Annotated in this window: 101 protein-coding genes and 2 tRNA genes (2 of these 103 running past the window's edge); 45 read left to right on the plus strand and 58 right to left on the minus strand. The window is 68.9% G+C overall.

What is annotated here, in order from left to right; translation table 11 throughout:
- The 5 genes from ACVBEQ_RS03145 to dxr form a co-directional block, all read right to left on the minus strand.
- Nucleotides 1–918: the start of a penicillin-binding transpeptidase domain-containing protein gene (locus tag ACVBEQ_RS03145; RefSeq protein WP_447151967.1), read on the minus strand. The gene continues 1,020 nt to the left of window position 1, outside the view; only the first 918 of its 1,938 coding nucleotides appear in the window; it begins with the start codon at nucleotides 916–918; its stop codon lies off the left edge, out of view.
- Between the two features lie 107 nt (nucleotides 919–1,025).
- Nucleotides 1,026–1,862, minus strand: coding sequence for a GNAT family N-acetyltransferase (locus tag ACVBEQ_RS03150; RefSeq protein ID WP_447152173.1), 837 nt, complete (start codon nucleotides 1,860–1,862; stop codon nucleotides 1,026–1,028).
- 171 nt (nucleotides 1,863–2,033) lie between these two features.
- Nucleotides 2,034–3,248, minus strand: a complete 1,215-nt coding sequence (gene ispG / locus ACVBEQ_RS03155) for a flavodoxin-dependent (E)-4-hydroxy-3-methylbut-2-enyl-diphosphate synthase (RefSeq protein ID WP_447151968.1) — start codon at nucleotides 3,246–3,248, stop codon at nucleotides 2,034–2,036.
- Between the two features lie 56 nt (nucleotides 3,249–3,304).
- Nucleotides 3,305–4,627 (minus strand): M50 family metallopeptidase, encoded by a 1,323-nt coding sequence (locus ACVBEQ_RS03160; protein ID WP_447151969.1) that lies wholly within the window; start codon nucleotides 4,625–4,627, stop codon nucleotides 3,305–3,307.
- On the minus strand, nucleotides 4,627–5,787 hold the full coding sequence (gene dxr / locus ACVBEQ_RS03165; RefSeq protein ID WP_447152174.1) for a 1-deoxy-D-xylulose-5-phosphate reductoisomerase: 1,161 nt from the start codon (nucleotides 5,785–5,787) through the stop codon (nucleotides 4,627–4,629). Before dxr ends, ACVBEQ_RS03160 begins: the two co-directional genes overlap by 1 nt.
- A 210-nt stretch (nucleotides 5,788–5,997) precedes the next feature.
- Here dxr and ACVBEQ_RS03170 point away from each other — a divergent pair, with 210 nt between their 5' ends.
- Complete coding sequence (locus ACVBEQ_RS03170; protein ID WP_447151970.1) at nucleotides 5,998–6,843, plus strand: hypothetical protein; 846 nt, start codon at nucleotides 5,998–6,000, stop codon at nucleotides 6,841–6,843.
- Nucleotides 6,844–6,917: 74 nt separating this feature from the next.
- The gene (locus ACVBEQ_RS03175) at nucleotides 6,918–7,250 is read left to right on the plus strand and encodes a DUF2631 domain-containing protein (protein WP_447151971.1); all 333 of its coding nucleotides are present in this window, start codon (nucleotides 6,918–6,920) and stop codon (nucleotides 7,248–7,250) included.
- A gap of 70 nt (nucleotides 7,251–7,320) precedes the next feature.
- On the opposite strand, the gene rlmN is transcribed toward ACVBEQ_RS03175, so the two are convergent.
- Nucleotides 7,321–8,442 carry a dual-specificity RNA methyltransferase RlmN gene (gene rlmN, locus ACVBEQ_RS03180; RefSeq protein WP_447151972.1) on the minus strand — a complete coding sequence of 374 codons (1,122 nt, stop codon included), beginning with the start codon at nucleotides 8,440–8,442 and terminating at the stop codon, nucleotides 7,321–7,323.
- Between the two features lie 459 nt (nucleotides 8,443–8,901).
- Between rlmN and ACVBEQ_RS03185 the strand changes: the two genes are divergently transcribed.
- The 8 genes from ACVBEQ_RS03185 (at nucleotide 8,902) to ACVBEQ_RS03220 (ending at nucleotide 19,240) form a co-directional block, all read left to right on the plus strand.
- Nucleotides 8,902–9,663: a DeoR/GlpR family DNA-binding transcription regulator gene (locus tag ACVBEQ_RS03185; RefSeq protein WP_447151973.1), complete on the plus strand. Its 762-nt coding sequence runs from the start codon at nucleotides 8,902–8,904 to the stop codon at nucleotides 9,661–9,663.
- Entirely contained in the window at nucleotides 9,660–10,679 is a 1,020-nt protein-coding gene (gene pfkB / locus ACVBEQ_RS03190) for a 1-phosphofructokinase (protein WP_447151974.1), read from the plus strand. Before ACVBEQ_RS03185 ends, pfkB begins: the two co-directional genes overlap by 4 nt.
- Entirely contained in the window at nucleotides 10,676–11,128 is a 453-nt protein-coding gene (locus ACVBEQ_RS03195; RefSeq protein ID WP_447151975.1) for a PTS sugar transporter subunit IIA, read from the plus strand. The genes pfkB and ACVBEQ_RS03195 overlap by 4 nt, the downstream gene beginning before the upstream one ends.
- The gene (locus ACVBEQ_RS03200) at nucleotides 11,125–12,690 is read left to right on the plus strand and encodes a PTS fructose transporter subunit IIC (RefSeq protein ID WP_447151976.1); all 1,566 of its coding nucleotides are present in this window, start codon (nucleotides 11,125–11,127) and stop codon (nucleotides 12,688–12,690) included. The genes ACVBEQ_RS03195 and ACVBEQ_RS03200 overlap by 4 nt, the downstream gene beginning before the upstream one ends.
- A 151-nt stretch (nucleotides 12,691–12,841) precedes the next feature.
- Nucleotides 12,842–13,111: an HPr family phosphocarrier protein gene (locus tag ACVBEQ_RS03205; RefSeq protein ID WP_447151977.1), complete on the plus strand. Its 270-nt coding sequence runs from the start codon at nucleotides 12,842–12,844 to the stop codon at nucleotides 13,109–13,111.
- Between the two features lie 471 nt (nucleotides 13,112–13,582).
- On the plus strand, nucleotides 13,583–15,310 hold the full coding sequence (ptsP, locus tag ACVBEQ_RS03210) for a phosphoenolpyruvate--protein phosphotransferase (RefSeq protein WP_447151978.1): 1,728 nt from the start codon (nucleotides 13,583–13,585) through the stop codon (nucleotides 15,308–15,310).
- A gap of 609 nt (nucleotides 15,311–15,919) precedes the next feature.
- Nucleotides 15,920–17,911 carry an HNH endonuclease signature motif containing protein gene (locus ACVBEQ_RS03215; RefSeq protein WP_447151979.1) on the plus strand — a complete coding sequence of 664 codons (1,992 nt, stop codon included), beginning with the start codon at nucleotides 15,920–15,922 and terminating at the stop codon, nucleotides 17,909–17,911.
- A gap of 270 nt (nucleotides 17,912–18,181) precedes the next feature.
- Complete coding sequence (locus ACVBEQ_RS03220) at nucleotides 18,182–19,240, plus strand: patatin-like phospholipase family protein (protein ID WP_447151980.1); 1,059 nt, start codon at nucleotides 18,182–18,184, stop codon at nucleotides 19,238–19,240.
- A gap of 307 nt (nucleotides 19,241–19,547) precedes the next feature.
- Here ACVBEQ_RS03220 and ACVBEQ_RS03225 read toward each other — a convergent pair whose 3' ends face one another.
- From ACVBEQ_RS03225 to ACVBEQ_RS03235, 3 genes are all read right to left on the minus strand, one after another.
- Nucleotides 19,548–25,058, minus strand: coding sequence for an ATP-binding protein (locus ACVBEQ_RS03225; protein ID WP_447151981.1), 5,511 nt, complete (start codon nucleotides 25,056–25,058; stop codon nucleotides 19,548–19,550).
- Nucleotides 25,059–25,315: 257 nt separating this feature from the next.
- Nucleotides 25,316–26,095 (minus strand): fructosamine kinase family protein, encoded by a 780-nt coding sequence (locus ACVBEQ_RS03230; RefSeq protein WP_447151982.1) that lies wholly within the window; start codon nucleotides 26,093–26,095, stop codon nucleotides 25,316–25,318.
- Between the two features lie 32 nt (nucleotides 26,096–26,127).
- On the minus strand, nucleotides 26,128–26,856 hold the full coding sequence (locus ACVBEQ_RS03235; RefSeq protein ID WP_447151983.1) for a ferritin-like fold-containing protein: 729 nt from the start codon (nucleotides 26,854–26,856) through the stop codon (nucleotides 26,128–26,130).
- A gap of 385 nt (nucleotides 26,857–27,241) precedes the next feature.
- Here ACVBEQ_RS03235 and ACVBEQ_RS03240 point away from each other — a divergent pair, with 385 nt between their 5' ends.
- From ACVBEQ_RS03240 to ACVBEQ_RS03250, 3 genes are all read left to right on the plus strand, one after another.
- The gene (locus tag ACVBEQ_RS03240) at nucleotides 27,242–29,005 is read left to right on the plus strand and encodes a DEAD/DEAH box helicase (protein WP_447151984.1); all 1,764 of its coding nucleotides are present in this window, start codon (nucleotides 27,242–27,244) and stop codon (nucleotides 29,003–29,005) included.
- A gap of 63 nt (nucleotides 29,006–29,068) precedes the next feature.
- The gene (locus ACVBEQ_RS03245; RefSeq protein WP_447151985.1) at nucleotides 29,069–30,547 is read left to right on the plus strand and encodes an Rv3212 family protein; all 1,479 of its coding nucleotides are present in this window, start codon (nucleotides 29,069–29,071) and stop codon (nucleotides 30,545–30,547) included.
- Nucleotides 30,547–31,422 carry an alpha/beta fold hydrolase gene (locus ACVBEQ_RS03250; protein ID WP_447151986.1) on the plus strand — a complete coding sequence of 292 codons (876 nt, stop codon included), beginning with the start codon at nucleotides 30,547–30,549 and terminating at the stop codon, nucleotides 31,420–31,422. Before ACVBEQ_RS03245 ends, ACVBEQ_RS03250 begins: the two co-directional genes overlap by 1 nt.
- Before the next feature lie 9 nt (nucleotides 31,423–31,431).
- Here ACVBEQ_RS03250 and ACVBEQ_RS03255 read toward each other — a convergent pair whose 3' ends face one another.
- Both ACVBEQ_RS03255 and ACVBEQ_RS03260 read right to left on the minus strand, forming a co-directional pair.
- Entirely contained in the window at nucleotides 31,432–31,734 is a 303-nt protein-coding gene (locus ACVBEQ_RS03255; protein WP_447151987.1) for a hypothetical protein, read from the minus strand.
- Entirely contained in the window at nucleotides 31,731–32,603 is an 873-nt protein-coding gene (locus tag ACVBEQ_RS03260) for a PHP domain-containing protein (RefSeq protein WP_447151988.1), read from the minus strand. Before ACVBEQ_RS03260 ends, ACVBEQ_RS03255 begins: the two co-directional genes overlap by 4 nt.
- Before the next feature lie 272 nt (nucleotides 32,604–32,875).
- Here ACVBEQ_RS03260 and corA point away from each other — a divergent pair, with 272 nt between their 5' ends.
- Nucleotides 32,876–33,973, plus strand: coding sequence for a magnesium/cobalt transporter CorA (gene corA / locus ACVBEQ_RS03265; protein ID WP_473163158.1), 1,098 nt, complete (start codon nucleotides 32,876–32,878; stop codon nucleotides 33,971–33,973).
- A 244-nt stretch (nucleotides 33,974–34,217) separates the two neighbouring features.
- Nucleotides 34,218–34,610, plus strand: a complete 393-nt coding sequence (locus ACVBEQ_RS03270; RefSeq protein ID WP_447151990.1) for an SHOCT domain-containing protein — start codon at nucleotides 34,218–34,220, stop codon at nucleotides 34,608–34,610.
- Between the two features lie 75 nt (nucleotides 34,611–34,685).
- On the opposite strand, the gene ACVBEQ_RS03275 is transcribed toward ACVBEQ_RS03270, so the two are convergent.
- On the minus strand, nucleotides 34,686–35,198 hold the full coding sequence (locus ACVBEQ_RS03275) for a YflT domain-containing protein (RefSeq protein WP_447151991.1): 513 nt from the start codon (nucleotides 35,196–35,198) through the stop codon (nucleotides 34,686–34,688).
- 200 nt (nucleotides 35,199–35,398) lie between these two features.
- Between ACVBEQ_RS03275 and ACVBEQ_RS03280 the strand changes: the two genes are divergently transcribed.
- Nucleotides 35,399–36,526, plus strand: coding sequence for an Mrp/NBP35 family ATP-binding protein (locus tag ACVBEQ_RS03280; protein WP_447151992.1), 1,128 nt, complete (start codon nucleotides 35,399–35,401; stop codon nucleotides 36,524–36,526).
- Between the two features lie 46 nt (nucleotides 36,527–36,572).
- Here the strand turns inward: ACVBEQ_RS03280 and tatB are convergent, their stop codons facing one another.
- The 4 genes from tatB to sigE form a co-directional block, all read right to left on the minus strand.
- Nucleotides 36,573–37,151: a Sec-independent protein translocase protein TatB gene (gene tatB, locus ACVBEQ_RS03285; protein ID WP_447151993.1), complete on the minus strand. Its 579-nt coding sequence runs from the start codon at nucleotides 37,149–37,151 to the stop codon at nucleotides 36,573–36,575.
- Between the two features lie 96 nt (nucleotides 37,152–37,247).
- Nucleotides 37,248–38,786 carry a S1C family serine protease gene (locus tag ACVBEQ_RS03290; RefSeq protein ID WP_447151994.1) on the minus strand — a complete coding sequence of 513 codons (1,539 nt, stop codon included), beginning with the start codon at nucleotides 38,784–38,786 and terminating at the stop codon, nucleotides 37,248–37,250.
- A 59-nt stretch (nucleotides 38,787–38,845) separates the two neighbouring features.
- Nucleotides 38,846–39,334, minus strand: coding sequence for a hypothetical protein (locus ACVBEQ_RS03295; RefSeq protein WP_447151995.1), 489 nt, complete (start codon nucleotides 39,332–39,334; stop codon nucleotides 38,846–38,848).
- The gene (sigE, locus tag ACVBEQ_RS03300) at nucleotides 39,331–39,981 is read right to left on the minus strand and encodes an RNA polymerase sigma factor SigE (protein ID WP_447152175.1); all 651 of its coding nucleotides are present in this window, start codon (nucleotides 39,979–39,981) and stop codon (nucleotides 39,331–39,333) included. Before sigE ends, ACVBEQ_RS03295 begins: the two co-directional genes overlap by 4 nt.
- A gap of 274 nt (nucleotides 39,982–40,255) precedes the next feature.
- On the opposite strand from sigE, the gene ACVBEQ_RS03305 reads away from it, so the two are divergent.
- Together ACVBEQ_RS03305 and ACVBEQ_RS03310 are read left to right on the plus strand one after the other, a co-directional pair.
- Nucleotides 40,256–40,879, plus strand: coding sequence for an O-methyltransferase (locus ACVBEQ_RS03305; RefSeq protein WP_447151996.1), 624 nt, complete (start codon nucleotides 40,256–40,258; stop codon nucleotides 40,877–40,879).
- Entirely contained in the window at nucleotides 40,876–41,730 is an 855-nt protein-coding gene (locus tag ACVBEQ_RS03310) for a D-alanyl-D-alanine carboxypeptidase family protein (RefSeq protein WP_447151997.1), read from the plus strand. The genes ACVBEQ_RS03305 and ACVBEQ_RS03310 overlap by 4 nt, the downstream gene beginning before the upstream one ends.
- 36 nt (nucleotides 41,731–41,766) lie before the next feature.
- On the opposite strand, the gene glgC is transcribed toward ACVBEQ_RS03310, so the two are convergent.
- Nucleotides 41,767–42,996: a glucose-1-phosphate adenylyltransferase gene (gene glgC / locus ACVBEQ_RS03315; RefSeq protein ID WP_447151998.1), complete on the minus strand. Its 1,230-nt coding sequence runs from the start codon at nucleotides 42,994–42,996 to the stop codon at nucleotides 41,767–41,769.
- A gap of 151 nt (nucleotides 42,997–43,147) precedes the next feature.
- Here glgC and glgA point away from each other — a divergent pair, with 151 nt between their 5' ends.
- Nucleotides 43,148–44,302, plus strand: a complete 1,155-nt coding sequence (glgA, locus tag ACVBEQ_RS03320) for a glycogen synthase (protein WP_447151999.1) — start codon at nucleotides 43,148–43,150, stop codon at nucleotides 44,300–44,302.
- 304 nt (nucleotides 44,303–44,606) lie between these two features.
- Here glgA and ACVBEQ_RS03325 read toward each other — a convergent pair whose 3' ends face one another.
- On the minus strand, nucleotides 44,607–44,777 hold the full coding sequence (locus ACVBEQ_RS03325; protein ID WP_015747421.1) for a DUF3117 domain-containing protein: 171 nt from the start codon (nucleotides 44,775–44,777) through the stop codon (nucleotides 44,607–44,609).
- 353 nt (nucleotides 44,778–45,130) lie between these two features.
- On the opposite strand from ACVBEQ_RS03325, the gene ACVBEQ_RS03330 reads away from it, so the two are divergent.
- Nucleotides 45,131–45,955, plus strand: a complete 825-nt coding sequence (locus ACVBEQ_RS03330; protein WP_447152000.1) for an enoyl-CoA hydratase-related protein — start codon at nucleotides 45,131–45,133, stop codon at nucleotides 45,953–45,955.
- Between the two features lie 65 nt (nucleotides 45,956–46,020).
- Nucleotides 46,021–46,467: a DUF6191 domain-containing protein gene (locus ACVBEQ_RS03335; RefSeq protein WP_447152001.1), complete on the plus strand. Its 447-nt coding sequence runs from the start codon at nucleotides 46,021–46,023 to the stop codon at nucleotides 46,465–46,467.
- A gap of 31 nt (nucleotides 46,468–46,498) precedes the next feature.
- Here the strand turns inward: ACVBEQ_RS03335 and ACVBEQ_RS03340 are convergent, their stop codons facing one another.
- The 6 genes from ACVBEQ_RS03340 to ACVBEQ_RS03365 all read right to left on the minus strand — a co-directional run bounded on the left by ACVBEQ_RS03340 (nucleotide 46,499) and on the right by ACVBEQ_RS03365 (nucleotide 55,766).
- Entirely contained in the window at nucleotides 46,499–47,119 is a 621-nt protein-coding gene (locus ACVBEQ_RS03340; protein WP_447152002.1) for a DNA-3-methyladenine glycosylase I, read from the minus strand.
- Complete coding sequence (locus ACVBEQ_RS03345) at nucleotides 47,116–47,631, minus strand: SRPBCC family protein (RefSeq protein ID WP_447152003.1); 516 nt, start codon at nucleotides 47,629–47,631, stop codon at nucleotides 47,116–47,118. Before ACVBEQ_RS03345 ends, ACVBEQ_RS03340 begins: the two co-directional genes overlap by 4 nt.
- Complete coding sequence (locus ACVBEQ_RS03350) at nucleotides 47,628–48,077, minus strand: DivIVA domain-containing protein (RefSeq protein ID WP_447152004.1); 450 nt, start codon at nucleotides 48,075–48,077, stop codon at nucleotides 47,628–47,630. Before ACVBEQ_RS03350 ends, ACVBEQ_RS03345 begins: the two co-directional genes overlap by 4 nt.
- Before the next feature lie 111 nt (nucleotides 48,078–48,188).
- Nucleotides 48,189–49,001 (minus strand): dihydropteroate synthase, encoded by an 813-nt coding sequence (gene folP / locus ACVBEQ_RS03355; protein WP_447152176.1) that lies wholly within the window; start codon nucleotides 48,999–49,001, stop codon nucleotides 48,189–48,191.
- Between the two features lie 139 nt (nucleotides 49,002–49,140).
- Nucleotides 49,141–52,431, minus strand: coding sequence for an ATP-dependent helicase (locus ACVBEQ_RS03360; RefSeq protein WP_447152005.1), 3,291 nt, complete (start codon nucleotides 52,429–52,431; stop codon nucleotides 49,141–49,143).
- Nucleotides 52,428–55,766, minus strand: coding sequence for an ATP-dependent helicase (locus ACVBEQ_RS03365; RefSeq protein ID WP_447152006.1), 3,339 nt, complete (start codon nucleotides 55,764–55,766; stop codon nucleotides 52,428–52,430). Before ACVBEQ_RS03365 ends, ACVBEQ_RS03360 begins: the two co-directional genes overlap by 4 nt.
- Before the next feature lie 123 nt (nucleotides 55,767–55,889).
- Here ACVBEQ_RS03365 and ACVBEQ_RS03370 point away from each other — a divergent pair, with 123 nt between their 5' ends.
- A complete protein-coding gene (locus tag ACVBEQ_RS03370; RefSeq protein ID WP_447152007.1) occupies nucleotides 55,890–56,177 on the plus strand; it encodes an MGMT family protein in 288 nt (95 codons plus the stop codon).
- Between the two features lie 157 nt (nucleotides 56,178–56,334).
- A complete protein-coding gene (locus ACVBEQ_RS03375) occupies nucleotides 56,335–57,504 on the plus strand; it encodes a DUF4192 domain-containing protein (RefSeq protein WP_447152008.1) in 1,170 nt (389 codons plus the stop codon).
- Nucleotides 57,505–57,559: 55 nt separating this feature from the next.
- On the opposite strand, the gene ACVBEQ_RS03380 is transcribed toward ACVBEQ_RS03375, so the two are convergent.
- The 3 genes from ACVBEQ_RS03380 to ACVBEQ_RS03390 form a co-directional block, all read right to left on the minus strand.
- Nucleotides 57,560–58,447, minus strand: a complete 888-nt coding sequence (locus ACVBEQ_RS03380; protein WP_447152009.1) for a TIGR02569 family protein — start codon at nucleotides 58,445–58,447, stop codon at nucleotides 57,560–57,562.
- Nucleotides 58,448–58,543: 96 nt separating this feature from the next.
- Nucleotides 58,544–59,728 (minus strand): adenylyltransferase/sulfurtransferase MoeZ, encoded by a 1,185-nt coding sequence (moeZ, locus tag ACVBEQ_RS03385; RefSeq protein ID WP_447152010.1) that lies wholly within the window; start codon nucleotides 59,726–59,728, stop codon nucleotides 58,544–58,546.
- 117 nt (nucleotides 59,729–59,845) lie between these two features.
- Nucleotides 59,846–60,583 (minus strand): DUF3152 domain-containing protein, encoded by a 738-nt coding sequence (locus ACVBEQ_RS03390; RefSeq protein ID WP_447152011.1) that lies wholly within the window; start codon nucleotides 60,581–60,583, stop codon nucleotides 59,846–59,848.
- A 64-nt stretch (nucleotides 60,584–60,647) separates the two neighbouring features.
- Between ACVBEQ_RS03390 and ACVBEQ_RS03395 the strand changes: the two genes are divergently transcribed.
- The gene (locus ACVBEQ_RS03395) at nucleotides 60,648–60,935 is read left to right on the plus strand and encodes a hypothetical protein (RefSeq protein WP_447152012.1); all 288 of its coding nucleotides are present in this window, start codon (nucleotides 60,648–60,650) and stop codon (nucleotides 60,933–60,935) included.
- A gap of 694 nt (nucleotides 60,936–61,629) precedes the next feature.
- Here ACVBEQ_RS03395 and ACVBEQ_RS03400 read toward each other — a convergent pair.
- On the minus strand, nucleotides 61,630–62,766 hold the full coding sequence (locus ACVBEQ_RS03400; protein WP_447152013.1) for an alpha/beta fold hydrolase: 1,137 nt from the start codon (nucleotides 62,764–62,766) through the stop codon (nucleotides 61,630–61,632).
- A gap of 236 nt (nucleotides 62,767–63,002) precedes the next feature.
- Here ACVBEQ_RS03400 and ACVBEQ_RS03405 point away from each other — a divergent pair, with 236 nt between their 5' ends.
- The 3 genes from ACVBEQ_RS03405 to ACVBEQ_RS03415 all read left to right on the plus strand — a co-directional run bounded on the left by ACVBEQ_RS03405 (nucleotide 63,003) and on the right by ACVBEQ_RS03415 (nucleotide 65,774).
- Nucleotides 63,003–63,302: a hypothetical protein gene (locus tag ACVBEQ_RS03405; protein WP_447152014.1), complete on the plus strand. Its 300-nt coding sequence runs from the start codon at nucleotides 63,003–63,005 to the stop codon at nucleotides 63,300–63,302.
- A gap of 32 nt (nucleotides 63,303–63,334) precedes the next feature.
- Nucleotides 63,335–64,981: an alpha/beta hydrolase gene (locus ACVBEQ_RS03410; RefSeq protein ID WP_447152015.1), complete on the plus strand. Its 1,647-nt coding sequence runs from the start codon at nucleotides 63,335–63,337 to the stop codon at nucleotides 64,979–64,981.
- A 130-nt stretch (nucleotides 64,982–65,111) separates the two neighbouring features.
- The gene (locus ACVBEQ_RS03415; protein WP_447152016.1) at nucleotides 65,112–65,774 is read left to right on the plus strand and encodes a TetR/AcrR family transcriptional regulator; all 663 of its coding nucleotides are present in this window, start codon (nucleotides 65,112–65,114) and stop codon (nucleotides 65,772–65,774) included.
- Nucleotides 65,775–65,805: 31 nt separating this feature from the next.
- Here the strand turns inward: ACVBEQ_RS03415 and ACVBEQ_RS03420 are convergent, their stop codons facing one another.
- The 3 genes from ACVBEQ_RS03420 to murA form a co-directional block, all read right to left on the minus strand.
- Nucleotides 65,806–66,036 carry a DUF3107 domain-containing protein gene (locus ACVBEQ_RS03420; protein ID WP_447152017.1) on the minus strand — a complete coding sequence of 77 codons (231 nt, stop codon included), beginning with the start codon at nucleotides 66,034–66,036 and terminating at the stop codon, nucleotides 65,806–65,808.
- A gap of 327 nt (nucleotides 66,037–66,363) precedes the next feature.
- A complete protein-coding gene (gene nucS / locus ACVBEQ_RS03425; RefSeq protein WP_447152018.1) occupies nucleotides 66,364–67,041 on the minus strand; it encodes an endonuclease NucS in 678 nt (225 codons plus the stop codon).
- A gap of 30 nt (nucleotides 67,042–67,071) precedes the next feature.
- Nucleotides 67,072–68,358: a UDP-N-acetylglucosamine 1-carboxyvinyltransferase gene (gene murA, locus ACVBEQ_RS03430; RefSeq protein ID WP_447152019.1), complete on the minus strand. Its 1,287-nt coding sequence runs from the start codon at nucleotides 68,356–68,358 to the stop codon at nucleotides 67,072–67,074.
- 155 nt (nucleotides 68,359–68,513) lie between these two features.
- Between murA and ACVBEQ_RS03435 the strand changes: the two genes are divergently transcribed.
- A complete protein-coding gene (locus tag ACVBEQ_RS03435) occupies nucleotides 68,514–69,089 on the plus strand; it encodes a cob(I)yrinic acid a,c-diamide adenosyltransferase (RefSeq protein ID WP_447152020.1) in 576 nt (191 codons plus the stop codon).
- A gap of 81 nt (nucleotides 69,090–69,170) precedes the next feature.
- Here ACVBEQ_RS03435 and ACVBEQ_RS03440 read toward each other — a convergent pair whose 3' ends face one another.
- The 23 genes from ACVBEQ_RS03440 to argS all read right to left on the minus strand — a co-directional run bounded on the left by ACVBEQ_RS03440 (nucleotide 69,171) and on the right by argS (nucleotide 92,476).
- Complete coding sequence (locus ACVBEQ_RS03440; protein ID WP_447152021.1) at nucleotides 69,171–69,635, minus strand: DUF2550 domain-containing protein; 465 nt, start codon at nucleotides 69,633–69,635, stop codon at nucleotides 69,171–69,173.
- Nucleotides 69,636–69,663: 28 nt separating this feature from the next.
- Nucleotides 69,664–70,056, minus strand: coding sequence for a F0F1 ATP synthase subunit epsilon (locus ACVBEQ_RS03445; protein WP_447152022.1), 393 nt, complete (start codon nucleotides 70,054–70,056; stop codon nucleotides 69,664–69,666).
- Between the two features lie 221 nt (nucleotides 70,057–70,277).
- Entirely contained in the window at nucleotides 70,278–71,696 is a 1,419-nt protein-coding gene (atpD, locus tag ACVBEQ_RS03450; protein ID WP_447152023.1) for a F0F1 ATP synthase subunit beta, read from the minus strand.
- Nucleotide 71,697: 1 nt separating this feature from the next.
- Entirely contained in the window at nucleotides 71,698–72,624 is a 927-nt protein-coding gene (locus ACVBEQ_RS03455) for a F0F1 ATP synthase subunit gamma (RefSeq protein WP_447152024.1), read from the minus strand.
- A 31-nt stretch (nucleotides 72,625–72,655) separates the two neighbouring features.
- Nucleotides 72,656–74,305 (minus strand): F0F1 ATP synthase subunit alpha, encoded by a 1,650-nt coding sequence (atpA, locus tag ACVBEQ_RS03460; RefSeq protein WP_447152177.1) that lies wholly within the window; start codon nucleotides 74,303–74,305, stop codon nucleotides 72,656–72,658.
- Between the two features lie 93 nt (nucleotides 74,306–74,398).
- Nucleotides 74,399–75,220: a F0F1 ATP synthase subunit delta gene (locus ACVBEQ_RS03465; protein ID WP_447152025.1), complete on the minus strand. Its 822-nt coding sequence runs from the start codon at nucleotides 75,218–75,220 to the stop codon at nucleotides 74,399–74,401.
- Nucleotides 75,220–75,741 (minus strand): F0F1 ATP synthase subunit B, encoded by a 522-nt coding sequence (locus ACVBEQ_RS03470; protein ID WP_447152026.1) that lies wholly within the window; start codon nucleotides 75,739–75,741, stop codon nucleotides 75,220–75,222. The genes ACVBEQ_RS03465 and ACVBEQ_RS03470 overlap by 1 nt, the downstream gene beginning before the upstream one ends.
- A gap of 50 nt (nucleotides 75,742–75,791) precedes the next feature.
- Nucleotides 75,792–76,025, minus strand: a complete 234-nt coding sequence (gene atpE / locus ACVBEQ_RS03475; protein ID WP_447152027.1) for an ATP synthase F0 subunit C — start codon at nucleotides 76,023–76,025, stop codon at nucleotides 75,792–75,794.
- A 183-nt stretch (nucleotides 76,026–76,208) separates the two neighbouring features.
- Entirely contained in the window at nucleotides 76,209–77,030 is an 822-nt protein-coding gene (gene atpB / locus ACVBEQ_RS03480; protein ID WP_447152028.1) for a F0F1 ATP synthase subunit A, read from the minus strand.
- Between the two features lie 541 nt (nucleotides 77,031–77,571).
- Entirely contained in the window at nucleotides 77,572–78,081 is a 510-nt protein-coding gene (locus ACVBEQ_RS03485) for a hypothetical protein (protein ID WP_447152030.1), read from the minus strand.
- Nucleotides 78,078–79,256, minus strand: coding sequence for a glycosyltransferase family 4 protein (locus tag ACVBEQ_RS03490; RefSeq protein ID WP_447152031.1), 1,179 nt, complete (start codon nucleotides 79,254–79,256; stop codon nucleotides 78,078–78,080). The genes ACVBEQ_RS03485 and ACVBEQ_RS03490 overlap by 4 nt, the downstream gene beginning before the upstream one ends.
- A gap of 338 nt (nucleotides 79,257–79,594) precedes the next feature.
- Nucleotides 79,595–80,233, minus strand: coding sequence for an L-threonylcarbamoyladenylate synthase (locus ACVBEQ_RS03495; RefSeq protein WP_447152178.1), 639 nt, complete (start codon nucleotides 80,231–80,233; stop codon nucleotides 79,595–79,597).
- Between the two features lie 76 nt (nucleotides 80,234–80,309).
- Nucleotides 80,310–81,188: a peptide chain release factor N(5)-glutamine methyltransferase gene (prmC, locus tag ACVBEQ_RS03500; protein ID WP_447152032.1), complete on the minus strand. Its 879-nt coding sequence runs from the start codon at nucleotides 81,186–81,188 to the stop codon at nucleotides 80,310–80,312.
- Nucleotides 81,185–82,288 carry a peptide chain release factor 1 gene (gene prfA / locus ACVBEQ_RS03505; RefSeq protein ID WP_447152033.1) on the minus strand — a complete coding sequence of 368 codons (1,104 nt, stop codon included), beginning with the start codon at nucleotides 82,286–82,288 and terminating at the stop codon, nucleotides 81,185–81,187. The genes prmC and prfA overlap by 4 nt, the downstream gene beginning before the upstream one ends.
- 88 nt (nucleotides 82,289–82,376) lie before the next feature.
- Entirely contained in the window at nucleotides 82,377–82,589 is a 213-nt protein-coding gene (rpmE, locus tag ACVBEQ_RS03510; protein WP_447152034.1) for a 50S ribosomal protein L31, read from the minus strand.
- A gap of 178 nt (nucleotides 82,590–82,767) precedes the next feature.
- Entirely contained in the window at nucleotides 82,768–83,142 is a 375-nt protein-coding gene (locus ACVBEQ_RS03515; RefSeq protein ID WP_447152035.1) for a PPOX class F420-dependent oxidoreductase, read from the minus strand.
- Nucleotides 83,143–83,147: 5 nt separating this feature from the next.
- On the minus strand, nucleotides 83,148–85,304 hold the full coding sequence (gene rho, locus ACVBEQ_RS03520) for a transcription termination factor Rho (protein WP_447152036.1): 2,157 nt from the start codon (nucleotides 85,302–85,304) through the stop codon (nucleotides 83,148–83,150).
- A gap of 408 nt (nucleotides 85,305–85,712) precedes the next feature.
- On the minus strand, nucleotides 85,713–86,666 hold the full coding sequence (gene thrB, locus ACVBEQ_RS03525; protein ID WP_447152037.1) for a homoserine kinase: 954 nt from the start codon (nucleotides 86,664–86,666) through the stop codon (nucleotides 85,713–85,715).
- A gap of 13 nt (nucleotides 86,667–86,679) precedes the next feature.
- Nucleotides 86,680–87,762, minus strand: coding sequence for a threonine synthase (gene thrC / locus ACVBEQ_RS03530; RefSeq protein ID WP_447152038.1), 1,083 nt, complete (start codon nucleotides 87,760–87,762; stop codon nucleotides 86,680–86,682).
- A 22-nt stretch (nucleotides 87,763–87,784) separates the two neighbouring features.
- Nucleotides 87,785–89,122, minus strand: a complete 1,338-nt coding sequence (locus ACVBEQ_RS03535; RefSeq protein ID WP_447152039.1) for a homoserine dehydrogenase — start codon at nucleotides 89,120–89,122, stop codon at nucleotides 87,785–87,787.
- Nucleotides 89,119–89,418, minus strand: a complete 300-nt coding sequence (locus ACVBEQ_RS03540; RefSeq protein ID WP_447152040.1) for a hypothetical protein — start codon at nucleotides 89,416–89,418, stop codon at nucleotides 89,119–89,121. Before ACVBEQ_RS03540 ends, ACVBEQ_RS03535 begins: the two co-directional genes overlap by 4 nt.
- Nucleotides 89,415–90,827, minus strand: coding sequence for a diaminopimelate decarboxylase (gene lysA / locus ACVBEQ_RS03545; RefSeq protein WP_447152041.1), 1,413 nt, complete (start codon nucleotides 90,825–90,827; stop codon nucleotides 89,415–89,417). The genes ACVBEQ_RS03540 and lysA overlap by 4 nt, the downstream gene beginning before the upstream one ends.
- Entirely contained in the window at nucleotides 90,824–92,476 is a 1,653-nt protein-coding gene (gene argS / locus ACVBEQ_RS03550; RefSeq protein ID WP_447152042.1) for an arginine--tRNA ligase, read from the minus strand. Before argS ends, lysA begins: the two co-directional genes overlap by 4 nt.
- A gap of 177 nt (nucleotides 92,477–92,653) precedes the next feature.
- Between argS and ACVBEQ_RS03555 the strand changes: the two genes are divergently transcribed.
- Together ACVBEQ_RS03555 and ACVBEQ_RS03560 are read left to right on the plus strand one after the other, a co-directional pair.
- Complete coding sequence (locus ACVBEQ_RS03555) at nucleotides 92,654–93,571, plus strand: DUF3105 domain-containing protein (protein WP_447152043.1); 918 nt, start codon at nucleotides 92,654–92,656, stop codon at nucleotides 93,569–93,571.
- The gene (locus tag ACVBEQ_RS03560; protein WP_447152044.1) at nucleotides 93,571–94,383 is read left to right on the plus strand and encodes a DUF305 domain-containing protein; all 813 of its coding nucleotides are present in this window, start codon (nucleotides 93,571–93,573) and stop codon (nucleotides 94,381–94,383) included. Before ACVBEQ_RS03555 ends, ACVBEQ_RS03560 begins: the two co-directional genes overlap by 1 nt.
- Nucleotides 94,384–94,398: 15 nt before the next feature.
- Here the strand turns inward: ACVBEQ_RS03560 and ACVBEQ_RS03565 are convergent, their stop codons facing one another.
- Nucleotides 94,399–95,217: an MBL fold metallo-hydrolase gene (locus ACVBEQ_RS03565; protein ID WP_447152045.1), complete on the minus strand. Its 819-nt coding sequence runs from the start codon at nucleotides 95,215–95,217 to the stop codon at nucleotides 94,399–94,401.
- A gap of 136 nt (nucleotides 95,218–95,353) precedes the next feature.
- On the opposite strand from ACVBEQ_RS03565, the gene ACVBEQ_RS03570 reads away from it, so the two are divergent.
- From ACVBEQ_RS03570 to ACVBEQ_RS03625, 12 genes are all read left to right on the plus strand, one after another.
- A tRNA-Arg gene (locus ACVBEQ_RS03570) sits at nucleotides 95,354–95,425 on the plus strand.
- Nucleotides 95,397–95,630 carry a hypothetical protein gene (locus ACVBEQ_RS03575; RefSeq protein WP_447152046.1) on the plus strand — a complete coding sequence of 78 codons (234 nt, stop codon included), beginning with the start codon at nucleotides 95,397–95,399 and terminating at the stop codon, nucleotides 95,628–95,630. The genes ACVBEQ_RS03570 and ACVBEQ_RS03575 overlap by 29 nt, the downstream gene beginning before the upstream one ends.
- A 204-nt stretch (nucleotides 95,631–95,834) precedes the next feature.
- Nucleotides 95,835–97,082: a nitrate/nitrite transporter gene (locus ACVBEQ_RS03580; protein ID WP_447152047.1), complete on the plus strand. Its 1,248-nt coding sequence runs from the start codon at nucleotides 95,835–95,837 to the stop codon at nucleotides 97,080–97,082.
- Nucleotides 97,083–97,107: 25 nt separating this feature from the next.
- Nucleotides 97,108–100,794: a nitrate reductase subunit alpha gene (locus ACVBEQ_RS03585; RefSeq protein WP_447152048.1), complete on the plus strand. Its 3,687-nt coding sequence runs from the start codon at nucleotides 97,108–97,110 to the stop codon at nucleotides 100,792–100,794.
- Entirely contained in the window at nucleotides 100,794–102,485 is a 1,692-nt protein-coding gene (narH, locus tag ACVBEQ_RS03590; RefSeq protein ID WP_447152049.1) for a nitrate reductase subunit beta, read from the plus strand. The genes ACVBEQ_RS03585 and narH overlap by 1 nt, the downstream gene beginning before the upstream one ends.
- Entirely contained in the window at nucleotides 102,482–103,192 is a 711-nt protein-coding gene (narJ, locus tag ACVBEQ_RS03595; RefSeq protein ID WP_447152050.1) for a nitrate reductase molybdenum cofactor assembly chaperone, read from the plus strand. Before narH ends, narJ begins: the two co-directional genes overlap by 4 nt.
- Nucleotides 103,189–103,920 (plus strand): respiratory nitrate reductase subunit gamma, encoded by a 732-nt coding sequence (gene narI, locus ACVBEQ_RS03600; RefSeq protein ID WP_447152051.1) that lies wholly within the window; start codon nucleotides 103,189–103,191, stop codon nucleotides 103,918–103,920. Before narJ ends, narI begins: the two co-directional genes overlap by 4 nt.
- Nucleotides 103,921–103,922: 2 nt before the next feature.
- Nucleotides 103,923–104,414: a hemerythrin domain-containing protein gene (locus ACVBEQ_RS03605; RefSeq protein ID WP_447152052.1), complete on the plus strand. Its 492-nt coding sequence runs from the start codon at nucleotides 103,923–103,925 to the stop codon at nucleotides 104,412–104,414.
- Nucleotides 104,415–104,487: 73 nt separating this feature from the next.
- Nucleotides 104,488–105,726 (plus strand): globin domain-containing protein, encoded by a 1,239-nt coding sequence (locus ACVBEQ_RS03610; protein WP_447152053.1) that lies wholly within the window; start codon nucleotides 104,488–104,490, stop codon nucleotides 105,724–105,726.
- 88 nt (nucleotides 105,727–105,814) lie between these two features.
- On the plus strand, nucleotides 105,815–107,701 hold the full coding sequence (locus tag ACVBEQ_RS03615; RefSeq protein WP_447152054.1) for an HNH endonuclease signature motif containing protein: 1,887 nt from the start codon (nucleotides 105,815–105,817) through the stop codon (nucleotides 107,699–107,701).
- A gap of 381 nt (nucleotides 107,702–108,082) precedes the next feature.
- Complete coding sequence (locus tag ACVBEQ_RS03620) at nucleotides 108,083–108,577, plus strand: cation:proton antiporter regulatory subunit (protein ID WP_447152055.1); 495 nt, start codon at nucleotides 108,083–108,085, stop codon at nucleotides 108,575–108,577.
- 111 nt (nucleotides 108,578–108,688) lie between these two features.
- Nucleotides 108,689–109,924 (plus strand): cation:proton antiporter, encoded by a 1,236-nt coding sequence (locus ACVBEQ_RS03625; RefSeq protein ID WP_447152179.1) that lies wholly within the window; start codon nucleotides 108,689–108,691, stop codon nucleotides 109,922–109,924.
- 31 nt (nucleotides 109,925–109,955) lie between these two features.
- Here the strand turns inward: ACVBEQ_RS03625 and ACVBEQ_RS03630 are convergent.
- From ACVBEQ_RS03630 to ACVBEQ_RS03640, 3 genes are all read right to left on the minus strand, one after another.
- A tRNA-Val gene (locus ACVBEQ_RS03630) sits at nucleotides 109,956–110,027 on the minus strand.
- Nucleotides 110,028–110,170: 143 nt separating this feature from the next.
- Nucleotides 110,171–110,644 carry a peroxiredoxin gene (locus tag ACVBEQ_RS03635; protein WP_447152056.1) on the minus strand — a complete coding sequence of 158 codons (474 nt, stop codon included), beginning with the start codon at nucleotides 110,642–110,644 and terminating at the stop codon, nucleotides 110,171–110,173.
- The gene (locus tag ACVBEQ_RS03640; protein WP_447152057.1) at nucleotides 110,644–111,072 is read right to left on the minus strand and encodes a DUF3052 domain-containing protein; all 429 of its coding nucleotides are present in this window, start codon (nucleotides 111,070–111,072) and stop codon (nucleotides 110,644–110,646) included. Before ACVBEQ_RS03640 ends, ACVBEQ_RS03635 begins: the two co-directional genes overlap by 1 nt.
- Before the next feature lie 321 nt (nucleotides 111,073–111,393).
- Here ACVBEQ_RS03640 and aceE point away from each other — a divergent pair, with 321 nt between their 5' ends.
- From aceE to ACVBEQ_RS03655, 3 genes are all read left to right on the plus strand, one after another.
- Nucleotides 111,394–114,132, plus strand: a complete 2,739-nt coding sequence (gene aceE, locus ACVBEQ_RS03645; RefSeq protein WP_447152180.1) for a pyruvate dehydrogenase (acetyl-transferring), homodimeric type — start codon at nucleotides 111,394–111,396, stop codon at nucleotides 114,130–114,132.
- Between the two features lie 234 nt (nucleotides 114,133–114,366).
- On the plus strand, nucleotides 114,367–114,570 hold the full coding sequence (locus ACVBEQ_RS03650) for a cold-shock protein (RefSeq protein WP_447152058.1): 204 nt from the start codon (nucleotides 114,367–114,369) through the stop codon (nucleotides 114,568–114,570).
- 184 nt (nucleotides 114,571–114,754) lie between these two features.
- On the plus strand, nucleotides 114,755–115,343 hold the beginning of the coding sequence (locus ACVBEQ_RS03655) for a PucR family transcriptional regulator (protein ID WP_447152059.1). It continues 668 nt past the right edge of the window; only the first 589 of its 1,257 coding nucleotides appear in the window; it begins with the start codon at nucleotides 114,755–114,757; its stop codon lies off the right edge, out of view.

Raw genomic sequence — 115,343 nt, forward strand, 5'->3', positions numbered from 1 at the left:
CACCGGCGTCACCTGCGCGAGCACGGCCTTGGCAAAGTCCTTGGTGGGCGGCAGGTTTCGCGTCTCGGACGGGAACGTCAGGCCGCCGACCGCATCGAGTTGGTCCGCCAGCCTGCGGTAGTCGGGCTCCCGCAGGTTGATCACGGTGTAGGTGACCTTCTTGGGATCGACTGGTGGATCGACTGTCGCCGAATCCGACGACGGGCTCGCACCGCCGGACGGTGCCTGCTCGTCCGGCGGTTGAGCCGCCTGCGCCAGGGCGTCGGTCGCGCCGGCGACGATGCTGTCCGCGGTGACGGTCTTGTCGACCGACGCGAGGATCGGCGCGAGCGCTGCCGCGGCGGCCTTCAGGTCGGGGCGGGCCGCCTTCAATTCGACCGCGAAAACCCTGATCGGCGAGACGAGCCGGACGTTCTCCCGATCGACCAGCACGCCCTGCTGTGGGTCGGTCGTCCTGATCGCGAGGGTCTGCCGCTCACCCAGCTTCGGGTGGACCACCGTCGGCGACCAGGTCAGCGCCCATTCGTCGCCGTTGCGCTCCCAGGTCCACGTCGCCGGGTAGGTCAGCGTCCCGGCGTTCTCGAAGGTCCACGTGTAGGTGACCGGGATGGTGGCGGTGTCGTCAGCCGTCCGGTCGGTGGACCCGGCGGAGACGGTGACCGAGTCGGGGCTGAGATTGCTGGCGATCTCGTCGAGGAACAGCGTCGCCGCCGCCGGATTCGACGTCAGGTCGCCGGCCCTCTCCGCGTCGAATTCCTGCAGCGCGTCCACGAACGCGGCCAGTTGCAGCTCCGGTCCCGGGGTGGTGGCGGGCTGCGCGCCGGTGCAGGCCGTCACTCCGACGAGCATCGCGACGGCCACGGCGACCCAGCGATACCGGACCCGCCTGCGCAGTGCCGATCGGCGGGGCAACGTCATGGACCCCAGTATCCCCAGCGGCGGCCCGCAGGCTGGTCAGGACGGGCATCGGCGCGCCCTGACATGGCCGTCATCCTGACGGCACCCGAACCGACCGGCTCATCGAGCTAGAACAACACCGACGCGAACGTGCCGACCTGCTCGAACCCGATGCGGGTGTACGTCCTGCGCGCGGCCACGTTGTAGGCGTTGACGTACAGGCTCGGCACCCGGTGCAGGTCGTCCTGGATCGACCGCACGACTGTGGCCATGGCCGGTGACGCGAGCCCGCGACCGCGCAAGTCCGGATGCACCCAGACACCCTGGATCAGCGCGACACTGTTGGACAGCGAACCGATCTCGGCCTTGAAGATGACCGTCTGGCCGTCGAACCGGGCGTACGCGCGGCGGGAGCCGATCAGCTCGGCGATCCTCGCGCGGTAGCCGCGGCCGTTGTCGCCGGTGCGCGGGTCGATGCCGACCTCCTCGGTGAACATCGCCACCGCGGACGGGAAATAGGTGTCGATCTCGTCGGGACGCACCGGCCGGACCTGCGGGTCCAGCGGCCCGCGCGGCTGGGCGGCGCAGGCCATCAGCGGTTGATCGGCGCGGACGTCCCGGGCCGGACCCCATTTGGGCTCCAGTCGCTCCCAGAGCGGCAGCACGAGGTCCGCCTGACCGAGGATGGTCGCGCACTTGCGTCCCCGGCGGGCGGCGATCTGGGCGAACGACCGCATCGAGGACGCGTCGCCGGACAGCGGGACCATCGACGCACCGGCGAACAGCAGGCCGTCGCGGCCGCCGCCCACACCCCAGAACTGGCCGCCCATCGCCGCCTCGTTCATGCCGACCTGCTCGAACCGGGCGGCCACCATGCACGACGAGATCGGGTCGGCAGCCAGCACTCTCGACACCTGCGCGGTGTGCGACGAACCCAGCACCCGGGCGAAGCTGGCCGTCAGCACTGGAACCGCCCGGCGCCGCAGGCACGCGCGCGACCGCCCGTCCACGAACGGAGCGGCCGTGCACAAGTCGTCAACGGATTGCCTTCGCGATGTCGGCGGAAACTATTCGCACACAATGCCAGACCAGCCGGGTGCGGATGCCGGTGCCGTACCGGGTCCGAGCGCGACGGCTCAAGCCATCGTGACGGACGGCTCCCCGCTCGTCACGCCGGCATCGCGCATGACGTCGGCGAGCCGCATGGCCTCCTCGATCAGCGTCTCGACGATCTGCGACTCCGGGACCGTCTTGATGACCTCGCCCTTGACGAAGATCTGCCCCTTGCCGTTCCCGGACGCGACCCCGAGGTCGGCCTCGCGCGCCTCACCGGGCCCGTTGACGACGCACCCCATGACGGCGACCCGCAGCGGGACGTCCAGCCCCTCGAGACCGGCCGTGACCTGCTCGGCGAGGGTGTACACGTCCACCTGCGCGCGCCCGCAGGACGGGCACGAGACGATCTCCAGTCCCCGTTCGCGCAGGTTCAGCGACTCCAGGATCTGCAGCCCGACCTTGACCTCCTCGACCGGCGGGGCGGACAAGGACACCCGGATCGTGTCGCCGATGCCCTTGGACAGCAGGGCGCCGAACGCCACGGCCGACTTGATGGTGCCCTGGAACGTCGGGCCGGCCTCGGTCACGCCGAGGTGCAGGGGGTAGTCGCACTGCTCTGCCAGCAGCTCGTACGCCCGGACCATGATCACCGGATCGTTGTGCTTGACGGAGATCTTGATGTCCCGGAAGTCGTGCTCCTCGAACAGCGAGCATTCCCAGAGCGCAGATTCGACCAGCGCCTCGGGCGTCGCCTTGCCGTACTTGGCCAGCAACCGCTTGTCCAGCGATCCGGCGTTCACGCCGATGCGGATCGGGGTGCCGGCGTCCTTGGCCGCCCTGGCGATCTCGCCGACCTTGTCGTCGAACGCCTTGATGTTGCCCGGGTTCACCCGGACGGCCGCGCAGCCTGCGTCGATCGCCGCGAAGACGTACTTCGGCTGGAAGTGGATGTCGGCGATCACCGGCAACTGCGACTTCTTCGCGATGATGGCCAGCGCCTCGGCGTCGTCGTTCGTCGGGACCGCCACCCGGACGATCTGGCAGCCGGAAGCGGTGAGCTCGGCGATCTGCTGCAGGGTCGCGTTGATGTCCGCGGTGACGGTCGTCGTCATCGACTGAACGGACACCGGGGAATCGCTGCCGACACCGATGCCGCCGACGTCCAGCTGCCGGGTCTTGCGGCGCGGTGACAGCACGGGCACCACGCGGTCGGCGGGCATGCTCGGCAGGCCCAAACCGATGGGGGTGGGACCGGTCACAGGTGGTGTGGCTCCGGACGGACTGGTGACAGACATCGGACGGCTTTCTCGAAATGGGATCGGGCGGACGGTGGGTGTGCGCAGGGTGCGGCTCAGCCGAAGAGCTTGACCGGGTTCACGACATCGGCGATGAGCGTCAGGGCGGTCAGCCCGATGAACAACAATGCCACCACGTAGGCGACCGGCATCAGCTTCGCCACGTCGAACGGGCCGGGATCGGGCTTCCGTCGGACCGAAGCCCAGCCCTTCCGCACCCATTCGATCATCGCGCCCAGGATGTGCCCGCCGTCCAACGGCAGCAGCGGCAGCATGTTCAGCAGGAACAGGCTCATGTTGAAGCCGGCGACCAGATTGAGGAACAGCACCCACTTGTCGGTGGTGCTGGTGCTGTCCGATTCCAGGATCTCGCCGCCGATGCGGCCCGCGCCGACGATGCCGACCGGCGAGTTGATGTCGCGGTCGGTGCCGCTGAAGATCGAGTCCCACAGCGCCGGGATCCGGGCGGGAATCGCGACCACCGCCTTGGCCGCGGCGGCGATGAAATCACCAGTCCGGCCGATCCCCGCGCCGACGGACTGCTGCACGTAGGGCGCGGTGACCGAGATCCCGAGGAACCCGGCCGGTGCAATGCCGATCTGCTGACCGGCATCGTCGATCACCGGGCGCTGCGTCTGCACGATGGGCACCGCCGCGGTGACCTGCTGGCCGTTGCGGACGTACTGCAGCTGCACCGTCTGGCCGGCGGAAGCCCTGATCAGGTCGGTCAGCTGCCCCCAGGAGGTGACTGGCGTGCCGTTGAAGCCGACGATGGTGTCGCCAGGAAGTAGTCCGGCGAGAGCAGCCGGCGTCTGCGGGTCGGACGGCGTGCACTCGCTGCGCTGCGCGGTCCCGGCTGCGGCGGCCGGGATCACGCACTGGCTGACGGTCGACACGGTCGTGCTCTGGGTCGGTACGCCGATGCCGACGAGCAGGATGCCGAAGATGCCGACAGCGAGGATGAGGTTCATCAGTGGCCCGGCGGCCATCACCACGATGCGCTTCGCGGGGTGCAGCTGGTAGAACTGCCGGCCCTCGTCGGCCGCGGTCACCTGGGACCGGTCACCGGCCCTGGTCTCCTCGACGATGTTGCGGACCATGCCGGCCGCGCCCATCGCGGTCGTGCTGATCTTCTGCCGGCCGTCCGGCCCGGGCGGAACCATCCCGATCATTCGGATGTAGCCACCGAGCGGGACCGCCTTGACGCCGTACTCCGTCTCGCCGACCTGCTTGGACCACAGGGTCCTGCCGAAGCCGATCATGTACTGGGTGGTCCGGACGTTGAACAGCTTGGCGAACGTCAGGTGGCCGAGTTCGTGCCATGCGATGGAGAACAGCAGCGCAAGGACGAACAGAACGATCCCGATCACGGTCCACATCAGCGTGCCGCCCCCATCCTGCTGTTCGGGGCCTGCGCGTCCCGTGCCCTGACAATTTCCCGGGCCCGCGCGCGAGCCCAGTCTTCTGTGGCCCAGACGTCCTGCACATCCCGCGGGTTGCTCCGGACATGGTCGGCCCCGTCAAGGATGCGCCCCAGCACATCGGAAATGCCTGTGAAACCGAGGTGGCCGCGGCGGAAGGCGTCGACCGCCTCCTCATTGGCCGCGTTGAACGCCGCCGGCACCGTTCCGCCTGCCTCACCGGCGGCGATGGCCAGGTCCAGGGCCGGGAACGCGGCACGGTCGACCGGTTCGAACGTCCACGAGCTGGCCGTGCCGAAATCGCACGCCGCCGCTACCCGGTCCAGCCGGTGCGGCCAGGCAAGGGCGAGCGCGATCGGCAGCTTCATGTCCGGCGGGCTGGCCTGCGCGATCGTCGACCCGTCGACGAAGGTCACCATGGAGTGGATGACCGACTGCGGGTGGACGACCACGTCGATGCGCTCGTAGGGGATCCCGAACAGCAGGTGCGCCTCGATGACTTCGAGACCCTTGTTGACCAGGGTGGCCGAGTTGATCGTGACCACCGGCCCCATCGCCCAGGTGGGATGGGCCAGCGCCTGCGCGGCGGTGACCTCCTCCATCTGCGCCGCCGTCCGCCCGCGGAACGGACCGCCCGACGCGGTGACGACCAGCTTGGCCACCTCCGTACCGGCGCCGCTGCGTAGGCACTGGGCCAGCGCGCTGTGCTCCGAGTCGACCGGGACGATCTGGCCCGGCGAGGCGGCATCCACCACCAGCGAGCCGCCGGCGACCAGCGATTCCTTGTTGGCCAGCGCCAGCACCCGGCCGGCCCGCAGGGCGGCAAGCGTCGGCTCGAGGCCGATCGAACCGGTGATCCCGTTGAGCACGATATCCGCGTCGACCGACTCGACCAGTTCGGTGGCTGCCCGAGGACCGGCCAACGCCGCACCGGGAACACGGCCCGAGACCGTGGCCACGGCCAGCGCCGCACCCGGGTGCGCGGCCGCCTGTTCAGCCAGCAGTTCGGGCTGCGCTCCCCCGGCGGCGAGCCCGACGACCTCGAACATCTCCGGGTGCGCAGCGATCACGTCGAGCGCCTGAGTGCCGATCGAGCCGGTCGAGCCCAGCAGGATGATCCGGCGGCGGCCCGGTGTTCCGGGACCGGGCAGCACGGCAGCTGCCGAGGGATGGTCGGGCCAACGAGACGTCACCCACCCATCTTCCTCCCTCGACGTGGCGCGCTTGCTCCCTCGACGTGGCGCGCTTGCTCCCTCGACGTCGCATGCCGACCGCTCCCGACACCCACCGAACCGGGAAAGCCCGGCGGTGACGCACATACTGGCGGGATGCCGCCCCGGACCACCCTCAGCGCCAGGTGGGTGACGACGATCATGGTCGCCGCCCTGGTGTGCTCGGTGGCCGTGGTCTGGGGGCTGATCCAGATCACCGACGGCAGCCCGGCGGCGTCGTCCACGGTCGCACCGGCGGAACCCAGCGCATCGCCCACCACCTCCGCCGCGTCCTCGCCGACCGTGTCCGGCAGCGGCACGACGAAAAGCTCCGACCCCACGACGGACCGCTCGCGGGGACCGGTCACCCCCACGTCGACAGCCAGCACGCTGCCCGGTTCGGGCCTGCCGCTGCCGGCGGCGTGGACCGGAACCGCGGAGATGACGATCACCGTGACCGGCCGGTGCGCCGACGAAGGCGGCAGCTCCTCGTATACCCGTGCGGCCGAACTGGCGCTGCAGCCGGCGAGCGGAACGGGGCCGTTCGGTGACCCCAACCCGCTGTCCCTGTCGCTCGGTATCACCCCGGCGGGGGTACCCGGCGTTTCGGTGTATTCGGCCTCGACCGAGGACTCGGGTGCGGTGCACCGCACCTGGTGGCTGACCACCGGATCGGAAGCCGGCAGCGGCGCTGAGGGCCGCACCACGCTGTCCGGGGTGCTCATCGACGACCAGCCGGTTCGCGGCGTCCTGCCGCCGAACCTGTTGGTGGACAACGAAACCGACCTGCAACCGTGCGAGAGCAGCGGCACGGTACGGGTGCCGAGGACGCTCGCCGTCGGCTCGACCATCCGGGGCTGGGTCAGCCCGACCAGGGCCAGCCTGCGACTGGAGGCGACCACGGTGGACGGCGAGCGGAAGCTGAGCGCAGTCGTGGAGCTGACCCGGCGGGCCGCACCCTGAGTGCCGCGACGCCCCGGCGCATGCGATCATGGCTGTCAGTCCAGCGAGCAGTACGACCCTGATCGGGAGGATCCGTGGCCGGCACGTCACTCGAGCGCCGTTCCGAAGCGGGCGACAACGAGGAGCACGGCTCTGCGGTCGCCCGCGTCCAGCCGGGCCAGATGGTCACCTACAACCCTGATGCACCCAGCGAGGAGTGGGGCTGGCACGGAACCTGGCGTGAAATGGCTCCGCGCGGCAGCCGATTCCTGCTCTGGTTGGGTGTCGCCGGGATCTTCCTGTTGACGATCGGCAACCATGAATCGCTGGTAGAGAACTGGTGGCTGGTGGCACTGGGCACTTTGATGGCGCTCTGGCTGATCTCCGGCGAGATCGCTCTGCGGAAGGAACGGGCGCGGCGCCCTTAGGCAGCTCTTCCTTCTTGGATCGGCGACCCCACTACTTCACCGCCGCCGCAACTTCACCGCCCCCGCAACTTCACCGCCCCCGCAACTTCACCGCGGCAGCCAGCTGCCCGCAGGCCGCCGCGATTTCCTGACCTCTGGTGTCGCGCACCGTGCAGGCCACGCCCTGAGCCCGAACCCGACGGACGAATTCGTCCTGCACCGGCTTCGGCGAGGCGTCCCACTGCGACCCTGGCGTCGGGTTCAGCGGGATCAGGTTGACGTGCACCAACTGGCCGAGATGCCGGCGCAGCAACTCCCCCAGCAGGTCGGCGCGCCACGGCTGGTCGTTGATGTCCCTGATCAGCGCGTACTCGATAGACACCCGCCGGCCGGTGGTGTCGGCGTAGGCGCGCGCGGCACGCAGCACCTCGTCGATCTTCCAGCGGTCGTTGACCGGTACGAGGGTGTCCCGGAGCTCGTCATCGGGGGTGTGCAGTGAGACGGCGAGCCGAACCTGCATGTTCTCCGCGGTCAGCTTCTCGATGGCGGGCACCAGGCCGACGGTCGAGACGGTCACCGAGCGGGCGGAGATGCCCAGTCCTTCCGGCGCCGGCGCGGTGATGATCTTGACGGCCGCCAGCACGCGCTTGTAGTTGGCCAGCGGCTCACCCATGCCCATGAAGACGACGTTCGAGAGCCGCCCGGGAGCACCCAGTGCGCCGTCCCGGGCCGACCGGGCCGCCAGTCGGACCTGCTCGACGATCTCCGCCGTCGACAGGTTCCGCTGCAGTCCGCCCTGTCCGGTTGCACAGAACGGGCACGCCATGCCGCACCCCGCCTGGCTCGATACGCAGAGCGTGATCCTGCCGGGGTACCGCATGAGCACCGATTCGATCAGCGTCCCGTCGTGCGCACGCCACAGGGTCTTGCGGGTGTCGCCGTCATCGCAGGCAATCGACCTGATCTCGGTGAGCAGCTCGGGCATCAGGGCGTCGACGAACTCAGCCCTGCCGGCCACCGGTAGATCCGTCATGTCCGCGGCGTCACGGGTCAGGCCGGTGAAGTAGTGGTGAGCCAACTGGGAGGCGCGGAACGCGGGCTGGCCGGCTTCCCGTACGGCGTCGCGTCGGCCGGCGGGATCAAGGTCGGCGAAGTGCACCGGCGGCATGCCGCGGCGCGGGGCGGTGAAGATCAGGGGCAGGGTCTTGGTCATCTCGCTGCCCAGTCTCCCACGTGACACCGGGTCGCCTGGTTCATCGCACAGCGCCCGCGCCGCAGCCCTGCCGGAAAGCGACAACCTGGACGAATACAGCAGTTTCGGACACCTAGCGGTGATAACCGAGCGACGGGCGGGATTCTCGCGTGAGCACAACTCGATCTCGAAGTCATCACGATCAAAACCGCATACGGACATCCGGACATGTTCCAACAGCCTTGGAGCGCCGATTGCTTCCGTTTCTTTTCCGTATCTGTTGACATGGGCTTCCCAAGGCCCTATAACTGTGTTCACAGCCACACAGTCAAGTCGCAGAACGAGAGCATCCGGGCCACGATCAGCACGAGTCCTGTTGCGGCATGGCAGTTCCCCAACCGCCGCCCGGCAACCGTCCAGACCCTCAGCAATCGCAACCACAACTAGCAACCAGCAACCAGCTACGACAACGGAGTCGACATGTACGCACCCGAACGGCAGCAGGCCATCCTCGGCCGCGCCCGTTCCGAGGGCCGTGTCGACGTCAACACCCTCGCGGACGTCTTCGAGGTGACGCCGGAGACCATCAGGCGCGACCTGACCGGACTCGAGCGCCGCGGCGTCCTGCGCCGGGTGCACGGCGGTGCCATCCCGGTCGAGCGGCTGAGCATGGAACTCGCGGTCGACCAGCGGTTCGGGATCAATGCCGAGCAGAAGGACCGCATCGCCAAGGCCGCCCTCGACCAGCTGCCGGACGGCGGCTCGATCATCATCGACGCCGGCACCACGACCGTGCGGTTCGCCGAGATGCTGCCCGCCGACCGGCGATTCATCGTCGTGACCCATGCACTGCCGATCGCCGCGATGCTGGCCGAGCGGACCAACCTGACCCTGCATCTGGTCGGCGGTCAGGTCCGGCCGGGCACGCTGGCTGCCGTCGGCAGCTGGGCGGAGCGCGACCTCGCTGCGATTTTCGCGGACGTCGCCTTCCTCGGCACGAACGGCGTCAGCCCCGGTCGCGGGCTGACCACTCCAGACCTGGCGGAGGCGGCGGTCAAACGTGCGCTCACCCGCTCCGCCCGACGCACCGTCGTCCTGGCCGACCATTCCAAGTTCGGCCGCGACGAGTTCGCCCAGGTTGCCGACCTCTCCGAGGTCGACACCATCATCACCGACAGCGAGGTGGATGCCGACATGGCCCGAGAGATCGAAGAGGCAGGACCGGAGGTGATTCGCGCATGACGAGTGGTTCCGCGTCCCCATCGGGACCCGCCGACGCTTCCGTCTACGCATCACCGCTCGCCGGGCCCGTCGTGACGGTCACCCCCAACCCGAGCCTGGACCACACGGTCGAGGTCGACGTCCTGGTCCGCGGTGAGGTTCAGCGCACCGGCCAGGCGCTGGTGGAGGCGGGCGGCAAGGGCGTCAACGTCGCTCGGGCACTGGCCAAGCACGGGCACCGCACCACGGCGATCCTGCCGGCCGGTGATGATGCACAGCGCATGGTCGGATTGCTAACGCCGCAACAGGTTTCGACCGTCGCGGTGCCCATCGGCGGAGCCATCCGGACGAACATCGCCGTGGTCGAGTCCGATGGCACCACGACCAAGCTGAACGAGCCGGGCGCAACACTGTCCGAGTCGGAGGTCGCCGCACTGCTCGATGCCGTCGACAAGGAACTGGTGGCCAGGCCGAGCTGGCTCGTCGCGGCGGGCAGCCTGCCCGCCGGGGCACCCGACGACTTCTACGCGCGTATCACCAAATCCGCAGTGGGACTGGGTGTTCCGGTCGCCATCGACACCTCCGGCCCGGCATTGGCGGCCGCCATCGACGCCGGTGCCACCGTCGTGAAGCCCAATCTGGAAGAACTCCAGGAGCTGATCGACACGCCGCTGATCACCGTCGGCGACGTGGTCGACGCTGCCCGGCAACTCCGGGCGCGCGGCTGTAAGGACCTCCTGGTCAGCCTCGGCGGCCACGGCGCCCTGTTGATCACCGCCGAAGGTTCGTGGTGGGCGGGCGGTCCGCCCCTGGTTCCGCGCAGCACCGTGGGCGCCGGCGACTCCACGCTCTCCGGATACCTGCACACCATCGGCACACCCGCCGAACGACTTGCCGGGGCGGTGGCCTGGGGCAGGGCCGCCTGCCTGCTTCCCGGCAGCACTGTTCCTGGCCCGCAAGAAACGCACGCCTGCGCCGACGCCGTTCGCGTCGTCGCAGATCCCGATCCCCTCCAAGCAGTGAAGGACGTCGCATGACAGACCTCATCACCGAAGATCTGGTTGTTCTCGACCTGGTGGCCACCGACAAGGCGGACGCCACCAGGCAACTCGCGCAGAAGCTGCAGGCAGCCGGCCGGGTCACCGACCTCGAAGGCTTCCTGGCCGATGTCGCGGCCCGCGAGGCCCAGATGGCCACCGGCATGCCCGGTGGCATCGGTCTGCCGCATGCCAGGTCAGAGCATGTGACGGTGCCGTCCCTCGGCCTCGCCCGGGTTCCCGCCGGAGTCGATTTCGGCGCCCCCGACGGCCCGGCGACCCTGGTGTTCCTGATCGCCGCCCCCGCCGGCGGCGGCTCGGAGCACCTGACCATCCTGGCGGCGCTGGCCCGCCGGCTGGTGCGGCCCGCGTTCCGCCAGACCATCATCGATGCCCCCGACGCAGCGTCGGTGGCTTCCTACGTGCAAGGAGAGGTGGGAGGTCAATGAAGTTCGTCGCCGTCACGTCATGCCCGACAGGCATCGCGCACACCTACATGGCGGCCGAGAATCTCGAGCAGGCAGGTAAGGCTGCCGGCCACGAGGTTCAGGTCGAGACCCAGGGCTCCGCGGGCACCGTCCCGCTGTCTGACGACGTCATCGCCGCCGCCGACGGAGTCATCTACGCCGCCGATCTCGAGGTGAAGGGCAAGTCCCGGTTCGCCGGCAAGCCGTTCATCGACGTCGGTGTCAAGAAGGCCGTTCACGACGGTCCGGGTGTGCTCGCCGCGGCCGTTGCCGCGGTCGAGAACGCGCCCAAGGCAGGCACTCCCGAGGCTGCGACCGCGGCGGCCGCCACCCCGGCGCCGTCGTCGAGCGGCGGCGGGACCCGCAAGGTCGGTGTCGGCACCAAGGTCCGGCAGTGGCTGATGACCGGCGTGTCGTACATGATCCCGTTCGTCGCCGCGGGCGGCATCCTGATCGCGCTGGGCTTCCTGTTCGGCGGCGAAGAGGTCGTCTACAAGCTGTACGGCGGCGAGTGGGAGGGCGTGACCTACGAGAACATCGCAGGCAACCTCCCGGTCAACTTCGCCAGCGGCGACTTCGACGCATTGCTGGCCGCAGCCGGTTTCGCCGGTGTGCTGTTCGCCCTGGGCAAGATCGCCTTCTTCATGCTGGTGCCGATCCTGTCCGGCTACATCGCCTTCGCGATCGCCGACCGGCCCGGCCTGGTGCCCGGCATCGTCGGTGGCCTGCTGGCCGGTCTGCTCGGTGCGGGCTTCCTCGGCGGTCTGGTCTCCGGCTTCGCCGCCGGCGGTATCGCCTATGCGCTGACCCGTCTGCGGGTGCCGAAGGGTGTCCGCGGCGTCATGCCGGTCGTGGTGATCCCGCTGGTGTCGACGATCGTTGTCGGCCTGTTCATGATCTTCGTCGTCGGCAAGCCCATCGCGTCCGCCACCCTCTGGCTGACCGATTGGCTGACCAGCCTGGGTGGCTCGACCGCCATCGTCCTTGGCATCGTCCTGGGTCTGATGATGGGCTTCGACCTCGGCGGCCCGGTGAACAAGGTTGCGTACACCTTCGCCGCTGCCGGTTTGACCACCGCGATCACCAACGCAAGCGGTGGAACCGCCCTGGTCATCATGGCCGCCGTCATGGCCGCGGGTATGACGCCGCCGCTCGGCATGGCGCTGGCCACCGCTGTCCGCAAGAAGCTGTGGACCGAGGCCGAGCGCGACAACGGTCTGGCCTGCTGGCTCCTCGGGGCATCGTTCATCACCGAGGGCGCCATCCCGTTCGCGGCCGCACATCCGCTGCGGGTCATCCCGTCGACCATGGTGGGCTCGGCTGTGACCGGCGCACTGGTCATGGGCTTCGGCAACGAACTGCGCGCCCCGCACGGCGGCATCTTCGTCCTGCCGCTGGTCAGCAGCCCGGTCCTGTACCTGCTGGCGATCGCCATCGGCACCGTGGTCACCGCGGGCATCGTCATCGTCCTGATGAGCTTGGACAAGAAGAACACCGAGGAACTTGCGCACCAGGAAGACGTCCGCGAGGGCGTCGCCGCCTGAACCGTTCCACCGTGCACACCGTGGCCGGGACTGCGACGATGTCTGCTCGCAGTCCCGGCCACGGGATGCCACTCCCCCGGCCACACACCCCGCAGCACCAGTAAGCCGCCCCATTCGGTCGACAGCGATCGAAAGACCAAGGAGTTTCTTGATGCCCAGCCGTACCGTCACCGTCGCTTCCCGCGTCGGCCTGCACGCCCGACCCGCTTCGCTCTTCGTCCAGGCGGTGACCGCCACCGGTTTGCCGGTCACCATCGCCAAGTCCGGCGGAGATCCCGTTGATGCCCGGAGCATCCTGATGGTGATGGGTCTCGGAGTGGGCAGCCAGGAAGAAGTGGTGCTGACCGCTGAGGGCGATGGTGCGGACGCGGCGCTCGACCAGCTGGTCGAGCTTCTCGAGATCGACCACGACGCAGCCTGACCGACTCGGACGGTCTCGACCTGACCGGCTCGGACGGGCCCTATGAGCCCTGTCTGTGCCCCGGGTCTGCGGCCGTTTTCCGCGTCGGCGGCCTGTCCCGCCGCGGGCTCTGTGCGTAGGCATGTTGCGTCATGGCCCGCGGGGGGTAAGTCTGAAACACGCATCGCAACAACTAGACAACGCAAGTCCTGTCCCTTCCCCGCGGTCCGCTCTACCGCTGCAACGCGACGATGTACTCCCCGTAGCTTCACGCGATCCACGCTCCACCGCCGCCCCCGCGCTCGATTCGGTCGGCGCCGCATCACCGGCCATGCACACCACATGCAGCCGCTCCGTCCCGCTGCCCGATCAGCACCGGCCCACCGCCAGAAATCACCAGCTCGCACCACTTCCCGTTCGGTCCGGCCCACGGCTCGCATGTCTGGCCAACGTTGATCCGGAACACCTCTCGACTCAGGAGATGACCGATAGATGACCACCACCTCGACACCCACCTCGAAGGCGCAGAGCGCCGCGGGATCCGTGACGCCGTCGTTGAGCGGCATCGGCGTCGGTCGCGGCTCAGCGGTCGGCACGGTGGTCAAGCTCGCTCCCCCGGCCCGTCCGCCGGCCAACGAACCGCCCGCTACCGACCCGTTGAGCGCCGAGAACCTGGTTCGGGCCTCTTTCGAGTTCGTCGCCAACAATTTGAGGGCTCGTGCCGCCGCAGCGCAGGCAGCGACCGCCGCCGTGCTGGAAGCCACCTCGATGATGGCCCAGGACCCCGGGCTGATCTCGGACGTCGAGCGGCGTATCAAGGCGGGCACCGGCCCGGCGACCGCCGTCGACCAGGCCGTAGAGGGGTTCTGCAAGATCCTCGAGGCGAGTGGTCCTTACCTCGCGGAGCGGGTCACCGACCTTCGCGACGTGCGTGACCGCATCGTGGCCAAGGTGCTCGGTCTGCCCGAGCCCGGCCTGCCCGCGCTCGACAAGCCGACGGTCATTGTCGCCAATGACCTGGCACCCGCCGATACCGCCACACTTGACCTGAATTACGTCGTCGGAATCGTCACCGAACTCGGCGGGCCCACGAGCCACACCGCGATCATCGCGGCACAGCTCGACCTGCCGTGCCTCGTCCGGGTTCCGGGCGCGATGGACCTCGCCGACGGAGCGACGGTTGCAATCGATGCAGCGTCCGGATCGGTGGTGATCGATCCCGACGACGAACTGCGGGAGGCGATCGTCGCCAGGGCCAAGGCCAGGGCGGCGTTGAAGACCGCCACCGGCGGCGCAGGGAAGACGAAAGACGGTGTCGCGGTTCAGTTGCTCGCCAACATCGGCGCGGTCGAGGACGCGGAGCGCGCGGCGAAGGAAGACGTCGAGGGTGTGGGGCTCTTCCGCACCGAGGTGCTGTTCCTGGACGCGGCGACCGCGCCGACCGTCGAAGACCAGACCAAGGCGTACACCAAGGTCTTCACTGCTTTCGGTGAGCGCAAGGTCGTCATCCGGACGCTCGACGCGGGCGCTGACAAGCCGCTCGCCTTCGCACCCAGCGAGGAGGAGGAGAACCCGGCGCTCGGTGTCCGCGGTTACCGGATGGACCGCCGTTTCCCGCAGCTGCTGGACGACCAGCTCGAGGCGATCGCACAGGCCGCGAAGGCCACGAGCGCCAAGGTTTGGGTGATGGCACCGATGGTGTCCACGGTGCACGAAGCGAAGGCGTTCACCGACAAGGTGCGCAAGCATGGGTTGCCCGTTGCCGGAATGATGGTCGAGGTACCCGCCGCCGCGTTGCGTGCCCGGCACATGATGCCGATCGTCGATTTCGCGAGCATCGGCACGAACGATCTGACGCAGTACGCCATGGCGACGGACCGGATGGCCGGTGAGCTCGCTGAGTTGCTGGACCCGTGGCAGCCCGCCGTTCTCGATCTGATTGCGGCGACCGGTGAGGCCGGCAAGGCTGCGGGTAAGCCCGTCGGCGTCTGCGGCGAAGCGGCCCGGGATCCGCTGCTGGCACTGGTCCTCGTCGGTCTCGGTATCAGTAGCTTGTCGATGGCTCCCGCCGGAGTACCAGCTGTCCGGTTTGCGTTGTCCCGCACCGATCTCGCCTCCTGTGAGGCCATGGCAGCGGCCGCTCGCGACGCGCAGGACGCGACGTCGGCAAAGGCCGCGGTCGAGAAGTTGGTCGATCCAGAGGTTCTGTTGGCGCTGTAGCGCCGGGCCGCCGACTTCTGCGAAACCGGCAGCGATCCTCGTCAGCCACAACCGCGGTCCGACCTTCCGGTCGGGCCGCGGTTGTGTATTTCGGGCTTGCTGACCCACGTGTTGGATATCGGATGGACGCTGTCCAGGTTGGCTGTGCTCACCTGTACTGCGTCGGCCTCTTTTGCGCTGGCCTAGATTGCCTCGACTGCCCTGACCTCCACTGCCCTGACCTCGGGCAGAGAATCTCCCCAAGAGCGACCGCAGACAGGCCAGAATCCAGGCCGCGGCACTGGCCCTGGGGAGATTGCCAACCGCGCTCGGGAACATCAGTCCCACCGCGGTGCAATCGCGGAACGCCACACGCTCGGCACATCTGGCGCGCACATCGCAATGCGCACTCCAGCTCGGGCCTTCTCGTCGATCCCAGACCCCACACAACGGCCATGTCAGCAGTTCCGCCGGATACCGATTCGTCACGACAGCTGCCGCCTCTCCTGCAGCCATCTGATCCTCCTGCTTCTCGGGGGCTGCCGTAGAGCCGACATCCACACACCGAACCGTAGCATCATTGCACTTCAGCTGCTACTATTCGAACATACGACCTGATCGGAGCGAGACGTGTTCGAAGAGAGTGTGGCGCACTCGGGCCCTGGCCGCAGCAACGATTGGGCGGCCGTCGGCACAGCACCGGCGAATGCGACGTCGCTTTCTGCACTCATCACCGTCGACTGCAGTTCGCTGTCAGGAGCGGCCCTGGTCGATGCGATCCAGGCAGCCGAAAAGGCACTCTCGCTGCTCACCGGGATCCAGATGCGGCTTCTGGCCGCGCTGGCCAAGCCATTCGTGGCCGGCGATCCGATGAGGCTGGCGGCCCGCCTGGCGCGAAAAAACTGCATCACCGGGGACGACACGCCCGCCAACGTTGAGATGTTCGTGGCCGATGCCGCGGCCTCGTTGGCTTCGGCCGAAGTCGCTGCGGTGTTGAGAATCTCGCCGGTCACGGCAGGTATCCGCGTTCGTGAAGCCGACACCATGACGACGGTCCTCCTGCCGACGCTCGAAGCGTTGGAGCACGGGACGCTGGACCGGGGTAAGGCCCGCGTCATCGCCGAACACTGCGCTCCACTTGCGCCCGAGCACTCAGCGATGGTGCAGAAGTTGGTGCTTGGCCGTGCTGGACGCACCACGACGAGTGAGCTGCGGGAGATCACGGGCCAAGCCGTCATCACCGTCGATCCACAGGGATCCGAGGAACGGCATAAGGCAGCTGCTGCGCGGCGAGATCTTGCGATGACAGCACTCCCGGACGCGATGGCGACTCTCAAAGCCTTTTTGCCGGCCGAGGGTGCCGTGAAAATCTTCCAGATCAGCGATCTCCTGGCGACCGCAACCGCCGGTATCTACGGCGACGCCAGAGGAATCGGCGCTCGTCGGGTCGATGCGCTCGTCGACATCGCCGACCACCTCCTCACCCACGGGCATCTGGACCTCAGTCATTACCTCGGCAATCCACTGCCCGATCACGGCACTCACCTACCCGACCACGCTGCTCAGCTACCCGACCACGGTGCTGACCTACCCGACCACGCTGCTGACCTACCCGACCACGCTGCTGGCCGGACACCGGACGCCGAGAACGATGATTCGGAACAACGACCCGCGTCAGGCTCAGCAGTGTGTGTTTCGAAGGTGCCCGGCCTTATCCAGGCTCCGATCGCGTCTATCTCCGGCGACACTCGCGCCAGTGGCATCTCGGAGCACACCACTTTGAATGCGCCCCCTGCCGCACCTATCGACCGCAGCAAGTCGACAGCGCGTCGAACGATGACGAGGCAGGGTCGGCGGCCGCACTTGTCTGTGATCATCGGCCTCGAAACTCTCGCCGGCCTGAACGATTTGCCGGGGCGTTTAGCAGGCTTCGGAGCGATTACCGCGGGCGTTGCCCGAAGCATCGCGGCGTCGGCAGCCACCATCACGGCCGCCCTCGCAGATTCGGGTACCGGCTCGGTCACCGAGGTGGGAACTCTGACGTACCGGCCCAGGCAGGATCTCAGGGATCACATCGCCGCACTTCATACGAAGTGCCAGTTTCCGTCGTGTCGACAACCGGTGTGGCGCTGCGATATCGACCACCGCGAGCCCTTTGATCACCACGATCCGCACAATGGCGGTGCGACCACAATGGAAAACACCGCCCCATTTTGTCGACGCCACCATCTTTTCAAGCATCACACTGAATGGCAGGTCCGACCCGATCCGAGTGCTTACACATTGAGCTGGGTCAGTCCGACCGGCCATTGCTATTCCAAGGCCAAGGATCAAGTCGTGGCGCCGGAGTTGTGGGTCACCACGGCGGGAGGCCTTGCCGCTCAGCAACTCGACACCATTGTCGCCACTCAGGAAGTCACCCCCGAAGTCCGGGAAGGTCAGGTATCCGTCGAGGAGATGCTGGCCACCCTCCTGCTACGGCACCACCTCAACCGGCGTTCGATGGAATACGAGCCACACGCAGACCCCTGGACTCTCGAGGGATGGGACGACGACCTGGTCCGCGGTGCGCTGCCGATCACCGATCCGATCGAGAACAACGACGATGCCCCGCCATTCTGATCCGGTCTTATTACGAACCTTGCTCGGCGGTGCCCTTGCTCGGCGGTGCCCTTGCTCGGCCGAGCGTTCAGCGGCGCCTCAGCACGGGCTTCATGCCGATTGCGCACCGCGTCACGGCTGTGCGACCATCCCGACATCGTCATCCAACGACAGGAGGTGAGACCCATGTACGCAGTATCCGCAATGGGCGCTCTCCGGCACGAAGGACCCCGCGACTGAGGTAGTCGTCCTTGGGAGCGCCCGCCAAGCAACTCGCGAAAGGCGCCTCCCATGAACACGACCCCCACCAGTCCGACCCCGTTCGACACAACCCCAATCAACCCGAGTCCCATCACCACAGCACCCTCCTCGAGCCCGCACATCAGCGCGTCAACGACCGCCGCCGAACGTGCGCGATCCGACCACAATCAGCCCCGGGTTGACGCCGCGGATCGGCTGCCGGCCGGGGGCGAACGAGCATTGGTCCTCGGCGGCGGCGGGTCCACCGGCAACGCATGGCTGATCGGCGTCATCGCCGGGCTGTTCGATGCCGGACTCGACGTGACCGCCGCCGACCTGACCATTGGAACCTCAGCCGGGTCGACGGCCGCGGCACAGCTCGCCGGCGCGACCTCGACCGAGCTGTTCGCCGCGATTCTGGCCGCGAACCCGCAGCAACGGACCCGTCCGGACCGATCCGACCGAGGACGCGTTCCGGTAAGGCCTGAAGTCGACCACCTGGAGAGAACGCGCAAGATCATCGCCGCCGCCGAGAATGCCGCTGACATGCGCCGCAGAATGGGCGCGGCGGCACTCGAGATGGCCGAAGCGTCGGACGGGTCCTGGCAAGCGCACTGGCGCGCCACCGTCGCCTCGCGATTGCCCAGTCAGCACTGGCCGCATCGAACGGTGCTCATCACAGCGGTCGATGCCCATACCGGTGAACCGGTCGTGTTCGGCAACAACAGCGGGGTCCACCTGGTGGACGCCGTCGCCGCCAGCTGCGCCAGCGGCCTCCCCTACCGCATCGGCGACACCCTGTACATCGACGGCGGGTACCGGTCCAACGCCGAGAATGCCGATCTCGCTGCAGGATCCCGGCGGGTGCTGGTGCTGTCGCCGTTCGGTGGAAGAACCCGGACCCCGCCCGACTGGCACCTTGATCTCGCAACACAGGTCGACGAGCTCCGACAGGGCGGCAGCACGGTCGAGACGATCTTCCCGGACAGCGAGTCGGAGCACATGTTCGGCGCCAACGCGATGGACCTGTCGCTGCGCCCTCCCGCCGCCCGGGCTGGTTACGAGCAGGGCCGAGCCCGTGCCGAGCAGCTCGCCGGATTCTGGCAATGACCCACTACTGGCGATCGCGGGCCTAGACCGCGACCTCAACCTCGCCCGCGACCCCGACCGCGCACCTAGGCCGCAACCGCGACCGCGACCCCAACCCGACAACGGCGAACGGCGAACGGCCCGGTGCATCGAGAAAACGTCGACACACCGGGCCGTTGACGCCCCGGGGTACACCCGGGCAGCGCTGCCAGCCGTGCGCCCATCCCAGCAAGATCACCGAGACCGCGTCACGCATGCAAGCAGCGAGCCGGTTGCCCAGGGTCCGACCGGCGTCGACCGGCCCCGGAACTCCCGGAGAACCAGCAGCTCAGCCCTCGACCGTCACACTCCCACCGGTCCTGGCCATCCCGCGCTCCACGGCGGTGATCAGGTACGGCCGCAATTCGACCGCCGGGATGATCGTGTGAACGGAGCCGACTTCCCTTGCCCGCTCGATGTTGTGGATCTGCTCGAACTCCGCAGCCACCTCACCCAGCTTTTCGGACCGGACCTGCGCCCGGAGCTCACCGAGTTCGACCCTGAGCTGCCCGCGTTCGGCGTCGTCGGCGGCCTCCGCGATCCGGGCCTCGATCTCCTTGACCCGCTGGTCGTTCGCGGTCCGCGCGTTGACGTCCCTGGTGAACACCACCGCAGCGGCCGGCGCGCCGCCGATGACCGAGGCGAAGGAGCCCTCCACCGCGATCACCTCCATGTTGTCGTTCAACGCACCGGAGAACACCACGAACGCGCCGCCGTGGTAACGGGAGACCACGCAGAAGATGATCGGACCCTCGAAATTGACGATGGCCCTGCCGATCTCGGCGCCGTACTCGAGCTGCGTGTTCCGCAGTGACTCCGGCGAACCGTCGAACCCGGACAGGTTCGCCAGCACGACCAGCGGCCGGCTGCCGGAGGCAGCGTTGATCGCCCGCGCCGTCTTCTTCGACGACTTCGGGAACAACGTCCCGGAGGTGAACTGATCCGGACCGTCCGTGGGCAGGAACCCGCGCCGCGGGATGTTCCGCGACTCGATACCGACGATCACCACGGGATAGCCGCCGAGGTGGGCATCGACGACGACCGAGGTATCCGCATCCGCCATCCCGGCCCAGCGTTCCAGCGTCTCGTGGTCCTGGTCGGCGACCGCGTTGATCACCGTCCGGATGTCGAACGGCTTCTTGCGGTCCTTGTTCGTCTCCGCGGAGAAGATGTCACCGACCTTGGTGAACGGGCTGTCCGGGTGGACGTGCGGGAAATCGCGCACATCGCGGTCCAGCGGATCGGCCGTTTCTGCACGCCGCGGGAACCGCTCCCCCGGTGCCACATAGGCGTGGTCGTAGTGCGCGAACAGGATCTCCGTCGCGGCGTTGAGATTCGGTGCCCAGTACTGCGCCTCGCCGTTCGGCCCCATCACCCGGTCGTAACCGCCCAGACCGAAGTTGTCCTCCGCCGACACGCCGCCGGAGTAGTCCAGCGACATCTTGCCCGTCAGCACCATGGCGCTGTCCGGCGTCATGATCAGGATGCCCTTGGTGTGCGGCAGCATCGTGGCCTCGGCGTTCCAGTACGGCTGCGCACCGACGTTGATCCCCGCGACGATGACGTTCACCTCACCACCGTTCTGGGTGAAGGTGATCAGTCGCCGCAGCGCCTTCGCGACGCCGTCCATGTTCTCGGTGCCGCTGTCCATCGAAATCTTCGCGCCCGACGACAGCGTGAACCACTCGACCGGCACATCGAGCTGCTCGGCGAGATCCACTGCGCGCACGACGATCTCGCACTCACGGACGGCGACTGTGCCCAGCGCCTTGGTCGGGTCGCCGAACAGCGCCACCCTGGTGATGCCCTCCGGGTAGCGCGGGGTCGGGGTCGTCACGATGCCGGCCACCACACCGGCGGTGTTCCGGCCGGGAGCCCGATTGACCGGAACGAACGCACCGTCAGCGTCCAGGTCGTACTCTGTGAAGCTTCCGTTCGGACCGGTCAGCATCGGCACGATCTCGTACGGGTACGCCGTCCCGCGGGCGGCGGCGCGCTGCACCTTCTGGGTGTATTCGTCCAGCGGCGCAAGGGGTTCGGTCGGCGGATCGGTCACCGTGACGGTGACGCCGGCACCCGCCTGGTAGACGAACCGGAGCGCCACGTCCCGCAGCGAATCGTCGGACTCCCGCAGCCGGGCCAGCACGGTGATCTCCGACAATCCGGTGCCGAGGGTGAGCGGCGCACTGAGCTGGGCGAAGCCCTCCAGGTCGGACAGCGGGATCTCGATGGTCGGCCAGACGTGCAGGAAGACCCGGTTGTTGTCCAGCCGCTGCTTCCCGTTGCGCTGGGCCTGGACCCGCCGGATGCTCTCCAGGCAGGCAGCGAGGACCCGCTCGGCGGCCGGGAACGCCACCACCTTGCCGTCGGAATCCCGCCGCGGCGTGACGTCCCGCAGTTCGGCGAGCGCGACAAGCCTTTCGTCGGCGGGATTGTCGGGCGCCACCAGATGGAACAGATAGGCACCTTCCGGCGCCGGCATGCGGGTGCCGGTGAAGTTCTTCAACCGCCAGAGGTCCAGCCGCTGACCCGTCAGCGGGTGCATGTCGCGGATGATCTTCTCTTCGGCCAGCCCGTCGCCGGACGGCCGGAAGGTGAACTGCTGCACGGTCGGGTCGCTGGCCCGGCACACCGTGACGGTCACCCTGCGTCCGCCGGCGAGGGTCGGGTACTGCTCCAGCTCCGCGCGCAGGGTGGCCGACACCTCGTCCGCGTCCGCAGGCGCATCCGTCCAGGACAGGTAGATGTCGGTGACGACATGCGTCCGGTCCGGCGCCGTCGCAGCCTTGGCGTCCAGTGCGCGCAGGGCGTTGGACAGTTCGTCGTGTTGAACGATCGTCGCGATCAGGTACAGCTGCTGGCCGTTCAGGTCGAAGTCGCCGGTGACGTAGGAACGGCCGTCTTCCTCGAAGGCCTTGACGTCCCGCAACGACCGAACCCGGTAGTACCGGCGCGTCATCGCCTCGAGCATGGCCTGCGCGCCGGGCCCGTGGGAGGTCAGCTCTTCGGCCATCAATCGCACCAGCGGCTCCGGGCTGGACACCAGGGCCTCGATCCGTTCCGCGTATTCCTCGGAACTCGGATGGCCGCCCAGCGCGGTGCGGTGCGCCCGGACATACTCGTACACCTTCGACCGAGCGTCCTCGATGAGCGGGCGCTCGTAGGCCTCGTACCGGATGCTTCGGGCGAGATCGCCGAGCACCGGGTACCGCAGCCGGGTCGCTACCACCAGGCGCTCGACGACCTCGCCGATCGCCTGCCTGGTCTCCGGGGTGAAACCAGGAACGGTGTTGCGCCACCGCTCCAACAACATGGAGACGATCGGCACCTGGTCGGCGGCGCGTTCCTGCGCCAGGAAGATGCGGTAGACCGCCTCCTGCAGGGCGGGCCCCTGCTCGAGATCGCTGACGCCGTAATGCTTCAGCACCGCCAGCAGCCTGCTCCGGAACGCCTCCGGCAGCCCCTCGCGGTCCACATCCAGCGAGTGCAGGTACGAGTGGAAGTACTCGCGCGGGCTGTGCACCCGCTCGTCGCCTGTTTCCTCCTCACCGGCCGGCCGGTTCCGGGACAGCTCGCAGACGTCGGCGAACGTCGCCAGCACCCCGAGGGACGCCTTCAGCAGTTCGGGATCGTCGAGCTGCGTCTGATTGCGCGCGCGCTCGTAATCGGCGATCAGTTTGCGCCCCCGGCCGCCCGTGACGTCGTAGCCCATGATCAGGGCCTTCATGCCTGCCAGCGTCGCCAGCGACTCCGCGTACGGATCAGCCGCGGGCGCCTCGGACACGTCACTGAACTCGACCGTCGGGGTGGTGCTGGCTGCGGCGTCCTCGTCGATCCGATCGATCCGCAGCAGTGCCCCGCCGCCGTCCACCTGCGAGTTGACGCCGACCAGGATCTCCCGCACCCGGCCCGCATAGGGCGCGCGGACCGCCGTCTCCATCTTCATGCTCTCGAGGATCATCACCGTGTCGCCGGCCTCGACGTCGGTCCCGGCCGCCGCACGCACCGCGACCACCACCGCGGGCGCGGGCGACCGGACGATGCCGCCCTCGTCCCGGCTGATCCGATGGCTGACGCTGTCGACCTCCACCAGATGGCCCGCCGGAGTCGTCGACGCCACGACGTGATGGCGCCGGTCGCCGACGGTCAGCCGGCTCTCGTACGCCGACATCCGCTCCAGTTCGACCTCGACCGTCTCGGATCCACCGATCTCGATGCGGTAGCGCCGCGGGCTGACGTGCGCGACGTTGAGGCTGTACGTCTGACCCTGGTAACCGAGTTCGACCTCACGCCCGACAACGTGACTGGCCCGCGGCCGGCCACCGCGTGCGGACCGGTAGAACGAGTCCCGCTCCAGCGTCTCCTCTTCTTCGTAGACGTCGATACCCACGTAGAGCAGGGCGGCGTCCGCGTGCGGAGCCACCCGTGGGCCGTCGGTCAGGCCGACACGGTCGAGCCAACCGGTGTCTGCGGTGCCATCGATGACCTCGGGGCGGTCCAACAGTTCGAGCAGGAAGGCCTTGGTGGTGGTGCCGCCGTTCACGACGACCGTCGTCTCGCGCAGCGCTACCCGCAGCCGGGCCATCGCCTCGTCCCTATCGCGACCCCAGGCGATGATCTTGGCGACCATCGAGTCGTAATCGGGCGAGATCGCATCCCCGGTCGCGATCCCGGTGTCCACCCGGATCCCCGGACCGGTCGGCAGGCTCAGCAACTCCACCTTGCCCGGTGACGGGGCGAAGCCGTTGTCGGCGTCCTCGGCGTTGAGCCGGGCCTCGATCGCGTACCCGTAATTCGGCGGAGGGTCACCCTCCAGCCGATGCCCGTCAGCGCACAGGATCTGCAGCTTCACCAGGTCGAGCCCGGTGGACTCCTCGGTGATCGGATGCTCGACCTGCAGCCGGGTGTTCACTTCCAGGAAGGCGAACATCTTCTCTTCCGGTTGGTACAGGAACTCCACCGTGCCCGCGCCGCGGTAACCGGCCTCCTTCACCAACGCCACCGCGCCCTTGCGCAGATCGACGTCCTGCTGCGGCGTCAACGCGGGCGAGCCGGACTCCTCGATCAGCTTCTGGTTCCGGCGCTGGATCGAACAGTCCCTGATGCCCGGCGCCCAGGCGTTGCCGTGGTTGTCCGCGATGACCTGCACCTCGATGTGGCGGCCGCCGACGACCAGCTTCTCCATGAAGATGACCGGGTCGTTGAAGGCCTTCTGGGCCTCCGACTGGGTCCGCTCGATGGCCTCCTCCAGCTCGCTGGGATCGAAGACCATCCGGATACCGCGGCCCCCGCCGCCGCTGCGCGCCTTGAGGATCATCGGGTACCCGATCTGCTTGGCGTGCTCGAGCGCAGAGGCCATGTCCTCCACCGGCCCGCCGCTCCACGGCGCGACCGGAACCCCGGTCGCCTCCGCGAGGTACTTCGCCTGCACCTTGTCGCCCAGCTTGCGCATCGCAGCGGCGGGCGGGCCGATGAAGGTCACGCCGATCCGATCGCAGAGCTCGACGAATCCGGCGTCCTCGGACACGAACCCCCATCCGGGCCAGCAGGCATCGACCTTGCCCGCGATCATCGCCCGCTCGAGCTCGGCGTGGTCGAGGTAGGGGCTGCCCTTGTCGCCCTTGTCCCGCAGCAGCACACCTTCATCCGCCAGCCGGACGAACAGCGCGTGGCGCTCGCTCTCGGTGTGCAGCGCGATGACCTTGATCCCATAACCGAACTGGGAGTTGAGCTCTCGAACCGCGCGGATCAATCGGACCGCTGGTTCGCCTCTGTTGATCACCGCTATACGCGAGAACATTCGGCTGGTTCCTCCATCTGCGTCGATGTGCATTTCGTGACGCGCAGTAAGACTGTGCGTCGGTGGATGCTGTCTGAGTCGTGTCCCGGCCGGCAGGCGGCCAAACTCCTCCGAAAGTATTCACCTACCTGTGTGACGCCGGACACCACATCCTCCCGTGCACCCTGCCTGCCCGCATGCCGGGTCACGGGCGCAGGCGGCTCAGTGGCCCGCGCAGCGGTGGTGGGCGCCGACGTCGTCCGGACAGGTCGCGGACGTCAGCGGTAGCGGGCGGCCAGTTCGGCGGCATGCCGCCCGTAGGACGGCCCGTGGCTGGCGGCGTGCACCAGCACCGGGTGCAGTTGGTGCAGTCCGATCAGCTCCCGCCAGCCGGCTGGCAAGGACGCCGCCTCGGCGTACGCGGCCAGCACCCGGTCGAGCTGCTCGGTGCCGAACAGCGCCAGCATCGCGACGTCGGTGAGGCCGTGGCCGCCATGTGCGGCCGGGTCGATCACGACGGCACCGCGGGCGGAGTACAGAACATTGCCGCCCCACAGGTCGCCGTGGATGCGGGCCGGGGGCCGGTCGTCGTCGTAGGCGCCGTCGATGAGGCGGGAGCACACCGCCTCGACGGCGCTCAGCGCCGCTTGGCTGAGGTTGCCGACCCCGACCGCCGCTCTCGCGTAGGGCAACAGCCGGGTCTCGGCGTAGAACACGCCCCAGGTCGGAAACGCTCCCAGTGCGAGTTCCTGCCGACCGATGTAGCCGACGCCGCGCCAGCCAGGTGGGCCCGCACCGAACGCCGTGGCGCCGGCGGCGTGGGTGACCGCCAGGCCGCGGCCGAACGCCTCCGCCGCCGACGTCGTCGCCCTTGCGAGCGTGATCCGGTCGAGGACGATGTGCCGTGACCCGACCTCCCGCACGCCGACGACCTCGACGCCGCCGGGCTCCCGGAGCCAGTCGAGCCCGGCGGCCTCCCAGGCGAAGAACCCTTCGGGTGCGTCTGCGCGCCGCTTCTCGAAAGCCGACTCCGGTTTCCGGGATCCACTGGAGGTCACGGCACGATCCTGCCTCGCGCCCTTCGGCCGGGTCAGGCCAGGCCCAGTGACTTCATCCGTTCGGTATGCCCCTGCTGCAGCCGCCGGAAGAGCGCGGCGATGCCGGCCAGATCACCGGAGCCGGTGACGATGAGCTCGGCGAGGGTGTCCCGGTCCGCGACGACGTACTGCGCCTGGGTGATGGCCTCGCCGAGGAGCCGACGTCCCCAGAGGGCGAGCGGTCCGGCCAGTCGCGGGTCGGCCTGGCATGCCTTGCGGACCTCCCGGACCGCGAAGGCGGAATGCCCGGAATCGCCGAGCACCTCGAAGACCAGGTCGCGGGTGACTGGGTCCAGCCACTCGGCGATCTCCCGGTAGAAGTCGGCCGCCAGCCCGTCCCCGACGTGCGCCTTGACCAGCGACTCCAACCAGGAGTGCGGCGCGGTCGAATCGTGGAAGGCATCGAAGGGCGCGACGAACGGCTTCATGGCCTCCTCGGCCGCCACTCCCCTGGCCTCGAGATGCCTGGCCAGCGCGTTGAAGTGGCCCATCTCAGCGGTCGCCATCTGCGACAGCGCCACCCGTCCGCCGAGCGTCGGTGCCCAGCGGGCGTCGGCCGCCATCCGGTCGAACGCGGACAGCTCGCCGTAGGCGAGAACGCCCAGGAGATCGATGACCGCCTGTTCCGGCGGCACGGTTCCGGAATCGGCGACGTCCCCCGCTTTGGCAGGGGCGGTCGCCGGAGGCAGTCCGGTCGGCGCTGCCTGCTGCGCTTCGGTCATGCGCTCTCCGTCCGTGATCTGCACTGATCCTGATGGGTGCCGGCCTGACGGCTGTACATCCTGACGGCCCCTGATCGCGGTGTCCGGCCGGTCGGCCAACCCCTGGATATCGACCCCGAGCCTAGAGGTCCGGCGGCACCCTCTGCGCGCGCTTGCGGCGCCCGCAACACCAAGCGTCAGCGCGTGGGCCGGGAGAGTGACAGCGGACGGGTAGAGTAGGCATTGATAGGCGGTGCGACGATTGCGCCGCCGCACTGTGCGCGCGTCGTCCCGCCGGTCGGCCGGAGAAATCGGCCGCTGTAGCGGGGCCCCGTATGGCTGGGGTCCCTGGCAAATCCCCTCGCCTGCTGCGTGAACGCGCGCGGACGCGAGGAAGGCTCCACCCATGACGTTGACTTCTGCCGAAGACCCCTTCACGGTCAGCACGGCGACCCCGCTCGACGACCCGGACGGCGTCATCGCCGACGCGGCCATCGACCCGGAGGACGCCGCACTGACCCACCCGCTGGCCGCCGATGCCCCCGTCGAGCCGGAGGCGCCCACCTTCACCGAACTCGGCACCGATCCGCGGATCGTCGAGGCGCTGGCCGCGGTCGGCATCGAACGCACCTTCGCCATCCAGGCGCTCACCCTGCCGATCGCCCTCGGCGGCCACGACCTGATCGGTCAGGCCAGGACCGGGATGGGCAAGACCCTCGGCTTCGGCGTGCCGTTGCTGCAGCGACTGTCGCTCGACGAGGCCGTCGTCCCCGACGAGAAGGGCAAGCTGCCGGCCGGCCGCGCACCGCGCGCACTGGTGATGGTGCCCACCCGCGAACTCTGCGTCCAGGTCACCCGTGACCTGCACCAGGTCGGCAAGTACCTGGGACTGGCCGTCACGTCCGTCTACGGCGGGCGCGCCTACGAGCCGCAGATCTCCGCCCTGCAGGCGGGCGTCGACCTGGTCGTCGGCACCCCCGGCCGGTTGCTCGATCTGGCCAACGGCGGGCACCTCGTGCTCGGCGGGGTCAAGGTGCTGGTGCTCGACGAGGCCGACGAGATGCTCGACCTGGGCTTCCTGCCCGACATGGAACGCGTGCTGGCGATGGTGCCGACGGTCAAGCAGACGATGCTGTTCTCGGCCACGATGCCCGGCCCGATCCTCACCCTGGCCCGGACGTTCATGAGCCAGCCGACGCACATCCGCGCGGAACTCGCCGCCGAAGGCGCGACCCACACACTGACCAAGCAGTACGTCTACCGCGCGCACGCCCTGGACAAGGTCGAGATGCTCGCCCGCGTCCTGCAGGCAAGGGATCGCGGCCTGACGATGGTGTTCACCCGGACCAAGCGCACCGCCGCCAAGGTCGCCGACGAACTGACCGAGCGTGGCTTCGCGGCCGCCGCCGTGCACGGCGATCTCGGCCAGGGCGCGCGGGAGCAGGCGCTGCGCGCCTTCCGCTCCGGCAAGGTCGATGTGCTGGTCGCGACGGACGTCGCGGCTCGTGGCATCGACGTCGAGGACGTCACGCACGTCATCAACTACCAGTGCCCCGAAGAGGACAAGACCTACATCCACCGCATCGGCCGCACGGGCCGGGCCGGCAAGACCGGCATCGCGGTGTCCTTCATCGACTGGGACGACGTCCCGCGCTGGAAGCTGATCAACGAGTCATTGGGCCTGGACTTCGCGGACCCCGCGGAGACCTACTCGACCTCCAAGCACCTCTACGACGACCTCGACATTCCCGAGGGCATCAGCGGCCGGCTGCCATCCGCGCAGCGGGTCCGCGCCGGGCTCGGAGCCGAGGACGTCGAGGATCTGGGCGAGACCGGCGGCAAGCGGCGTAAGGCCGCGGCGGGAGCTGCACACGGCTCGGGCCACGGCCGCCAGACATCGACGGGCGGGTCACGCAACGGCGGGTCGTCGAGCGGCGGCTCGTCCGGTGGCCGGCAGCGCACGCGCGGCGGGCGGTCGGTGGACGGCGCGGAGTCGGCCACTGCCAAGGCCGTCGAGGCGGTCGCCGGTGTCGAGACGCAGGTCGCCACCACCTCGGACGGCTCCGAAACGGCACCCCCGCGTCGACGGCGTTCGCGGAGGCGCACCCGTGGCGGCGGCACCATGGTTGCCTCAGCCGATACCGGGGCGGACGCGCCCAGCGGCAGCTGACCTCCGGTCGGCACGCCCTGAGCAGATCCCAATCAGCTCAGCGCGGTTGCGTACGCTCGCACGGTGACTCTGAGTGCCGCGCGGCGGAAGCGGATCGATCGGATCGTCGCCGCAGCGCTCGCGGTGGCCGTCGTCGCCGTCGGTGTGGTCGTCTACCTCACCAGTGACGCGCGGGCGACGATCTCCGTCACCGGCCCGTCCTCCGCCACGCCGGACGCCGCCGACACCGTCCCTGAGTCGCTGCGCGAGGCGTGGTCGCTGCCGACGAACGGCCGCATCGGGGCGGTTGCCTCGCCGTACGGGGTGGTCGTCACCGCTGACGAGACGACGGTCACCGGGCACGACGCCGTCACCGGCGAGGTGCGCTGGACCTACGGCAGAAGCGAACCGCTCTGCGCTGTCGGCTCCGGTGACACCGACGCGCCGGGGGTGACAACCCGCGGAAAGGTTCGCGGCGTGATGGTCGTCTCGGAGAAGAACGGCTACTGCTCTCAGCAGATGCTGCTCGACCCGGACACCGGCGAGCGGCACTACTACCGGACGAGCCCGAACCAGGCCGGCGGCTCACTCGCCTTCGGCGGGCCCTATGCGGGCTGGCTCGGACCGACCTTGATCGAGCTCTGGCGTGACGACCTGGTGCGCACCATCCAGTACGGCGACCTGCCGTCACCGCCCAAGCCCAACGCCCGGCACACCGGCTGTACGTTCACCGACATCGCCCTGGCCGACGAGCAGTTCGCCACCGTGGAGCACTGCGACGATCAGGGACCCAACGCACGTGTGGTCATCAACTGGGCGACCCCGGATTCCGCCCCGGACAAGCCCGACGACCAGGACGTCTTCAAGCACGACCCGCGGGCGGACATCGACACCGGCTCCCCTGCCGCCCGGATCGTCGGCATCACCTCCGACCGGGTCGCAGTATTGGTGTCGGGCCCGGAACCCGCCGTCAAGGTGTACGACGACAAGGGCACCGAGACCTCCAGCACGCCGGTCGAGATCCCGGCCGAGACGATCGTGGCGGCCGACCGGCTGACCGCGAGCGGTGGGACCTTCCCCACCCCGGCCGTGCGGGACGGCACCGACCGCTACTCCCTGATCGGCGACCGGCTGATCGCCGTGGGCAGCGAAACCATCGAGGTGGAGGCGCCGCCGAGCACCAGCACCAGCTCGTCGGCGATCACCGAGGCGGAGCCCCCGACTCCCGGCCTGCTCGGATCTACCACCGCGCCATCACCGGCACCGCCGGAAACCGTTCAGGTCAAGGATCTCTCGGTGAGCTGGACCAAGGACGGCGCACTGGGACTGCCCGCGCTGATCGCCGGCCAGCTGCTGATGCCCGTCGACGGCGGGCTCGAGGTCTTCACCGCCGCGAACGGCAACGCCGGCATCGTGCCCCGGACCATTCCGGTCGACCGGCCGGCAGGCACGGACCGGGTGGACGCCACGGCCGTCGGCCCGATGATCATCGAGACCCGCGGCGACCGGGCCGGGGCCTCGGAAGTCGCCGCGGTTGAAGTCGTCGCACTGGAGAGCACCTGATGACCGCTGCCCGACTCGAACAGCTCACGCCTAACTCCGCCACCCGGATCACCCTGCCCAGCAGCATCGGCCCGCTCGCCGCCCTCGACGCCGGATCGGCCGACGCGCGGGGAACGGTGCTGCTGCTGCCCGGGTACACAGGATCGAAGGAGGACTTCGCACCCATCCTCGATCCACTGGCCGCCAACGGTTTCCACGCCGTCGCCATCGATCTTCCGGGGCAGTTCGAGTCCGCCGGACCGGCGGACGAAGCGGCCTACTCGCCGCTCGCGCTGGGCGCGGTCTGCGCCGACGTCGTCCGCGACCTCGCCCGGCAATCGCCGGTGGTCCTGCTCGGGCACTCCTTCGGTGGGCTGGTGGCGCGCGGCGCGGTGCTCGCCGGTGCGCCGATCGCCGGCCTCGTCCTGCTCTGCTCCGGCCCGGGGGCGCTGAGCTACGGCGCCCGGCACGATGCCCTGCTGGCCGCCGAGCCGATGCTGCGGCTGCACGGCAAGGAACTGGTCTACGACAACGCCGTCGCGGTCGGACGTGCCGCGCGCAAGGTGGTGCCACCGGAGGTCGCCGAGCTGCTCCGCCGCCGGTTCGTCGCGTCCACCGAGGCGGGCCTGCTCGGGATGGGCGCCGCACTGCAAGCCGAACCGGACCGTGTCGGAGAGCTCCGTGCGGCGCTCGACGCGACCCACGCGCCGGTCGCGGTCATCGCCGGACGCGACGACGATGCCTGGGCGATGCCCGACCAGGACGGGATGGCCCGTCGGCTCGGCACCCCGTTCGTCATCGTGGAGAACTCCGCGCACTCGCCCGCGGTGGAGAACCCCGATGGGCTGCTCGCCATCATGCTGCCGCTGCTGGAGTCCTGGCTGAGCCCGCAATAACACCTGCACTCACGGCCACCAGTGCCACCACAGCACGGCAAGCACCGCGACGATGACGGCCGCATCGGCGCCGGCGCGGACGCCGACGGGCCACCGGTCGCGCAGCCGGACGACCACCTCGCCCGCACCGCCCACCACCAGGTGCGCCAGCACACTCGACCACCCGGGACCCGCTGCCGGTCCCAAACCTGCGGCCGGCAGTGCCGTCGGCGCGATCAGCTCCGCCAGCAGCAGCACCACGCCGATCACCAGCAGTCCGGCCGCCAGCAGGCCGGCGAGCGCATCGAGCAGGCGGGTGCGCGAGCCGGTCACCGACCCGCGCCGGCCGGACCGACCGGGCAGGTGACCCCGTTGCTGCGCTCGACGATCGCGGCCAGCGTCTCCTGCGGAGTGGTCTCCTGACCGAGGCGGAGCAGCTTGTTGTGCCCGTGATAATCCGACGACCCTGTCTTCAACAGCCCGAGCCGGTCGGCGATGGCGTGCAGCTCGGCGCGGTCGGCCGGCCCGTGGTCGGGATGGTCGACCTCGAGACCACCGAGGCCCTGGCCGGCCAGCATCGCGATGTAGTCGAACGTCAGTGCCCGGTACTCACCGCGGCCGCGCGGATGGGCGATCACCGACACGCCTCCGGCCGCAGTGATCATCCGTACCGCCGTCGGCAGGTCAGTGTCGGCCTTGCGGACGTAGAACCGCCCGTTGCCGGCCAGGTACGTCGCGAACGCCTCGTTGACGGAGGCGACCACGCCGGATGCGACGAGCGCCTGGCCGATGTGCGGCCGGCCGATCGGCGCCCCGTCGGCGATCGTCATCACCTGCTCGGTCGAGATCGGCAGGCCGGCGTCGACCATCTTCCGAACGATCGCCATTCCGCGCTGCAGCCGCTCTTCCCGCAGCCGGACGTGTTCGGCGACGATCGCCGGCGCGTCCGGGTCGAACAGGTAACCCAGCACATGAACGCTGACCGGCCGGCCATCGACCGGTGCGACGGTCGAGAACTCGGCACCGCGGATGACGCTGAGTCCCGGCGGCCTCGCCTCGAGCGCGGGTTCCCACCCGTTGGTGGTGTCGTGATCGGTGATCGCCACGACGTCCAGCCCGGCGGCCGCGGCGGCGGCCATCAACCCCGCCGGACTGTCGGTGCCGTCCGAGGCGGTCGAGTGGGCGTGCAGGTCGATGCGCATCGCTCCCATCCTGCACGGTCGCTCCGGCGGCTCGTTCTCCGGCGCGCGGAAGGACGTGTCCGGCTGTGAGCGTCATGCCACTCAAGGCCCCGAGTCGTGACCCGGACACCGGCGGCCGGTTGTCCCGATGTGGGGAGGTCGACAGGCGGGCGGCTGAACGGGACGTTTCGACGTCCCCGCGAGTACCGTGACCTGTGCAGATGCGCCTTCGGGGGTCGGCGCTGCCCTGATCCGGAGGAACGGAGGTGTCCGTCGTGCCCGTATTGCCGTCGCTGCCATCCCTGCCGTCGTTTACCCCGACTGCCCGCAGGCATCGGATGACGATCGTCCGGCCGCCCTCCCGTGTCGAGCCGGCACACCAACCGATGCTCCGCTCGGAATCGGTCGTCGACTGCGCCGCCTACTTCGACGGCAAACGCGCCCCTGGGTGTTTCGACCCGATCGAGGCGATCACCAGGGTCCGCACCGAAGGCCGCGGTTTCGTCTGGATCGGTCTGCACGAGCCGGACACCGACGAGATGACGGTCGTCGCTGAACTCTTCGGTCTGCACGAGCTGGCCGTCGAAGACGCGGTCCAGGCCTATCAGCGGCCCAAGATGGACCGGTACGAACACTCGCTGTTCCTGGTCCTCAAGACGGTCTGTTACGTCGAGCACACCGCCGGTTCGGCCGTCGAGATCGTCCAGAACGGCGAGATCATGGTGTTCCTGGGCGCGGACTTCATCATCACCGTGCGGCACGGCGCGCACTCGCAGCTGACCGGGGTGCGGGCCGGGCTCGAGGCCGACCCCGAGCAGCTGGCGATCGGGCCGGCGGCCGTCATGCACGCGATCGCCGACCGCATCATCGACGAGTACGTCTCCGTCGTCGAGGCGGTCGAGGACGACATCGACGAGATGGAGAACTCCATCTTCACCACCGAGAAGTCCGTCGACATTGAGCAGATCTACCTGCTGAAGCGGGAGATCCTGGGTCTCCGACGCGCGGTGACACCGCTCACGCCGGCGCTGCGCGCACTGTCCGGGACTCCGCACCAGCTGGTACCCGCCGAGATCCGCGAATACTTCCGGGACGTCGAGGACCACCTCTCGGTGGTCACCGAACGCGTGTCGAACTTCGACGAAATGCTGACCACCCTGGTCAGTGCCGCCCTCGCCGAAGTCACCACCCGGCAGAACGAGGACATGCGGAAGATCTCCGCGTGGGCCGCGATCGCCCTGGTGCCCACCGCAATCGCCGGCATCTACGGGATGAACTTCGAACACATGCCCGAACTGAGCTGGACCTACGGGTATCCCATGGCGCTCGGGATCATCCTCGGGATGTGCGCGCTGCTGTTCCTGCTGCTACGCCGGCGCGGCTGGCTGTAGATCGCGCGGGAGGCTACCCACTTCGGGCGAGATTGCCTGCCGGATGGGTGGATTCACGTGCCTTTGGTCGAGTTGTGACCAAAATGTAGCTCGCCAGGCGCACGATGTGTTCTGCACGGGTCGTCCCGTGTGCCACGATCCTGTGCGGATTGGGCGCGCCGCCCGATTCGTCCGCAGAAGTACACAACCGCGCAGTGGTCACACCGGTCGGGCTGACCCGGCCACGAACTGGAGGAAAGCAGAGATGGAAAACTTCTGGAGCGTCATCTGGGTGGTGATCTGGAGCTTCGTCTTCGTCGCCTACCTCTTCGTCCTCTTCTACATCCTGACGGACCTGTTCCGCGATCGGGAGCTCAGCGGCTGGCTGAAGGCGGTCTGGATCGTCTTCCTGATCTTCGTGCCCTACCTGACCGCGCTGGTCTACATCATCGCCCGCGGCCGCGGTATGTCCGAGCGTCAGGTGGCGGCGGTCAAGGAAGCCCGTAGCGAGACCGACGCCTACATCAAGCATGTCGCCGCGAACAGCGGCGGCGGCAAGTCGCCGGCGGAGCACATCTCCGATGCGAAGGCTCTGCTGGACAGCGGCACGATCAACCAGGCCGAGTTCGACCAGCTGAAGGCCAAGGCCCTCGCCTGAGCCTGTCGCAGCACGCAGATCGGCCCGCCTCCGTTTCCGGAGGCGGGCCGCTTCGCTGTTTCGGGTCGGAGGGCGTCAGCCCCGTCGGCCGAGCTCCATCCGGGACAGGATGTCGCGCGCCTGCTCCGCGGTCCGCGGTTGGCACAGCACGTCGTACCGGCGGGCGACCACCTGGGACGCCGAGGTGAAGTCGCGCCTGCCCTTGGCCACCGAGTAGCCGAGATAGCCCATGACGGAGCCGAAGACGGCGCCGATGGCGACGGACGCCAGGATGAGCAGCAGGATGCCGCCCTGCACCGGCGAGAACACGAACATCAGCAGGCCGACGAACAGGCCGACCCACGCGCCCGACGCGGCACCGGCGGCGGCGAGTTTGCCGGCCGTCAGCCGGCCGGTCACCCGCTCCACCAGCTGCAGGTCCGAGCCGACGATGGTGACGTCCTGGATGTTGAAGTTCTGCTTGATCAAATGCTCGACCGCGGCTTGCGCGCTGGCGTACGTGGGGTACGCAGCGACCGCAAACCCGGTGGGCGGGGTCGGCAGATTTGGCACTGCCGCTGTTCCACGGAATCCGATCGGTGAGGTCACAACAGACCACCTCCTAGTCAATTCATGCTTGCACACAGACGTGTGCAAGCCATGGGAGCGGGCTCATCGAACGCAACATGCGGGCGTCGGCCGTGTGCCGGGCCGGTCCGCCCGCTGACGTAGCCTGGAACCGCCGCTGCCGCTCCCTGCGCGCCGCGGCCGGACCAGTTTTCCAGTCCCGCTATCCCCCAGAAGGAACCATGGCTGTCACCGCCGAGGACGTTCGTACCGCGCTCGCCACCGTCAAGGACCCCGAGATCCGGCGGCCGATCACCGACCTCGGGATGGTCGACACCCTCACGGTGGACGCGGACGGCGTCGTCACGCTGACCGTGTTGCTGACCATCGCGGCGTGCCCGCTGCGCGACACGCTCACCAACGACGTCACCGCGGCCGTTCGCGCGGTGCCCGGAGTGACCGACCTGCGGTTGACCCTGGGTGTGATGACCGACGATCAGCGCACCGCGCTGCGCGACAACCTGCGGGGTGGCGCGACCAAGGAGATCCCCTTCGCCCGCCCGGAGTCGCGCACCCGGGTCTACGCGATCGCATCCGGCAAGGGCGGGGTGGGAAAGTCGACGGTGACCGTCAACCTCGCCGCCGCGCTGGCGGCCAAGGGACTGGCGGTAGGTGTCCTGGACGCCGACGTCTACGGCTTCTCCATCCCGCGCATGCTGGGCGTGACCGCACGGCCGACCAGGGTCGGCGAGATGATCCTGCCGCCGCTCGCGCACGGCATCAAGGTGATCAGCGTCGGCATGTTCGTGGACGGCAACGTGCCCGTCGTCTGGCGTGGGCCGATGCTGCACCGGGCCCTGCAGCAGTTCCTCGCCGACGTCTTCTGGGGCGACCTGGACGTGCTGCTGCTCGACCTGCCGCCCGGCACCGGCGACATCGCCATTTCCACCGCACAGCTGATCCCCACCGCCGAGATCCTGGTCGTCACCACCCCGCAGACGGCCGCCGCCGAGGTGGCCGAACGGGCGGGTGCGATCGTCACTCAGACCCGTCAGCGGATCGCGGGTGTCGTCGAGAACATGTCGGCGATGACGCTGCCCGACGGCACCGTGCTGGAGATCTTCGGCGCCGGCGGTGGGCAGACCGTCGCGGACTCGCTGAGCCGGCTGACCGGAACGACGGTGCCGTTCCTCGGGCGGATCCCGCTGGAGGTCGAACTGCGCACCGCCGGTGACGCCGGCGTCCCGCTGGTGCTGGCTGCCGGTTCGAGTCCGGCGACCGAGGCGCTCAACGGAGTGGCGAGCGCGCTGGCCGCGAAGAGCCGCCCGCTAGCAGGGGTCTCACTGGGGATCGCGCCGGCCCGTCGATAGTCCGGCTCGCCAGTCTTTGAGGGCTCGCTCGGCAGAGCAGGATGCGTCAGGTGCCGTCGGGGTCGAACGGTGGGCGCTCCCCGTCTTCCAGGGTTCGCACCGGGCGCGGTGGTGCGCCGCCGACCAGCTTGGGGGCGGCGAGCGTCGGTGCGGGTTGACTCTGCTTGACCATTGAAGGCGGCAGGTGCGGCAGTGTCCCGTCGCTGCCATTGGTCGCACTGCCGTTGCCCGTGCTGCCGTTGCCCGTGCTGCCGTTGGTTGCCGAGGGATCCGCCCCGGTCGGCGCATCCGGTTGGGCACCCAGCCCCAGAAATCCGGTGATGCCGCCGGAGAACTCGTCACCCAGGATGTTCTTCCCGATCAGCCGCTTGGGGTGCAGGTCCCGCAGGTCGCGGAGATCCTGGATCTCCTTGAGCGACTGCAGGTCGGCGACCTGGCGCCGTAGCTCGTCGAGCTCGGGGCCGATCTCGCGGCGCAGTTCGGCCTGCGCCCCGGCGGCCATCGTCCGCACCTTGCGCAGGGTGGTCATCACCCAGCTCACAGCGGTCGGGATGCGCTCCGGACCGAGCACGAAGACGCCGACGAGCACGATGATGGCGATCTGACCCCAGGACAGGCCGAACATATGCCGGCCTCCTCCCTTGTCGGACCGACCGGGCCAGGATAGCCCGCGCCGTCGTGACGCCGGCTGCGACCGATCGGGTCCGGACGCCGTGCTGCGTTACTGGGCGGCCAGCGTGACGTTCACCGTCATCTGCCGGCCGTCGCGCAGCAACACGACGGGAACCGTGCTGCCGACCGCGTTCTGCCGGACGGCGACCACCAGCTCGTCGGCGTTGCCCACCGACCGGTCCCCGACCTTGGTGATGACGTCGCCCTCGGCGATGCCGGCTGCGGCGGCCGGCCCGTCCTGCTGGACGTTCTGCACCTGCGCGCCGTCCGTCACGCCGTCGGTCGCCGACCGGGCGTTGACCCCCATGGTGGAGTGCTGCACGGTTCCGGACTTGATGATCTGCTCGGCGACGCTCCTGGCCATGGTGATCGGGATGGCGAAGCCGAGTCCGATCGAGCCGCTCGACTCACCGCCCAACGTCCTGATCGCGGTGTTGATGCCCACCACGGCACCGGCCGAGTTCACCAGCGGCCCACCGGAGTTGCCCGGGTTCACCGCGGCGTCGGTCTGCACGGCGTCGATGACGGCGTCGGTGTCCGAGCCGCCACCCTGCAGCCGCACGGGCCGGTCCTTCGCGGAGACGATGCCGGTGGTGACGGTCCCGGCGAGTCCGAGCGGCGATCCGATGGCGATGACCGGATCCCCGACCGAGAGCGATGCGGAGTCGCCCAGCTGGGCGACGGTGGCGCCGCTGACGTCGACCTTGAGCACGGCGAGGTCGGTCAACGGGTCGCGCCCGACGATGATGCCCGGCACCCGGCTCTGCTTGCCGTCGTCGAAGATGACCGTCAGCTCCGCCGACGGGTCGGTTGCCGCGGTGGACACGACGTGGTTGTTCGTCAGGATGTAGCCGTTGCGGTCGATCACCACGCCGGAACCGGTCTCGCCGACATCACCGGTCCGGATCTCCAGGGAGACGACGGACGGCAGCACCCGCGCGGCGATGTCGGCGACCGACCCCGGCTCCCGGTTGACCGACGGTGCGACGGCGGCGAGCTGGAACTGCGGGTCGGTCACACTGGCCGGCAGCCGGTTCGCGGCCAGCACCCCAATGACGGCACCGACCCCGCCGATGACCAGCGCCGTCACCAGCAGCCCGATCAGCGCCGAGGGCCGCAGCTTGCGATCGAACAGCGCCTGCCGGAACGAGAACCGTTCCGCCGGTTGCAGTTCCGGCGACGGCGCCTGATCGGGCCGGAGCGCAGGAGGGCCGAGCCGGGCGCCGGCGGTCGGGTCCGACCACGGATCGGGAGGCGGGTCGAGTGTCTCGGAGCCGGCGTTCGCGGTGAGCGGCCGGGGAAGGCTCTCGAGCGATCCCGCCGGCCGGCCGAAGGCGTCCTCGAGGTACTCGGGCACCGGCGCCGCACCCAGCGGGACCGGGCCGTTCGATCGGCGCGGCGCGAAGGACCCACCCACTCCTCCCGGACGGCCGAACGCACCCGCCTGCAACGGATCGACAGGTGGCTTCCACAGCGGCTTCGGGTCCAGCCGCGGACGGCCGTTGCGGGAGGCGGTAGCGCCTGCCGGGACGAGCGGCTCCGCGGGCGTCCCGCCGGTGGCGGACTCGCCCGGATCGGGGGTGTTCATCTGTGCGGTGACCTCTCGACAGGCGCTGACCGGCGGTACTGAATTCTCCGGAACCCGGGCTACGGCCTGTGCAATTCGACCGGTACGACGAACTGCGTCTCGACCCCGCTGACCAGGTGGTCGCTGCCCGGGCGGTCCCTGTCGGCCTGCTCGGCCCCCGCCACCAGGGCGCCCATGGCGAGCCCGGCAACCAGCGCACCGGCTCCGAGGAACCGGAATCGCCTGGCCAGGTGGGCGCTGCGGGAATCATCGCCGGGACGGACCGCACGGCCCGTGCGCGGGTCGATCGTGACGTCACCGACCGGCCGGTCCGCGGGCAGCGCCACGGGGATCGACTTGAGACTGTCCAACAGGCTCGGCGGCATCGACGGCGTACCGGCGGCACGCAGCCACGAACGCGCCGCGACCTGCTGATTGACCTCGTACTCACACTGCGGGCACCGGGCGACATGCGCCGCGGCACGTTGGTAGGCGACCAACGGCATCTCGCCGTCGGCGAAGGCGACGACGGCGTCGAGATTGAGGTGATCCGAGAAACCCGCTGTCATCGCACCGCCTCCGAACCACTCCTGTCGACCGGACCGTTCTGGTCGGCACGCTCCGCGCGCCGTCGTTCGAGACCTGACCGCAGGGCCAACCGGCCCCGATGGATACGCGATCGCACGGTACCCAGTTTCACCCCGAGGGTCTCGCCGATCTCCTCATAGGTGAGGCCCTCGACGTCGCAGAGCACCACGGCGGCCCGGAACTCGGGCAGCAGGTCGTCCAGCGCCGCCTGCAGATCGGGATCGAGGTTGGCATCACTGAAGGCCTGCTCCGGGGAGGGCTCTTTGCCGGCGATCCGGTCCGTCTCCTCCGGCAGGGCCTCCATCCGGATGCGTTGCCGGCGCCGGACGAGATCCAGGAAGACGTTGGTGGTGATGCGGTGCAGCCACCCCTCGAACGAGCCGGGGCGGTAGTTGTCCAGGGCGCGGAAGACCCTGATGAAGGTCTCCTGGGTGATGTCCTCGGCGTCGTGCGTGTTGCCCGAGAGCCGGTAAGCGAGGCGGTACACGCGGTCGCCGTGCTCACGAACGATGTCTTCCCAGGGTGGCGGGGTCCATGCGGCAGGCGCACTGTCGGGCGCCGTTTCGAGCGCGTCATCTGCTGATGACGCGTCGGGACCGGCCGCAGAAGGGCCGATCGGCACGGGCAGGCTGTACAGCGAAACCACCTCCGGGGTCTGAACGGTCGAACGACCGCAGTCCGATGATTGTTCCTGGGATGGTTGTGAGCGGGGTGTGAACGGCGCCGAACACACATCTGGCGTGCCTGGTCGGACAGCCGGCGGTGCGCCTGTTCGGATCGGGTGGCCGGTGCCGGTAGGTTCTGCGGCGGGACACGGGCCCGCCGATCTGCGATGGTTCCGGTTGCCCGCATCTCCTCCCGTTCTCCGTTCCCGCCCGTTTGCCGCAGCCAGGAGGTTTCCGGTGACCACCAGCCGGTCCTACGCCGAGTTCTTCGTGCCGGAGGGTGAAGTCGTGCTCGCCGCCCGTGGCCGCGCCGCCGACCTCGGCTGCGTCCCCATCGGGTCCGGTGGTGCCGCGGCACTGACCTTCCTGGCCGCCGCGATCGGTGCCCGCTCCGTGGTGGAGATCGGCACCGGTGCCGGCGTCAGCGGACTCCACCTGCTCGCCGGGATGGCCGCGGACGGAATCCTCACCTCCATCGACGTCGAGGCGGAGCACCACCGGGCGGCCAAGAAGGCCTTCACCGAGGCCGGCGTCGGTGCCACCCGGACCAGGTTGATCAACGGCCGCGCGCTGGACGTCCTGCCCCGGCTGACCGACGGTGCCTACGACCTGGTGTTCGTGGACGGCGCCCGGACCGAGTACCCGCAGTACGTCGCCGAGGCGCTCCGGTTGCTCCGCCCGGGCGGGGTGCTCGTGATCGACGGTGCTCTGGCGGGCGACAAGGTGGCCGATCCGACCCAGCGCGATGACGAGACCGTTGCGGTGCGCGAGGCCGGCCGGCTCATCCGTGACGACGAGACTCTCGCCGCCGTGATGATCCCGCTGGGCGACGGCCTGCTCGCGGCGGTCAACCGCCGGTGACCCGGGGCCGCTCGCTCACCCGGGCCGGCGCCGTCGCATCCGCCGCTGTACTCGCCGCCGGCCTCGCACTGGGCGGGTGTGGCGCGTCGGAGTCCGAGTTGCTCGCGTCGTCGTCTGCTGCCGCCGCGGCCTCGTCGGCAGCGGTGTTGTCGGCATCCGCCGCTTCGGCGGCTGCCGCGTCGTCCGCGGCCGCGGTTGCGTCGTCCTCCGCGGCCGTCGCCCGCTCCGCGGCCGAGGCGTCGCGGTCGTCGGCGGCCGAGGCGGCAGCGTCCGCGGCCGCGTCCTCACGGGAAGCGGACGCCTCGAGGGCGGCGAGCGCCTCCGCGGCGGCCCGGGCCGCATCGTCGGCGGCCGCGCAATCGGCAAGGAATGCTGCGGCAGCTGCGGCAGCCGCCGGCTCCGACCCGGCCGACCCCGACCGCCCGGGTGACGACGGCGGACCGCGCTGCAAGGGCAACGAGCAGTACGCCGACGAGAAGCCGACCGGTATGCGCGCCGACGCCGCCGCGGCCTGGCTCGCCGCCGACGCGGCGGCCGCGGCCGCCGACATCGAGATGTGCCTGGCGGACGGCAAGCGGAGCCGGGCGCAGCAACAGGAGACCTACGACGAGTACGTCACCCAGTACGGCGCGGCGATGGCGGCGCAGTACGTCCTGCCGCCCGCGAAGTCGGCGCACGTGCTGGGCTTGGCCATCGACGTCCAGCCCTATGCCGCCTACACCTGGCTCGAGAGGACCAAGGGCTCGTTGGGGTGGTGCCGGATCTACGACAACGAGGCCTGGCATTTCGAGTACAGCGCAGACTTCATGACAAAGGGCTGCCCGGCGCGCCTGCCGCACCCGACGCCCTGACGGCGTGCCGCTCCCCTGACGGGGAGCGGCCGCGCCTCAGGACTTGCCCTTGCCGATCGTCACGCCCTTGCCCACGACGGTGATGCCACCCGGGCTCACCGAGTACAGGTCACTGTCCAGGTCCGCGTCGACGCCGACCGATGCACCGTCCGGCACGATGACGTTCTTGTCCAGGATGCTGTTGCGCACCACCGCATTCCGGCCGATCCGGACGCCCGGCAGGATGACCGAGCCGTCCACTTTCGCGCCGGTACCGATCCTGACGTCGTCGCTGACGACGGACTTCGTGACCGTGGCGCCGGACACGATCGTGCCCGCCCCGATCATCGAGTCGCGGGCCGTCCCGTTCTCGACGAACTTCGCCGGCGGCAGCGCGGCCGGGAAGCTGAGGATGGGCCAGTCCCGGTTGTACAGATTGAAGATCGGCTCGATCGACACCAGGTCCATGTGCGCGTCCATGTAGGCGTCCAGCGTGCCGACGTCGCGCCAGTAGCCACGGTCCCGGTCGGTGGCGCCGGGGACGTCGTTGCGGGCGAAGTCGTACACGTGGGCGCTGCCGCGGTTGACGAAATACGGAATGATGTTGCCGCCCATGTCATGGATGGACGACTCGTCGGCCGCGTCGATCTTGAGTGCCTCGATCAGCGCGTCGGTGGAGAACACGTAGTTGCCCATGGACGCGTAGGCCACGTCCGGATCGTCGGGCACCGACGGCGGATCCGCCGGCTTCTCCAGGAACTCGTCGATGCGGATGCCGTCTGCGGCGGTCTTGATCACCCCGAACGCGGTCGCCTCGTGCCGTGGCACCCGGATCCCGGCGACGGTGGCCTCCGCACCGGTGGCGATGTGGTCGGTAACCATCTGCGACGGGTCCATGCGGTAGACGTGATCAGCACCGAAAACGACGAGGTAGTCGGGCTTCTCGTCGTACACGAGGTTCAGCGACTGCAGGATGGCATCCGCCGAGCCGGTGTACCAACGGGGCCCGAGACGCTGCTGCGCGGGAACCGGCGTGACGTAGTTGCCGATCATCTGGCTCATCCGCCAGGTGGTGGTGATGTGCCTGTCGAGTGAATGCGACTTGTATTGCGTCAGCACACAGATCTTGAGATACCCGGCGTTCACCAGGTTCGACAGCACGAAATCGATGAGTCTGAAGTTACCGCCGAAGGGCACCGCCGGTTTGGCGCGGTCGGCCGTCAAGGGCCACAACCTTTTTCCTTCGCCGCCTGCCAACACGATGCCGAGAACCTTGGGCTTGGCCATGGCGCTGACCCTAGCGGCGCCCTGTTGGACTCGCACGCGGGACCCACCGTTCGGCGGCAGGCGGCGGCGTTTCGTCCCACAGTGCCCGAACCGCGTTCCGTTCGGCCGGGTTCAGCCTGCGCACGACGGGGGCTCTGGATAGATTGCCGACGTGCATACCGCGATCCTGACCCGTGAATTCCCGCCAGATGTCTATGGAGGGGCCGGTGTTCACGTCGAATACCTCGCCCGCGAACTCCGCAAGCTGATCGACGTCGACGTGCATGCGTTCGGCGACGACCGGCCGGGCGCAACCGGGCACCAGCCGGCTCCCGACCTGATCGGGGCGAACCCCGCTCTCACCACGCTGTCCGTCGACCTGTCCATGGTGGCGGCCACCGGCAACGTCGAACTGCTGCACTCGCACACCTGGTACGCGAACATGGCCGGTCACATCGGCAAGTTGCTGCACGGGGTCCCGCACGTCATCACGGCGCATTCGCTCGAGCCGCACCGGCCGTGGAAGGCCGAACAACTCGGTGGCGGATACCGGGTGTCGTCGTGGGCTGAGAAGACCGCCTACGAGGGTGCCGACGCGATCATCTCGGTCTCCTCCGGCATGCGCGCCGGGATCCTCGAGAGCTACCCGGCGCTCGACCCGGAGAAGGTGCACGTCATCCGGAACGGGATCGACACGGAGATCTACCAGCGGACCGACGAACGCTCGATCCTGACCGACAAGGGAGTGGACGTCAGCAAACCGATCGCCTCCTTCGTCGGCCGGATCACCCGGCAGAAGGGCGTCGGTCACCTGGTCGCGGCCACCCACCACTTCGACCCCGACGTGCAGCTGGTGTTGTGCGCCGGAGCCCCCGACACCCCGGAGATCGCCGAGGAAACCGCTGCTGCGATCGCCGAGCTGCAGGCCAGGCGGCCCGGCGTCTTCTGGTTCGACGGAATGCTGACGTTGCCCGAGGTGAAGCAGGTGCTGTCGGCCTCGACGGTCTTCGTCTGCCCGTCGGTGTACGAGCCGCTGGGAATCGTCAACCTCGAGGCGATGGCCTGCGGCGCGGCCGTGGTGGCCAGCGATGTCGGCGGGATCCCCGAAGTGGTCAACAACGGGGAGACCGGCCTGCTGGTGCACTACGACAGCCTGGACGGCCGGGCTTTCGAGCAGGACCTCGCGACGGCGGTCAACGACCTGGTCCGCGACCCGGAACGCGCTCGGGCGTACGGAATGGCCGGTCGCGGGCGGGCGGTCGACGAGTTCAGCTGGACGGCCATCGCCGAGCAGACCGTGGGGCTCTACCGGTCCGTGGTGGGCTGAGCGGATCGGGCACGGCTCGTTCGATGCAGGCACGACTCGTTCCGCGCAGGCACGGCTCGTTCCATGCAGGCACGGCTCGTTCCACCCAGGCACGGCTCGTTCCACCCAGGCACGACTCGTTCCACGCAGGCACGGCTCGTTCCACCCAGGCACGGCTCGTTCCATACAGGCACAGCTCGTTCCATACAGGCACAGCTGGTTCCATACAGGCACGGAAACGCCCGGGACCCGATCCCTGGAATCGAGGATCGGGTCCCGGGCGGAAGCGCGGTGCTCGGAACCACTTTGCGTGCCGAAAATCGTCCTACTTGACGACGACAGCCTTCAGCGCATCACCCAAGGCGGAGGCCTCGTCGGCGGAGATCTCAACGACCAGCCGCCCACCGCCTTCCAACGGAACACGCATGACGATGCCGCGGCCCTCCTTGGTCACTTCGAGAGGACCATCCCCGGTACGGGGCTTCATGGCCGCCATGTGCGACTCCCTCCAGAACTCACGTGAATCTTTCGGCCGGACGGCGTTCCGTTCGGCGTATCGCCGCGGCTCACCGCGGACGCTCCATTCTCCCTCATGAGGGCGCATTGTTTGAAACCAGGTACGCCGATCCGCAGAAAAACCGCCCTCCGGCGGGATGATCGGGCCTTGCCGGGGGTAACTCCGGCGATCTTTACGGGTCGGCTGGGCGGATCAGGGGCATGGTTCCACGGCTCCGGTCCACGGCCGGATCCCACGCGCCTTCGGCCGGCGGGCGATGATGGACGCCGTTCGGCCGCCCGACCGACACTCTTGCCAGGAAGCATTCGCCGCACCCCGAGGAGACCACCGCGATGACCACCGAGCAGTCGTCACCGTCCGATCCGGCCGCTGGGCCGCCGGTCCTGGTCGCCGACGCCGCGGGCGTCCGGACGGTGACGCTCAACCGGCCGTCCGCGTTCAACTCGTTCAACCTGGCCCTGAAGGCGGCCCTGCTGGAAGCGCTGGACGCCGCTGCGCGCGATCCCTCGGTCCGGGCGGTGGTGATCACCGGTGCCGGACGCGCGTTCTGTTCCGGCCAGGATCTCAAGGAGCATCTCGCGTTGGTCTCCGCCGGTGACCCGCGGGTGGGCACGACCGTCAGCGAGTTCTACAACCCGCTGGTCGTCGCGGTGACCGGGATGCCGAAACCGGTCGTCGCCGCGGTGAACGGCGCAGCCGCCGGCGCCGGCGCGGGGCTGGCGTTCGCGTGCGACCTGCGGATCGCCGCCGAATCGGCGTCGTTCTCGATGGCCTTCGCCGGTGTGGCGCTCTCGGCCGACACGGGAGCCTCCTTCGTGCTGCCGAGACTGATCGGTCACGGCCGCGCCTCCCGGATGATGCTGCTCGGCGAGCGGGTCGGTGCAACGGAGGCGCTGCGAATAGGAATGGTCGACGACGTCGTCCCGGATGCGGAACTGGGCAACGCCGTCGCGACCCTCGCGGCCAGGCTGGCTGCCGGACCGACGCGCGCCTACAGCTGGATCAAGGCATCTCTGCAGCACGGCGCCCAGTCCGACCTGGCCTCCACCCTCGCCTTCGAGGATCGGGCCCAGGTCGAATGCTTCGCCTCTCCGGACCATCACGAAGCCATCACCGCCTTCGTCGAGAAGCGCCCTCCGCGGTTCAGCGGACGGTGAAATCCCCGGCCCGCGTCGGCAGCGCCGGTCGTGCGACGGTGCCGTAGCCTGGCCTGGTGGGACCGATGGGTGAACTGGGGGCGCTGTTCAACCCCGGCATGCGCCACGAACTCGAGGAACGCCAGGCGAAGGCCGCGCGACGCGAGGAAGAGGGTAACGCCAAGGACGGCGACCTGCGGATCGATCTCGAATCCGGCGTCGCAGTCATCAATGTGTCCGGCGGCGAGGACAGCGCGAGCAGTTCTGAAACCGACAATGCGACCTCCGAGGACGGACAGCCTGCCGTCTCGGACACCGATAGCTCAGACACCGATGGCTCGGACACCGATGGCTCGCGGACTCGGGAAGCCGCCGTTTCCGGCGCCGCTGAAGAACCAGCCGCCAGTCGGCCCGCCGCCAACAAGTCGCCGTCGCGTTCGGCCCGGCCGGTCAAGACCGCCCGTGGCTCCGCAACACCCGAGAAGCCGGCACTTCAGCCCCGCGGCAAGCGCGGCGCGACTGCTGCGCGCTGATCCATCGGACCGGTTCTCAGGTCTGTAGGGCTCAGTCGGCCGCGCGCCAGCACCCTCTGACGTGGTCGTCCACCATTCCCGTGGCCTGCATCAGGGCATAGGCCGTCGTAGGGCCGAAGAACCTGAACCCCCGACGCTTGAGTTCCTTCGCCATCGCCTTCGACTCGGGCGTGATCGCCTGGAGATCGGCGACCGTCGACGGACGGCTGGGGGGCGATGACGGCGCGAAGGACCACAGCAGTTCGTCCAACCCGGGGTCCATCTCGGCGGCGATCCGGGCGTTGTTCAGCGCAGCCTCGATCTTGGCCCTGTTGCGCACGATCGACGCGTCGGCCATCAACCGATCGACGTCCGTGTTGTCATAGCCGGCAACCCGGTCGATGACGAAACCGTCGAACGCACGCCGGAAGTCGGCACGCTTGCGCAGGATGGTCAACCAGCTCAGACCCGACTGGAACGCTTCGAGGCAGAGCCGTTCGTACAGGGCGTCGTCCCCGTGCAGCGGGACTCCCCACTCCTGGTCGTGGTAGTCGAGGTATTCCGGTGCACTGCTCCCCCACCAGCAACGGACCCGGCCGTCCTCACCGACGCGGGTAGGCGCCGGCACCTGCGCTTCACCTGTCGCAGCGGACGCCTGCGGGTCCGCGGTCATGTCGTCACGGCGTGCGGACCGGGTGGGTTGTGGAGCTCCGGAGCAGGGGCCGCGGCCAGGGGAAGGACACCTTTGTCGATGAGCCGGCCCATCCGGCGGAGCGCCGCCGTCAAGGCGAGCCGGGCGAGCGGCCGGGCGACCGGCCAACCGATCCGTCCCAGGATCCCGAAGGGCAGATCGAGCTCGTTGACCCAGCTGACGCGGCAACCCTCGGGGAGCGGCTCGACCTGCATGATGCCGACGCCGTGCAGCAGTGCGCCGTCCTTGTCCATCACCCAGCGCCGCGGCGGGTCATATTCGGTCACCGTCATGGTGTCTAGGAACCCGATGCTCCAGAAGCCGGTGAAGGCCGCGATCCGGGAGCCGACCTGCGGAGGAGATGCCGCACTCTCGACGGCGTACATGGTCGTCGCGAAGATCCATTTCTCCTGCGCGCGGACGTCGGCCATGGCCGCGAATGCCGCTTCCGGATCGGCGCGCAGTACGACGGACGCCTCTACCCGCACGGTCATGATCGCGCTCCGCTGCTGATCTCAGTGGTGGCGTCGGGAACCTGATCGGTCCCCGCATCGGTGGCCGGATCGGTGGTTCGATCGTGTGGAGGCGTCGGGCCCGAGGTGGACACGAGGGTCTCGGCTCCGGTGTCCTTCGGAGCGGGATCCTGCCGCTCCGACCCGCCGGACAGCGCTGTGACCTGGGCCTTCAATCGATCCACTTCGTCGGCCATCCGCTCGAGTGCCCAATCGACGTCGCTCATCCGGTAGCCGCGCAAGGCCATCGCGAATCTCATCGACCTGACGTCGTCCCCGGTCATGCCGACGTCGGGCAGTTCGGTGGGTGAGGTGCGCGGGGACAGCGGCGCCATCTGTTCGCCTCTGCCGAAGATGACCACCGCGATGCCGAAGATCACCAGGCCGATCACGGCGGCGATCACGAGGTACTGCAGAACTGTGGTCACCGCTCGATCGTGCCATGCCGGTCCGACAGTGCCGCGGTGGCGAGGCGGGGACGAGCGCGGACGCCGACGACGTCGCCCCGGCTGATGGCCCGCAGCCGGATCGCGGTTGCGTCAGACCAATCCGCGGCGCGCCGCCAACGGCGCTCGCGTGCCGCTGATGGCTGCTGCCATGTCGACGACCCGGCGGGTGGGGCGGACCTGGTGGGCCCGGAAGATGGCGGCGCCCTGCCAGGCGGCGATGGCCGTCGCGGCGAGCGTGCCCTCCAGCCGCTGGTCGACCGGGAGGTCCAGTGTTTCTCCGACGAAGTCCTTGTTGGACAACGCCATCAGGACGGGCCAGCCGGTGGCGACCAGTTCATCGGTGCGGTTGACCAGCTCGAGGCCGTGCCAGGTGTTCTTGCCGAAGTCGTGGGTGGGATCGATCAGAATGCCTGCGATGGGAACACCGGCCGTGACCATCCTGGCGGCAGCGGCGGTGGTCTCCTCGATGACGGCGGTGACGATGTCGCGGTAGGACACCCGGTACGGGTTGGTGCGGGGTGCGGCTCCTCCGGTGTGCGAACAGACGATTCCTGCGCCGAACCGTGCCGCGACCTCCGCCAGCGCCGGATCGGCGCCCGCCCAGGTGTCGTTGATCAGGTCGGCGCCGGCGAGGCACGCCTCCGTCGCCACCGGGGAGCGCCAGGTGTCGACGCTGATCACCAGATCGGGGAACAGCTCGCGAACCCGACCGATGAAGGGCACCACCCGCCGGATCTCCTCGGCAATGTCGACCTCCCGGCCGACGCCGGCTTTCACCCCGCCGATGTCCACCAGATCGGCGCCCTCGTCCACCGCGACGTGCACCGCGTCGAGGGCGGCGGGCTCGTCGAAGGTCGCCCCGGCATCGAAGAACGAGTCCGGTGTGCGGTTGACGATCGCCATCACGGCCGCGCGGTCGGTGGGCAGCGGCCGACCGCGGAGCACCACGGCGCGGCGCCGGGGCTGCTCGGTCGTCACCGGGCCACCCTACAAACGGCGACCCCTCGATCTGCCACCTCGGGGACGTTCGGGTTCGGCGGCGTCACCCCGGAAATGCGACAGCATCGGGCGTCCCGGTCGCGGCAGAGATCAGGTCGCCGATGCCGTCGGCGTCGAGCAGGTCCACCGGCGCGATGGTGGTGCCGGTGGCGACGTAGTGGAAGGCTGCCCGGACCAGCGCGAGCGGTACCTGCCGCAGCTCCGCGATCGCCAATCGATAGCAGGCTAACTGCACCGCGGCCGCTGCGCGTCTGGCGGCGGGTGGGGGCCGTCCCGTTTTCCAGTCGACGACCGTGACGCCTCCGTCCGCGTCGGCGAAGACCGCGTCGATCCTGCCGCGGATCCCGATCCCGCCGATCCGGGTGGCGAACGGCACTTCGACCTCCGCCGGGACACGGTTCGCCCAGGGCGACTCGAGGAACCGGCGCCGCAGATCGTCGAAGTCGGCATCCTCCGCCGCCCAGTGGTCACCGGAACCCGGTAGGTCGCGCACGTCGAGCAACGCCTCGCCGCCGTAGAAGCGTTCGAGCCACTGATGGAACGCGGTGCCCCGGCGGCTGGTCGGGGTCGGCTCGATCGGAACGGGACGCCGGAGCCGCCGCGCCAACAGCTGTGGGTCCTCGGCGAGGTCGACGAGTGCCGAGACGGACAGGGTGCCCGGCAGCTCGACGTCGACGGAGCCGTGGTTCACGGCCGTGCGCTCGGCCAGCAGGGTGCTCACATCGGCTGCCCAGCCGAACGGATCCGACTCCTCCGCTGGCTGGCGTACCGCGGGCTGGCTGTCAGGCACTTTTTCGGAGAAGGCTTGCGCCGCAATGGCTTCGAGCACCCGATCGGCACCGGCCCGGACGTCGCTGCGCCGTGCGCCCAGTGGGTCGACCGGCCACATCGCCGTGCGGGGCGTGGTGGTCAGCGGGTTGGCGTCGGCGGCGTCCGGCGCCGGCGCCCAGGCGTCCGGCTCCACGGCCGGACGCAACTGTGCCGCGCAGTCCAGCAGGAACTCACTCGGACCTGCGGGCCTGCTCGTGGTCGCGCCCCAGTGATGGCCCGAGAGCAGCAGCACCTGCTCTGCGCGGGTCAGCGCGACGTAGAGCAGTCGCCGTTCCTCGAGCAGGCGCAACCGCGCGAAGTCGGCCCCGTGTTCGGCCAGTGCGTCAGCGACCTCCTTCTGGTCTCCGTCCGCGGGCAGCTTCAGCTGCGGCAACTCGTCTCGGTCACCGCGCAGCTCCGGTGGCAACTGACCCGCGTCACCGAGCCAGGTGCTGCCTCTGGTCACCGGGAACACGCCGTCCGTGAGGTGCGGGACCGCGACGATCTCCCACTCGAGTCCTTTCGCCGCGTGCACGGTCAGCACCTGCACCCGGTCGGCCGAGGCGGCCACCTCCCCGGGCGTCAGTCCGTCCTCCCGTTCGGCGGCCGCATCGAGGTAGTCCAGCAGCTCCGTCGGACCCGCCCCGGTCGCAGCGACGTCAGCCACCACGTCGGCGAACGCATCAAGGTGCGCGCGGCCCGCCGGTGAACCCAGTTGAACTTCCACGTCGAGGCCGGTCGCGCGTTCGAGATCGGCGATCAGATCCGGCAGCGGCTGACCGAGGCGGCTTCGGAGCCGCCGCAGGTGCGTGGCAAAGCTCACCAGTCGCTGATACCCCGCGGGTGAGTAGCCCGCCGCCGGGCCGAGGTCGGAAATGGCGTCGATCAGGCACCAGGCGTCGATGTCCTCACCGGAGAGTGCTTGGGCCACAGCGGCACGCACCGCATTCCGACCGGGCCCCGGCTTCTCGGCAGCCGACCGGCTGTCCTTCACCAGGGCCCGCGCGCGCTGCGCCAGCGCCTCCAGATCCGCCACTCCGAGCTGCCACCGAGCGCCGGTGAGTAGTCGGATGGCGGCGGAGCCCGCCGTGGGGTCCACCAAGACCCGGAGCGTTGCCACCAGGTCGGCGATCTCGGGTTCGTTCAAAAGACCGCCGAGGCCGACCACCTCCACAGGCAGCCCCTCGGCCCGCAACGCCTCGGCCGTCGCGGCCATGTCACTGCGGCGCCTGACCAGCACCGCGGTGGTGGGCGGGGACGGCGCAGCACCATCCATCGCAGCCTTCCACCGCTGGGCAATCGTCCGGGCGAGCCAGGCGTCCTCGTCGGCCACCGTCGGGAAGAGCCCGTATCGGACCTCGCCGTCGGGCGCCCCATCCACCGGACGAAGTTCGCCGACCTGCACCGGTGCCGATGGCCCCGACCTGATCGACTCGGACACCGAGTTGGCGAGCGCGAGCACGGCGGGCGGATTCCGGAAGCTGGTCAGCAGCGAGCGGATGGGCGATGCCGTCCCGTTCGACAGCGGGAAGTCGGTGACGAATCGCGGCAAGTTCGAGGCCGACGCGCCACGCCAGGAATAGATCGACTGAACCGGGTCGCCGACCGCCATCACCGGGTGTCCGTTCTTCGCACCCGGTGCTCCGGCACCGAAAAGGGTTCTGAGGATGACCCTCTGGGCATGCCCGGTGTCCTGGTACTCGTCCAGGAGCACGACTGCGTACTTCTCCCGCAGCACCGCGCCGACTCGTGGTTGCTCCTGCACCAGCGTCGCGGCGATCTGCATCTGGTCGGCGAAGTCGATGACACCGCGCTCCCGTTTGGCCGCGGCGAACGCTCTGGTCAGCGGGACGATCCAATGCCGGTCCTGCAACCGCTTGACGTGATCGGCCAGGGCGCTGTGCAGCGCACTACGTTGCCGGCTCGTCGGCGGTGCCGACCGTAAGACGTTGAGCAGGTCCTCGAGGACATTCTCCAGGTCGCCGGCTCCCGACAGGTGGTCCGCGAGTGCTCCCGAGATGGCCAGCAGCCGCTCGGTGACCTGATCCGGACCGAGATCCGTGCGCAGGTCGCCGTCCCAACGCCCGACGACCCGCCGCGCCAGTTGCCATGCGCCGGTCGGTGTCAGGACCGCCGACGCGGGTTCGACACCCGCGAGTGGTCCGAAGTCGGCGATCAAGCGCCCGCCGAAGGAGTGGTAGGTCGCCACCTCGGGGTCCCCGAGAAGGTCCTGGGCATCGAGCCCGCCGATCCCCGATGCTGCGAGCATCCGCAACCGTCGCCGGACGCGCTGGCTCAGCGCAGCGGCCGCTTTCCGGGTGAAGGTCAGCCCCAGCACCTGCTCCGGTCGGACCTGCCCGGTGGCGACCAGGTAGACCACCCGCGACGCCATCGTCTCGGTCTTGCCCGAACCGGCGCCGGCGACCACAAGACCGGGGACGAGCGGCGCCTCGATCACCGCTGTCTGCTCGGCGGTGGGCGCGGGCAGTCCGAGTTGGCGGGACAGTTCGGCGGCGGTGATCATCGCGTCACCTGTCGACCTTCGGGCTGCAACGGGCAGCAGGACCGCACCGGGCACCTCTCACAGAATTTGTTCTCCTGGGCGATGTTGACGGAGGCGGCGAGTCGTTCGGCGGCCGCCCGGACCACGGCCGACCAGTCGGCCGCTGCCGTGGCATCGAGCGGTGGCTGGTGGCGAACCTGCGCAGCGCCGGTCCGCAGGTACACCAGCTCGGCCCCGCCCGGCCGGGTCGTCGTCGACGGCCGGAAGTCCGGCGGCGCTGGATGGCCGTTCATCGGGTCGGCGGCCGGTGACGCACCGACCATTTCCTCTTCGTCGGGGTCGAGCGGCGGCTCGTCAGGCAACTCGATCCCTGCGCGACGTTCCAGGTCGGCCGCGGCGCCGAGCATCAACGCCAATTGGTAGACGGCCAGCTGGGCGTTCTCGACGACGCTCGCCTTCGACGGAACGGTGGCTCCGGTCTTGAAGTCGACGACGACGATCGAACCGTCCGCATTCCTGTCTAGTCGGTCGGCCCGGCCCTCGAGCCGTACTTCGCGTGACCGAGACCCCATAGCGCCGTCCGTCCCATCGCCGGGACCGGGAACCACAACGGAGAGCCGGACCTCGGATCGCGCCAGGGTTCGACCCGGCGGAAGGTCCCGGATCCAGCTCTCGGCGGCGGTCATCATCGAGCCGAGCGCCCTGCGGGTTCTGCCGACCAGCCACGGCGGCAGATGGGTCTGGAGTGAAAGGAAGCGTTCCATCTCCGCTTCGATGTCGGCCCGTGGCGTCCCTTTCGCGAGCCCGTCGACGAGCGCGTGCAGAACGATGCCCTCGACCTGCTGCTGGGTGGAACCGGATCGAGCACCGCGCCGTTCGAGTACGCCGCGTAGCGAGCAGGTGGCAAGACTGTCCACCGCCGATGGCGATACCGAGATCGGCGCCGACGGTGGCAGCGGCGGCGCTGTCGTCGACCGGTCCGCGAGCCCGTACCAATCGCGAGGGTGTGCGCCGGCGACGCCGGCAGCGGCCAGTCGGGCCAACTGCGTCGCTGCCAGTTGCGCGCTGAGCTCGGGAACGGTCGGGTCGGTCACTGCCCTTCGCAGCTCCGCAACCAGATCCGTCAGGTGCAGACCTCGCCGTTCGCCGCCGTCGATCCCCGCCGGCCATCCCGTTTCCACCTCGTCGGTCGGGCCCAGTAGTTCGCCGAGGAATCGGGATGGCACCGTGTCCTGGTCGTCGACCGACGTTGCGACAAGTTTCTTCCGTGCGCGGGTTGCGGCCACGTAGAACAGCCTTCGCTCTTCCTGCAAGGTCCCGGGACCGCCGGCGACCGTTCGGGGCAGACCGGCGGCCGCGTCGAGGACTTCGTCGGTGCCGAGCAGGCTCTCGCGCGGCCGAAGGACCGGCCACCGGCCCTCGGCGACACCCGCCAGACACACCACGTCCCATTCCAGGCCCTTGGAGGCGTGCGCGGAGAGCACCGCGACCACCTCCGCAGGGCGGGTCGTACCCGCGGTGGGATCGCCCGGGATCTGTTGCCCCTCCACCACGTCGAGGAAGGCATCCACCCCGGCCAACGGCATCCGGTCGGCCAGGTCGGAAGCCATCGAGAAAAGGGTCAGAACGCCGTCGAGAGTGTTGTCGGCCCGTTGACCCGCACGACCGCCCCGTAGCGAGGCCACCACCAGGGGATCCTCGAGCTCGCTGGCCCGCCACACAGCCCACAGACTCTCCTCCGCGGCCGAGTCCGCGGTTCTGCTGCGTGCCGCGTCCACCATCGCGCGGACGCGGAGCAGCGGGCGGCAGAGGTCGGCCGAAACACCCTCGGGCACCGGAGCTCCCGCGAGCACCGCCGCGACGAGATCCGGTGTGGATCCACCATCAGGGTCGGCTCTTCGCAACTGCCGGCGCAACCTGCGCAGTGCTTCGCCATCCAGACCACCGGCTGGCGAGGACAGCAGATCCAGGGCCACCTGGCCGGTCAGGGTTGCCGGTTCCCGGCCACACCTCAGGACGGTCAGCAACAGCCGGATCACCGGGTCGTCGGTCAGCGCGGTGTCCCGACCGGACGTACCGAGCGGAACACCGGCGCTGGAGAAAGCCCGCCTGAGAGCGGGCAACGAGGCCGCCGGTGACCGCACCAGGACGGCCATCCGCGACCACGGAACTCCGCAGCGAAGGTGCGCCCGGCGTAACTCATCGGCGATGAAGGCCGCTTCCCGCGCAACCGTCGGCAACGTCCGAACAACGACTTCGCCGTCGAGCGGGAGCTGCGGGCCGTTGGTCGTGTCCGGTGACGGTTCCGTCGGGGGCCGCTCTTGAGGAGCCGCGAGCGCACGATGCGGTGAGGAACCGGGAAGGTGATCGGCAACCCGTCGGGTCGCGACGAGAAGGTTGGGCGCCAGTCGGCGTGAGGTCGTCAGGACCACGGTGCGGTCGACCTCGATATCGCGCAGGGCCCCCGGATCCGAGCCCCGGAAGGCGTAGATCGACTGATCGGGATCCCCGAAGACGACCAACTCATCGGCACCGGAGGCGAGCATCGAGACGAGCTTCGCCTGTGCCGGGTCGACGTCCTGGAACTCGTCCACGAAGATCCTGCGGACACGCGCCTGCTCCGCGGCGAGCACCGCGTCGTCGGCCAGCAGTCCCAACGCTGCCCGCGTCAATTCAGCTTGGTCGAGCGCCGCGCCCAAGCCGCTGCTGCCCTGCCGGAGGTCGGATACGTCCTGGTACTCCCTGGCGAAACGCGCCGCGGCCTGCCATTCCGGGCGGTGACGGCGACGGCCGAGCTCCGCCAGGCGGCGCGGGGTGATCCCCCGTTCCGCCGTGCGGAGCATCAGGTCACGGAGCTCCGCTGCGAAGGCCGGCGACGTCAGCGCGGCACTCACTGCCGGCGGCCACTCGCCCCGCCCGCTCTCCTGTTGTCCGGCGAGAAGCTCCCGGACCATCTGATCCGACTCGCCCGCGGCGAGCAGACGAGGTGACGGTTCCCCGGACCGGACGGCCTGCGCCCGCAGCAGCGAATAGGCATAGCTGTGGAGGGTGCGAACCAACGGCTCCCTGGTGGTCACATCGAGACGGCGTGCGATGCGGCCGGTCAACTCCGCTGCGGCTCGGCGCGAAAAAGTAAGCACCAGAATCTGTTCCGGTGGGACGACGCGATCAGCGATCCGCTCGGCCACCGCCTCGACCAGCGTGGCCGACTTGCCGGTTCCCGGCCCGGCGAGCACCTTCAATCGCCGTCCCTGGTGGCCGATCACCATGCGCTGCTCGGCGGTCGGCTCGATCCGCCCACCGCCGCCGGAGCGGTGGAGGCGGAACGATACCGGGCTGGCCGGTGCCTGCGTCATGTGTTGAATCCCATCACGGCCCACCGACACCGCCCTGTTGCGACACCGCCTGTTGCGACACCGCCTGTTGCCCGAGGCACTACCCGACAGTGTGCGGGTCCGGGTTGGCGTTAGCGTCGCGCCATGGACATGGAACTCGCGCAGCGGATGCTCGACGTCGTGGCGCAGATCCCGATGGGCCGAGTGGCGACCTACGGTGACGTCGCGGCCAGGGCCGGCTCCCGTTCGCCGCGACTGGCCGGATATGTCCTGGCCCAGCTCTCGGACGACGACACACCGTGGCACCGGATCCTGCGCGCCGACGGCACACCGGCACCTCACCTGGTCACCGAGCAACTCGGGCGACTCCGCTCGGAGGGAGTCGAATCAGTCGACGGTCGGGTCAGTCTCGCCCGGTACCGGTGGCAATGAAGGACCACCATCGCTGTCCGGCGCACCTACCAGATCGCTCCGACAGTTCCGAGTTCCCGGCCCACTGACCCCGCCTGATTGCGCCCATGAGCTCGAACGGTGCACACCCGGCTGGGCGGCATGGCCGGACTCACGGCAACGCATGACGGTGATCGTCATGACGACAACCGACGACGCCGCGCCCATTCGGGTGAGCGGCCCGGCCGGCCTCCTGGCCGCCGTTCCGCCGATGCTGGGTTTCCGTCCGACGAACAGCCTTGTGCTGATCTGCGTGTCTGGGGGGCGCCGGCGCATCGGACCGGTCGCGCGGGTCGACCTCCCGTTGGGTCACGACAAAACGATGGCCGCGCACCTCGCACGTCATGCGCTGAATCACGCGGACGAGGTCGTGGTCGTCTGCTATCAGGACACCCGGCGTCGGCGCCCACTGCTCGACGATCTGCTCGGTGAACTGGCCACGGTCGGCGTCGACGTCATGGATGCGATGGTTGTTCGGGGTGGACGGGCTCGACCCGCCCTGAACGCGGCGATGGAGCGCGCACACCCGGGCATCGCCCTGCCGGGCGCAGACCATCCGGCTGTCCTCGCACTCAACGCCGCCGGAGCACTCGCCGGCAGATCCGTGCTGTCCGACCGCGAGCAGCTGAGACAGTCGATCGCCGGTCCGACCGGGTCGCGCCTCCGGGAGGCTGCACACTGGATCACCGAGGCGGCAGCGGGGCGAATGCCGAGCACCTCACCGCTGCCCGCGGCGGCGGCGCCGCCCGGTCCGACGCGCCCGCTCACCAGCCGGCCGATAGCGCGGGGACCGGAGAGATCTGCCCCCGAACCGTCGTATCCCTACGGATGCGACGGTTCGGGGCCGGGCGACCTGGTTCCGCCGTCGGTACGCGGCCTGATGGAAAGGGCCTGCCACCAGATCACCACGACCGGCGCCGTCACCGTCGACGTCGCCGCGGCGATCGCTGTGACGCTCGTCCAGGACACGGTGCGTGATGCCGTGCTGAGGCAGGCAGTCGTCGAGGTGGACCGACCCTGGCTGCCGATGCTGATCTCCTGCGCGACCCGGACGCCGACCGCGCTGGCGCCGCCGTTGTGTTCCGTCCTGGCGATGGTGGCGTATCGCCACGGCGACGGCGCGCTCGCCCAGGTGGCCGTGGACCGTTGCCTGGAGGCAGAGCCGGAGAACCCACTCGCCCACACGTTGATGGCGATCATGTCGGCCGGCCTGCGACCGGAGTTGCTGGAGGACCTCGCATCCAACCCGCTCGGCGATCCCGGCAATTTCGACGAGGCTGACGAACTCGACGATGGAGAGGAGCTGTGACACCGGCACGTAGCGCCGCAACACGAAGAGGGCAGCGGAAGGGGTGGTTCGACCGTCAGCCGAGGAACGGCTCGATACGTTCAGCGGTGGACAGCATCGTGACCAGGTGGCTCGGCGGGATCGCCGGGTTCGCCAGACAGACGGCCAGCCGGAAGAGCAGAGCCCGGCGCACCAGTTGGGGCCAGGCGCTGTGCGGCAGCTGCGGCCACTGGCTCCACTCCGCGATCAGCTCGACGGGCGCACCACCCCAGGCGATCGCGTCCACGGCGATCACCCCGGCCGCCCATCCTGCCGGGCGCCAGTACGGGGTGATGTCCACGACCGCCGGCGGCGCGGATCCGGCGAACAGCACGTTGCCGTACAGATCTCCGTGCACGACTTGGCTCGGCAGGTCGATCGGGCGGCGCACGGCCGCCAGCCCGGCGAAAAGCCGTGCCCCGTGCCCACTGCCCGTTCGTGCGTCCACATCCTCGATCTCGCCCCAGGCCAGCCGATCGGCCCACGGGTACAGGCCCGCACGCTGCCGGACGAACTTCGGCTCGGGCACCGCGGACAGCGCCTCGTGCAGCGCGATCGATACCCGCAGGATGTCGTCGTGCCGGGGGGCGGGGCTTCCCGACACGAACCGTTGCGCGCACCAGCCGGACACCACCCATCGACCGTCCGAGGACCGAACCGGCCGGGCCAAACGGAGGCCGGAGACCTGCAACTGCTCGAACACGTTGGCGAGCCAGGATGCCTCGACCGGGTCGTCAACGGGCTTGAACACGATGTTGCCGCAGCGCCAGGTACGACCCTGCCCACCGTCCAGCACCTCAGGAGGGGTGCTCGGGGCGGCGAATGCCCTCAGGACATGGTCCGGCGGGGCCACCGCGCCGTCCGCGATCACCGCCGAGAGGCCCTCAGGCCCGACGGGCGGCCGCGCCGAGGGTCCACCGATCACCCTTCGACGTTACCGTGGGACAACCCGTGATCGACGGTCGACGCGTGTCGAAGCAGCCCCGGTGACGCACGCACCACCGGATCGCTGGGCGCCAGCTCAGTACGACGGCAGGCTCGGGTCCACCTGCTTGACCCAGGCCAGCACCCCGCCGCCGACGTGAACGGCGTCGGCGAAGCCTGCCTTGTGCAGGACTGCCAGCGCCTCGGCCGAACGCGCACCGGATTTGCAATGCAGAACCAGCGGCCTGTCCATCGGCAACGACGACAGCGCCTCGCCCGAGATGATGTCGCCCTTGGGGATCAGCACGGAGCCCGGGATGGAGACGATCTCGTACTCGTTCTGCTCCCGGACGTCCACCAGCAGGAAGTCCTCGCCGGCGTCGATCTTTGTCTTGAGGTCGCGGGCGGAGATCGTGTGACCGGTGGCGGCGGCGGCCGCGTCGTCGGACAGGGTGCCGCAGAACGCGTCGTAGTCGATCAGGCCGGTGATCGGCTCACCCGCCGGATCGCGGCGGATCTTGACGGTCCGGTACGTCATCTCGAGCGCGTCGTAGACCATCAGCCGGCCCAGCAACGTCTCGCCTATGCCGGTGATGAGTTTGATCGCCTCGGTGACCATGATCGAACCGATCGAGGCGCAGAGCACGCCCAGGACCCCGCCCTCGGCGCAGGACGGAACCATTCCGGGCGGCGGCGGCTCGGGATACAGATCGCGGTACTGAGGTCCGTACTCGGCCCAGAACAAGCTGGCCTGGCCCTCGAAGCGGTAGATGGAGCCCCAGACATACGGCTTGCCCAACAGCACACAGGCGTCGTTGACGAGGTAACGGGTGGCGAAGTTGTCGGTGCCGTCGAGGATGAGGTCGTACGGCTCGAAGATCTCCAGAGCGTTCCCGGAGTCCAACCGCTCGGTGTGCAGGTTGACCTTCACGTACGGGTTGATCTCGGCGATGGACTCCGCGGCGGAGACCGCCTTGGACTTGCCGATATCGGACTGGCCATGGATGACCTGGCGCTGCAGATTCGACTCGTCGACGGTGTCGAAGTCGAGAATTCCGAGAGTGCCGACTCCGGCTGCAGCCAGGTAGAGCAGGGCGGGCGAGCCCAGCCCTCCGGCGCCGACGACCAGCACCTTGGCGTTCTTCAGACGTTTCTGGCCCGTCATCCCGACGTCGGGGATGATCAGGTGGCGCGAATACCGCTCAACCTCGGCCTTGCTCAACGATTCGGCCGGTTCAACCAGCGGTGGCAATGTCACGGGGATCTCCTTGGGCACGGGCATAGTCTGCCTCAGCGTCAACGGCGATCGCACCGCTCTTCTTCCCCGCACGGGGCGGGCACCGCATTGGTGTGCGCGAGCACACCGGGGTTTGACTCATCGGCGGCCGACCGGCGCGCTTCAGCCGGCGGCGGTCGATCCGTCGGTCTTGGGCGCCGAGGCGGTCGCCGCGCCGGGGTACGGGAAGGGGTTGGGAGCGCAGACCTTGCCGTCCCGGGGGATGTTCTGCGGATCCAACACGCTCAGATCGTCGTTCGACACACTCCACGATTGCTGCATCATGACCGGCGCCGGCGCACCCTTCGCCGGACACCTCTCATGCCGCATGCCCAGCGCATGGCCCACTTCATGGTTGACGGCATACGCCCGATAGGCGGTCAGATCTCCGTCGTAGGACATCGCCCCACGCACCCATCGCGCGTCATTGATGAAGACCCGCCCGGCACCACCGCTGAAACACGACGCCTCGAGCGGGATGTCGAACCCGCATCCGGATCGGACGGACAGCTGGCTGGTCAGCGAAATGCGGAAGTCAGGGTCACCGGAGTCGATCCGCTGCAGACTGAACTGACCGCCGCCGATCCACGATCTCGGATCGGCAAGGGTGGCATCGACCTCCTTCGCGAATGCCTTGTCGGCCGCCGCCGACTGCAGTCCGTCCTCCACCTCGATGGTGTATGTGGATCGCTGCGGGCCGGTTCCCATCGCCGGGGTCGTGCCCGGCACCACGTGCCAACTGCCCTTTCCGGCGGCGACGAACTTGTCACCGGCCGGCAGGGCGCCGGCCTTGATGGACGCCGCGGGATGCCCGGCGGCGTCCTTGATGGTCAGATCGGGGACCGCACCCGGGGCGGGCACGGGGGTCGGATCAGCCGAGGCAGTCCGCGACGGTCTCGCCGGAGCAGGTTCCGCCCCGGATGCCGTGACCGAGGAACTGACCGGGGCGGTGAAACTGGAGGTGGCAGCCGACGGCGGGGTCGGGAGCGGGGTACCCAGAAGCTCCGAGCTCGACGGGGATGTGTCCGACGCTGTGCTGTCCGTCACCGGGGTGCTCATGCTCTGGAAGATGACGACCAGCGTCAGCACCACCAGGACCGGGATGACGATGGCACGCCAGCGAAGGCTGCTGCCGCCGCGGCCGCCAGTGGGTGGTCTGCGACCCGACTCTCGGCCGCGCGTCCCGCGTCCCGCCGGATCCAACTGGCCCTGACGTGACCGTGAGGAATCCGACCCCGACCGGCCCGAACGAGATGAGTCGGATCGGGACGATCTCGATCTGGACGAATCGGAGCGCGCACGGTCGCCGGACGCATCGGCCCGTCCGGCGCCGTACCTGTCACGGCTCGAGCTGCCCCGGGTGTATCCGTCGCTGCCGTACCGATCCCGGCCGGACGGGTCGCCGCTGCGTGAAGTGCTGGTGGACGGATCACCTCGGTACTGATCACCGCGGTACTGATCGCTGCGGTAGTGGTCACCGCGGTGCTGGTCAGCGCGGTGTTGATCGCTGCTGGGCCGTTGGCGACGGCTGTACCGATCGTCGGTGGAGCGATCGCTGCCGGACCGACCAGAGCCGGACGCTTCAGCTCGGTACACACCGCGACTGTCGGCCCCCTGAGCACCGTCACCGCGCTGGCCAGCGCTGGGCCGTTCCCGATGCAGTGGATCGCGGCGGTGCTCCTCGCCGGGACTGGACCCCTCGTCCCCCCTGTGCCGGCCCTGGGGACTACGCCGGGACGCACGCGTGCCGTCGATGGACGCAGATCCGCTGTCATCCCACAGCGACGATGTATCCAGCCAGGGCGCCGAGCCGGGCGCCGGCCGGCGTGGTTCCCACGGCTCCCGCGACTCGTCCGAGCCGGAACCTGTCGGCAAACCTTGCCGGCGCGGCTCGCCGGGGAACGATGTCACGGTGTGAGGTTGCCATAGGCCGGACGGGTCGCCGGCACGGCGCGCCCTGGATGATCTTCGGCGTTGGCCTCGTCCGACCGGGTCGACGTTGCCGTGTGGGCCGGAATCGCGTCGCCAAACATGTCGGCGTCGTACTCTCCGTCCCACAGTTCGGCGATGCCGAGGGCGGTTGCGAGCGGCTCCTCGAGCTGGGCGACATGCCCGCATCCAGCGATCACCAGGAGTTCGGCCCTGGGATACGCGGCCGCGGCCCGCCGCGACAACCGCACGTCGACCAGCCGGTCCCGGGTGCCCCACACGACGAGCGTCGGCGCCAGAATCTGAGCGGCTGTCGCCGTGAACGACAACGAGCCGCGGCGAAGGTAGCCGGCCATCAAACCGCGCAGGGTGGCCACCGTGGCAGCGTGTGTCCACGGCAGCGCAGCCCGCCAGCTGTGCTCCAGAGCCAGTGCCTGGTAATCGGTTTCGATGATGGACTCCGGGCGGCCGAAGCACACGCCACCCAGTCCCCTGGCCCGCTCCATCGGCTCGATGGACGACAGTTGATCGACGGCAACCCTCGCGGCGCCGGGCAACAACAGCAGACCCAGCCTGGCGTCCGCACCGCGATCGCGGGTGAGCCGCAAATCGGGCACGGCGGGCGAGATGACGGTGAGCGTGCGAACGAGGTCGGGGCGTCGGGCAGCCAGCAGAGTGGCGACCACGCCGCCGTACGAGTTGCCGACCAGATGAATCGGCCCGCCGGTGACCTGGTCGATCGCGGCCGCGGTGATGTCGGCGTCCGCCTGCGGCGAGTAACGGCCCTGCGGAGGAGGATCCGAGCGTCCGCTGCCGGGCAAATCGAGGCTGTACCCGGTCGCCAGCACCGACAGCGCCCCGCTCAACCGGGTCCAGTCCGTCGACGCCCCGGCGAGCCCGTGAACGAACCACACAGGCGTCGCATCAGGAGGTCCCTGCTGTCGGCGAATGAAGACACCGCGGCCGTCGATCAGCTCGGTCCAACCCTCCGGCGGCGGCGTGGAGAGGGGCGGGACAGTACCCAACGGACGGTCCGGCGGCCGAACCGTGGACCAGGCGGCGAGCTCATCGCGCACGGCCGGCCCTTGAGCGGGCCACGCCCGAGTTGATGCCACCTGTCCATGGTGCCCGTTCGGGCGTCACTCAACCCGCCGATTTGCTCCCATGTCAGAAATCGCTCCACACCGGCCGGGCGAAGCGGGCCCGGGAACCGTCGGCCGCCAACGCTGGACGGTGACGGGCGGCGTGATTGACGGGAGGCCCAATGACAGGCGGCGTGGGAGGCCTGGGAGGCGTTGCAGGCATGGGAACGGTGGGAAGCGTGGGAAGCGTGGGAAGCGTGGGAGGCGTGATGACAGACCTGGTGGTCGACACCGCACTGCTCAAGGCGGCGGCGGGCGCGGTCGAGGATGCCTCGACAGCCTTCGCTGCCGTCGTAGGCAAGGCCCTCGGTTGCCGGTTGACCGACGACAGCCTCGGCCGTTCCGCCGTCGCCCGTGAAGTCGTGGATGCGGCGGCGCGACGGGTTCAGCACGCTCTGCAGGCCTCCCGGATCGCGGCGGACGCGGCGAGCGGAGTTGCAGTTCGGATCCGCACGGTCGCCGCCGTGTTCGAGCAACTGGAGTCGGCGATGCCGGTGCCACCCCGGTGAGCGGTGGTCGCTGGTCGGCAGGTGGATCAGCAGTGGCATCCGCGGCCCACCAGCTCGGGGTACCGCAACTGGCCGACCTCGCCGACGACGTGACGGGAGTCGAGGTGGACCGGCTGACCGAATGGTTCGACGTGGCGTCGGCGGCGGCGGGCGCCCTGACTCTCGGCGGCGCGAGGCTGTCCGACGCCATCGGCCCACTTGCGGCCGGGTGGACGAGCCCGGCCCCGCGTGCCGCGCTGATCCGGCAGCACGACGCGGTCCTGGCCGCGGTCGGCATCATCCGCCGGCAGGTCGACGTCGCCGGTGACACGGCTGAGATCCTGCGCCACAGCAGAAGTCTCGCCGACTCGGCGTTGTCTGACGCTGAGGGCGCGGTCGGCAGGCTGGGCTGGACGGTCGGTTGCGACCTGCTGCTCTGGGCCGCCGTCCATGGCGGGGTGGCGGAATTGACGTCGATCGTCGCCGCGACCGTCGGCCGGCTGACCCGTCTCAGGTCCGTCAACGACGAGGCACTGCACCGCCTTGCGCTGGCGTTGCGCGCCGACCCCCGCGAGCCTTTGCCGCCGGTGGTGGCGCCCGGGGCGGCGTTCGCCCCCGGCGCCGGGGCGACCGGCCCGGCGGGCGTGGCCGGCAGCGGGAGCTACGCGGGCGCGGTCGACCGGGCCAACCGGGAACAGCTGCTCAGCGACCTGCAGTCCGAGGAGGTCTCCACGGTCCTGATGGCCCTCGGGGTCAACGCGGCGTTGGCCGACGCCGGCCGCGATGGCACGGACGCTCAACTGCTGGTCTACGAGTCGGCGAACTCAGGCTCGCAGGGGCGCGCCGCCATCGGTCTGGGCGACATCGGTGCCGCTGACAACGTGGCAGCCATCGCGCCGGGCATCGGCAACGCCCCGGTGTCGATGCTCGACGGGGTCGCCGATGCGCGCGCTGTCAGGGCGGAGGCAATGCGCCAGGCTCCCGACGACGTCACCTCGGTGATTGCCTGGTACGGCTACGACATGCCGCTGTCGGCGTTCGGGGGTGTGCCGGTGGACCCGGGCGCCGTCCTGGGCAACAGCCTTGCGGCGTTGAGCGATGCCAACGCACAGGCCGGCGGCACCGCGCTGGTGGACGATCTGCGGCATTTACAGCAGCTCGCTCCGGCGAACGCGCGGTGGGTCGGGATCGGCTTCTCAATGGGCTCGACCACGATGTCGTCCGGCGCCGCGCGCGGGGCCAGACTCGACGATCTGGTGCTGCTCGGCTCACCCGGAGCGGGCAACGCCGTTGCGTCCGCCGAGGACTACACCCACGTCAGCCCGGAGCACACCTTCGTCACGTCATTCGACGGCGATCCGGTGACGAACGGCGAAACGGACGTACTGGCGGCACTGGTCGGAGCCTCGTTGGGTCGCGTTCCGTCGCCGGCGCCGTTCGGGCCTGATCCGGCGGGCAGATCCTTCGGTGCCCAGGTCGTCGATGTACGGAGCAACAACCCCGACGTGTCCGTCGACATCCGGGCCGGACTTCCCGGCGATCCGCTGACCGGACTGCTCAGCTCCCCGGCGGCGAACGAGGTCACCGACCTGGCCGCGCATCACCAGCAGCGGAACTACCTCGCCGGAGACTCCCTGCGAGCGGTCGCCGCGGTCGTCGTCGGTCACTACGGCGACATTCCCGTCAAGCCCGGCCGGTGAACACGACCCGGCAGCGCCGACGAAGGAGCGTCCGGACCCATCAGGCAAGCCCGGCACCAGAGGGCGGGGGCACGATCCAGGTTCCCGCGTAGGGTGAACAGGCCCTGGAGCGCTCGAGAAAGGAACGTGGATGACCGATGCCACCACCCGGGCGACCCCGCGGTTGTCCAGGTCGGCGCGCCGGGCGCAGCTGATGGCGGCCGCCAAGACCGTGTTCGTCACGCAGGGATATCACGCGGCCGCGATGGACGACATCGCCGTCTCTGCCGGCGTGAGCAAACCCGTTCTCTACCAGCATTTCCCATCGAAACTCGAGCTGTACGTCGACCTGCTGGGCGAGTCGGCGGACGAGATGGTGCGCCTGGTCAGGGCTGCCCTGGCGGCAACCACCGACAATCATGAGCGGGTCGACAACGCGGTGGCGGCCTATTTCACCTTCGTGGCCGACAACGACCAGGCATACCGGCTGATCTTCGAGTCGGACCTGCGCGGCCAGGCAGAGGTCGAACGCATCGTGGAACGGGCGACGGACGACTGCATCTCCGCGATCACCGACACGATCACCACCGACACAGGCGTCGATGTCGAACGGGCCCGGCTGCTGGCGTCAGGGATGGTCGGGTTGTCGCAGGTCAGCGCCCGGTACTGGTTGCAGCAATCGCCGCACGTGTCACGGTCGGAAGCCATCGAGTTGCTGTCGACGCTGATGTGGCGTGGCATCTCCCGCTTCCCACGCCAGGAGCCCGGCGGGCCGTCGGCACATCAGGTGCCGACGACACCCACCGGGTCCTGAGCAGGTTGTTGCCTTCGAGGGAATCACCCGGTCAGGATGTGTAGCTGAAGCCCACCCGGCGACCGTCCGCCGGTGCGATCTCGACGTAGCCGATACGCGACGACGGCACGATCACCCGTCGGCCCTTCTCGTCAACCAGAACCAGGGTGCCGAGCGGATTCTTCAGCGATTCGGCAATCTGAGCCTCGATTTCGTCGGGGTTCGATGTCGAGCTGACCACCAGTTCGCGCCCGGTGTCCGTCACACCGATCTTGACGTCCACGCCAGACCTCCATAGTTGTTTCGCTGAGCTGTTTCGCTGAATCCCACATGACGCACGGACCCGAGATCCGCGCCGGTCACCCCAGGCTAGTGCAGCGGCGGCGGCACCCCAGCCGCCCGGGGTGCGCCGACGGTGAACACCGGCGAAGGAGGGCCGACGTGAACACGAGAGAACGCGGGAGACGTGACCGGCGCAGCCGACATCAACACCGGCGGCGCAGCCGACGCGAACAAAGGCGCAGCGCACATGAACACCAGCGCGGCCGACCTCCGGCGAACTCAGAACTCAGAACTCAGAACTCAGAACTCAGAACTCAGAACTCAGAACTCAGAACAGCGTGAACTCGTCCGACACTAAACCCTTGAGCTCGTCGTAGTCGAGCACCACGCACCGGATCCCCCGGTCGCCGGCCAACGTCCTGGCCTGCGGTTTGATCTGCTGCGCCGCGAACACGCCGGAAACGGGGGCCAGCATCGGGTCGCGGTTCAGCAGCTCCAGATATCGCGTGAGTTGCTCGACACCGTCGATGTCGCCGCGTCGCTTGATCTCCACAGCGACGCTGCGCCCGGTCGCGTCACGGCACATCAGGTCGACCGGGCCGATCGGGGTCGGGAACTCGCGCCGGACCAGGGACCAGCCGTCGCCCAGCGTGGCGACGTGCTCGGCCAGCAGGATCTGCAGATGCGCCTCGACACCGTCCTTGACCAGGCCAGGATCGACGCCGAGTTCGTGCCGCGAGTCGTGCATCACCTCTTCGAAGGTGATCACCAGCTTCTCGCCGGCCTTGTTCTGCACCGTCCACCGGCCCGGTTCGTCGGCGCTCGCCGGCTCTTCCACCGTCCAGCACGGCGGCGACATCCAGTTCAGCGGCTTGTAGGACCCGCCGTCGGAGTGCACGAGCACAGAGTTGTCGGCCTTGACCATCAGCACCCTGATCGCGGACGGCAGATGAGCGGTCAGCCGACCCACATAGTCCACCGAGCACCGGGCCACCACGAGACGCACCCGGTCACCCTAAACGGTGCGGGACGGCTCTCAGGCCAGCGGCAGCGTCCCGCCGCCTCCGGTGCCGACACCCACCCGCTCGATCTTGCCGCCGAGCTGCTGCAGGTCCTCGACGAAATGCGGATACCCGCGGTCGATGTGCATCACCTCGTGAACCTCCGTCACGCCCTCCGCTGCCAGCCCGGCCAGCACGAGGCCGGCGCCGGCCCGGATGTCGGTGGACCACACCGGCGCGCTGGAGAGCTGTTCCCGGCCGCGCAGTGCGGCGTGGTGGCCGTCGGTCCTGGCGTCGGCGCCCATCCTGATCAGCTCGTCGACGAACCGGAACCGCGCCTCGAAGACGTTCTCGGTGACCAGTGAGTGGCCGTCCGCGACGGCCGCCAGCGCGAGCGCCATCGGCTGCAGGTCGGTGGGAAACCCTGGATAGGGCATCGTGACGAAGTCGACGGCACGCGGGCGGTGCGGCATGGTGACGGTGAATTCGTGCGTGCCCGTGTCGATCTCGGCCCCCGCACGGCTCAGCCGCTCCAGCGGCGCACGAAGGAACGCCGGATCGACGCCCTCGACCCGCACCGAGCCACGGGTGATCGCCGCGGCGTAGGCCCAGGTGCCGCCGACCACCCGATCCCCGACCGTGCGATGCACCGTGGGATGCAGACGCTCGACCCCTTCGATGGTGACCGTGGCAGTTCCGGCGCCGTCGATCTTCGCGCCCATCTGGCCCAGCATCTCGGCGAGATCGATGATCTCCGGCTCGCGGGCGGCGTTGTCGATCACCGTGGTGCCGTCGGCGAGAACCGCTGCCATCAGGATGTTCTCGGTCGCGCCGACACTCGGGAAATCCAGTCCGATGCTGGCCCCGTGCAGCCTCTCGGCGGATCCGACCACCTTGCCGTGCTCGATGTTCATCGTCGCGCCCATCGCCCGCAGCCCGGACTGGTGCATGTCCAGTGGTCGGGATCCGATCGCGTCCCCGCCCGGCAGCGCCACCTGTGCGCGTCGACAGCGACCCATCAGCGGGCCCAGGACGCACACCGAGGCCCGCAACCGCCCGACCGCCGGGAAATCGGCGTGGTAGGACAGCTCAGCCGGAGTGGTGATGGTCACCGTCTCGCCGGCCAGCGACACCTCGGCACCCAGCCCGGTCAGCACGTCGGCCATCAGCGGGACGTCGAGGATCTCCGGGCAATTCGAGATCACGGTGGTGCCCTCGGCGAGCAGCGCTGCGGCCATCAGTTTCAGGACGCTGTTCTTGGCGCCCGCGACCCGGACGCTGCCGGACAGCCGAGCGCCGCCGGTGACCAGAAAGCGTTCCACGGTTGGCACTCTAACGGGCCAATCGGCGGGCCGAGTCCCCTCACCCCCGCGCGGACGGGTCGCCGACAGCCGGCCGGGGACCGCAACCAGGGGACGGTGCAAGCGGCTGCGGCGGGGGATGCGGAGCGGTGCGCGGTGCGCCGTAGGGTGAGCCCATGGCCGTGCACCTGACCCGCATCTACACCCGTACCGGCGACGACGGCACCACCGGCCTCGCCGACTTCAGCCGGGTCCACAAGACCGACCCGCGGCTCGTCGCGTACGCGGACTGCGACGAGACGAACGCGACGCTCGGCCTGGTGATGGCGCTGGGGCATCCGGCCGCGGACGTGGCGACCGTCATCCGGCGCGTGCAGAACGAGTTGTTCGATCTGGGGGCCGACCTGGCCACTCCGGTGGTCGACGATCCGCCGTATCCCCCGCTGCGGGTCACCCAGGAGTACATCGACCGGCTCGAGGTGGATTGCGACCGGTTCAACGCCGATCTCACCGAGCTGACGTCGTTCATCCTGCCGGGCGGAACCCCCGCGGGAGCGCTGCTGCATCAGGCGCGGACGGTGAGCCGGCGGGCGGAGCGCAGCGCGTGGGCGCTGCGTCAGGCGGACCCGGACCGCACCAATCCGCTGGCACCGACCTATCTGAACCGGTTGTCGGACCTGCTGTTCATCCTGGCGCGGGTGGCGAACCCGGAGGGCGACGTGCAATGGGTCCCGGGCGGCGACCGGGGCTGATTAGCAGTGAGCGCTGGGTCGTGAACGGAGCCGGGGATTCAGTCCGGAACGAGCCGGGGACCCAGTTCTGAACTCGGTGGCTCAGGTCTTGCGGATGCCCCGATGAAACAGCCGCACCGAGCGGGTGGCCGGCGGGAGCGATTCGAGCCAGGAACGAAGACCGGTGAGCGCCTCTTCGCTCAGCGCCAGCTCCATCTGCTCGCCGCCGTCGGTACATCGCACGATCACCGAGTCGACGGGCAGCAGGTCGGGCTCGGTCCCCACCGGAGGACGCCGATCGCCCAGCTTGAGCGATTCGCGCATCAGCCTGCCGGCAACGCCCGGCCACGGCGAGAACGAGCGGTACATCAGGAACTCGTTGTCCCGGAACCGCCCCTGACCCAGGATCCACCCGCGGCCGTCAGGGGTGAGGTCACGGCGCCAGCACACGTCGATCGCCCCGGACCGGGTGAGAGCGGACCGCCGTACCGCGATGACAACGATGGCGAGGACGACGAGCAGGACAGCCGCGATTCCCAGAGCTTCGCCGAGAATCACGATGTCCATGGCGTTGCGACCGGGATCCGCTGCTGACTCAGATGTCGTTGCCGGTTGCGAGCAGCTGCGCTTGGGCTCGACGCAGCTCGTTCTCGGCCTCTGCGGAATCGCCACCACGGGACTTCGCCGCCTCATAGGCCGCGCGGGCCTTCGTGACATCGATCTCGTCCGAGAGTTGCGCGTCCTCCGCGAGGATCGAGACACCGTCCTTGGTCACCGACAGGAAGCCGCCATGCACGGCGACACCCAATACGTTGCCGTTGGTCTCGATGATCCTGGCCGCGAAACCCTCGCGAAGCTGCGCCAGCAACGGTGAATGGCCGGCCATCACGCCGATGTCGCCGTCCACGGTACGGGCGACCACCATCTGCGCCTTGCCGCTCCAGAGCTCACGCTCGACGGCGACCAGATTCACCTCGATCTCGGCCACGAAACGGCTCCGCCTCTGCTCGATGGAACTGGACTTGAACTGAACTCACCGTGCCGGTGCGGACCGGCGGGCGCTACGGCATTCGGGATGATTCTAACCCGGTCGGACAGGAACCCCTGCGGTGAGGCGGTCACCATCACAGGCCGCCACACCTCTGCAGGGGCGCGGCCACACCCGGCCGGGCTCCCTTCCTCCGGAGCCCGGCCGCGAGAGCCGCTGTGCTACAGGGTCTTTGCCTTGGCCAGCACGTCGTCGATGCCGCCGACGTTCAGGAAGGCCTGCTCGGGGATGTTGTCGTACTCGCCCTTGGCGATGGCGTCGAAAGACTCGATGGTGTGATCCATCTCGACGTACGAACCGTCCATGCCGGTGAACTGCTTGGCGACGAAGAAGTTCTGCCCGAGGTAGCGCTCCATCCGGCGGGCGCGGCCGACGAGAAGCTTGTCCTCCTCGCCGAGTTCGTCCATCCCGAGGATCGCGATGATGTCCTGCAACTCCTTGTACTTCTGCAGGATCCGGATGACCTCCTGGGCGACCCGGTAGTGCTCGTCGCCGACGAACTGCGGATCCAGGATCCGGGAGGTCGACGACAGCGGGTTCACCGCGGGATAGATGCCCTTCTCGGTGATGCCACGGTCGAGCTCGGTGGTGGCGTCGAGGTGCGCGAACGTCGTCGCCGGCGCAGGGTCGGTGTAGTCGTCGGCGGGCACGTAGATCGCCTGCAGCGAGGTGATGGACCGGCCACGGGTGGAGGTGATCCGTTCCTGCAGCTCACCCATCTCGTCGGCGAGGGTGGGCTGGTATCCCACCGCCGACGGCATCCGGCCGAGCAGCGTCGACACCTCGGAACCGGCCTGGGTGAACCGGAAGATGTTGTCGATGAACAGCAGCACGTCCTGGTTCTGCACATCGCGGAAGTACTCCGCCATGGTCAGGGCGGACAGTGCGACCCGCATACGGGTGCCGGGCGGCTCGTCCATCTGGCCGAACACCAGCGCGGTGTCGTTGATGACGCCGGACTCCGTCATTTCCGTGAAGAGGTCGTTGCCCTCGCGGGTCCGCTCCCCGACCCCGGCAAAGACCGAGGTACCACCGAAGTTCTTGGCGACCCGGGTGATCATCTCCTGGATCAACACGGTCTTGCCGACACCGGCACCGCCGAACAGGCCGATCTTGCCGCCCTGCACGTAGGGGGTCAGCAGGTCGATGACCTTGATGCCGGTGACCAGCTGCGTCGTCCGGCCCTCGAGCTGGTCGAACGCCGGGGGCTTGCGGTAGATCGGCCAGTGCTCGGCGTCCTCGCCGGTCCCCGGCGCGTCAAGGCAGCGGCCGAGCGCGTTGAAGACGTGGCCCTTGACGGCGTCGCCGACGGGCACCGAGATCGGGGCACCGGTGTCGGTCACCGGCGCGCCACGGACCAGACCGTCGGTCGGCTGCATCGAGATGCTCCGCACGATGTCGTCACCGAGGTGCAGTGCGACCTCGAGCGTCAGGGTGTGCGCGTCGCCTGCGCCGGTCACCTCGACGTGCAGCGCGTTGAACAGCGGCGGGACACCGCCCCGGGGGAACTCGATGTCGACGACCGGGCCGATGACCCGTACGACCCTGCCGGTGGTGGGGGGTGCTTCGGTGGTGGTCATGTCAGTCCTCTTCGTTGCCGGATGCGGCGAGAGCATCAGCGCCGCCGACGATCTCGGTGAGTTCCTGGGTGATCTGCGCCTGACGGGCCTGGTTGGCCTGCCGGCTGAGGTTGCGGATGATGTCGTTCGCGTTGTCCGTCGCGGCCTTGCAGGCGGCGCGCCGAGCAGCGGACTCGCTCGCGGCCGCGTCCAGCAGTGCGGCGTAGATGCGGGTCTTGAGGTACTTCGGCAGCATCTCGTCGAGCAACCGGTCCGATGACGGCTCGAACTCGTACGACGGCAACAGCGTGTCCGGCGAATCGCTCTCGACGTACTCGATCTCCATCGGCGCCATCCGCCTCGCCTGCGGCCGCTGGGTGATCATCGACACGAAGTGCGTGGACACCAGGTGGATCTCGTCGATGCCGGGCTCGCCGTCAGGAGAGGTCCCGTCGGAACCAGCGGTGAACGCCGGCAGCAGCGCCTCCGTTGCCCGCTCGGCGTCGGCGTAGGTCGGCCGCTCGGAGAAGCCGGTCCACGATTCGGCGACCGGACGCTGGCGGAAGGTGAAGTAGCCCAGGCCTTTGCGGCCGATCACATAGATGACCGACTCCTTGCCCTGTGACTTCAGCAGCGCCGACAGTTCCTCCGCCGCCTTGATCACCGCGGAGTTGTAGCCGCCGCACAGACCGCGATCCGCCGTGATCAGCAGGATCCCGGCTCGCTTGGGCTCGTCCCGCTCGTTGAGCAACGGGTGGTCCAGCGTGGACGCGGACGCCAGCGCCGTCAGCACGTCGGTGATCTGCATCGAGTACGGCGCCGCCGCGGCAACCTTGGCCTGTGCCTTGGCGATCCGCGAGGTGGCGATCATCTCCTGCGCCTTGGTGATCTTCTGCGTCGAACGGACCGACTTGACCCGTTGCCGCAGCACCCTGACCTGGGCGGCCATCACTCACCTCCAGCTGGAGCGGTCGGAGCCATCACTTCTTGGCCGGCGGGCGCCGGACCTGAACCTGGACCTTCTCGTGGCCCACCTCGGACTCGTCCATCGCCCGCACCTCCGGCTGCCGGCCCAGGATCTGGCCTTCGGACGTGGTGAAGGTGTCGGAGAACTCGGCCAGGGCGGCGAGCAGAGCCTTCTCGCTGTCGTCGGACAGGTCGCGCTCGTTCTTGATGGCCTCCAGCGGGCTGCCGTTGGCGTGCCGCAGGTACTGCAGGAACTCGGTCTCGAAGCGCCGGATGTCCTGCACCGGGACGCGGTCCATGTGGCCGCGGGTACCGGCCCAGATGGCGACGACCTGCTCCTCGACCGGGTACGGGCTGAACTGCGGCTGCTTGAGCAGCTCGACCAGACGCGAACCGCGGGCCAGCGCACGCTTGGAGACGTCGTCGAGGTCGGAGCCGAAGGCGGCGAAGGCCTCGAGCTCGCGGTAGGCCGACAGGTCCAGACGCAGCGTGCCGGACACCTTGCGCATGGCCTTGACCTGCGCGGCGCCACCGACCCTGGACACCGAGATACCGACGTTGACGGCCGGCCGGACACCCGAGTTGAACAGGTCACCCTCGAGGAAGCACTGACCGTCGGTGATGGAGATGACGTTGGTCGGGATGTACGCCGACACGTCACCGGCCTTGGTCTCGATCAGCGGCAGGCCGGTCATCGAGCCGGCGCCCAGCTCGTCCGACAGCTTCGCGCAACGCTCCAGCAGACGGGAGTGCAGGTAGAAGACGTCGCCCGGGTACGCCTCGCGGCCCGGCGGGCGGCGGAGCAGCAGCGAGATCGCGCGGTAGGCCTCGGCCTGCTTGGACAGGTCGTCGAAGATGATCAGGACGTGCTTGCCCTGGTACATCCAGTGCTGGCCGATGGCGGAACCGGTGTACGGCGCCAGCCACTTGAAGCCGGCGGAATCGGAGGCCGGGGCGGCGACGATCGTGGTGTATGCGAGCGCGCCGGCGTCCTCGAGGGACTGCCGGACACCGGCGATCGTGGTGCCCTTCTGGCCGATCGCGACGTAGATGCAGCGCACCTGCTGCTGCGGATCGCCGGTCTCCCAGTTCTGCTTCTGGTTGATGATGGTGTCGACGCAGACCGCGGTCTTGCCGGTCTTGCGGTCGCCGATGATGAGCTGACGCTGTCCGCGGCCGATCGGCGTCATCGAGTCGATGGCCTTGATGCCGGTCTGCAGCGGTTCCTTGACGCCCTGCCGCTCGACGACGGAAGCCGCCTGCAGTTCCAGCGCGCGGGTCTCGTCGGAGGCGATCTCGCCCAGGCCGTCGATCGGCTGCGCCAGCGGATTGACCACCCGGCCGAGGAAGCCGTCGCCGACCGGGACGGACAGGACCTCGCCGGTCCTGGTGACCTGCTGCCCCTCCTCGATCGTGTTGGCGTCACCGAGGATGACCGCGCCGATGGAGCGGACGTCGAGGTTCAACGCCACCCCGAGCACCCCGCCGGGGAACTCGAGCAGCTCGTTGGCCATCGCCGATGGCAATCCCTCGACGGTGGCGATGCCGTCGCCGCACTCCGCGACGATGCCGACCTCCTCCCGAGTCACCTCGGGCGAGTAGTCGGAGACGTAGCTTTCGATCGCGGAGCGGATCTCGTCGGAGGAGATCGTCAACTCGGTCATCGCGTTCCCGTTCTGTGTCATCAAGGCCTGGTACTGCTTGTCAGATTCTGTGCTGCTGGTGGCGCAAACCGGTGGGTCGCCCCGGGCCGGGTGTCAGCCGGACATCCGGCGCCGCAGGGTTTCCAATTGCGCCGCGACGCTGCCGTCGATGACCTCGTCACCGACCTGCACGCGAATTCCGCCGACCAGCGAGCCGTCGACCTCGAGGTGTGTGGAGACCTCGCGGCCGTAGATCCGGTTCAACGATCGCTTCAGGCGTGCCGTCTGATCCTCGGTCAACGGTACGGCGGCCGTGACGAACGCGACCACCTTCTGCCGGCGCTCGGCGGCGGCATCGACCAGTTCCCGTACCCCGAAGGTGAACGACCGGCCGGCGGTGTCCCGGGCGAGCGCGTCGACCAGTTCGGTGACCAGCGGATGCGAGCGTCCCGAGAGCAACCGGTCGACCAGCCGTGACCGGGCATTCGGATCGGCGGTCGGGTCGTCCAGGATCACCGAGAGCTCCGGAGAGGCATCGACGATCCGGGAGAACCGGAACAGCTGGTCCTCGATCTCGTCGAGGTCGCCGGTCCGCTCCACCCGCAGGAACATCGCGGTCCGGCTCACCTTGCGCAGCGCGTCCTGCAGGTCGCGCGACGACGACCAGCTCTGCCGCACCGCGAACTCGACCACCGACATCGCTGCGGGGCCGATCTTGGCGGACAGCAACCGCTGCGCGATGGCCACCCGGGTGTCCGCGTCGAGCGTCCCCTCGGACAGCGTCCGGCGCAGCGGCACTTCGTTCAACAGCAGATCGGAGACCTGGTCGACCTCGGTGCCGAGAGCGTTCAACGCGTCCGTGTCGAGTTGCTCGGCAACGGTCAGCACGTGCGAGTTCGTCGCGATCAGCGATTCTCGACTGGCGATGTGTTGCATCAGCGTTCCAGGTCGGCCAGGAAGCGCTCGACCGTCCGGGTCTGCCGTGCATCGTCCTGCAGCGACTCACCGACGACCTTGCTGGCCAGCTCGACGGACACCCGACCCAGGTCGGACCGCAGTTCGGCGACGATCTGCGCCCGTTGGGCCTCCAGCTGCGCACGTCCGGCCGCGGAGATCCGTTCGGTCTCGGCATGAGCCTGGGCGAGCATGTCGTCCCGGATCGCCTGCGCCTGGGCGCGCGCGTCCTCGCGGATCTTGGCGGCCTCCTCGCGGGCACCGGCAAGCTGCTGGTTGTACCGGTCGAGCGCGGCCTTCGCCTCGTTCTGCGCCTCTTCGGCCTTGGCGATGCCACCCTCGATGGCCTTGGTCCGCGCGGCATAGGCACGCTCGAACTGTGGCCAGACGAACTTGCCCAGCACGAACAGCAGCAGGGCGAACGCGATGGCCGCGATGATGACCTCGCCGATCGGCAGGCCGATCGGGTTGGTGGCCTCCTCGGCCGCGATGTTGGAGATCATTCGGTCCTCACCTCTGCGCTATTGGGACTCTGAGCTAGCGGGGGCGCGGATCAGGTCAGGATGAACGGGACAACGAAGCCCAGCAGGGCGAGCGCCTCGGACACGGCGAACCCAAGGAACGCGTAGGTCCTGGTCAGGCCTGCCGACTCCGGCTGCCGCGCCGTCGAGGTGATGTAGGCGGCCCACACGATGCCGACACCGATACCGGGTCCGATCGCGGAAAGGCCGTACCCGAGGGTGCCGACGTTGCCGGTGACTTCCGCGAGCTGGAGGACGTCAGACATGGGGTTGCTTCTCCCTTTCACGAGATCCGGTACCGGATCCTGGTGGTCAATCGCTGACCGCGCCGGTGCGGGCCAGATGGTGCCGGTTCAGTGCTGGAACTGCTGTGTGAAGACTGCGGTGTGAAAACTGCGGTGTATGCGAACTGCGGTGCTGAAACTTGGGTGGAACTGCTGTTGTGCGTCTCAGTGCGAGTCGGCCAGTGATGATTCCAGGTAGATCGCGGTCAGCAGGACGAACACGTAGGCCTGCAGGGAGATGATCAGCAATTCGAAGAACACCAGCCCGAGGCTTCCGATGAACGGCAGCGTCCCGAGCACATAGTTCAGGAACCCGCCCTCTCCCCAGAGGTAGACCGTGCCGAACGCCGCGATGGTGATCAGCATGTGGCCGGCGAACATGTTGGCGAACAACCGGATGGCCAGGGTGAACGGCCGCAGGATGATGTTCGACAGGAATTCGATCGGGATCAGCAGGAGATGCATGGCGATCGGGATGCCCGGGATGTAGCACATCAACTTGAAAAACCCGAAGAACCCGTGCTTCTGGATCCCGACGATCATGTAGATGAACCAGACCATGACGGCCAGCAGCACCGGGATCGCGAAGTGCGATGTCACCGGCAACTGGGCGACAGGGACGATGCCCCAAAGGTTCTGGATCAGGATGAAGACGAACAGGGTGGCCAGGAACCCGGCCCACTTGCGACCGTTCTTCCCACCCAGGATCTCGATCGCGACGCCGTTGCGGACGAATCCGTAGATTCCCTCACCGGCGAACTGCAACTTGCCGGGCAGCATCGCCGACTTGCGTGACGCGGCCAGGAAGAAGGCCATCAGAATCACGGTGCCGAGAACCAGCAGCACCATCGCCTTGACCGATGCGATGACGCTGCCGTCGCCGATCTTGTCGAAGAAGAAGGAGTGCTCGACGGTCGGCGCGACGAATTCGCCGCCTTCCTCGGCCGCCATCAGGCCCTGGGAGAGCAGACTCATGCTCAGGGACACTCGGTCTCCCTTCGGGTGCCGGCCGAAGGTGGCCCGTCGGCGGGTTCAGCTGATATCGGTGGTGCCATCACTCGTGCGCGTACTGCTCGTTCTCGGTGGAAGGCCTTGTCTCTGTTGGCCAACTTTGCTGCTCTCAATGCTGTTGCTGCGTCAGCCTTCTGGGCCGATGTCCTCGCGGTCTCGGTCGTCTCGGGACGTCCGAACCGCATCACCACGGCGTAGATGCCCAGTGCCAGCCCTATGACGAACCCGGTCGGCATCATCAGGCGGGTGTCCCACCAATGATCCAACAGCCAACCGACTCCGCCGAACACCACGAGTCCGGAGATCATGGTGCTGAGAACCGCCCAGCCCTGATCGACTCCCCCGGAGGGGGGCCGGGCTACGGCACGCATCTTCATGGCGTCCCGGACACTATCAGTTGCTCAAGACCTCCGTCGCACCCACCCAAGGTGATCCTTACCGCGTGTCTGGGATCACCGAAAAGCATGCTGTACACCCGTTTTCGCTGGTGACGGGCAACACGTTCGGTCGTGCAAGATCATCCGGGGTCGACGTAGTAGAGCTTCAATGTCCAGACATACCGCATGTGCGCGCCGAGCCACAGGAACAGTCCGAGCCCGATCGCGCCGGCCATCCACCTGACATCGACGAGTCCGTCGATCGGCATCGTCATGAGCACGATCGCCAGCACCAGCACCTTGATGACATAGGCGAACAGGGCGGCGATCATCACGGTCTTCGGGTTCGTCTTGCCGACCCAGGCGATCACCATCGCCGAGAAGGTGAAGAAGGCGCCGACGATCACGGTGCCGATCAGTACCCCCAGCACGGCGCCCAGGCCCTGGGTGAATCCGGCGACCGTTCCGAGGACGACAGCGCCGGCGACCAGGGCGATCCAGCAGAGCCGCAGGTGACCGAGCGACCAGATGCCCTCGGAGCGGCTTCGGTCGGCGATCTTCTGCGCCGCCCGGGCCTCTGCGGACAGGTCGACCGGGGCGCGTCGTGGGGTCGGCGTGCCGTCGTCCTTCGGTCCCCCGGGAAGCGTCATGGCGCGACCGCCGGCGGCACACTGTCGCTGCGCACGCGGGCCAGCCGCCGGGCCTGCATCTTGGGCCAGGTGGAGAACGCGAGCCCGACTGCGATCAGCACGGACACCGGCACGATCGCGACCTCCCAGGTGACGAAGACCAGCGAGACCGCGCCGGCGGCGAGCACGAACGCCCAGTAGTAGAAGATCAGCACCGCCTGGCGATGGGTATGGCCGATGGCGAGCATCCGGTGGTGCAGGTGCTGTTTGTCCGCGCTGAACGGATGGCGGCCTTCCTTGGTCCGGCGGATCACCGCCAGCAGGAAGTCCAGCACCGGGATGAAGACAACCGCGAGCGCGACGATCAGCGGCGCGAGCAGCGCGATGGTGGAGCGCGGCCCGAACGTGGAGGGATCGAGCTTGCCGCCCGCGCTGACCGTCGCGCCGGCCATCGCCAGGCCGATGAACATCGCGCCGGAGTCGCCCATGAAGATGCGGGCGGGCGAGAAGTTGTGCGGCAGGAAGCCGATGCAGGCGCCGAACAGCGCTGCCGCGATCAGCGGTGGCTGGGACGCCGAGCTGTCGTCCCCGGACAGCGACAACTGCCGCACCGAGAAAATGAAGATGGCGAACGCCGAGATGGCCGCCACTCCGGCGAGCAGACCGTCCAGGCCGTCGATGAAGTTCATCGCGTTCGTCAGCACGACCGTCAGCAGGACGGTCAGCACGATGCCCTGCGTCTGATCGAGGCTGACCAGGCTGCCGCCGGTGGGACCGCTGCCGGGCAGCCACAACACCTGCCACTGCACGCCGAACAGCACCAGCACGCCCGCGGCCAGGATCTGACCTGCCAGCTTCGCGATGGCGTCCAGATCGAAACGGTCGTCCAGCACCCCGACCAGGCAGATCAGCCCGCCCGCGGCAAGGATGCCCAGCACCTCGGATGACGAGATGAACGCGCCGCCGACGGCCGGCAGCTGCAAGGCCATCAGCACAGCGGCGGCGAACCCCGCGTACACCGCGACGCCGCCCATCCGCGGGATCGGCAGCGAGTGCACGTCACGCTCACGGATCGGGGTGACGGCACCGAGCCGGACGGCGAGCAGCCTGACCAGCCCGGTCAACAAGAAGGTGACGACCACGGCGGTCCCGAAGACCAGCGCGTACTCGCGCGTCGGGATCACATACTCCGCCACCCGGTCAGGGTAGTCGGGACGGCCCGCGCGAACCGACACCCGCGCCGACCCCCGCACCGGCCCAGGCCGCGGCCCGGCAGCGGTCGGAAAGAAAAATCCGCCAACCGCGGAACCGCTGACGGTATGGGCCGTCGTATAGATGTAGCTCCGATTCACCCTTCGAACGGATGGGGTCCGACGCCCGGACCAAGCATTGCCGCCGAGGGCAACGAATCAGAACTAGCCCCACGCCGGGAGCTGCCCGCAGGCCCGATCGCGACACGCCGTCGCCGGTCGGGCCTTCGGCCATTTCCGGGGCCGATGACGTCCTGCGCCGGACCGGTGCTGCGTTCGCCCGATCAGGCCGGCAGTTCGATCTCGCCGATGACCTCACGGATCCGGTCGGTGCTCACGGCCCCGGCCCGCAGGACGCGCGGCACCTCCGACGTCAGGTCCACCACCGTGGAGGCGACACCGATCGGTGACGGACCGCCCTCCAGGTACACCGAGACGTCGTCACCCAGTTGCGCCGCGGCGTCGGCGGCGGTGGTGGCGGCCGGGCTGCCACTCCGGTTCGCGCTGGAGACGGCCATCGGGCCGACCAGTCGCAGCAGGTCCAGCGCCACCGGGTGCAGCGGCATCCGCACCATGACGGTGCCCTTCGCGTCCCCGAGATCCCAGCTGAGGCTGGGTGCGTGCTCGATGACGAGCGACAGGCCGCCGGGCCAGAAGGCCTCGATGAGGGTGCGGGCCACCGGCGGAACAGCCATCACCAGGCCGTCGATGGTGGTCCAGGATCCGACCAGGACCGGAACCGGCATGTCCGGTCCGCGGCCCTTGGCAGCCAACAGCGCGCGTACAGCGGCGGCGTTGAACGCGTCGGCCCCGATCCCGTAAACGGTGTCTGTGGGCATCACCACAAGATTCCCGGACCGGGCGGCATGCGCGGCGGCTTCCAGCCCGGCCCGCCTTGCCACCGGGTCCGCGCAATCGAACATGGTCACGGAGCAGTCCTCCCGGTGTTGGTCATCCCACAGGTCCTGGCGCGTTCATGGTGGGTACTCATGGTGTCGCTCATCGCGTGGCCATCCTGATCCGGGTGGCGGTGACGAACCGCGGCCGACCCGTCAGATCCGGGTGGTCGACGACGTCGGTCAGCACCCGGCGGTTGCCGAGCAGTTCGGGCACGGACTCCCCCTGCGTGTCGTCGTGCTCGATCGCCAGCACGCCGCCGACCTTCAGCAGACCCGCCGCGACCGAGATCAGCGGCCGGATCAGCGCAAGACCGTCGGGGCCGCCGAAGACGGCCTCCGCCGGATCGTGGTCACCCACTTCCGGCTCGACGGCGGTACCGTCCGGCACGTAGGGCGGGTTGGCCGTCACCAGGTCGGCGGTGGCGTCGAGGTCGGACAGCAGCCGGGGGTCCAGGATGTCGCCGCCGCGCAGTTCCACCGGCGTCCCGCCGCGGTCGACGTGTGCAACGACGTTCCGCCGTGCCCAGGCCAGCGCCTGGTGCGATCGTTCGACCGCGATCACGCGGGCGTCGGGCCGGGCGGCCGAGATCGCCAGGGCGATCGCCCCGCTGCCCGCGCAGAGATCGACGACGATCGGCGACCGGACGTCGGCAATGGCTTTCAGTGCCCAGTCGACGAGCCACTCGGTCTCCGGCCGCGGAATGAACACCCCGGGGCCGACGGCGATCGTGGCCTGGCCGAACTGCACCGACCCGACGATGTGCTGCAGCGGAATGCGTTCCGCGCGGCGGGCCACCAGCGCGTGGTAACCGTCGATCCAGGACGACTCGACGAGCGGGGTCAGCCCGAGGCGGGTCCGGGAGACGCCCAGCAGGTGCGCGGCCAGTTCCTCGGCGTCGACGCCGGGGCTCGGCACACCGGCGCGGTCCAGGGTCGCGGTGGCCGCGACGATGGCCGACCGCAGCGACTGGCGGCTCATGGCCGGCCGGCTGTGCCGGTCGCCAGCCGCTCGGTGCGGTCGGCCTGGGCCAGCGCGTCCAGCACCGCATCGAGGTCGCCGTCCAGCACCGCGTCGAGGTTGTAGGCCTTGTATCCGACGCGGTGGTCGGCGATGCGATTCTCCGGGAAGTTGTACGTACGAACACGTTCCGACCGGTCCACGGTGCGGACCTGGGACCTGCGCGCGTCCGCTGCGGCGGCATCGGCGGTCGCCCGGGCCGCGGCCAGCAGCCGCGCGCGCAGGATCCGCATCGCCTGTTCCTTGTTCTGCAGCTGGGATTTCTCGTTCTGGCAGGAGACCACGATGCCGGTCGGGACGTGGGTGATCCGGACCGCGGAATCGGTGGTGTTGACGGACTGGCCGCCGGGGCCGGACGAGCGGAACACGTCGATCCGCAGGTCGTTGGGGTCCACGGTGACGTCGACGTCCTCGGCCTCCGGGGCGACCAGCACCCCGGCCGCGGACGTATGGATGCGTCCCTGCGACTCGGTCACCGGGACGCGCTGTACGCGGTGAACGCCGCCCTCGAACTTGAGCCGGGCCCACACCCCGTCCGCCGAGGCGGCCGGTGCCTTGATCGCGACCGTCGCGTCCTTGTAGCCGCCCAGGTCTGATTCGGTCGCCGACAGGACCTCGGTCTTCCAGCCGCGACGTTCGGCGTACCGCAGGTACATCCGGAGCAGGTCACCGGCGAACAGGGCCGATTCCTCGCCGCCCTCACCGGCTTTCACCTCGACCAGCACGTCCTTGCTGTCGTCCGGGTCGCGCGGGGTGAGCAACTCGCCCAGCCGGGTCTCGAGCTCGGCCACCCGGTCGGCCACGGCCTGCGCTTCGTCGGCGAAACTCGGGTCCTCCGCGGTCAACTCACGGGCGGCCTGCAGGTCTCCCCTGGCCTCGTCCAGCGCAGTGGAGGTGGTGACGATCGGCGTCAGCTCGGCGTAGCGCCGACCGAGCCGCCGGGCAACGGCCTGGTCGGCGTGCACCCCGGGGTCGTTGAGCCGGGCCTGTAGGTCTTCGTACTCGGCCAGCAACTGCTCGATGGAGGCGCGGGGCACGTCGGCGGAAGGAGCGGACGTCATCGGTCGGCTTCCTCCTTCGAGCTGGATCTTCCCGGAACAGCAAACGGCGCCCGCGGACCGTGTCGGTCCTGCGGGCGCCGTCGATGCGCTAGCGGCTGCGCTTGCCGTACCGCGCCTCGAAGCGCGCGACCCGGCCGCCGGTGTCCAGGATCTTCTGCTTGCCGGTGTAGAACGGGTGGCAGTTCGAGCAGACCTCGACGTGGATCTTGCCGCTGTTCTCGGTGCTGCGGGTGGTGAAGGTGTTGCCGCAACCGCAGCTGACCTCGGTGGTCACGTATGCGGGATGGATGCCGGTCTTCATGCGATGTCCTCTTTCGGTAGAGCCTTGCGTGGGGCGCCGGGTCGTCCGCGACGGTGCGTCGGGGGCGTGAACCGGAGCCGGGCTCGACCGACCAGTGTGCCAGATGGGTCGGTCATTTAGCCAAACAGTGCGGGGCGGCGGGCTATTCCGGCGCGGCCGCCGCACCGGAAGAACCTCGTCAGGGGATGGTGACCCCGATGACCGCCCTGGTGTCGCCGGTGAACCGGTTCATCAGCTTGGTCCACCACCCCATCAGCCCGTACTTGGCGGCCAACGCACCGAGCACGGCCGGCGCCTCGGAGTGCGGCAGCATCCGAGCGGTGGCGTCGACCGGTTTCCCGCGCGGGTTGCCACGGACGGTGCAGGGTGCGATCTGCACCCGGCCGGTGCGCCGAATCCGCTTGACCTTGCCGGAGTCGCGGATGGTCCAGACCCGCAACTCGTCGCCGATCCGCACCACCCACACCGGCGTCGGGACGCCGGTGCCGTCCTTGCGGAACGTCGTCAGCAGGGCGTACTGGGCGTCGCCGAGCACATCCAGTGGTGTGGTCATGCCCCTCAGTCGCTGCCGGGGGTGTTCTTCGCCACCTGCATCAGGAACTCGACGTTGCTGCGTGTCTTGCGCAGCCGATCGAGCACCAGCTCCAGCGCCTGCTGGGTGTCCAGCGCGGCCAGCACCCGGCGGAGCTTGACGACGATCGCCAACTCGTCGGGCGACAGCAGCAGGTCTTCCTTACGGGTCGACGACTGGTCGACGTCGATCGCCGGGAAGATCCGCTTGTCCGCCAGCCGCCTGTCCAGCTTGAGCTCGGCGTTGCCGGTGCCCTTGAACTCCTCGAAGATCACGGTGTCGCCGGCCGACCCGGTTTCCACCAGTGCGGACGCGAAGATCGTGAGAGAGCCACCGTTCTCGATGTTCCGGGCCGCGCCGAGGAACCGCTTCGGCGGGAACAACGCCGTCGAATCGACACCACCGGACAGGATCCGGCCGGACGCCGGGGCCGCCAGGTTGTAGGCGCGACCGAGCCGGGTGATCGAGTCGAGCAGCACGACGACGTCGCGTCCCATCTCGACGAGCCGCTTCGCCCGCTCGATGGCCAGCTCGGCGACCAGGGTGTGGTCGGACGGCGGCCGGTCGAACGTCGAGGCGATGACCTCGCCCTTCACCGAACGCTGCATGTCGGTGACCTCTTCAGGCCGCTCGTCCACCAGCACCACCATCAGGTGGCACTCGGGGTTGTTCGTGGTGATCGCGTTGGCGATGGCCTGCATGACCATCGTCTTGCCCGCCTTGGGCGGCGACACGATCAGCGCGCGCTGACCCTTGCCGACCGGCATCACCAGGTCGATGACCCGGGTGGTCAGCAGGTGCGCCTCGGTCTCCAGGCGCAGCCGGTCGTTCGGGTAGAGCGGCGTCAGCTTGGTGAATTCCGGCCGGTTCTTCGCCTGTTCGGGCTCGAGCCCGTTCACCGAGTCCAGCCGGACCAGGGCGTTGAACTTCTGCCGCTGGGCCTCGCCGTCACGCTGCGCACGGACCGCCCCGGTCACCGCATCGCCCCTGCGCAGGCCGTTCTTCCGGACCTGGGAGAGCGAGACATAGACGTCGTTCGGGCCGGTGAGGTAACCGGACGTCCGGATGAAGGCGTACGAGTCGAGCACGTCCAGGATCCCGGCGACGGGAACGAGAACGTCGTCGTCGCGTACCTCGGGCTCGGCCGGGCCGTCCGGTGCAAAACGGTCGCGGGACGTGCGGCGGTTGCGGTCGCGGTAACGGCGGCCGCGACGGCCGCGGCCGTCACCCTCGTCGTCGTCGTCGCGACGGTTGTCGGTGGTCTGCCGACCCTGCCGGTTCTGGTCGCGGCCCTGGTTGTCCCGCTGGTTGTCACGGCCCTGGTTGTCACGGCCCTGGTTGTCACGGTTCTGATCCCGACCGCCCTGACCATCGCGATTCTGGTCGCGGCCCTGGTTGTCACGGTTCTGGTCCCGGCCCTGATCGCGCGACTGGTTGTCACGGTTCTGGTCCCGACCCTGATCCCGGTTCTGGGTGTCCCTGTTCTGGGTGTCCCTGGCCTGACCGTTGCGCTCACCGGTCTGCACGGCACCGTCGCCGGTGTCGCGACCGTCCCGCCCGTCCCGGCGGTTGCGCCGGTTGCGCCGGTTGCGCTGGCCGTCATCGGAGTCGCTCGACTCCTCGGAGCCGCGTTCGCCGGTCTGTTCGCGCTGGTCAGATGCGGTTGCCGCGCCGTTCTGCGACGAATCGCGGCGATCGGTGTCGTCGGTGCGCTGTTGCCGGTCATTCTCGGTGGGAGCCTGCGCTGCGGCCTGGGGTGCACTCTCCCGGCGGGTTTCAGCGCTGGGCTCGCCGAGCGGCAGAACGGGGTCACCGACGCTCGCGCGGCCGTTCGTGGCCGGCGCATCGGTCGGTGCGTCGGTCGCGGCACCGTCGGTCGCGGCGGTGCCACCGGACCGCCGATTGCTGCCCGTCGAGCCTGCCGACGGGGCCGAACCTGCGCCGGTGCCGTTCTGCCGGGCCGCGATCGCGGCCACCAGATCGCCCTTGCGCATGCCGGAGGTGCCGCGGATCCCGAGTTGGCCGGCGAGGGCCTTGAGATCGGTCAGCACCATGCCCGACAAGCCCTCACCCTTGCGGGTCCGGCCCTTGGCGGGCGCGGTCGCGGTGGCGGAATTGTCGAGCGACTCCGTGGTTTCAGTCACGAAGATCCTTCCTGTCCGGCCGGATGTACTGGCCGGGATTGAGTTCACCGCGGTACGCGGTAGCTGCCGTTGCGCACCCAGGATGGGTACGGCGGAGTCGGTGATCACCTCAACTGAATCCATGATTCGACGGGGAAGTCGACCATGAGCCGATCCGGCGCCTCCGGGGTACGTTCCGGCGGGAGGAGTCCTTCAGAGTGGGAGCGGCAAGAGGCCTTTTCAGTCCCCCACCGTCGATTTCCGGCTCGCAGACCCAACGTCGCAGCAGGCACAGCCGGTGATCGCCTTCCACAGTAACCGCACATCAGCGGCATCAGCAACTGCACGTGAGCGTGTCGGCTTCCGGGTTCTCCGCGGTGGGTCCGTCGGCTCGTCCGCCGCAGCCGCCGAGCGGGTCGAGAAGCCGCCTCACGCAGGCTGAATCGTCGCTCCGGTGGTGCAGACATCGACGTGCGCGAGGTCGAAACCCGTCCGCTCCCAATCCTGCAGGCGGATGGGTTCGGTGCTCAGCGCGAGGACCGACGGTCCCGCCCCGGAGATGACGGCGGCGATCCCGGCGGCCCGCAATTCGGCGACCAGCGCGGCGGATTCCGGCATGGCGGCGGCCCGGTACTGCTGGTGCAGCCGGTCCTCGGTGGCCGGCAGCAGGAAAGACGGGTCCGCGGTCAGCGCGTGCACCAGCAATCCGGCCGCGGCGGCGTTCGCGCTGGCGTCGGCGTGCGGGACGGTGGCCGGCAGCAAGCGGCGGGAGTGTTCCGTCGAGCTGGCCCGGTGCGCGCTGAACACCACCACCTTCACGTCGGGGTGCACGGCGGGCCGGGCTGCGACGGGACAGCCGTCGGCGCCCAGGTAGGACAGCGTGAGCCCGCCGAACAACGCCGGTGCGACGTTGTCCGGGTGGCCCTCCATCCTGGTGGCGAGTGCGAAGAGGTCCTGGTCCGTCGGGCGCTCGGCGGGTTGCGGAACCGCGCCGGCGAGCAGTTCCCGTCCCAGCAGGACGCCCGCGACGATTGCCGCGGCGGACGATCCGAGCCCGCCGCCGTGCGGAATGCAGTTGACGCACCGCAGGTGCAGCCCGGGCAGCGGGTGCCCGGCCAGCTCGAAGACCGCCGCGACCGCGCGGACGACGAGATGCTCGTGGGTCAACGGCACCTCGCCGGCGCCCACACCGACAACCTCGACAAGCAGGCCCGACTCCGTGGCGGCCGCCGTCACCTCGTCATACCGGGCCAGGGCGAGGCCGAAGCTGTCGAAACCGGGCCCGAGGTTCGCCGACGTTGCCGGAACCCGAACGGTGACCGCCCCGCCGGTCCCCGATCCGGTCCTCCCCAGTTCCGCTCCGGGCGGCAGCCCGGGCCTCATCGAGCAGCCCCCGTCAAGCCAGTTCCAACGCTTCCGTGACGGCGTCGGCCGCCACCGGCAGCACAACGGGCTCGGTCATGAACGTCATCGCGGTGTCCGGGTCCTTCAAACCGTTGCCGGTGACCGTGCAGACCACGAGCGCACCGGCCGGCAACCGGCCGTCCCGCGCTGTTGCCATCAGTCCGGCGACGGACGCGGCGGATGCGGGTTCCACGAAGACGCCCTCGGTGGAGGCCAGCAGCCGGTATGCCTCGAGGATCTGTTCGTCGGTGACCGCGTCGATCAGCCCGTGCGAGGAATCCCGGGCGTCGATCGCGCCCGTCCAGGATGCGGGTGCGCCGATCCGGATCGCGGTGGCGATGGTGTCCGGGTGCAGGACAGGGTGGCCGAGCACCAGCGGCGCGGCGCCAGCGGCCTGGAAGCCGAACATCCGGGGCAGCGCGTCGATGACGCCGTCCGCGAAGTACTCGCGGTAGCCCTTCCAGTACGCGGTGATGTTGCCCGCGTTTCCGACCGGTAGGTAGTGGATGTCCGGGGCACGGCCAAGGGTGTCGCAGATTTCGAAGGACGCGGTCTTCTGCCCCTCGATCCGGACCGGGTTGACCGAGTTGACCAGCGCGATCTCCTCGTGCGAGGCCGCGGTCTTGCGGGCCAGCTCGAGGCAATCGTCGAAGTTGCCGTCGACCTGCAGGATCTTCGCGCCGTAGGCGACCGCCTGGGCCAGCTTGCCGGCCGCGATCTTGCCCTGCGGGACCAGAACGGCGCAGGTCAGGCCGGCCCGGGCCGCATAGGCGGCGGCCGAGGCCGAGGTGTTGCCGGTGGAGGCGCAGATCACCGCCTTGGCGCCCAGCGCCAGTGCGTAGGTGACGGCGACCGTCATCCCGCGGTCCTTGAACGAGCCGGTCGGGTTCGCGCCCTCGACCTTGAGGTAGACCTGCACGCCGAGCCGGTCGGACAGTGCCTCGGCCGGCAGCAGCGGGGTTCCGCCCTCGAGCAGCGTGACGACCCGGGCACCGGGCGGCACGGCCACCCGATCCGGGTAGGCGGCGATCAGCCCTGGCCAGCCGACTTGAGCGGCGGTGGCAGTCACGGTCACACCATCACCCTTCTGGTTCGGCTCATCGCAAGTCTCCCATCACCCGCATCACCGAGGTGACCCGGCGGACCGAGTCCAGCTGAGCGAGCTTGTCCACGGTGCCGGCCAGCGCGGCGTCGGGAGCGCTGTGCGTGACGACGACCAGCGTGGCGTCGTCGCCGCGGCCCTCCTGCCGGACCGTCGAGATCGAGATCCCGGCGTCGGCGAAGGCCATCGCCACCGACGCGAGGACACCGGCCTTGTCGTCGACGTCGAGGCTGATGTGATACCGGCTGAGCACCTGGCCCATCGGCTGGATCGGCAGCGCGGCGTAGGCGGATTCCCGCGGCCCGCGGCCGCCGGCGATCCTGTTCCGGGCGACCGCGACGAGGTCGCCGAGCACCGCGGACGCGGTCGGTGCGCCCCCGGCCCCCGGGCCGTAGAACATCAGCCGGCCGGCCGCCTCCGCCTCTACGTACACCGCATTGAAGGCGCCGTCGACGCCGGCCAGCGGGTGGCTGTGCGGCAGCATCACCGGGTGCACCCTGGCGGACACACCCTCGCCCCCCGCCCTGCCGTCGACCCCGGGGGCCAGCGATCCGGCGACCGAGCCGACCCGTTCGCAGATCGCGAGAAGCTTGACGGTGCAACCGATCTGGCGGGCAGCGGCGATGTCCGTCGCGGAGACGTCGGCGATGCCCTCGCGGTGCACGTCGGCCGCGCCGACCCTGGTGTGGAACCCGATCGAGGCGAGGATCGCGGCCTTGGCGGCGGCGTCGAAGCCGTCGACGTCGGCCGTCGGATCGGCCTCGGCGTAGCCGAGCCTGGTCGCCTCGGCGAGCGCCTCGTGGTACCCGAGCCCGGTGTCCGACATGGCCGACAGGATGTAGTTGGTGGTGCCGTTGACGATGCCCATGATCCGCGAGATGCGGTCTCCGGCAAGGGATTCGCGCAGCGGACGGATCAGCGGGATGGCACCGGCGACGGCGGCTTCGAAGTAGAGATCGGCACCGGCCGCGTCGGCCGCCTGGTACAGCTCGGGTCCGTGCTCGGCGAGCAGCGCCTTGTTCGCGGTGACCACGCCGGCCCCGCGGCGCAGCGCGGTGAGCAACAGTTCCTTGGCCGGGTCGATACCGCCCATCACCTCGACGATCACGTCGATGTCGTCCCTGGCCACCAGACCGGCAGCGTCGGTGGTCAGCACCTCGGCCGGCACCTCCGGGTGCCGTGCGGGTCTGCGGACGGCCACGGCGACCAACTCGATCGGCGCACCGATCCTGGCGGCGAGCTCGTCGGCCTGCTCCGTGAGCAGCCGGACGACCTGCGAGCCGACCACGCCCGATCCCAGCACACCGACGCGGACCGCGGCGGCGCCGGTCACCGGGAGCCGCCGGGGCGGGTGACGTCCCGGAAGACCTTGAAGGCGTACATCAGCAGCGCGACCACGACCACGATGGCCAGCACAGCGATCGTCACCGTCAGCCACTGCGGAAGGTCGGGCTTGAGCAGGGTCACCACGATCAGCACACCGGCCAGCAGGAGCAGCACCACGCCGGGTACCAGCGACGGCTGCTTCGCGGGCGTCGCAGCGGCCGGCGGTTCCGAGCCGACCGGGTCGCGCGGATCGGGGCCGGCCGGTTCGGGGTTGGCCGGTTCGGGGTTGGCAGGTGTGGTCACCGGGTCTCCAGGAGCATCAGGTCGTCGTCGGTCTCGCGGCGGAGCAACACCCGTGGTTCGGCGTCGGTCACCGCGATCACCGCGGGTCGCGGCACCCGGTTGTAGTTGCTGGACATGGAATAGCAGTAGGCGCCCGTGGCGGCCACCGCAACCAGGTCGCCGACCGCGAGGTCCGCCGGCAGGTAGCAGTCGCGAACGACGATGTCGCCGCTCTCGCAGTGTTTGCCGACCACCCGGCAGAGCACCGCGTGCGCATCGGAGGACCGTGAGGCAAGGGTGACGGTGTAGTCGGCGTCGTACAGCGCGGTCCTGATGTTGTCGCTCATCCCTCCGTCGACGGAGACGTACCGCCGGATCAGCCCGCCGTCCAGGCTGACGTCCTTGATGGTGCCGACCTCGTACACCGTCACGGTGCCGGGGCCGGCGATGGCCCGGCCGGGTTCGACCACGACGGCGGGGACGGCGAGCCCGGCGATCTGGCACTCCCGGGTGACGATCTCGGTCAGCGACTTGGCCATCAGATCGGGCGCCGGCGGGTCGTCGGCTGACGTGTACGCGATGCCCAGTCCGCCACCGAGGTCGAGCGCCACGATGCTCTCGGCGAGTGGCGGGTGGTCCTCGATGATCTGCCGCAGCAGGGCGACCACCCGGTGCGCGGCGACCTCGAACCCGGACGGGTCGAAGATCTGCGAGCCGATGTGCGAGTGCAGCCCCACCAACCGCAGGCCGGTGAGGGCCACCACCCGCCTGACCGCCTCGGCGGCATCCCCACCGGCCAGCGAGAAGCCGAACTTCTGGTCCTCGTGGGCGGTGGCGATGAACTCGTGGGTGTGCGCCTCCACGCCGACCGTCACGCGGATCATCACCGGGACCGCGTCGTCCGCGGAGCGGTGTTCGGTGAGGCCGGCGAGCCGGGCGATCTCGTCGTAGGAGTCGATGACGATGGCGCCGATCCCCTCCTGCACGGCCGTCGTCAGCTCGGCGTTCGACTTGTTCGACCCGTGCAGGGCGATCCGGCGCGCCGGGAAGCCGGCCCGCAAGGCGAGCCCCAGTTCGCCGGAACTGCAGACGTCCAGGGCGAGTCCCTCGTCGTCCAGCCAATGAATGATCTCGGTGCACAGGAACGCTTTTCCCGCGTAGTGGACGGCGTTGGACCGTCCGAAGGCGTTCGCGAAGTCCTGGCAGCGGCTGCGGAAGTCGGCCTCGTCGATCACCATCAGCGGGGTGCCGAAAGTGCTCGCAAGCTCACGCACGTCGGCGCCGGCGAGGGTGAGCACCCCGGCTGCGTCGCGTCGCGCGTTGCGCGGCCAGACGACCGGCTCGAGCTTGTTCAGGTCCGCGGGGGCGCCCTCCGCCGGCCGGTCCGTGTGCAGCTCACCCGACCGCGGCCCTGCCGGATGCGCCCTCACATCCGCTCCGGAGCGTCGACGCCGAGAACCGCGAGGCCGTTGGCCAGCACCTGACGGGTGGCCGCGCACAGCCACAACCGGGCAACCGTTGCGTCCGTTGGCTTCTCGTCACCCATCGGCAGCACCCGGATCGAGTCGTAGAACTTGTGGTACCCCGATGCCAGGTCCTCCAGGTACCGCGCGACCCGGTGCGGCTCGCGCAGTTCGGCCGCCGTCGCGAGGACACCGGGGTACGCGGCGAGCAGGGCGATCAGCTCCGACTCTCGCGGCGTGTCCAGCAGCGCGGGGTCGTAGCTCTCGCCCAACCCGATCCCGAGGTCGGCCGCGTTGCGGGCCAGCGAGGCGAGCCGGGCGTGCGCGTACTGCACGTAGAAGACCGGGTTGTCGCTGGTCTGCCGGGTCCACAGGTCCAGGTCGAGATCCAGTGTGGTGTCCACCGAATAGCGGATGAGCGCGTACCGGGCGGCGTCCACACCCAGCGCCTCGATCAGGTCGTCCAGGGTGATCACGGTGCCGGCCCGCTTGCTCATCCGCAGCGGCACGCCGTCACGGACCAGGTTCACCATCTGCCCGATCAGCACCTCGACGACGTCGGGGTCGTCGCCGAGAGCGGCCGCTGCCGCCTTGAGCCGGGCGATGTACCCGTGGTGGTCGGCCCCGAGCATGTAGATGCAGAGGTCGAAGCCGCGCGAGCGCTTGTCCAGGAAGTAGGCGAGATCGCCTGCGATATAAGCGGGTTCGCCGTCGGACTTGATCACCACCCGGTCCTTGTCGTCCCCGTAGGCGGTCGACCCGAGCCACCACGCACCGTCGGAGAACGTGAGGTGCCCGGAGTTCTTCAGCCGGTCGACGACGGCGGCCACCGCCCCGCTCTGGTGCAGCGAATCCTCGTGGAAATAGACGTCGAAGTCGGTCCGGAACACGTGCAGCGTGGCCTTGATCTCGTCGAACATCAGGTCGACGCCGGCGCGCTGGTAGACCGCGATCGCCTCGTCGTCCGGCAGGTCGGGAGCGCCGGGGTTGGCGGCGGTGACACGGTCCGCGATCTCGGCGATGTACTCGCCGCCGTAGCCGTCCTCGGGTGCCGGAAGACCCCTGGCCGCGGCCAGCAGCGACCGGGCGAACCGCTCGATCTGCGCTCCGGCGTCGTTGAAGTAGTACTCGCGCACCACCGTCGCACCCTGGGTGCTCAGGATCCGGCCGAGCGCGTCGCCGACCGCCGCCCACCGGGCGCCGCCGATGTGGATCGGGCCGGTCGGGTTCGCCGAGACGAACTCCAGGTTGACCTGCTTGCCGGCAAGGGCATCGCCCCCGCCGTACGCCAGTCCTGCCCGGACGATGGTGCCGACCAGTGCTCCGGCTGCGGCGGTCTCCAGGGTGATGTTGAGGAAACCCGGCCCGGCGATCTGGACGTCGGCGATGCCGGTGGTGCCCACCAGGTGCCTCGCGATGGCCTCGGCGATCTGCCGGGGCGGTCGACCCGCGGTCTTGGCCAGCTTGAGCGCGACCGGGCTGGCGTAGTCGCCGTGCTCACGTGAGCGGGGACGGTCCAGTGGGACGTCGTCGGGAATGTCGACGGTCAGGTCACCGGCCGCCACGGCGGCAGCCAGGGCATCACGGATCGCATCGGCCAACTGCGCGGGATTCACCCGGCCATTCTAGGAACGCCGTAGCGCTCCGAATGACCAGCGGTACCCGGACAGCTTTCGTTCACACGGACGCCACGACGTCGCCCCGTAGACTCCGCACCGTCCGGACGGACGCGCGCACGGCCCGGGGGGTCGCGCGGATCACGACTTCTCCGATCGAACGAGGTTCGCTTCATCATGATGGCAAGTGGCAGGAATGCGAAGAGCCGGCGCCCGGCGCCCGTGGTCACCCGGGGCGGCGGGCCTCCCTGGCTGACGATCGGTGCTGTCGCCGTCGTGCTGGCCCTCGCCGCCGGCATCTTCATCGTCGTGCTGAACCAGACCCGGGCCAAGGACCAGGCGCAGGAGGAGCTCGCACCGTGGGTTCCGTCCGAGCAGAACCCCGATCCGTCCACCGGCATCGAGGGCATCTTCGTCGGCGCCAGCACACCCGCGACCGCGGACACGCCCGCCACCTACATCGACTACAAGTCCGCGCTGCACATCACCGCTGACCAGCGGGTGGCCTACAACCGGTTCCCGCCGGTCGGCGGCCCGCACGACGGCACCTGGGCGAACTGCAACGGCGTCGTCTACCCGACCGCGGTCCGCAACGAGAACATGGTGCACACGCTCGAGCACGGCGCCGTGTGGATCGCCTACAACCCGGACACGATCACCCCGGCCGACCTGACCACCCTCACCGGGCTCGTCGAGGGCCAGCCGTTCCTCAGCCTGTCGCCGTACCCAGGACTCGACAGCACGATCTCGCTGCAGGCCTGGGCGCATCAGCTCAAGCTCGACTCGGCCTCCGATCCGCGGGTGCAGCAGTTCATCACCGCGCTGCGGCAAAACCGCTGGGTGTATCCGGAGACCGGTGCCACCTGCCAGCAGCCGACCTTCGACGTCGTCAACCCGCCGGCCTTCGACGCCACTCCCCCCGGCCCGGACGCCATCCCGATGAACGGTGAGGGCAGTACCCCGGCGACGGGCGAGATGTCGGTGGCCGAGAGTGACCAGTCGGTGGATGCGACGGCCACCGCACCGGTGAGCACAGCCGAGGCGGCCACCGGGTCGCCGGCCGGGACACCCACCGCCAGCGCACCGTCCTCCTGATGACCGAGCAGCCCGCGGGCGGGTCGGACGGATCGGCCGCGTCGGGCGACCGCGGGGGCCTCGATGTTGATGGTGACGTCGCGCCGGCCCGCCGCTTCTCCCGCGGCACCATGATCGCGCTGGTCGCCGCCGCGGCAGTCGTGCTGTTGCTGGTCGGCGCGACGCTCGGGTTGGCGCTCAGCGGCCGGCTCGGCAGCTCCGCACCGAGCACACCCGACAGTTCTTCGGTCGACGCCGGTTTCGCCCAGGACATGATCGTCCATCACGACCAGGGCGTGCTGATGGCGCACTATGCCGAGGCGAACACCACCGATGAGGAGATCTCGGTGATGGCCTACGACATCGGATACACGCAGACCGATCAGATCGGCCAGATGCAGGGCTGGCTCTCGCTCTGGGACCTGCCGGAGTTCAACAACGGCGAGCGGATGGGCTGGATGGGCGGCACCGGCGCCGGTCACAGCGGCATGAACATGGGTTCTGCGGTGCAGTCGTCGCCGATGGCGTCGGGCATGTCGTCGGCGCCGATGACTGCGTCGGCGTCCGGCGCCCTGATGCCCGGGATGGCCACCACCGAGGAGATCCAGAAGCTGAAGGGCCTGACCGGGGAGGCCTCCGACACCTACTTCCTGCAGCTGATGATCCGGCACCACCAGGGCGGGGCGCCGATGATGGCGTACGCGGCCGAGCACGCGACGAATCCCGTCGTGCGGAACTTCGCGGCCAAGATGGCGCAGTCGCAGGCAGCCGAGATCTCCGTGATGACGCAGATGCTGACCGAGCGGGGTGCGGAGCCGCTGCCGGCTCCGTGACCCGGTGCTCCGGGGTCAGAACTCCAGCCCGATGTGCTCGAAGTAGCGCTGCGCCGACCGGAGCACCGCACCCTTGGCATCCTCGGTGACGACCATCCCCCACCAGGCGCCGTAGATGGTGTCGAACGGCAGCGGGTCGACGAGCTGCACCGCTCGCCTGATGGTGTCCGGATGTTCGGGGATGTAGTTCGGGTAGCTGTACATGAAGCTCAGCCAGCGCCGGTCGGCCACCACTTGGAAGATGTCGCCGGTGCACAGGGCGCCGTTGCCGGTCGGACCCTCCGCCCAGTGCAGGATGGATCCGCCGGCGAAGTGGATCCCGGCCCGCAGCAGCGTGCGTCCCGGAAGCACCTGGATGGAGTTCCCTTCCCAGAATTCGACCCGGCCGCTGCGCTGCACCCACTGCCGGTCCCGTTCGTGGATGTAGATCGGCACCCCGCCGAACGCCTCGCTCCACTCGATCATGGCGCTGTAGTAGTGCGGGTGCGAGATGGCGATCGCGCTGATGCCGCCCATTTCCTGCACCCGGGCGATGACGTCGTCGTCCAGGCAGGTGACGCAGTCCCACAACAGGTTTCCGCCGCCGCCGGGGACCAGCAGGGCCCGCTGCCCGATGGCGAAACGCGGCTCGGTGCCGAGCCCCGGCACACCCCGCATCTCCTCACGGACCACGGTGCGATGGCCTTCGGCGGCCAACTCCTGCTGGGTTGTCCAGCGCTGGCCCTCGGGCGGGATGTACTGCCGGTCGTCCTGGCAGATGGGGCATCGCGCCAGGTCGTGATCGCTCTCGTACTGCACGCCGCAGGCACGGCAGATCGGGTGGGTCGAGTCCATGGGTGCCTCCCGCGACCCACCGTAGGAGGACGCCGCCGGCGCCGCCACGCGGACGACCGGGTGCGCCGTTCCCGCAACATGGCGCCGCCCCGGCTGGCCCGACCGCCCCGCTGGGTACGGTAGAGTTTCTCTTCGCGCCCCCGTAGCTCAGGGGATAGAGCACCGCCCTCCGGAGGCGGGTGCGCAGGTTCGAATCCTGCCGGGGGCACTCCCCAAAGGCGCAGGTCAAGGGCACTTCCTGGAACTCCGGGACAGTGCCCTTTTCTGGTGGGGCCACCGACGCGGAGCCGCCGGCCGACCCGCACTCCCCGCCGTTCTCCAACGACCGCTACCGGTCCGCGCCCGCAGTGTCCGGCCTGGCGCACGACGGAGCACTGGCCGCCACGGGGACGGCCGCCGAAACGACGGTCTAAAGCCACTCGTCAGGTGAAATGCCAGTTATGTCCAGTAAGTACCGACCTTTTTCGGGAAGCGGGACTTTCGACCCTGCCGTACGTTAATTTCAGTTCCTTACCATCTGCCGGTCTCATATTCCTAGCGGTGGAGTCAACGATGACATCTGGCAGACGGCACTTCACTGCGAGCCCGAGATCTCGCACTTGTTGTGGGCCGGCGACATGACGACCAGTCGACCGACGGTTCCGGCGCCACCGGCCACCAAGCCGGGTGTTCAGGTGCCAGGGCAGGCGCTGAACCTGGCGCTCGCGACGTGGACGTTCGCGATCAACTTCTGGGCCTGGAACCTCATCGCCCCGCTGTCCTCGATGTACACCAAAGCCTTGTCCCTCACCACGAGCCAGACCGCACTGCTCGTTGCGATCCCGATCCTGGTCGGTGCCGTCGGGCGTATTCCGGTCGGCGCAATGACCGACCGGTTCGGCGGCCGCCGGATGTTCTCCGCCATCTCGCTGATCTCGATTGTGCCGGTCCTGCTGGTCGCGTTCGCCGGCGCAATAGATTCGTACGTATTGTTGTTGGTGTTCGGGTTCTTCCTCGGAATTGCCGGCACTGCCTTCGCCGTGGGAATTCCGTTCGTCAACGCCTGGTATCAACCTTCCCGTCGAGGATTTGCGACCGGCGTTTTCGGTGTCGGCATGGGCGGGACCGCTCTGTCGGCGTTTTTCACGCCCCGTTTCGTGGCCTGGTTCGGGGCCGCCACCGCCCATGTCATCATTGCCGTGGCGTTGGCCGGCACCGCCGTTCTCGTCATGACCGTCATGCGGGACGCCCCCGCCTGGCGCCCGAACACCGATTCGGTGCTGCCCAAGCTGGCCGCTGCGGGCCGCCTCGCGGTCACCTGGCGGATGGCGTTCCTGTATGCCGTGACGTTCGGCGGCTTCGTGGCCTTCAGCACCTACCTGCCGACATATTTGAAGACCATTTACGAATTCTCCGCCACCGATGCCGGGACCCGCACCGCCGGATTCGCCATCGCCGCGGTTCTCGCCCGGCCCATCGGTGGGATCCTGTCCGACCGCATACACCCGAAACTCGTCGTGATGTTCTCCCTGGCGGGGTCGGCGGTGATGGCCGTGGTGGTCGCCCTGCAGCCACCGCCGGAATTGGCCGCCGGAGCCAGCTTCATCGTCCTGGCTTTCTTCCTCGGCATCGGGACCGGTGGTGTGTTTGCCTGGGTCGCCCGCTCCGCACCGCCGGACCGGGTCGGCACGGTGACCGGCATCGTCGGCGCCGCCGGTGGCCTCGGTGGTTTCGTCCCGCCGCTGCTGATGGGCGCCACCTACAACGCCACCGACAACAGCTACACCGTCGGCCTTGGCTTGCTTTCTCTGACATGTGTGGTTGCCTTGGCCTATACCGGTTTTCGGATGCCGGGTCGGCTCGGGCCGGATCATTCTCCCCGCTGACGTCGATCCCCACGAGAGGCATATCTTGAATTCAGGATCCGGTACTGACGGTGCGGTCGCCGATCTCCTGGTCCGCAGCGGCCGATTCTTCACCCGCAGCGAGGTTTCCAAGGACCTCCGCACGGTCACCAAGAGCGGTGGCCGTGAGGGGGACGTCTTCTACCGGGACAGGTGGAGCCACGACAAGGTCGTCCGATCGACCCACGGGGTGAACTGCACCGGCTCGTGCTCCTGGAAGGTGTACGTCAAGGACGGCATCATCACCTGGGAGACGCAGGAAACGGATTACCCCACAACGGGTCCGGACCGGCCGGACTACGAGCCGCGGGGGTGCCCACGGGGTGCCGCCTTCTCCTGGTACACCTACTCCCCCACCCGTGTCCGCTATCCGTATGCCCGGGGTGTGCTGATCGAGATGTACCGGGAGGCACGGACCCGGCTCGGCGACCCGGTACTGGCCTGGGCGGAGATCCAGGACGACCCGGAGCGCCGCAGGCGGTATCACAAGGCGCGCGGGAAGGGCGGCCTGATCCGGATCGGCTGGGACGAGGCCGCCGAGATCGCCGCCGCCGCGCACGTCCACACCATCGCCCGCTACGGACCGGACAGGGTGGCCGGGTTCTCCCCGATCCCGGCCATGTCGATGGTGTCGCATGCCGCCGGCTCGCGATTCATCGAACTGGTCGGCGGCGCGATGACGTCGTTCTACGACTGGTACGCCGACCTCCCGGTGGCGTCACCCCAGGTGTTCGGTGACCAGACCGACGTCCCGGAATCGGGCGACTGGTGGGACGCCTCGTATTTGATGATGTGGGGCTCGAATGTCCCGGTCACCCGGACCCCCGACGCGCACTGGATGGCCGAGGTCCGTTACCGCGGAACGAAAGTCGTCAGTGTCAGCCCCGATTACTCGGACAACACAAAATTCGCCGACGAGTGGATGCCGTGCGCGCCGGGGACCGACGGGGCGATGGCGATGGCCATGGGGCACGTCATCCTCTCGGAGTTCCTGGTCGACAAGCGCACCCCGTTCTTCGTCGATTACGTCCGCACCTACACCGACCTGCCGTTCCTGGTGAAACTCGAGGAACACGGCGACTCGATGGTCCCCGGGAAGAACCTGACCGCCGCCGACCTCGGCGACACCGCGGAAGGCGCGGACTTCAAACCCGTCCTGGTGAACGGCGCCACCGGTGACGTCGCCGTGCCCAACGGTTCGCTCGGTTTCCGGTACAACGATTCCGGGGTCGGCAAGTGGAACCTCGACCTGGGCGAGATCTCCCCGCAGCTGACGGTTCTCGGCGGCCCGGACGGGGCGCGGGAGGTGAAGCTGACGCGGTTCGACACGCCGGACGGACACGCGGAGGTGCTGACCAGCGGGGTACCCGTCCGACGGGTCGGAGAGCACCTGTGCTGCACCGTGTTCGACCTGATGCTGGCGCAGTACGGCGTCGCCCGGCCCGGCCTGCCGGGGTACTGGCCCACCGGGTTCGACGACGTCGACCGCCCGTACACGCCGGCCTGGCAGGAGGCCATCACCGGGGTGAGCGCGACGCAGGTGATCCGGGTGGCCAGGGAGTTCGCGCACAACGCGGAGGAGTCCGGCGGCCGCTCGATGATCATCATGGGCGCCGGGATCTGCCAGTGGTTCCACGGCGACGCCACCTACCGGGCGATTCTCGCAATGCTGATCCTGACCGGCTCGATGGGCCGCAACGGCGGCGGCTGGGCGCATTACGTCGGCCAGGAGAAGTGCCGGCCCATCACCGGGTGGGCGACCATGGCGATGGCCTCGGACTGGGTCCGCCCGCCCCGGCAGATGATCGGCACCGCCTACTGGTACGCCCACACCGACCAGTGGCGGTACGACGGGTACCGCGCCGACGCACTGGCCAGCCCGCTCGGCCGCGGCCGGTTCGCCGGCATGCACACCATGGACGTGCTGGCCGCGTCGGTGGCCATGGGCTGGATGCCGTTCTTCCCGCAGTTCGACCGCAGCAGCCTGGATCTCGCTGACGAAGCGGACGCGGCGGGGGTGCCGGTCCCGGAGTACGTTGCGAGCCAACTGTTCTCCGGCGACCTCACGTTGGCCGTGACGGACCCCGACGATCCCGGCAACTGGCCGCGGGTGCTCACCGCCTGGCGGGCCAATCTGCTCGGGTCCTCCAGCAAGGGCAACGAGTACTTCCTGCAGCACCTGCTGGGGACCACTCGGTCGAACCTGCGCGCGACACCCACCGTGCCTGAGTTGCGGCCGCGGGACGTGACCTGGCGGGACGGCATCCCCGAGGGCAAACTCGATCTCCTGCTGTCCATCGACTTCCGGATGACGTCGACCACCCTGCTCTCCGATATCGTGCTGCCCGCCGCCACCTGGTACGAGAAGAACGACCTCAACACCACGGACATGCATCCGTTCGTGCACGCCTTCAGCCCGGCGATCGACCCGCCATGGGAGGCGAGGTCCGACTTCGACGCCTTCCACACCATTGCGCGGGTCTTCAGCCGGCTCGCCGCGCAGCATCTCGGCGTCCGGCGGGACGTCGTCATGACGCCGATGCAGCACGACACACCCGGCGAGACCGCGTATCCGGGCGGCACCGAACGGGATTGGCGGATGACCGGCGAGGTCCCGGTGCCGGGAAAGACGATGGGTCACATTGCCGTCGTCACCCGCGACTACCCGGCGCTGGCCGAACAGTGGGAATCGCTCGGCCCGCTCGTCGACTCCCTCGGGCTGACCACCAAGGGCGTCACGGTGCACCCCGACGCCGAGGTGCTCGATCTCTCCGCCCGGCACGGCGTCATGAGCCGCGGCGCGGGGGCCGGCCGGCCCGCGATCGACACCGCGATCAAGATGAGCGACACCATCCTCACGCTCTCCGGGACCACCAACGGCCGGTTGGCAGTGGAGGGGTTCCGTCATCTTGAACGCCGGACCGGTCGGCCACTCGTGCACCTCGCCGAGGGCAGCGAGGAAAAGCGCATCACCTACGCCGACTGCCAGGCCCGGCCGGTGCCGGTCATCACCAGTCCGGAATGGTCGGGCAGCGAGACCGGCGGCCGGCGGTACGCGCCGTTCACCGTCAACGTCGAAGAATTGAAACCCTGGCACACGCTGACGGGCAGGATGCATTTCTACCTCGACCATGACTGGATCGAGGAATTGGGCGAACAACTGCCGGTGTATCGGCCGCCGCTGGACATGGCGAGGCTGTTCGACGAGCCGCAGATCAGTTCCACCACAGAGGGCATCGGCCTCTGCGTCCGGTACCTGACGCCGCACTCCAAGTGGTCCATCCATTCCGAATACCAGGACAACCTGTTCATGCTGTCGCTGTCCCGCGGCGGTCCCACCATGTGGATGAGCCCGCAGGACGCCACCAAGATCGGCGCCAAGGACAACGAATGGGTGGAAGCGGTGAACCGCAACGGCGTGATGGTGCTGCGGTTGATCATTTCCCACCGGATGCCGGAGGGAACCGTCTTCGTGCATCACGCCCAGGAACGGACGATCGACGTGCCGTTGTCGGAGACGAACGGCAACCGCGGCGGAATTCACAATTCGCTGACCAGGCTGCTCGTGAAGCCCAGCCACATGGCCGGCGGCTACGCGCAGATGTCCTTTGCGTTCAACTATCTCGGGCCCACCGGCAATCAACGTGACGAGGTCACCATGGTCCGCCGTCGCTCGCAGGAGGTGCAGTACTGATGCGCGTGATGGCTCAGTTGTCGATGGTGATGAACCTGGACAAGTGCATCGGGTGCCACACCTGTTCGGTGACCTGCAAGCAGGCCTGGACGAACCGGCCCGGCGTGGAATACGTCTGGTTCAACAATGTGGAGACCCGGCCGGGACAGGGATATCCGCGCACCTACGAGGACCAGGACAAGTGGGAGGGCGGTTGGGTCCGGGACAAACGCGGTCGGCTGCGCCTGCGCGCGGGCGGGCGGATCAAGAAACTCGCCACCATCTTCTCGAACCCCAAGATGCCGTCGATCGACGACTACTACGAGCCCTGGACCTACGACTACGAGAACCTGACCAACGCTCCCCTCGGCGAGCAGATGCCGGTGGCGCCGCCGCGAAGCCTGATCACCGGCGAACCGATGAAGGTGGAGTGGTCGGCCAACTGGGACGACAACCTGGGCGGTAGTACCGAGATCCTTGCCGGCGACCCCATTCTGGCGAAGGTGAGCCAGCAGGTGAAGCTGGAGCTGGAGCAGACGTTCATGTTCTACCTGCCCCGGATCTGCGAGCACTGCCTCAACCCGTCGTGCGTCGCGTCGTGCCCGTCGGGCGCCATGTACAAGCGGGAGGAGGACGGCATCGTCCTGGTCGACCAGGACAAGTGCAAGGGCTGGCGGATGTGCGTCACCGGCTGCCCCTACAAGAAGGTCTATTTCAATCACCGCACCGGCAAGGCCGAGAAATGCACATTCTGTTACCCGCGGATCGAGGTCGGGCTGCCGACAGTGTGTTCCGAGACCTGCGTGGGGCGGCTCCGGTACATCGGTCTCGTGTTGTATGACGCTGATGGTGTTCTGGAGGCCGCGTCGGTGGAGGACCCGACCGATCTGTACGAGGCGCAACTCGGGCTGATGCTCGACCCGAACGACCCGGAGGTGATCGCCTCCGCGCGCAGCCAGGGAATCTCGGACGAATGGCTCGATGCGGCCCGCCGGTCACCGGTATACGCGCTGGCGAAGACGTACCGCATCGCCCTGCCGTTGCACCCGGAATACCGCACCATGCCGATGGTCTGGTACGTCCCGCCGCTGTCTCCGGTCGTCGACGCGATCAGCCGGGACGGTCATGACGGCGAGGACCCCGACAATCTGTTCGGCGCCATCGAGGCATTGCGCATCCCCATCGAGTATCTGGCCGAATTGTTCGCGGCCGGTGATACCGCGGTGGTCACCGGAGTGCTGAAGAAACTGGCGGCGATGCGCGCGTACATGCGCGATATCAACCTCGGCCGCGACCCGAGGGCGGAGATCCCGGCGGCCGTCGGAATGGGGGAGGAATTGATGTACGAGATGTATCGGCTGTTGGCGATCGCGAAATACGAGGACCGGTACGTCATCCCGACCGCCTATGCCTCGGAAGGTCATCGGCTCGAGGAGACCGTCACCGAGTGTTCCCTCGATTTCGAGGGTGGTCCGGGCATGTACGCGTCCGGGTCCGGACCGTTCGGGGAAGCCAGCGGGCAACCCGTACCGGTCGCGGTGGAGTCGTTCCAGGCCCTGCGCGAACGACAGACGTCCGACGAGGTCGGCGTCGGTGCGTCGAGGCCGTCCCGGGTCAACCTGCTGAACTGGGACGGCAAGGGCTCACCCGACGGCATGTTCGCGCCGCGACCCGGTTCTCCCCGGCTGCCCGGCAGCGAGGAAACGCCGTGAAACTGTTGCGACGCACCGTGTCGAGCGCTGTCCAGCAGCGGCGGATCGTCTGGCAGGCCGCGTCACTGTTGCTGGCATATCCGGACTCAGGGCAGGCTGAGCGACTGGACGTCGTGCAGCCCGCGGTGGCTCCCCTTGACCCGTCGCTGCGGGATCCGCTACTGGCCGCGGTCGCGCACCTGCGGGAGACCCCGCCGATTCAGGCGGCCATCGAGTACGCCGATGTGTTCGATTGGAAACGGCGCCGCACGCTGTTCCTGACGTATTACACCGCCGGGGACACCCGCAACCGCGGGATGGCGCTGCTGAGTTTTTCCGACATGTACCGGGCCGCAGGCGTAGTCCCACCGGCCCGCGAACTGCCGGATCATCTCGCCGTCCTCCTGGAGTTCGCCGCGACGGTCGACGAGACCACCGGGTACGAGCAGCTGTGCCGGCACCGCACCCCGATCGACATGATCCATGACGGGTTGCTGAAGGCGTCGCCGGTCTATGCCGGGGTGATCGGCGCGGTGCGGGCCACCCTGCCGCCCGCCACGGTGGCGGACCTCAAGGAGGCCAGGCGACTCGCCATGCAAGGACCGCCGGCCGAGTCCGTCGGCCTGGAACCCTTCGCTCTCACCATCGGAATGCGGCCCGCGGTATCGCGCATCGGTGGCACGCCATTGCCAACCCCGACTGTCGGGACAGGACGGAAGACACCGTGAGTGCTTCGGCATTGTTCTGGGACATCGTTCCCTATGTGACCATCGCCATTCTGGTGGTCGGCACCTGGTGGCGGTACCGGTACGACAAGTTCGGCTGGACGACCCGTTCCTCGCAGCTGTACGAGAGCCGTTTGCTGCGGATCGGCAGTCCGCTGTTCCACTTCGGGATCCTGGTGGTGATCTTCGGCCATGTCATCGGCCTGCTCATTCCCGAGAGCTGGACCAGCGCAGTCGGCTTGAGCCAGGAGGGCTATCACATCCAAGCCGTCGCGCTCGGCAGCATCGCAGGCATCGCAACACTGACGGGCGCCGCCATTCTGGTCTACCGACGCCGCACCAAGGGCCCGGTCTTCATGGCCACCACCAAGAACGACAAACTCATGTACCTCGTGCTGATCCTGGCGATCATTGCCGGGCTGGCCACCACACTCGTCGGGTCCGGACTGATCGGCGAGGAGCACAACTACCGGGAGACGGTCTCCGTCTGGTTCCGGTCGATCTTCGTTCTGCAACCCGATGGCGAGGCTATGACCCTTGCACCGCTGTCCTTCCAGATCCACGCCTTGATCGGCATGGCCCTGTTCGCCCTCTGGCCGTTCACCAGGCTGGTGCACGCCTTCAGCGCACCGGTCACCTACCTCTTCCGGCCCTACATCGTGTACCGCTCCCGGTCCGCCGCCCGCCCGGGTGAGCCGGTCGGCTCGCGGCCGCGCCGTCGGGGCTGGTAGCCATGTGCAGCTATTGCGGCTGCCGGGAGATCCCGATCATCGCCCAGCTCAACGCCGAGCACGACGCCATCGTCAACAGCACCTACGCGCTGCAGGTCGCCCACCGGGATCACGATCTGGACGCGACTCGGGCCGCCGGCCGGGTGTTGGCCGCGCTGCTGCATCCGCACACGGAGCGCGAGCAGGACGGCTTGTTCGCCGAGATGCGCAAGGACAAGCTGTTCACCGAGCACATCGCGTCCCTGTGCGCGGAACACCATGAACTCGACGAGCTCCTGGCCGGCGTCGAGCTCGGTGACCTCTCTCTGGTGCCCGGGATGCTCACGCTGCTGCACAACCACATCGACCGCGAGGAGAACGGCCTGTTCCCCGCGGCCCTTGCCTACCTGGATGACGACCAGTGGGACGTCATCCAGCGCGCAGAACCGATGCCGGGGACCGCCGCCGAACAGCACGACCACCAGCCCGCAGTCCCGCACACCCACCCGCACTGACAGCGGGGTCCCGCGCCGACAGCAGGTCGGCGCCCCGGCACCGCTACACCAGCCTGACCGAAAGGGAATGACAATGACGTCAACGACTGTGCAAGACCGACCCACCTCCCTGTTGTCCAACGAATCGGCCGCGGTGGTGTCGGCAACCGCCGCCGTCGTTGCCGCGCATGCCGAGCAGATCACTGCGCGCTTCTACCCGCGGATGTTCGCGGCGCACCCCGAGCTGCTGCGGGTGTTCAACATGGGCAACCAGGCGACCGGCGAACAGAGCAGAGCCCTTGCCGCGTCCGTCGTCGCGTATGCGGTCCAGCTCGTCGACCCGAACGCTCCGTCGTTCCGTCATGTGCTGGAACGCATTGCCTACAAGCATGTCTCGCTCGGGATCCGACCGGAGCAGTACACGATCGTCGGACACCACCTGCTCGCCGCTGTCGGTGAGGTGCTCGGCGATGCCGTGACGCCGGAGATCGCCGAGGCATGGAACGAGGTGTACTGGCTCTTCGCGACCCAGCTGATCGCCGCGGAGGCGCGGCTCTACCAGCAGGCCGGTGTCGACCCGGAACAGCCCACCCGGCCCTACCGCGTCGTTCGCCGGATAGAGGAAGCAGTGGACGTCGTCTCGCTGGTCCTGGAGCCCACCGACGGCGAACCGCTGCCGACGATCAAACCCGGGCAGTACGTCTCGGTCTTCGTCGACCTACCCGACGGATCACGGCAACCCCGGCAGTACACCGTCTCCTCGACCGCACTCGGCGGCCGGATGCAGATCACCGTCCGGCGTGTCCGCGGCGTGAACGGCGCACCCAACGGGCAGGTGTCCAGCTATCTCAACGACAGCGTCGCTGCCGGCGAACTGCTCGACGTCAGCGCGCCGGCGGGGGATTTCGTCATCGACCGCTCCGACAGCCCGCTGCTGCTGGCCAGCGCCGGCGCCGGGATCACCACGGTGCTGCCCATCGTCGAACACATCGCTCGCACCCAGCCCGAGCGTCCCGTCATCGTCGCGCACGCCGACCGGACCGCCCAGGATCATGCGCTGCGCGAGACCGTGCTGCACATCGGCCGGCAGCTGGACAACTTCACCGTGCACACCTGGTACGAGGCGGTTGACGCCGGCGACAGCCGATCGCAGGCCGGCTTCATGGATCTGACAACGGTGCCGCTGCCGGACGACATCCAGGTCTTCACCTGCGGTCCGCTGCCTTTCATGCGGCACGTGCGGGGCACGCTGCTGCGCCGTGGTGTGCCGGCGGACCGGATCCGGTACGAGGTCTTCGGGCCGGATCTGTGGGCGGCCGAGATGACCGGCTGACGGACGGAATGCCGGCCCCGGCAACGGCCGCCGTGCCCGCTACCCTCTTGCGGTTGTATCACTGCCTGATGGCGCGTATGATTCGAACATGTGTACGGATAGTACCAACTCCCCGGCCCCCGGCGGGGACACCGCCGGGGGCGATTGGGCGGCCGTTGCCACCACCCTTCCCGGATTTCGCACCCTCAGCACCATCGCCGCGGCCGACCCGGCCGGACTCCGACCAGCCGACCTCGTCGATGCCATCCGCGGCTGTGAGCGGTTGCTGTCCCATGTAGCCGGCCTGCAGGCGTCGCTGATCACCGAGTTCACCAGACCGGGGCGCGCCGGCGACATCAGTCGGATGGTGCAGACCTTCACCGACGTCGGCGGCGCTGCTGCCATGTCCAACGGCCAAGTCGACACAGACGTTCTCGAAGTGCTGGTCGTCGACCACGCGCGCGGATTGGCTGCCGCTGAACTCGGGGCAGCGCTGGACATCGCTCCGGTCACCGCCCGGCATCGGGTGGATGCTGCCGTCGAACTCCACGACCAACTGCCCGGCACACATCTCGCACTCACCGAGGGGCGGATCGATCGCGGGCGCGCGGCGCTGATCGCGGAGCGCACCAGCGTTCTCGAACCGGAACTCCGACGGCAGGTGGAAGCACTTGTTCTGCCCCTGGTGGCGGGACGCACCGCAGGTCGGCTTCGGCCGCTGATCGACCGCGCCGTACTGATCGCCGATCCGGAGGCCGCGAACAAGCGAATCGAGAAGGCGCACCGGAACAGGGAAGTCACCCACCAGCCGATCAAGGATCAGATGAGCGTGATCAGGGCTGTCCTGCCGGCGGACGGGGCGGTTTCGGTCTTCACCCTGATCGACCTGCTGGCGGACGCGACCAAGAGCGTCACGGACGATCGCGACGTGGCGCAACGCCGTGCCGACGCACTCACCGACCTGGCAACCGAGATGTTGACGCACGGGCGAGTGGATCTGCGGGGGCTGCTGCACCCGGCAGAAGTGGCCAACGACACGGATTCCTACGACGGGGCAGATGAGAGCGACAACGACTCCGACAGCGACTGGTTTGACGACGAATTCGGCGACTCGGCGGTGGCGCCGGGCGGCGGCAACAAGGACCGCGACGTGCCAGCCGCGCCCGGCAACACCGTGTCTCAGGTTTCGACCGACGCCGAGCTCAAGGAGCGTCCCCAGCCCATCGGCTCGTCCCGGCTACTGAGCCGGCAGGGCCGTCGGCCCCACCTCACGGTCACCATGTCGTTGTCCACCCTGATGGCTCTCGATCAGTCCCCCGGTCACCTCGAGGGTTACGGCGCGATCAGCGCCGGACTCGCGACGGCCATTGCGGCCGCCGCGGCCAGCTTGTCGCTGGCAGTGATCGACACGGCGACGGGCACGCCGTTGTTCGCAGGAGCTCGCCGGAAGTACCGCCCCGGGCAGCAGGATCGTGACGTGATCAGCGTTTTAGCGGATACGTGCCGCTTCCCGTCATGCCGCCAACCCGCCTGGCGATGCGATCTGGACCATCGCCAGCCGTTCGACCACCGGTCCCCCGACTCCGGCGGAGCGACTGACGTCGCCAATCTGGACCCTTATTGTCGCCGGCATCATCTGACGAAGCACCACACCGACTGGACACCGCGACGGCACCCGGACGGCACGATGACCTGGACGAGCCCGACCGGCCACCGGTACACCGACCACCCACGCGAGTTGGCCCTGCCCGATGAACAGCCTGCCCAGTTCCGAGACACACCGAGGTCGGGCTGGCGGACCCGGAACACCGGGAGCAGTGCGGCGTACCGATCATTCAAGACGAGCCCACCCCGGTTGCCGTTCGAATACACCTCGCCCAGCGTCGGGCGTTCCGCGAACAGGTGCGGGACCGGATCCGGGCCGCCCAGCAGACCGGCCGACTCGGTGGCGCTGGTGGCGCTGGTCGCGCTGGTCGCGCTGGTCGCGCTGCCTTGATCACATCCGCGCAGCCCGCCCGTGGCCAAGTCTCGGCAGAACGATCTGCCGCGCACAGAGAGTGGATCGAGGCCGTCATCACCTGCTCCCTGTCTTCCGACTCTGAACGATCGAAGCAAGAGACGCCGCAGCCGACCGCTGAGCTGCCCCCACCGTTCGCGAGTGACGTGAACAACGACGAGCCACCGTTCTGATCGCGAATACCACGCTCCGGATTACGCTGACGCGGTTTGTTGTTGGATATACCGGGCGCGTCACGCACCAAGGCGCGAGCGCAGCACTAGCGGGCACGATCCATTGCCACCAACGGGAGCGGAACGGCGCCAGTGCTCCGGCATGACTGCCGCCAGGTGCCCGGCGGGTGCGGAAGGACGAAGGAACATGTTTGACGACGACGTCGAGGTCACGGAGACGAAACTCCCCGGCATCGGCATGCGATACGACTTCCTGACCGACGCCGGCCGACGGATCGGTGTCGTCAGCCACCGCGACGGCGATCGCGATCTGCTGGTCTTCAGCAAGGACGACCCCGACTCCTGCAGCTCGGTGTTGCAGATGAGCGCGGCCGAGGCGGACGCCCTCGCCCAGGTGCTGGGCAGCGGGCGGATCGTCGCCCGGCTGGCATCGCTGAGCGAGCAGATCAGCAGTCTGTCGACCGGCAAGATCCGCATCGCCCACGGGTCCCGGTACGACAACCTCACCCTCGGCGCCACCAAGGCGCGCACCAGGACGGGCGCGTCGATCGTCGCCCTGATGCGGGAGAAGGAGATCATCCCGTCGCCGGGTCCGGATACCGAACTGAACGGCGGTGACACGCTGGTCGTCGTGGGCACGGCTGAAGCGATCGATGCGCTGAAACAGATCGTCAACGAATAGCCTTTGCCGGGACGGCGCTCCCGTTACCCGCATCGGTGCGATCGGCTCGATCGACCACCTCGCCGGCCGGGCCATCGGCCGTAGCGCAGGAGATCGGAGCCGGCAGTGGACATGGGTCTGTTGCTCATCGAGTTGGGCGCCGTGGTGCTCGGTCTCGGTGTGCTCGGGCGCCTCGCCGGCCGGATCGGAATGTCGCCGATTCCTCTCTACCTGCTCGCCGGGTTGGCGTTCGGTCAAGGTGGGCTGATCCCGCTCGACGCCAGCGACGCCTTCATCGAGATCGGCGCGGAAATCGGCGTCGTGCTGCTGCTGTTGCTCCTGGGACTCGAGTACTCCGCCAGTGAACTGACGACGAATCTGCGGCAACACGCGACCGGCGGCGTGGCCGACCTGGTCGCCAACGCCCTCCCGGGCGCGGTGGTGGGTGTGCTGCTCCAGTGGCCGCTGCCCGCCGTGGTGGCCATGGCCGGCGTCACCTACGTCACCAGTTCCGGCATCACCGCCAAGTTGCTGACCGATCTCGGCCGCCTCGGCAACCGCGAAACACCTGTTGTGCTTTCCATTCTCGTCCTCGAAGACCTGTCGATGGCCCTGTACCTCCCGGTGCTCACCGCCATGCTCGCCGGGGTCAGCTTCCTCGCCGGAGCCACCTCCGTCGCCATCGCCCTCGTCGCCATCACGATCGCGTTCGTGATCGCGCTCCGCTTCGGTCGGGCACTCGGTCGCTTCGTCTACTCCGACAACAAGGAAGTGCTGCTGCTCATCGCCTTCGGGCTCGCCCTGCTGGTTGCAGGATTCGCGCACCGACTGCAGGTGTCCGAAGCCGTCGGTGCGTTCCTGGTCGGCATCGCGCTGTCCGGACGGGTGGCGGAAAGCGCCCGCGAGGTGCTGACCCCGCTGCGTGACCTGTTCGCCGCGGTCTTCTTCGTCTTCTTCGGGTTGGAGACCGATCCCTCGGAGATCCCGGAGATGCTGCTGCCCGCAATCGGGCTCGCCGTCGTGACCGCGCTGACCAAGATCGGCGTCGGTATGTGGGCCGCCCGCCGCTCAGACATCGCCATCGCCGGCCAGATCCGTACCGGCACCGGGATCGTCTCCCGCGGCGAGTTCAACATCGTGATCGCCGGCCTCGCGACGGCATCCGGGATCATCGCACCCGGATTTGCGGCCCTGGCCGCCACCTACGTGCTGATCCTCGCCATCACCGGACCGCTGGTCTTCCGCGCCGGCGAACCCCTGGGCCGGGCGGCAGCGCGGCGGCGGAGCAGACGACGGCCGCCGACCCCGACCCCGCCGCCGAAACGCGGCAACAACACCGACGACGGCGCGGTCAGCAGCACGGCCTGAGTCACCACACGAACAGAAACAACAGGAACAGTGGGCGCGGACGGTTTCGAACCGCCGACCGCCCGGGTGTAAACCGGGTGCTCTCCCGCTGAGCTACGCGCCCTGGACCTATCCGATCCGGCAGCGCCAGGCCACCGAACCGATCAACGCTCGCAAGAGCGCCACGGGCAGTATGTCATCGCTGCGGCCTCCTCCAGCTCAACCGCCGAGCCGTCCGCCGGCACGAAGTCCCGCTGATAGCCCGCGTCAGACGCTGCTGGCCTTGAGCGCCGCCACTGCCCGCTTCCAGGCGCTCTGGTCCCTGGCCTCGCCGGGTCCGTTGGCCTCGGAGAACTGAATGACCCCGTCGACATCCACCAGGAACGTCCCGCGCAGCGCGAAGCCGGCCTGTTCGAAGAACACGTCGTAGGCCTTCGCGACCTCACCGTGCGGCCAGAAGTCGCTCAGCAGCGGGAACGTGTAACCCTGTGACTCCGCCCAGGCCTTCAGCGACTGGGAGGTGTCGGTGGATATCGCCAGCACCTGGACGTCCGAGTTCTGGAACGTCGACAGATCGTCGCGGAGCTCGCACAGCTCGGCGGTGCAGTTCACCGAGAACGCGAATGGGTAGAAGACGAGGAGCACCGCCTGTTTGCCACGAAATGACGACAGCGCCACCGGGGTCTTGTTCGCATCGCGAAGCGTGAAATCCGGGGCTTCCGCGCCCACCGGGAGAGCCATCAGCGTCGTACCTTTCCTGATTTCGGGCGTGCCAATCGGGCGATCATCCACTCCGGCCCACCGGGAACGCTGGTGGTCTGCGAGAGCCCCGCGGTGCGCGTCGCCTCGGCGATCTCACTGGGCTCGACGTAACCGTCCCGCCCCGTCTTCGGGGTCAACAGCCAGATCACGCCGTCGTCCGCGAGCAGCGGGATGGCATCGACCAACGCGTCGGTGAGATCCCCGTCCTCATCGCGCCACCACAGCAGAACGGCGTCCAGAACGTCGTCGGCGTCGTCGTCGAGTAGTTCGGAGCCGATCAGATCGGCAATGGCATCCCGCAGGTCGTGGTCGACATCGTCGTCATACCCGGCCTCCCCGACCGTGTTCCCGGCACTCAAGCCGAGCCGGGCCGCGATTGTCTCCGCGTACCCTGCGACGTCACTCACCTGTATCGCTCCCCTTCGAGGTTTCCCGAACCCACCGGCGGGACGGTCCATTTGTCCCTGGGCGCATACCTTATTCGGGCCCGCACCATTCCTGTACAGCGGCACCACCCGAGTTCGCAGAACCACCGGCCCGGATCATTCACTCGCGGCAGGTCCACCGTGCGTGGGTACCGCGATATGGGGCAGGATGGCAGGGCTTGACCGGGCCGGGCGAGGGTAACTATTCCCCGAACCAGCAGGCCCGTCCTGCGGACCCGGACCGCCGAACCTCTTGAGGGAGTTGCCTTGACAGCGTCAGTGAACGACCAGTCTGCGCGCCGGATGAGCCTGATCAAGGACGGTTTTGCTGCTCAGCTGCACGACCTCGATCCCGAGGAGACCGACGAGTGGTTGGCCTCGTTCGATGCGATGCTCGACGCCGGTGGCCAGCAGCGCGCGCGGTACCTCATGCTGCGCCTGCTCGCCAGGGCCAAGGAGCAGCACATCGCGCTACCCGCGCTCACCACCACCGACTACATCAACACCATCCCGACCGAGGCCGAGCCGTTCTTCCCGGGCGACGAGGAGATCGAGCGTCGCTATCGCGGCTGGATCCGGTGGAACGCGGCCATCATGGTGCACCGTGCCCAGCGTCCCGGGATCGGTGTGGGCGGCCACATCTCCACCTACGCCTCGTCGGCCAGCCTGTACGAGGTCGGCTACAACCACTTCTGGCGCGGCAAGGACCATCCCGGCGGCGGTGACCAGGTCTTCTTCCAGGGCCACGCGTCGCCCGGTATGTACGCGCGGGCGTTCCTCGAGGGCCGGCTCAGCGAGCACGACCTGGACGGCTTCCGCCAGGAGAAGTCGCACCCGGGCGGTGGCATCCCGTCCTACCCGCACCCGCGGCTGATGCAGGACTTCTGGGAGTTCCCCACCGTCTCCATGGGCCTTGGCCCGATGAACGCGATCCAGCAGGCACGGTTCAACCGCTATCTGCACCACCGCGGCATCAAGGACACCTCCGACCAGCACGTATGGGCGTTCCTGGGCGACGGCGAGCTCGACGAGGTCGAGTCCCGCGGTCTGGTGCACGTCGCAGCGATCGACGGTCTGGACAACCTGACCTACGTCATCAACTGCAACCTGCAGCGCCTCGACGGCCCGGTGCGCGGCAACGGCAAGATCATCCAGGAACTGGAATCGTTCTTCCGCGGAGCCGGCTGGAACGTCATCAAGGTGATCTGGGGCCGCGAGTGGGACAAGCTCCTCCAGGCAGACCGCGAGGGCGCCCTGGTGAACCTGATGAACAACACGGCCGACGGTGACTACCAGACGTACCGCGCGAACAGCGCCGACTACATCAGGGACCACTTCTTCGGGCGCGACCCGCGAACCAAGCAGCTCGCCGAGAACCTCTCCGACGACGAGATCTGGCGCCTGCGCCGTGGTGGTCACGACTACCGCAAGGTCTATTCGGCTTACCGCGCCGCGACCCAGCACAAGGGTCAGCCGACGGTCATCCTGGCCAAGACGATCAAGGGCTTCGGCCTCGGGCCGTCGTTCCAGGGCCGCAACGCGACGCACCAGATGAAGAAGATGACCATGACGAACCTGAAGGAATTCAGGGACGGCCTGCGCATCCCGATCACCGATGAACAGCTCGAGGCGGACCTCTACCAGCCGCCCTACTACAACCCGGGCGCCGATTCCGAGGAGATCAAGTACCTCAAGGACCGCCGGGCCAGGCTCGGTGGGTTCGTCCCCGAGCGCAGGGTTGTCCCCAAGCCGCTAGTGCTGCCCGGCGACAAGGTCTACGACGTCCTCACCCGCGGGTCGGGCAAGCAGGAGATCGCCACCACCATGGCCTTCGTCCGGCTGGTGCGCGACCTGTTCAAGGATCCGGAGATCGGCAAGCGTGTCGTGCCGATCATCCCGGACGAGGCCCGCACCTTCGGCATGGACTCGTTCTTCCCGACGCAGAAGATCTACAACCCGTCGGGGCAGCTCTACACCGCCGTCGACGCCAACTTGATGTTGGCCTACAAGGAATCTGAGCAGGGCGTCATCCTGCACGAGGGCATCGACGAGGCCGGATCGGTCGCGACGCTGACCGCCGTGTCGACCAGCTACGCCACCCATGGCGAGCCGATGATCCCGATGTACATCTTCTATTCGATGTTCGGCTTCCAGCGCACCGGTGACGGGCTCTGGGCGATCGGCGACCAGATGGGCCGGGGATTCGTCCTCGGCGCGACCGCCGGCCGCACCACGCTGACCGGCGAGGGCCTGCAACACGCGGACGGGCATTCGCACCTGCTGGCCTCGACGATGCCGCACGTGGTGGCCTACGACCCGGCCTACAGCTACGAGATCGCGCACATCGTCAGGGACGGGCTGCGCCGGATGTACGGCGGCAGCGATGAATGGCCGGCCGGCGAGAACATCCTCTATTACCTGACGCTGTACAACGAGCCCTACCAGCAGCCGAAACAGCCCGAGGGTCTGGACGTCGACGGTCTGTTGCGGGGTATCTACAAGCTTTCTCCGGCGACCGACGAAGAAGGCAAGGCACGGGCACAGCTGTTGGCCTCGGGCGTCGGTGTGCGATGGGCTCTGGAGGCACAGAGCCTGCTGGCCAGCGATTGGAATGTCGCGGCCGACGTCTGGTCGGTCACCAGCTGGACCGAACTGCGGCGGGACGCCGAGACCATCGAGCGGGCCAGGCTGCTCGACCCGGGCTCGGACGTCGGGACTCCTTACATCACCAGCGTGCTCAGCGACGCACCGGGTCCGGTCATCGCGACCAGCGACTGGCAGCGCGCCGTGCAGAACGCCATCGCACCATGGGTTCCCGGCGACTACGTCGCGCTGGGAGCCGATGGGTTCGGCTTCTCCGACACCAGGGCGGCCGCACGCCGGCACTTCCTCATCGACGGCCCGTCGATGGTGGTGGCCACGCTGTCCGCCCTGGAGCGGCGCGGCGAGTACCGCGCCGGGGCCGCTGCCGAGGCGGCGGAGAAGTACGAATTGCACGACGTGCGTGCCGGCCGTTCCGGGAACGCAGGCGGCGAATCGTGATCAATTGCGACAAAAGGCGGCCCCGCGAAAAGCAACCGAAATAGCGCGTTTCCATTCACCCGCGCCTGCTGGCGAGTGGAATGGCGAGGCGGTACTGTGCACTCGTTGTTGCTCTTCTCCTGATGTCCGCGAGACATCGCACGGGGGTAAAGCACTTCCCCCCGGTCGGAGAAGCGGCCGGGGTGTTCCACCCCGCGGATTCTCGTCCGCGGACAACGCTCGAGGAGAGCAGGCATGGCGCAGGGAACTGTGAAGTGGTTCAACGCGGAGAAGGGCTACGGCTTCATCTCCCCCGACGACGGCTCTGGCGACGTCTTCGTCCATTACTCCGCGATCAGCGGAACGGGCTACAAGTCCCTCGAGGAGGGCCAGCGCGTCAACTTCGACGTCGAGCAGTCCCCGAAGGGCCCGCAGGCAACCGGGGTCAGCGCCGCCTGACTCAGATCTGCAACTACTGAACAGGGACCGGCACCGCGACATGGTGCCGGTCCCTGTTGCTTACTTGACGGGTGTGAAAGAACTCGCCCGCACGCATGTAGCGCGTGACGTGGCCCGATGCCGAGTGAGCGGGCGGTGACGGCGCCCGCCGGGTGGCAGGCTGTGCCCATGGCAGGCTGAGCCCATGGTGAACAACGGCGCACCCGACGCCGAACCGGCGCGGATCGCCGGCCCGACGCCCGCATCGGTGCTGCGCGCCGCAACCTCGACGCTGGCCGCGAACTCGTCCTGGGCGCCTGGAGTCAGCGCCGAGACGCTGTCGCGGGTCGAACGGGCCGGCGGCCACCTGGCCACCCGCTCCGTCGCCCTGATGGACGAGCGACTGCCGTGGTTCCGCTCGCTGCCCGCGGAGCAACGGTCGTGGGTCACCCTGGTCGCCCAGGCCGGCATCTCCGGCTACGTCGTCTGGGCGCGCTCCCCCGGCACCGAATACCGGATCACCGGCGAGGTCTTCGGCTCGGCGCCCCGTGACCTGGTGCGCGCCGTCTCGCTACGCCGGACGGTGGAACTGGTCCGGATCGCGATCATGGTCGCCGAGGAGGACCTCCCCTCGCTGGCCGTCGACGAGGCCGAGACCATCGCATTGCGCGATTCGCTGCTCCGCTACAGCCGTGAGGTCGCCTTCGCCGCGGCCTCGGTGTACGCGGCGGCCGCGGAGACCCGCGGCGCCTGGGACGCCCGGGTCGAGGCCGCGGTTGTTGACGGCGTCGTCC

The sequence above is a fragment of the Nakamurella sp. GG22 genome (genome assembly GCF_052976845.2).

What these genes read in the sequence shown, in the direction of transcription:
- ispG (WP_447151968.1), bottom strand. Translation starts at nt 3,248, where the DNA reads ATGTCTGTCACCAGTCCGTCCGGAGCCACACCACCTGTGACCGGTCCC.
- ACVBEQ_RS03160 (WP_447151969.1), bottom strand. Translation starts at nt 4,627, where the DNA reads ATGTGGACCGTGATCGGGATCGTTCTGTTCGTCCTTGCGCTGCTGTTC.
- ACVBEQ_RS03170 (WP_447151970.1), top strand. Translation starts at nt 5,998, where the DNA reads ATGCCGCCCCGGACCACCCTCAGCGCCAGGTGGGTGACGACGATCATG.
- rlmN (WP_447151972.1), bottom strand. Translation starts at nt 8,442, where the DNA reads ATGACCAAGACCCTGCCCCTGATCTTCACCGCCCCGCGCCGCGGCATG.
- ACVBEQ_RS03185 (WP_447151973.1), top strand. Translation starts at nt 8,902, where the DNA reads ATGTACGCACCCGAACGGCAGCAGGCCATCCTCGGCCGCGCCCGTTCC.
- pfkB (WP_447151974.1), top strand. Translation starts at nt 9,660, where the DNA reads ATGACGAGTGGTTCCGCGTCCCCATCGGGACCCGCCGACGCTTCCGTC.
- ACVBEQ_RS03195 (WP_447151975.1), top strand. Translation starts at nt 10,676, where the DNA reads ATGACAGACCTCATCACCGAAGATCTGGTTGTTCTCGACCTGGTGGCC.
- ACVBEQ_RS03200 (WP_447151976.1), top strand. Translation starts at nt 11,125, where the DNA reads ATGAAGTTCGTCGCCGTCACGTCATGCCCGACAGGCATCGCGCACACC.
- ACVBEQ_RS03205 (WP_447151977.1), top strand. Translation starts at nt 12,842, where the DNA reads ATGCCCAGCCGTACCGTCACCGTCGCTTCCCGCGTCGGCCTGCACGCC.
- ptsP (WP_447151978.1), top strand. Translation starts at nt 13,583, where the DNA reads ATGACCACCACCTCGACACCCACCTCGAAGGCGCAGAGCGCCGCGGGA.
- ACVBEQ_RS03220 (WP_447151980.1), top strand. Translation starts at nt 18,182, where the DNA reads ATGAACACGACCCCCACCAGTCCGACCCCGTTCGACACAACCCCAATC.
- ACVBEQ_RS03225 (WP_447151981.1), bottom strand. Translation starts at nt 25,058, where the DNA reads ATGTTCTCGCGTATAGCGGTGATCAACAGAGGCGAACCAGCGGTCCGA.
- ACVBEQ_RS03235 (WP_447151983.1), bottom strand. Translation starts at nt 26,856, where the DNA reads ATGACCGAAGCGCAGCAGGCAGCGCCGACCGGACTGCCTCCGGCGACC.
- ACVBEQ_RS03240 (WP_447151984.1), top strand. Translation starts at nt 27,242, where the DNA reads ATGACGTTGACTTCTGCCGAAGACCCCTTCACGGTCAGCACGGCGACC.
- ACVBEQ_RS03250 (WP_447151986.1), top strand. Translation starts at nt 30,547, where the DNA reads ATGACCGCTGCCCGACTCGAACAGCTCACGCCTAACTCCGCCACCCGG.
- ACVBEQ_RS03260 (WP_447151988.1), bottom strand. Translation starts at nt 32,603, where the DNA reads ATGCGCATCGACCTGCACGCCCACTCGACCGCCTCGGACGGCACCGAC.
- ACVBEQ_RS03270 (WP_447151990.1), top strand. Translation starts at nt 34,218, where the DNA reads ATGGAAAACTTCTGGAGCGTCATCTGGGTGGTGATCTGGAGCTTCGTC.
- ACVBEQ_RS03280 (WP_447151992.1), top strand. Translation starts at nt 35,399, where the DNA reads ATGGCTGTCACCGCCGAGGACGTTCGTACCGCGCTCGCCACCGTCAAG.
- tatB (WP_447151993.1), bottom strand. Translation starts at nt 37,151, where the DNA reads ATGTTCGGCCTGTCCTGGGGTCAGATCGCCATCATCGTGCTCGTCGGC.
- ACVBEQ_RS03290 (WP_447151994.1), bottom strand. Translation starts at nt 38,786, where the DNA reads ATGAACACCCCCGATCCGGGCGAGTCCGCCACCGGCGGGACGCCCGCG.
- ACVBEQ_RS03295 (WP_447151995.1), bottom strand. Translation starts at nt 39,334, where the DNA reads ATGACAGCGGGTTTCTCGGATCACCTCAATCTCGACGCCGTCGTCGCC.
- glgC (WP_447151998.1), bottom strand. Translation starts at nt 42,996, where the DNA reads ATGGCCAAGCCCAAGGTTCTCGGCATCGTGTTGGCAGGCGGCGAAGGA.
- ACVBEQ_RS03325 (WP_015747421.1), bottom strand. Translation starts at nt 44,777, where the DNA reads ATGGCGGCCATGAAGCCCCGTACCGGGGATGGTCCTCTCGAAGTGACC.
- ACVBEQ_RS03330 (WP_447152000.1), top strand. Translation starts at nt 45,131, where the DNA reads ATGACCACCGAGCAGTCGTCACCGTCCGATCCGGCCGCTGGGCCGCCG.
- ACVBEQ_RS03335 (WP_447152001.1), top strand. Translation starts at nt 46,021, where the DNA reads ATGGGTGAACTGGGGGCGCTGTTCAACCCCGGCATGCGCCACGAACTC.
- ACVBEQ_RS03340 (WP_447152002.1), bottom strand. Translation starts at nt 47,119, where the DNA reads ATGACCGCGGACCCGCAGGCGTCCGCTGCGACAGGTGAAGCGCAGGTG.
- ACVBEQ_RS03345 (WP_447152003.1), bottom strand. Translation starts at nt 47,631, where the DNA reads ATGACCGTGCGGGTAGAGGCGTCCGTCGTACTGCGCGCCGATCCGGAA.
- folP (WP_447152176.1), bottom strand. Translation starts at nt 49,001, where the DNA reads ATGGCGATCGTCAACCGCACACCGGACTCGTTCTTCGATGCCGGGGCG.
- ACVBEQ_RS03360 (WP_447152005.1), bottom strand. Translation starts at nt 52,431, where the DNA reads ATGATCACCGCCGCCGAACTGTCCCGCCAACTCGGACTGCCCGCGCCC.
- ACVBEQ_RS03365 (WP_447152006.1), bottom strand. Translation starts at nt 55,766, where the DNA reads ATGACGCAGGCACCGGCCAGCCCGGTATCGTTCCGCCTCCACCGCTCC.
- ACVBEQ_RS03370 (WP_447152007.1), top strand. Translation starts at nt 55,890, where the DNA reads ATGGACATGGAACTCGCGCAGCGGATGCTCGACGTCGTGGCGCAGATC.
- ACVBEQ_RS03375 (WP_447152008.1), top strand. Translation starts at nt 56,335, where the DNA reads ATGACGACAACCGACGACGCCGCGCCCATTCGGGTGAGCGGCCCGGCC.
- moeZ (WP_447152010.1), bottom strand. Translation starts at nt 59,728, where the DNA reads ATGCCCGTGCCCAAGGAGATCCCCGTGACATTGCCACCGCTGGTTGAA.
- ACVBEQ_RS03405 (WP_447152014.1), top strand. Translation starts at nt 63,003, where the DNA reads ATGACAGACCTGGTGGTCGACACCGCACTGCTCAAGGCGGCGGCGGGC.
- ACVBEQ_RS03415 (WP_447152016.1), top strand. Translation starts at nt 65,112, where the DNA reads ATGACCGATGCCACCACCCGGGCGACCCCGCGGTTGTCCAGGTCGGCG.
- ACVBEQ_RS03435 (WP_447152020.1), top strand. Translation starts at nt 68,514, where the DNA reads ATGGCCGTGCACCTGACCCGCATCTACACCCGTACCGGCGACGACGGC.
- ACVBEQ_RS03440 (WP_447152021.1), bottom strand. Translation starts at nt 69,635, where the DNA reads ATGGACATCGTGATTCTCGGCGAAGCTCTGGGAATCGCGGCTGTCCTG.
- atpD (WP_447152023.1), bottom strand. Translation starts at nt 71,696, where the DNA reads ATGACCACCACCGAAGCACCCCCCACCACCGGCAGGGTCGTACGGGTC.
- ACVBEQ_RS03455 (WP_447152024.1), bottom strand. Translation starts at nt 72,624, where the DNA reads ATGGCCGCCCAGGTCAGGGTGCTGCGGCAACGGGTCAAGTCGGTCCGT.
- atpA (WP_447152177.1), bottom strand. Translation starts at nt 74,305, where the DNA reads ATGACCGAGTTGACGATCTCCTCCGACGAGATCCGCTCCGCGATCGAA.
- ACVBEQ_RS03465 (WP_447152025.1), bottom strand. Translation starts at nt 75,220, where the DNA reads ATGCAACACATCGCCAGTCGAGAATCGCTGATCGCGACGAACTCGCAC.
- ACVBEQ_RS03470 (WP_447152026.1), bottom strand. Translation starts at nt 75,741, where the DNA reads ATGATCTCCAACATCGCGGCCGAGGAGGCCACCAACCCGATCGGCCTG.
- atpE (WP_447152027.1), bottom strand. Translation starts at nt 76,025, where the DNA reads ATGTCTGACGTCCTCCAGCTCGCGGAAGTCACCGGCAACGTCGGCACC.
- ACVBEQ_RS03485 (WP_447152030.1), bottom strand. Translation starts at nt 78,081, where the DNA reads ATGACGCTTCCCGGGGGACCGAAGGACGACGGCACGCCGACCCCACGA.
- ACVBEQ_RS03495 (WP_447152178.1), bottom strand. Translation starts at nt 80,233, where the DNA reads ATGTTCGATTGCGCGGACCCGGTGGCAAGGCGGGCCGGGCTGGAAGCC.
- prmC (WP_447152032.1), bottom strand. Translation starts at nt 81,188, where the DNA reads ATGAGCCGCCAGTCGCTGCGGTCGGCCATCGTCGCGGCCACCGCGACC.
- prfA (WP_447152033.1), bottom strand. Translation starts at nt 82,288, where the DNA reads ATGACGTCCGCTCCTTCCGCCGACGTGCCCCGCGCCTCCATCGAGCAG.
- rpmE (WP_447152034.1), bottom strand. Translation starts at nt 82,589, where the DNA reads ATGAAGACCGGCATCCATCCCGCATACGTGACCACCGAGGTCAGCTGC.
- ACVBEQ_RS03515 (WP_447152035.1), bottom strand. Translation starts at nt 83,142, where the DNA reads ATGACCACACCACTGGATGTGCTCGGCGACGCCCAGTACGCCCTGCTG.
- thrB (WP_447152037.1), bottom strand. Translation starts at nt 86,666, where the DNA reads ATGAGGCCCGGGCTGCCGCCCGGAGCGGAACTGGGGAGGACCGGATCG.
- ACVBEQ_RS03555 (WP_447152043.1), top strand. Translation starts at nt 92,654, where the DNA reads ATGATGGCAAGTGGCAGGAATGCGAAGAGCCGGCGCCCGGCGCCCGTG.
- ACVBEQ_RS03560 (WP_447152044.1), top strand. Translation starts at nt 93,571, where the DNA reads ATGACCGAGCAGCCCGCGGGCGGGTCGGACGGATCGGCCGCGTCGGGC.
- ACVBEQ_RS03565 (WP_447152045.1), bottom strand. Translation starts at nt 95,217, where the DNA reads ATGGACTCGACCCACCCGATCTGCCGTGCCTGCGGCGTGCAGTACGAG.
- ACVBEQ_RS03580 (WP_447152047.1), top strand. Translation starts at nt 95,835, where the DNA reads ATGACGACCAGTCGACCGACGGTTCCGGCGCCACCGGCCACCAAGCCG.
- narH (WP_447152049.1), top strand. Translation starts at nt 100,794, where the DNA reads ATGCGCGTGATGGCTCAGTTGTCGATGGTGATGAACCTGGACAAGTGC.
- ACVBEQ_RS03605 (WP_447152052.1), top strand. Translation starts at nt 103,923, where the DNA reads ATGTGCAGCTATTGCGGCTGCCGGGAGATCCCGATCATCGCCCAGCTC.
- ACVBEQ_RS03610 (WP_447152053.1), top strand. Translation starts at nt 104,488, where the DNA reads ATGACGTCAACGACTGTGCAAGACCGACCCACCTCCCTGTTGTCCAAC.
- ACVBEQ_RS03615 (WP_447152054.1), top strand. Translation starts at nt 105,815, where the DNA reads ATGTGTACGGATAGTACCAACTCCCCGGCCCCCGGCGGGGACACCGCC.
- ACVBEQ_RS03620 (WP_447152055.1), top strand. Translation starts at nt 108,083, where the DNA reads ATGTTTGACGACGACGTCGAGGTCACGGAGACGAAACTCCCCGGCATC.
- ACVBEQ_RS03625 (WP_447152179.1), top strand. Translation starts at nt 108,689, where the DNA reads ATGGGTCTGTTGCTCATCGAGTTGGGCGCCGTGGTGCTCGGTCTCGGT.
- ACVBEQ_RS03635 (WP_447152056.1), bottom strand. Translation starts at nt 110,644, where the DNA reads ATGGCTCTCCCGGTGGGCGCGGAAGCCCCGGATTTCACGCTTCGCGAT.
- aceE (WP_447152180.1), top strand. Translation starts at nt 111,394, where the DNA reads ATGAGCCTGATCAAGGACGGTTTTGCTGCTCAGCTGCACGACCTCGAT.
- ACVBEQ_RS03650 (WP_447152058.1), top strand. Translation starts at nt 114,367, where the DNA reads ATGGCGCAGGGAACTGTGAAGTGGTTCAACGCGGAGAAGGGCTACGGC.